Source organism: Cellulosimicrobium sp. RS (assembly GCF_046159675.1).
Taxonomy (GTDB): domain Bacteria; phylum Actinomycetota; class Actinomycetes; order Actinomycetales; family Cellulomonadaceae; genus Cellulosimicrobium; species Cellulosimicrobium funkei.
In genome coordinates this window covers 1-112,873 of the sequence record NZ_JBJXVU010000003.1, presented here as the reverse complement: position 1 = coordinate 112,873, position 112,873 = coordinate 1, and the positions used below count along the sequence as shown (strand labels likewise).

The following is a 112,873-nucleotide window of genomic DNA, read 5'->3' as shown; positions in this document are numbered from 1 at the left end:
GCGGGCCGAGCTCGACATCCCCGTGTTCCACGACGACCAGCACGGCACCGCCATCGTGGCGCTCGCCGCGCTGACCAACGCGCTCAAGGTCGTGGGCAAGCAGCTGCCCGACGTGCGCATCGTCCTCTCGGGCGCGGGCGCGGCCGGGACCGCGGTGCTCAAGCTGCTCCTCGCGGCGGGCGCGCACGACGTCGTCGTCGCGGACATCGAGGGCGTCGTGCACCCGGGCCGCCCGGGCCTGTCCCCGTCCCTCGCGTGGACCGCGGTCAACACGAACCCGCGGCGCGTCACCGGCACGCTGCGCGAGGCCGTCGTCGACGCGGACGTGTTCATCGGCGTCTCCGCGCCGGACGTCCTCACGGGCGACGACGTCGCGCGCATGGCCCCCGACGCCATCGTGTTCGCGATGGCGAACCCGCGGCCCGAGGTCGACCCGGTCGAGGCGGCGGAGCACGCGGCCATCGTCGGCACCGGGCGCTCCGACTTCGCGAACCAGATCAACAACGTGCTCGCGTTCCCGGGCGTGTTCCGCGGCCTGCTCGACGCGCGGTCGCACCGGATCACCGACGCGATGCTGCTCGCCGCCGCCCGCGCGCTCGCGTCCGCGATCCACGAGGACCAGCTCAACCCGACCTACATCATCCCGAGCGTGTTCAACCCCGAGGTGACGACGCTCGTCGCCGCGGCGGTCGAGCGCGCCGCGCGCGAGGACGGCGTCGCCGAGCCTCCCGCCCTGACCGGCGGCCTCCCGCGCGTCGCGACCACGACGTCCGCCCCGACCACCGCCCCGGAGGCCTGAGCGTGCAGCGCGTCACGACCCGCAACGCGGCGTTCCAGCAGTGGGAGGCGCTGCTCACCAACCGCACGAAGCGGCACCGGGCGGGCGAGATGGTCGTCCAGGGGGTCCGGCCCATCACGCTCGCCGTCGAGTCCGGGTGGACCGTGCGGACGTGGCTCGTCGACGCCGACCGGTCGCTGTCGTCGTGGGCCCACGCGATGCTCGACCGGGTCCGCGCGCAGCGGTTCGCCGTGTCGTCCGCGCTCCTGCGCGAGCTCGGCGGCAAGGAGGACGAGACGCCCGAGCTCCTCGCCGTCGTCGCGACGCCGCCCGACGACCTGGGCCGGATCGGCGGCGGCGCCGTGGGCGCCGACTTCCTCGGCGTCGTGCTGGACCGGCCCACGAGCCCGGGCAACGTGGGGACGGTCGCGCGGTCGCTCGACGCGTTCGGCGGGAGCGGGCTCGTCGTCGCCGGGCACGCGGCCGACCCGTACGACCCGCGCGCCGTGCGCGCGAGCACCGGCTCGATCTTCTCCGTCCCGACGGTCCGCGTCCCCGCGGGGCGCGACGTCCTCGATTGGGTCGCCGCGCAGCGCTCCTCCGGGGTCCCGCTGACCCTGCTCGGGACCGACGAGCACGGCGACGTCGAGCTCGCCGACCACGACCTCACGGGCCCGACGCTCGTCGTCACGGGCAACGAGACCACCGGCCTCAGCGCGGGCTGGCGCGAGGCGTGCGACGTCATGGTGAGCATCCCCATGCTCGGCTCGGCGAGCTCGCTCAACGCCGCGAGCGCGACGACGGTCGTGCTGTACGAGGCCGTGCGCCAGCGCCGGGCACGCTGACGGCACGCACGGCGGCGGTCGGCGCACGCCCGACGGCGGGTGCGGCGTCCGAGGGGCGCCGCACCCGCCGTCGTCCCCGCGTCAGGACGAGCGCGGCGCCGTGCTGCCCGGAGCCCGGGTGATGTGGTGCACCGCCTGCGTGCGCAGGCCGGCCCCGTTGAACTCCTGGTAGATCTCCTTCGCCTCCTGCAGCGCCTGCTTGACCTGGTTCTTGTCGAGGTGAGCCGCGGTCAGCTGGTTCTGGTAGAGGTACAGGAACGTGTTGAAGTCGATCTTCGTCAGGTCCACCGTGGACTTGACCGCGACGAACGCGCTGATGCGCTCCATCTTCTCGTAGATGCCGCGGGCCGAGACGTTGAGGTACCACGCCTTGAGGTCCACCCGGACGATGGACAGGCCCTCGGTCACGACGTAGTACTCCTCCATCGTGCCCGTCGACGCCGACGCGCCGCCGAGGAACACGGTGAGGGCCTCGGAGATGAGGCCGCCCACCCCGTCGATGATGCTGTCCGCCGTCCCCGAGACGAACGACTTGAGCGACGACTTCACGGTGTCGGCGAGGTGCTCCGTCGACGTGGACGTGAAGGCGTGCACCTCCTTCTTGGACGCGAGGATGGACGTGATGGGCACGGTCGAGTTCGTGCCTCCCGCCCCGCGGAGCGACTCCTGGATCTTCGCCTCGAACAGCTCGGCCTTCGTCTCGCCGAGCCGGGCGAGCGACTCCACGACCTCGCGCTGCGTCTGCGCGAGCTCGTCGCTGTTGTCGAACTGCTTGACGATGTCTCTCACGAGCGACATGACTTCCTCCGATGACGTGTGGTGCGGTGTCGGAGCGCGGCGACCGCCCCGCCCCCGTGGCGCGAGGTCAGAAGACGACCTGCGTGCCCTGCAGGTCGACCTGCCTGCTCAGCGCGTCCGGCCGCGGGTAGCGGGCGTCCGCCGGGACGGGCCGGTTGTAGCCGTAGACCCAGACGCCCTCGAGCGCCCGCTCCTCCTCGAGTGCGAGGGTGAGCCCCGCCGAGAAGTTGGAGACGTTCTCGGCGCACGCGTGCACGAGCACCGGGCCGACCGGCCCGGGCGCCCGGGCGAGGAGCCGGGCGACCTGCCGCCGGTTCCACCCCCAGTCGTCGGCGCCGTTCCCCTCGTCGCCGATCTCCTCGTCGTTGCCGTGCGCGGACAGGCAGACCGGGCCCCGCGCCGTCGCGAGCGTCGCGACGAGCGCCCGTTCCGCCGCGGCCCGTGAGCCCTTCGGAAGCAGGACGACCTCGCCCCACGCGTCCGCCCCGGAACCGTGCCTCTCGACGGCCTCGCGGATGTCGTCGTCCTGTGTGCAGACCACCAGCATGTCGTGCCCCCTCTCGTGCGTCGGCGGGGCTGCGTCGCCCCGCCGTCGGCCCAGTGCCTTCGTCCGGGTCCGTCGCCAGGATCCGCCGGGCGCCGACCGCCCCACATCGTCAGTTCTGACTATCCGCGGACGGGACGGCCGCCCCGTGCCCGCGCCAGGGCTGCGGAGGCCGCGAGCTGCGACGAGACGCCGAGCTTGCCGAGGATCGAGCGGACGTGGGCGCGCACGGTCGCGACCGACAGCACGAGGGCAGCCGCGATCTCGGCCACCGACCGTCCGCCCGCGAGGTGCTCCAGCACCTCGGTCTCCCGTCCCGTGAGCGACGCCACCGCCCGGCGGTCGCGCACGACCCCCACGAGCTGGTCCACCAGCAGCGCGTCGCCCGCGCGCACGTCCCCCGCGAGCATGCGGGCGACAGTCCGCACCTGGTCGCCGAACGGCCGCTCCGCGGCGACGACCAGCGCGCCGGCGCGCGCGGCGACGAGCAGCCGGTCCGCGGCGACCGCGCCGCCCACGACCACGACCGGGCCCGGGCGCCGCAGGACCGCGAGCAGCGGCGGGCCGGGGAGGGACCCGGCGTCGTCGGCCACGAGCACGAGCCCGCGGCGGCCGCCGGACCCCGGCCGGAGGGCGTCCTCGGGGACCGTGCGCGCCCCGCAGCGGCCGACGGCGCGCAGCCCGGCGGCCACGGCGACGGCGAGCACGCGGTCCCGGGACGCGACGTCGACACCGTCGTCCCGGCGTGCGGGCGCGGCAGGGCGCGACCGCGCGCCCCGCACCGCCGCGTACGCCAACCCGCCCCCTGTGCCTCGCCGTGAGGCCGCACGCTCCGCGAGGAACGTGAGCCCATGGTGGGTCACCACCCCGTGCGCGGCAACAGCGCGCCGGGGTGCCCGGCGGGTCGCCCGACGGCGCGCTCCCCCGCCGTCCGGGGCGCTCGCCCGCTCCTTTGCGAGCACTCTCGCCGAATCCCGGACGGATGTGACCGCGCTCACCGCAGGAGGTCTACACTCGCCAGGTCGGGGCCCCGGTCGTGCGGCCGTCCGCCCCGTCGTACCGTCGTACCGTCACGCCGCCCCCGGGCGGCCGCCGCGGTCGGCGGGACCGCACCAGAGTCGATGCGCACCGGAGGTCAGCGTGCCAGAGAACGAGCCCGAGGCCGCAGCAGCGGCCACCACGTCCAGCCTGGAGAACCTCCTCCACGAGACCCGGAGCTTCCCCCCGAGCCCCGAGTTCGCCGCGCAGGCGAACGCGCAGCCCGAGCTGTACGAGGAGGCGCGGGCCGACCGGCTCGCGTTCTGGGCGCGGCAGGCGAACGACCTCGTCACGTGGCAGACCCCGTTCACCGAGACCCTCGACTGGTCGCAGGCGCCCGTCGCGCGCTGGTTCGCCGACGGCACGCTCAACGCCGCGTACAACGCGGTGGACCGCCACGTCGAGGCGGGTCTGGGCGACCGGGTCGCGATTCACTTCGAGGGCGAGCCGGGCGACACGCGCACCGTCACGTACGCCGAGCTGCAGCGCGACGTCTCGCGCGCGGCCAACGCGCTCGCGGCCCTCGGCGTCGAGACCGGCGACCGCGTCGTCATCTACCTGCCGATGGTCGTCGAGGCCGTCGTGGCGATGCTCGCGTGCGCGCGCATCGGCGCCCCGCACTCGGTCGTGTTCGGCGGGTTCTCCGCCGACGCGCTGCGCAGCCGCATCGCCGACGCCGAGGCGAAGCTCGTCATCACGGCCGACGGCGGCTACCGCCGCGGCGCGGCCTCCGCGCTCAAGCCCGCGGTCGACGAGGCGCTCGCGCCGAAGGAGGGCGCCGAGCCGACGACGGTCGAGCACGTCCTCGTCGTGCGCCGCACCGGCCAGGACACCGCGTGGACCGAGGGCCGCGACGTGTGGTGGCACGACGCGCTCGAGGCCGCCGACACGACGCACACGCCGGTGTGGGTCGAGGCGGAGCACCCGCTGTTCATCCTCTACACGTCGGGCACCACGGGGAAGCCCAAGGGCATCCTCCACACCACGGGCGGCTACCTCACGCAGGCCGCGTACACGCACCGCAACGTGTTCGACCTCAAGGCCGACACCGACGTCTACTGGTGCACCGCCGACATCGGCTGGGTCACGGGCCACTCGTACGTCGTCTACGGCCCGCTCCTCAACGGCGCGACGCAGGTGATCTACGAGGGCACCCCGGACTCCCCGCACCAGGGCCGCTGGTGGGAGATCGTCGAGAAGTACCGGGTCTCGATCCTCTACACCGCGCCGACGGCGATCCGCGCGTGCATGAAGTGGGGCGAGGAGATCCCCGCGAAGTTCGACCTGTCGTCGCTGCGCGTGCTCGGGTCGGTGGGCGAGCCCATCAACCCCGAGGCCTGGATGTGGTACCGCCGCGTCATCGGCGGCGACCGCACGCCCATCGTCGACACGTGGTGGCAGACGGAGACGGGCGCGATCATGATCTCGCCGCTGCCGGGCGTCACGGCGGCCAAGCCGGGCTCCGCCCAGGTGCCCCTGCCGGGCATCGTGGCGGACGTCGTCGACGACGAGGCGCGCTCCGTACCGAACGGCGGCGGTGGGTACCTCGTGCTGTCCGAGCCGTGGCCGTCGATGCTCCGCGGCATCTGGGGCGACCTCGAGCGCTTCAAGGACACGTACTGGTCGCGCTTCCCGGGCATCTACTTCGCGGGCGACGGCGCCAAGAAGGACGAGGACGGCGACATCTGGCTGCTCGGCCGGGTCGACGACGTCATGAACGTCTCGGGGCACCGCCTGTCCACCACGGAGATCGAGTCGGCGCTGGTCTCCCACGAGATCGTCGCGGAGGCCGCGGTCGTCGGCGCGAGCGACGACCTCACGGGCCAGGCCGTCGTCGCGTTCGTCATCCTGCGCGGCGAGCACGCCGGCCGAGCGTCCGACGCCGACGGCGCGGCGGCCGTGCAGACCGAGCTGCGCAACCACGTCGCGAAGGAGATCGGCCCGATCGCCAAGCCGAAGCGCATCCTCGTCGTGCCCGAGCTCCCGAAGACGCGGTCCGGCAAGATCATGCGCCGCCTCCTGCGCGACGTCGCGGAGAACCGGACGGTGGGCGACGCCACGACCCTCGCGGACTCGTCGGTGATGGAGCTCATCTCGGCGGGCCTGCAGAAGCCGTCGTCCTCGGACGACTGACGCGCCGCTCGTCGACCACGGGGTCGGTGCCGTCGTCCACGCGACGACGGCACCGGCCCCGTTCTCGTGCGCCGACCGCCTGGCCGGTGCGCACGGCGATATGCCCGTGCCCGGCGTCCCCGCGACGGCGTAGCGTCGAGGCGTGCCCCGCGTCCCCGCGGCCGACGGCCGCGCCCTCCTCGTCGAGCAGCTCGACCTGCGCAGCGACTGCTCCCGCTGCACGGGCCTGTGCTGCGTGGGCCTGCACCTCGTGCGGTCCGCCGACTTCGCGATCGACAAGCCTGCCGGCACGCCCTGCCCGAACCTGCGCACCGACTTCGGCTGCGGCATCCACGCCCGGCTGCCCGAGTCCGGTTTTCCCGGCTGCGTCGCCTACGACTGCCTGGGCGCGGGCCAGCGCGTGACGGCCGCCGTCCGGGCGGCGCACGACGGCGCGACCTGGCGCGACGACCCCGCCGCCGCGCGCGACGCGTTCGCCGCCCTGCCCGTGGTCACGCAGCTCCAGGAGCTGCTCTGGTACCTCGCGGAGGTGCTCGCGCTCCCCGCGTCCGCCGCCGTGCACGACGACGCCCGGCAGGCGCTCGACCGCACCGCACCGCTCGCCGACCTCGCCGCGGCGGACCTGCTCGCGCTCGACGTCGGCGCCGTCCGTCGTTCCGTCGGCCCGCTGGTCGACCGCGCGAGCGCGCTCGTGCGCGACGCGGCCCGCGGCGCGGCGCGCGACAGCTCGCAGGCGCGCGACCGCCGGCACCGGGACGGCCGCCGCGACGCCGCGTCGCCGCACGGCACCGCCCGCGCAGCGGCCCCGCCCGACGCCCCGCCGGCACTCCGGGCTCCGGGCACGGGGGTGCGTCGTCGGCTGCGCCCGGGGGCGGACCTCGTCGGCGCGGACCTCCGCGGGCGGGACCTGACGGCGTCGGACCTGCGGGGCGCGCTGCTCCTCGGTGCCGACCTGCGCGGGGCGCGGCTCGACGCCGTCGACCTGCTCGGCGCCGACCTGCGGGGCGCGGACGCGCGCGGCGCCGACCTCTCCCGGGCGCTGTTCCTCACCCCGGCGCAGGTCGGCGCCGTCCGCCGGGACGAGCGCACGGCGCTCCCGGCCGTGCTCGCCTGACCCTGCCCGCAGCCGCCCACCCCGCGAGATCGGCACCCGCAGACCGGATCGGCGGTCCCGACCGCCGATCCCACCCCCGGGTGCCGATCTCGGCGGCGGTCGTCAGCGGAGCGCGGCCCGCCGCGCGAGCGGAGCCGCCACGACCGCGCACACGACGACGAGCGCCGCCGCTCCCCACGCGAGCGCGCCGTACGACGAGAACCCGATGATCGCGCCCGCGAGGATGCCGCCGACGGCGCCGCCCGTGTTCATCGCGAGGTCCGACAGGCCCTGCACGGCGGTGCGCGACGGCCCGGGCGTCGCGTCGACGAGCAGCGCCGACCCGGCGACGAGCCCGCACGACCACCCGAGCCCCAGCAGCACCAGGCCGACCGTGAGGCGCGCGGAGTCCTCGCCCGGCGCGCCTGCCACGACGACCGCCGCCGCGAGGAGCAGCGCGCCCCCGGCGTACAGCACGCGCGCGTGCCCGAGCCGGTCCGCGAGCCACCCGACGACGGGGCTCAGCGCGTACATGCCCGCGATGTGGGCGCTGATCACGAGCCCCACGACCTGGAGCGTCGCGCCGCCGTGGTTCATGTGGACCGGGGTCATGGACATGAGGCCGACCATGACGAGGTGGCTCAGCACGATCGCGCCGAGCGCGAGGCGCGCCGTGGGGCTGGCCGCGACGACGGCCCAGCCGGCGCGCAGGCCGTCGCGCCACGACGCCGGGCCCGGCGCTCCACCCGCGCCCGGCGCACCCCCGTCGCCACCCGCCGCACCGGAGCCCGCCGCACCCGAACCCGTCGCGCCGGAACCCTCCGCGACAGTCCCCGCCGCACCCGCCCCCGACGGCGCGTGCGACGCGAGCAGCGGGTCCGGGCGCAGCCACACCGCGACGACGGTCGCCGCGAGGGCGAACGCGAGCGTCGCGAGCACGAACGGGGCCGCGCTCGGCGCGGTGCTCCCCGCGGCGCTCCCGTGCTCGGCGTGCGCGTCCCCGAGGCGCAGGGCCGGTCCGGCGACCCGGTCGGCGACGCCCGCGAGCGTCGGCCCGACGACGGACCCGACGGTCGTCGCCCACACCACCACGGACAGGTCGCGGGCCCGGCGCTGCGGGGTCGCGAGGTCCGTCGCGGCGAAGCGGGAGGCGAGACCGGCGGCCGTGCCGGAGCCGAAGAGCAGCATCGCCACGACGAGCAGCGGCCACGAGCCCAGCAGGACGGCCACCGTCGCGAGGAGGGCGCCGGCGGTCGCGAGGCCGAAGCCGAGCAGGAGCGACGGCCGTCGGCCGCGCCGACCCGCGACCTGGGCGAGCGGCAGCGCGACGAGAGCCGCGCCGACGACGCCGGACGTCGACGTGAGCCCCGCGATCGCGTCGGACCCGGACAGCGCCGAGGCCACGAGCGGCGCGACGGCGATGCCGCTCGCGACCCCGACGCCGGACAGCACCTGCGTCGCGACGAGGGTCGTCAGGGTGCGGCGCTGCGTCGGCAGGGCAGGCGCGTCGACCGCGACCGGGGCGGGCTCGCGGCCGGCGGACGGGTCGGGGGCCGGGGAGGACTCGGTGCTCACGGGTGCACGCTAGGGCTCGACGGCGGGCGCTGACGAGCCCTCACACCGCCACCGGTCGCCGAGATCCTGCCGCGGGGCCGCGCTCGGGCCGTCGGCCGAGCGCCCGCAGCACGCCGCGCGCCGCCCCGCGCCCCGCCCGGTTGGCCCCGATCGTGGAGGCGCTGGGCCCGTAGCCGACGAGCTGGACGCGCGGGTCGCTCGCCGCCGTCGTGCCGTCGAGCACGATCCCGCCGCCGGGCGCACGCAGGCCGAGGGGCGCGAGGTGGTCGAGCGCGGCGCGGAACCCGGTGGCCCAGAGGATGACGTCGGCGGGCTGGTGCAGGAGCCCGTCGTCGTTCGCGCCGGGAGCCCACTCGACGCCGGTCGCCGTGACGCGCGCGAACATCGGCCGACGCCGCAGCACCCCGTTCGCGATCCCCGCGCGGTACCGGGGCGTGAGCGGCAGCCCCGTGACCGAGACGACGCTCCCGGGCGGCAGGCCCGCGGCCGTCCGCTCGGCGACGCGCGCGACGGCGGCCCGGCCCAGCTCCGGCGAGAACTCCTCCTCGACCCACACGGGCGCGCGGCGCGTCACCCACGTCGTGCCCGACGCGTGCGGCGCGATCTGGAGCAGGAGCTGTGTCGCGGACGCCCCGCCGCCGACGACCACGACGTGCTGCCCCGCGAAGTCCTCGGCGGCGCGGAAGTCGTGCGTGTGGAGCTGGCGACCGCGGAACGTCTCCATCCCGGGGTAGCGCGGCCAGAACGGGCGGGTCCACGTGCCGGTCGCGTTGACGAGCGTGCGCGTGCGGACGACGACGTCGCGCGCGTCCGGCCCGGCGCCGACCGTCGCGCGGACCCGCAGGAGCGTGGGGTCGCCGGGGTCGTCGCGCACGTCGTGCACCGTGACGGGCCGCACCACGCGCAGGTCGTTCTCGCGCTCGTACGCCGCGTAGTAGCGCGGGACGGCGACGTTCGCGCGCTCGTCCGGGTCGCCGGCCGGGAGCGGGACGCCCGGGAGGTCGTGCACGGCGTGCGTCTCGGCCATCGTCAGCGCGTCCCAGCGGTCCTGCCACGCGCCGCCCGGGCCGCGACCGCCGTCGAGCACGACCGGGTCGAGCCCGGCGCGCCGCAGGTGGTACGCCGCCGACAGCCCGGCCTGGCCCGCACCGACGACCACGACGTCGTGCACGACTCCGCCCGGACCGAGCGGGTCCGTGCCCGCCGTGCCCGGTGCCGCCGTCTCTCGCCCGTGGGTCCGCTCGCTCACGTCCGGGACAACGGCCCGCCCTCGCGGAACCTTCCCGCCACCACGACGGCGCTCCGCGGGCGCGGGCGGCGCGCGTTCGGTCGTGCGCGGACGCCGGGGGCAAGATGGACCGGTGGAGACCGCGATCCTCTGGCACACCGGGCCGCTCATCGACGACGTCGAGATCGCGCAGGTTTACGACCTCGCCGCGGCGGCGGAGCGGGAGGACGGCGTCGCGCCCCTCTCCGAGCAGCCGCTGCTCAACCTGCGCGAGGCGACCGACGACGTCGTGCACCTCCTCACGTGGCGTGGGGGCGAGCTCGCCGGCTACGCGCAGGTGGACAAGCGCGGGGACGCGCCGAGCGCCGAGCTCGTCGTGCGCCCGGCGCACCGTCGCCACGGCCTCGGCTTCCACCTCCTCGGGAGCGCCGCGGACCGCGCCGTCGAGCCGCGCCCGTCCGAGCGCGCCGCGGACGCGGGCACCCCGGACGAGGGCCCGACGGACGGCGCCCCCGCACCGGCCCCCTCCCCCGGCAGGGACGTCGCGCCGCTGCGCGTGTGGGCCCACGGCGACCTGCCCGCGGCGCAGGGCCTCGCCGCGCGGGCGGGGTACGGCGTCGTGCGGGAGCTGCTCGTGCTCGAGCGCCCGCTGGGCGGCCCGGCGGAGCACCCGCGCCCCGCCGTCCCGGCGGGTCTGCGGCTGCGCGCGTTCGTGCCCGGGGACGACGACGCGGCCTGGGTCCGGGCGAACGCGCTCGCGTTCGCGCACCACCCGGAGCAGGGGCGGCTCACGGCCGACGACCTGCGTGCGCGGATGCGCGAGGACTGGTTCGACGCCGCGGGCCTCCTGCTCCTCGAGCGCGACCCGGCGCCCGGCGACGGCGCGCCCGAGCTCGTCGGGTTCGTGTGGACCAAGATCCCGACGGGCCAGCCGGACGCCGCGCGCGAGGGCGAGATCTACGTCGTCGGTGTGGTCCCGTCCGCCCAGGGCGAGGGGCTCGGGCGGCTGCTGACCGCCGTCGGGCTCGCGCACCTCGCGGAGCGCGGGGCACGCACGGCCGTGCTCTACGTGGACGGCGACAACGTCCCCGCGGTGCGGACGTACGAGCGGGCGGGGTTCGTGCGGCGCGCCGTGCACGTGCAGTACGCCCGGCCCGCCCGCTGACCCCCGCACCGGCCGAACGGTGACCCGCGTCACGCACCGTTCATCAACTGGTGCCACCATGAACCCATGACCGACACGTCCACGCAGCGCACCCTCGACCCGGACCTCGCCGCGCACATCGCGGAGCACATCGCCGAGGAGCCGGAGATCGAACCGGTCGGTGCGGAGCTCGACCTCGGTCCGCTGCCCGACGACCGGTTCGCCGACCGCGAGCTGAGCTGGCTCGCGTTCAACCAGCGCGTGCTCGAGCTCGCGGAGGACCCGAGCCAGCCGCTCCTGGAGCGCGTGCGGTTCCTTGCGATCTTCGCGTCGAACCTGGACGAGTTCTTCATGGTCCGGGTCGCCGGCCTCAAGCGCCGCATGGCGACGGGCATCGCGGTCACGGCCGCCTCGGGGCTGTCGCCGCGTCAGGTGCTCGACGCGATCAGCGAGCGCGCGCACGAGCTCATGGCGCGGCACGCGCGGGTCTTCGCCGACGAGGTCCAGCCGGCGCTCGCCGCCGAGGGCATCACGCTCGTCCACTGGGACGAGCTGGAGACGCGCGAGCAGGAGCGCCTGCACAAGTTCTTCCGCAAGCAGATCTTCCCCGTGCTCACGCCGCTCGCCGTCGACCCGGCGCACCCGTTCCCGTACATCTCGGGGCTCTCGCTCAACCTCGCGGTCGTGGTCGCGAACCCGACGACGGGCAAGGAGCACTTCGCGCGCGTCAAGGTGCCGCCGCTGCTGCCGCGGTTCATCGCCGTGGACGCGCGTGGCCGCCCGAGCGCGCCGACGTCGCAGACGGCGTCGCCCGACCGCGGGCCGACGTCGTTCGTGCCGATCGAGGAGGTCATCGCCCAGCACCTCGACCACCTCTTCCCCGGCATGGAGGTGCGCGAGCACCACCTGTTCCGCGTCACGCGCAACGAGGACGTCGAGGTCGAGGAGGACGACGCGGAGAACCTGCTCCAGGCGATGGAGAAGGAGCTGCTGCGCCGCCGGTTCGGTCCGCCCGTGCGCCTCGAGCTCACGCCGGGCATCAGCCCGCGCATCCGCGCGCTGCTGGTGCGCGAGCTCGGCGTCGTCGAGGAGGAGGTGTACGAGATCCCGCTGCCGCTCGACCTCACGGGCCTCAACCTCATCGCCGACCTCGACCGTGCCGACCTGCACTTCCCGCCGTTCGTCCCGACGACGCACCGCCTCCTCGCCGAGGTGGAGAGCTCGTCCCCGACGGACGTGTTCGCCGCGATCCGCGAACGCGACGTCCTGCTGCACCACCCGTACGACTCGTTCTCGACGTCGGTGCAGACGTTCCTCGAGCAGGCGGCGGCCGACCCGGCGGTGCTCGCGATCAAGCAGACGCTGTACCGGACGTCGGGCGACTCGCCGATCGTCGACGCGCTCATCGACGCGGCCGAGGCGGGCAAGCAGGTGCTCGCGCTCGTCGAGATCAAGGCCCGGTTCGACGAGCAGGCCAACATCTCGTGGGCGCGCAAGCTCGAGCAGGCGGGCGTGCACGTCGTGTACGGGATCGTCGGGCTCAAGACGCACTGCAAGCTCTCGCTCGTCGTGCGCCAGGAGTCGGACGGCCTGCGCCGCTACTGCCACGTCGGCACCGGGAACTACCACCCGAAGACGGCCCGCCTCTACACCGACCACGGCCTGCTCACGTGCGACCCCGACGTCGGGCAGGACCTCACGCGCCTGTTCAACCAGCTCTCCGGGTACGCGCCGCAGTCGCGGTTCCACCGCCTGCTCGTCGCACCCCGCACCGTACGCTCCGGCCTCGTCGAGCGGATCGACCGCGAGGCGGTCGCCGCGCGCGAGGGCCACGAGGCGTGGGTCAAGATCAAGGTCAACTCCGTCGTCGACGAGACGACGCTGGACGCGCTCTACCGCGCGTCGCAGGCGGGCGTGAAGGTCGACCTCGTGGTGCGCGGCATCTGCGCCGTCCGCCCGGGCGTGCCCGGGCTGAGCGAGAACATCCGCGTGCGCTCGATCCTCGGGCGCTTCCTCGAGCACTCGCGCATCTACGCGTTCGCCAACTCCGCCGGCCCCGCCATCGGTGAGGGGCCGGAGAGCGGCCCGGAGATGTTCATCGGGTCGGCCGACCTCATGCACCGCAACCTCGACCGCCGCGTCGAGGCGCTCGTGCGCATCACCGACCCCGACCAGGTGATGGAGCTGCTCGACCTGCTCGACGCGTCGATGTCCGAGCGCACCGCGTCGTGGCACCTCGACGCCGACGGCACGTGGCACCGCCCCGACACCGCGCCCGACGGCTCGCCGCTCGTCGACCTCCAGGCCAGCCTCGTCCAGCGACAGCGCCGCCGGCTCGTCGGGAGGCGGTAGCGGATGGGAGTGCCGTCCTCCGCGCTCCGCGGCGGCGTGCCGCTCGTGGACACGCTCGGCCCGACGCACGTGTCGCACGCGCCCGTCATCGAGTCGGCCGGTGCCCTCGTGTGGCGCGTGCGCGACGACGAGCTGCAGGTGCGCCTCGTCCACCGGCCGCGCTACGACGACTGGTCGTGGCCCAAGGGCAAGCTCGACCCGGGCGAGACGTTCCAGGCGGCCGCGGCGCGCGAGGTCGCCGAGGAGACGGGCAAGCCGGTCGTGCTGGGCGTCCCGCTCCCGGGGCTGCAGTACCTCACGCCCGAGGGCCGTGTGAAGCGCGTGCACTACTGGGCCGCCCGCAGGGCGTCGAGCCGGTCCGACGCCGGCGCGCTCGCCGCGCGCGCCCCCGTCCCGCCGGTGTCGCCCCAGGAGATCGACCGCGCCGCGTGGCTCTCCGCGGACGACGCCGCGCGGCGCCTCACGCGGCAGGCCGACCGGGCGCCGCTCGAGGCGCTCGTGCGCGAGCGCGACGAGGGCCGCCTCGCGACGCACGTCGTCGTCATCGCGCGCCACGGCAAGGCCGTGGCGCGGTCGGCGTGGCACGGCGACGAGCAGGACCGTCCGCTCACGCCCGCTGGCCACGCCCAGGGGGTCGCGCTCGTGCCGGTACTCGCGGCCTACGGCGTCGAGACGATCGTCACGAGCCGCTGGGACCGCTGCGCCCAGACGATCGCGCCGTACGCGACCGCCTCGGGGCTCGCCACGGTCAGCATCGACCACCTCACCGAGGCGCAGCACGAGCGGTCCCCCGCGCGCGTCGCGCGGACGGTCCGGGAGCTGCTCGAGGCGGAGCGGTCGTCGGTGCTGTGCACGCACCGGCCGGTGCTGCCCACGGTGCTCGACGTCCTCGGCCAGCACTCGCGCCGGCCGGTCGCGAACGCCCTGCCCGCGCACGACCCGTTCCTCGAGCCCGGCGAGATGATCGTGGCCCACGTGGCACGCACGCCCAAGGGCCCGCGTGTCGTCGCGGCGGAGAAGGTCGCCCCGCCGCTGCACTGAGACCGGGCCGACGTCACCGCCCGGGCGACGTCCGGACGCACGACGGCGCCCCGTCGGTGGGCGAGAGCCCTCCGACGGGGCGCCGTCGTCGTGCGGGGACCGGCGTCGCCGGCGGTTCAGAGCAGGATCGGGCTGAGGATCCAGTAGACGACGGCCGCGACGAGCGCGGCGGCAGGGATCGTCAGGACCCACGCGGCGCCGATGTTCTTGGCGACGCCCCAGCGCACCGCGGACAGGCGCTTGGTCGCGCCGACGCCCATGATCGCCGAGGTGATGGTGTGCGTCGTCGAGACGGGCGCGTGGAAGATGAACGCGTTGGCGTAGAGCACGACGGCGGACACCGACTCGGCGACGAAGCCGCGGGCCGGGTCGAGCTCGATGATCTTGCGGCCGAGCGTGCGCATGATGCGCCAGCCGCCCGCGTAGGTGCCGAGCGAGATCGCCGTCGCGGCCGACAGCTTGACCCACAGCGGGATCGTGTTGTCGTCCTGGAACCCGCCCGCCACGAGGGCGAGCACGATGACGCCCATCGTTTTCTGCGCGTCCTGCAGACCGTGGCCCAGCGCCATCGCGGCGGCGGAGGCCGTCTGCGCGATCCGGAACCGGCGGAACGCCCGGGCGGGCGCCGCGTTCCGGAACACCCAGAGCAGCAGGACCATGAGCGCGAACGCGAGGCCGAAGCCGATCAGCGGCGAGAAGATCATGGGGAGCACGACCTTGTCGAGGATCGCGTCCCAGTGCACCGTGATCCCGGACGCGAGGCCGACGCCCGCGAGGCCGCCGATGATCGCGTGCGTCGACGACGACGGCAGGCCCAGCCACCACGTGATGAGGTTCCACGTGATCGCGCCGACCAGCCCGCACAGGACGATGACGAGACCCTGGTGGGGTGGCACGTCGCCGACGGCGACGATGTCCTCCGCGATGGTCTGCGCCACGGCCGTGCCGAGCAGCGCGCCGATGAGGTTGAACACCGCCGCCATGAGGAGCGCCGCGCGCGGTGTGAGGGCCCGGGTCGACACCGAGGTCGCGATGGCGTTCGCGGCGTCGTGGAACCCGTTGGTGTAGTCGAACGCCAGGGCGAAGGCCACGACGACGACGACGAGCACTGCCTCCACGGGGCTCAGGACTCCTTGAGGGCGATGGTCTCGACCGTGTTGGCGACCTTCTCGAAGGCGTCGGCCGCCTGCTCGAGGACCTCCACGATCTCCTTGAGCTTCATGAGGAGGACTGGGTCGGACACGTCGTCGAAGAGCTCGGCGAGCAGCTTGCGGTGGACCTTGTCCGCCTGGTTCTCCAGGCGGTTGACCTCGACCCAGTACTCGGGGAGGTCGTCCATCGAGCGCAGCCGCGGCATCGCCTCGGCCGTCAGCTCCGACGCTCGCTGGAGCACCTGGACCTGCTCGGACACGCGGGCCGGGAGCTCGTCGACCTTGTAGAGGACGATGAGGTCGGCCGCCTCCTCCATGTAGTCCATGCAGTCGTCGAGCGCCGACGCGAGGGCGTAGATGTCGTCCCGGTCGAACGGCGTGACGAACGTCTGGTTGAGGCGTCGCATGATCGAGTGCGTCGCGTCGTCCGCGAGGTGCTCGGTCTCGCTCAGCTGCTTCGCGAGCTGCTTGCGCGTGGGGCGGTCCGCCCCCAGCAGCTCCGCGAGGAGCGTGGACCCTGTGACCAGGTGCTGCGCCGAGGCGGCGAGGAGGTCGAAGAACGAGGTGTCGCGCGGTGTCAGGCGCAGGCGCACGGGGGGCTCCGGAAGGGACGCGGGGTAGGGGTCTGAGCTGGCGTCGGCCGCGAGGGCCGCTCGGCCGCCGGGGGAACCGGACGGTCGGGGTGGTCACGATCTCTGGTCGGATGATCTCTCGGTGAACGCACGTCGAACTCTCGTCAAATGTAGCCGACGCGCGGAGCGATGCTGGAATCGTCGGGTCCAAGGTCCCGGATGCTCAGGACGCCCACAGCCTGCGCCCGGCGTCTTCGCCGGTGCGGCCACCGCGCCCGCGCACCGCACGAGAGGCGGCGCACGGTGGCCGCGAGGGGGAAGTTAGTGACGCCGGACCGGGAGCGCCTCTCGGCGCGTGGCCGCTCGTAGCGGCTGAGTGTGGAGCCCGGGGCTACCGCGGCCCGGCGTCGAGATCCATCGTACGTGCCGCACCCCGGTCGGGGTACCCGTGTTCGCGCTCCGCGAGACCGCCCCCGCCCGCCGTGCAGGCCGACGGCGGATCCCGCACCCTCCGCGCCCGCGAGGTCCCGACGGGCCCGACCAGGAGGTTTCGGTCGGCCGAGCAGGCGGTCTCGGCTCGTGACATGGCACGGACGCGCCAGGTTCGCCTGCTCGGCGACGACCGGGGCCCCCGCCAGCGTGGAGGAGCGCGCGCTCAGTCGAGGCGGTCGGCGCGCCAGAGCTCGGCGGCGCGCTCGAGCTCCTGGGCGGTCCGCAGCAGCGAGCCCGCGCCCCGGGTCGTGCGCAGGGCGCCGTCGGGGTCGGCGACCTCGCGCGCGTCGGCGTCGAACGCGGCGCCGGTGGCGAGGATGCGGCAGAACGATCCCGCGCGCTCGAGCGCGACGGCGAGGTCGCCCGTGAAGACGCCGGACAGCACCGCGTCGGCGAGGTCGCGCACGTCCTGCGGCCCCGGCGGCCGGGGCACGCCCGCGATCGCCTCGTGGACGGGCGCGGCGTCGACCCCGAGCCGGTAGCGGAGGGTGACGGTCTGCGGGTCGCGACGCACCCACTCGCGCAGCACGTAGAGCCGCCACAGCGCCCCCGGCAGGGAGTTGGGCGCGGCGTCGGACCACAGGCCGGCGACGACGTCGAGGCCCTCGGTCTCGACGAGGTGGACGAGCCGCTCGACGACCTCCGGGTCCTCCGTGTCGCGGGCGCGGTGCACGATCGCGTGCGCGGTGGTGTGCGCGACCCGGTCGCGGAGCGCGGGGTCGAGCTCGCCGGGCAGCTCGTCGGCGTCGCGCGGGTCGAGCATGGCAGGGCGGCGGGGTCGCTGCGTGCGGTCGGACCGACCGGGGTCGGGCCGGGCTCCGGGGGTGGGGACGTCGTCTGGCACCCGCCCAGTCTCCACCCGGCGCCGGGACGCCCGCAGCCTCCGGGCGCCGCTCGGGGCCCCACCCCGTTCACCGCGCCACGGTCGGGACCCCGCCCTACAGTGACGACAGAAGGACGACAGGAGCTGCCACCGGCTCCGGGACGGAGCGGAGGGCGAGATGTCGAGCAGCGGCGCAGCAGGTCAGAGGACCGTGAGCGAGCGGAGCGCCCACCGGAAGGCGATCGGTCTCGCCGTCGCCGCCGCGGTCGGCGGCTTCCTCTTCGGGTTCGACAGCTCGGTCATCAACGGCGCCGTCGCGGCGATCGAGGGCCAGTTCGACCTCGACTCCGCGGTGACGGGCCTCGTCGTCGCGATCGCTCTCCTCGGCTGCGCGCTCGGCGCGTGGTCGGGCGGCCGTCTCGCCGACCGGTGGGGCCGCACGCGCGTCATGGTGTTCGGCGCAGTCCTGTTCTTCGTCTCCTCGATCCTCTCGGCGATCGCGTGGTCGGCCTTCGACCTGGCCATCTGGCGGTTCATGGCGGGCGTCGGCATCGGTATCGCCTCGGTCATCGCGCCCGCGTACATCGCGGAGATCGCGCCGGCCCGCCTCCGCGGCCGCATGGGCTCGCTCCAGCAGCTCGCCATCACCATCGGCATCTTCGCGGCGCTGCTCTCCGACCAGCTCCTCGCGGAGACCGCGGGCGGGGCGTCCAACGAGCTGTGGCTCGGGTGGGAGGCGTGGCGCTGGATGTTCCTCGTCTGCGTCGTCCCCGCTGCGGTCTACGGCATCCTCGCCCTGCGCATCCCCGAGTCGCCCCGATACCTGGTGGCGAAGGGCCGGGACGACGAGGCGCGCGCCGTGCTCGAGTCCGTGCTCGGACCGGACGAGGACGTCGACGACCGCATCGCGCAGATCCACCGCTCGATCGCCGTCGACGAGAAGAACGCGCAGGAGGGCACGCTCCGGGGGTCGACGTTCGGCCTCAAGCCGATCGTGTGGGTCGGCATCCTGCTCTCGGTGTTCCAGCAGTTCGTCGGCATCAACGCGATCTTCTACTACTCCACGACGTTGTGGCAGACCGTCGGCTTCGACGAGAGCCAGTCGTTCCTGTTCTCCACGATCACCGCCGTGACCAACGTGGCGGTGACGTTCGTCGCCATCGTCCTGGTCGACAGGGTGGGCCGACGGCCGATCCTCCTCGTCGGCTCCGCGGGCATGACCGTCTCGCTCGCCGTGATGGCGTTCGCGTTCACCCAGTCGAGCGGCAGCGGCGACAACATCTCGCTGCCCGACCCCTGGGGACCCATCGCCCTGGTCGCGGCGAACGCCTTCGTCGTGTTCTTCGGCGCCTCCTGGGGGCCGCTGGTCTGGGTCCTGCTCGGCGAGATGTTCCCGAACCGCATCCGTGCCGCCGCGCTCGGCGTCGCGGCGATGGCTCAGTGGCTCGCCAACTTCACCGTCACGATCGCCTTCAAGCCCGCCCTCGACACGTTCGGCGCCTCCGTCCCGTACACCGCGTTCGCCGTCTTCGCGGCGCTGTCCTTCGTCTTCGTCCTCGCGAAGGTCCCCGAGACGAAGGGCGTCGAGCTGGAGGACATGGGCGAGCAGCCCTCGGGCCGCTCCGCGCACTGACGGCCACCTCTGGGTCGTCACCGAGCCCGGCCCTCCCCTCGCCGCCAGGACGAGGGAAGGGCCCGGGCTCCGTCGTTCCCGCCACCAGCTCTGCCTGCCGGGAATTCCTTGCCCCACACAATGGTTGCTGAAAGCAACTTCGCGGAGTATGCTTGCCTGCAGCAACCAAGGAGTGCCTGTGCCTGTGACCGCCCTTCCCGCGACCGACGTCGCGCACCCCGGACTCACCCCCGACCCGTCCCCCGCGGCGGGACTCGTCCGCGCGCTCGACGACCTGGCGCGCGCCCAGCGGGAGTCCGCCGTCCGGATCGCCCGCGACCTCGACATGCCGCGGGCGTCGTTCGGCCTGCTCCGGATGCTCCAGCACTGCGGCCCCGTCCAGCTCGGGGACGTCGCGGCGAAGCTCCGGGTCGACCTCTCCGTCGCGAGCCGCCAGGTGAGCCACCTGGTCGACGCGGGCCTCGTGCGCCGCACGGTGGACGACGACGACCGGCGGGCCCGGACCGTCGAGCTCACCGAGGCGGGCCGCGCGCTCCTGGTGCGGGCGTACGAGCACATCGACGTCCTCGCCGCGACGACGTTCGCGGACTGGGGCGACGAGGAGATCGTCGAGGCCACGCGCCACATCGAGCGCGTCGCCGCGGCGGTCGTCGCGGTCCACGACTCCCCCCGCACCGCCGGGTGACCGACGGCGCCCGGCGGCCCTGCGCCGTCGGGCCCGCGCCCCGACCACCGGCCGCACCGCGGACCGGCCCACGACCACCTGACACCGCCCCCCGACACGTGCGCCCCGCCCCGGCCTCGTGAGCAAGGAACCCAGCGCCTGATGACCAGCACCCCCGCAGAACGCACCGCACCGCCCGGCAGCGCCGGAGCCCCCGCACCGATGACCCGCCGCGAGGTCATGGAGTCCCTCTCCGGGATCCTCCTCGGCATGTTCGTCGCGATCCTCGCGAGCTCGATCGTCTCGAGCTCCCTCCCGAAGATCGTCAGCGACCTCGACGGCTCGCAGTCGTCGTACACGTGGGTCGTCACCTCGACCCTCCTCGCCATGACGATCTCGACCCCCATCTGGGGCAAGCTCGCCGACCTCACCAACCGCAAGGTCCTCATCCAGATCGCGCTCGTCGTCGCGGTCGTGTCCTCCGCGCTCGCGGGGCTCTCGCAGAACGTCGGCACCCTCATCGCGCTGCGCGCGTTCCAGGGCATCGGCGCCGGTGGCCTCATGGCGCTCGCCACGGTGCTCATCACCGACATCATCTCGCCGCGCGAGCGCGGCAAGTTCATGGGCCTCATGGGCGGCATCATGGCCGTCAGCCAGATCGGCGGGCCGCTCCTCGGCGGCGTCCTCACCGACGCCGTGAGCTGGCGCCTCAACTTCTTCGTCGGCCTGCCGTTCGCCATCGCCGCGATCGTCGTCCTCCAGCGCACGCTGCACCTGCCGAGGGTCGCGCGCCGCGTCGTCCGGATCGACTACTGGGGCGCGATCCTCATCAGCGCCGGCGTGTCCTCGCTCCTGCTGTGGGTGACGTTCGCCGGGCAGAACTTCGAGTGGCTCTCGTGGCAGACCTTCGCGATGGTCGGCGGCGCGGTCGTCGCGCTCGTCGGTGCCGTGCTCGTCGAGCGCGTCACGCCCGAGCCGCTCATCCCGCTGCACCTGTTCAAGAACCGCACGTTCGTCCTCGCGGTCGTCGCGTCCGTCGCGGTCGGCGTCGCGATGTTCGGGACCGCCGTGTTCCTCAGCCAGTACATGCAGGTCGCGCGCGGCAAGACGCCGACCGAGTCCGGCCTCCTCACGATCCCGATGATCGTCGGCACGTTCGTCGCGTCGACCCTGTTCGGCCAGCTCATCACGCGCTACGGCCGCTACAAGGCGTTCATGGTCACCGGTGGTGCGGTCCTCGTCGCGTCGCTCTTCGCGCTGTCGACGATCGACTACCACACGAGCTTCACGCTGATCAGCGTCTACCTGTTCTTCCTCGGCGTGAGCATGGGCATGCTCATGCAGAACCTCGTGCTCGCCGTGCAGAACACGCTCGCCGTGGAGGAGATGGGGGCCGGGACCTCGACCGTCGCGTTCTTCCGCAGCCTCGGCGGCGCGATCGGCGTGTCCGTGCTCGGCGCGGTGCTCGCGAACAAGGTCACGACGTCGATCCAGGACGGCCTCACCCAGCTCGGCGTGCCGGCCGGGTCGATGGGCGGCGGCAACGCCGTGCCCGACGTCTCGACCCTGCCCGCGCCGATCAAGGACCTCGTCGAGAAGTCCTACGGCGACGGGATCGCCGAGATCTTCCTCGTCGCGGTGCCGCTCGCGCTCGTCGCGCTCATCGCCGTGTCGTTCCTCAAGGAGGTGCCGCTCGGCACCAAGACCGGCCTCCAGGAGCGCCTCGAGAAGGAGGCGGCCCTGCTCGGCGCGGACGCCCCCGTCGACGCGACCCCCGGTCGCGTGACCCTCGCGGAGGAGACGGAGTCCACGCTGCTCGGCGCCTATGAGCCCGCGGGCGTGGTCGACGACGAGGCGACCGCGCGCCGGTCGCGCTGACGTCGGCGTCCCCGCCGCACGGGGGCACCGCCGACACACCCCGAGGGGGTGGTCCCGGACTGTCCGGGACCACCCCCTCGGTCGTGCGCGGGGAGCTCCCGTCGCCCCGTGCGGGTGAGGTTCCGGGGAGGAAGGTGACCGGGCCGTGCCCTTCGCGCCATGATGGCCCTGTGCCCCCCGAGACCGCTCCGGCCCGCCCCGCTCCCGACACCGCGCACGTCGACGACGACGCGTACGTCGACCTCGAACGCGAGCTGCGGATCCTGCTGCGCCGCGCCGGCGCGGTCGCCACGGGCATGGCCCGCCGGATCCATCCCGACCTGGAGGCGAGCGCCTACCCGCTGCTCGCCCACATCGCCGACCACCCCGGCGTCCGCGGCTCGGAGCTCGCGGCGCAGTTCGGCGTGGGGCGCGCGACGATCTCCCGCCAGCTCAGCCGCCTGCACGACCTCGGCCTCGTCGCGCGCGAGGTCGACCCCGACGACTCGCGCGGGCAGCTCATCACCCTGACGCCCGACGGCGAGGCGCGGCTCCACGCGGCGCACAGCGGGCGGGTCACGTCGATCACCGAGGCGCTGGAGGGCTGGGACCAGCGCGACGTCGCGACGCTCGCGACGCTCCTGCACCGGTACTCCGAGGACGTCGTGCGCTGGGCCGCCAACCGGTGACCCTGGCCCCCGGCGCGGCATGACCGTGCCCGACGGCGCCCGCCCGCCCCACGACGCCCCGCGCGGCCGCGGGGTGGCCCGGGTCCGACGGCGGCCCGTCGTCGCGCTCGTCCTCGCGCTCGTCGTGGTGGCGGGACTCGTCGTCGCGACGCGTGTCCCCGACCCGTGGGGCGACGTCGGCGGCGACGTGCTCTACGCCGTCGCGACCTTCGTCCTCGTGGTCCTCGTGGCGCCGCGCGTGCGCCCGCTCGTGGCGGGCGCCGTCGCGCTGGGGTGGTGCTGGGCGGTCGAGGCGCTCCAGGCGACGGGCGTCGCCGCCGCCGTGAACGACGCGGTCCCGCCCGCGGCGTGGCTGCTGGGCAGCACGTTCGCGGTGCGGGACCTGGTCTGCTATCTGGTGGGCGTGGCGCTCGCGTGCGCGGTGGACGCGGGCGCCCGCGCCCGGTCGGCTACCGCTCGTCGGCCTCGAACGTCAGGCTGACCGAGTTCATGCAGAACCGGTCGCCCGTCGGAGTCTGGGGCGCGTCGTCGAACACGTGGCCCAGGTGCGAGCCGCAGCGTGCGCAGCGCACCTCGGTGCGCACCATGCCGTGGCTGCGGTCGGTGAGCAGCTCGACGCGGTCGCCCGCGAGCGGGCTGAAGAAGCTCGGCCACCCGCAGTGCGAGTCGAACTTCGTGTCCGAACGGAACAGCTCGTTCCCGCACGCCCGACACGCGTAGACGCCGACGCGCTTCTCGTCGAGCAGCTCGCCCGTCCACGCGCGCTCGGTCCCAGCCTGCCGCAGCACGGCGTACTCCTGCGGGGACAGCTCGGCGCGCCACTCGTCGTCGGTCTTCACGACCTCGTAGGGCTGGTTTTCGTGGGTCTGGCTGGTCATGGTCCACCTCCGACGGTCCCAACCACGCCGACCGCTCCCGTGTTCCCGCCCCGCCCCACCCCGCTGAGGGCACGAAAGAGCCGCGGCCGAACCGGTTCGACCGCGACTCTCTCCTGCCTCAGCGTGGGGGCGTCAGCGCGGGCTGGAGGTCGAGTAGACGGTGCTCGACCCGCCGGCGGGGCGCTGCGCGCGGCCACGGCCACCGCGACGGCGGCCGCCGCCCTGGCCTGCCGCGCCGTTCCCGGTGCCCGCGGTGCCGCGGCCGTCCCGGGCGCCGCCCTCGGGGCGACCCGCACCCGTCGGGCGCTGCGCCGGGCGCTGACCGCCCTGGCCGCGCTGCGCCGTCGTGCCCTGGCCCGCGGGCTGCGCGGCCGGGCGTGCGCCGCCCTGGCCGCCACGGCCACGGCGCGACGCGCGCGACCCGCCGTTGGACGAGCCCGTGCCACGCTTCGCCTGCGTCTGCGGCGGCGTGATGTCGGACGGGCGCACGTACTCCGCGACCTCGCCGACGAGCCCCTTGATCGTCGCGTCGCCCGGGGCGACCGGCTGCGGCTGGGCCGTGATCTTCGCCTTGCGCGTGAGGTCGCGCACGTCGCCGCGCTGCTCCGGGAGCATGACGGTGACGACGACGCCCTCCGACCCGGCGCGGGCGGTGCGGCCCGAGCGGTGCAGGTACGCCTTGTGCTCCGCCGGCGGGTCGACGTGCACGACGAGCTCCACGTCGTCGACGTGGATGCCGCGCGCCGCGATGTCCGTGGCGACGAGCACCTTGACCGCGCCCGACGAGAACGCCTCGAGGTTGCGCTCGCGCGCGCCCTGGCCGAGGTTGCCGTGCAGGTCGACGGCGGGCACGCCCGCCGCGGTGAGCTGCTTCGCGAGCTTCTTCGCCTGGTGCTTGGTGCGCATGAACAGCACGCGGCGGCCCGTGCCCGAGGCGAGCTCGTGCACGATCTGCTTCTTCGCGTCCGCGTCGCGCACCGCGAGGATGTGGTGCGTCATCTGCGGGGGTGCGGCCGCGGCGTCGTCCACCGAGTGGCGCACCGGGTTGCTGAGGTAGCGCTTGACCAGCTGGTCGACGCCGTTGTCCAGCGTCGCGGAGAACAGCATGCGCTGCCCCTGCTTCGGCGTCTTGTCCATGATGCGCTTCACGCCGGGCAGGAACCCGAGGTCGGCCATGTGGTCGGCCTCGTCGAGCACGGTGATCTCGATGCCGTCGAGCGTGAGCAGGCGCTGGTTGAGGAGGTCCTCCAGGCGGCCCGGGCACGCGATGACGATGTCGGCGCCCTTGTCGAGCGCGGCGACCTGGCGCGACTGCGCGACGCCGCCGAAGATCGTCGTCGTCACGAGCCCGAGCGCCTTGGCGACCGGCTCCATCGTGGCGTTGATCTGGTTGGCGAGCTCGCGCGTCGGGCACAGCACGAGCGCACGGGGCCGGCGCGGGTGGCGCGACGACTTCGCCCACGACAGGCGGGCGACGGTCGGCAGCGAGAACGCGAGCGTCTTGCCGGAGCCGGTGCGGCCGCGGCCGAGGACGTCACGGCCCTTCAGCGAGTCGGGCAGCGTGGCGGTCTGGATGGGGAACGGGGAGTCGATGCCCTGGCGCGAGAGCTCGCGCACGACAGGGGTGGGCAGGCCGAAGTCGGCAAAGGAAGTCACAGGTGATGGGCCTCTCGGGGCTCAAGGTCGGGGTCCGCCGCACGCAATCCGGGGGGATCTCCACGACGCCGGGCGCGCGGGATCGCGCTGCCCTCGAACGTCCAGTGTCTCATGCCCGACGACGGGCGGCCGGGTGAGGTGCGTCTCGGCACCCTCGGGCACAGGGCCCTGTGGTGGAATGTCGCGCGTGCACGCCCTGGCGAACGCCCTCACCGTCCTGCCCGCCCTCCCCCGCGGCGGGGTCGCGGGAGCGCCCGACGGCGCCTCCACCGCGGGCGGTGACGTCGCCGCGTCCGTGGGGGACGTCGTCGGGCAGGTGTGGGAGGCCGCGACGACGCCCGTCCCTCCCCCGGCGGCCGCCGTGGTCGTCGCGATGGGCGTCCTCGCGCTCGTCGTCGTGCTCGTCACGCCCGTGTGGCGCGTGGCCCGGCACGTCGTGACCATCGCGCACGAGGCGTCGCACGCGATCGCGGCCCTGCTCACGGGCCGTCGGCTCGCGGGCATCCGCCTGCACTCCGACACGTCGGGGCTCACCGTCTCGTCCGGGCGCCCGCGCGGGTTCGGCATGGTCCTCACCCCGTTCATGGGGTACGTCGGCCCCGGCCTCATCGGCCTGGGGGCGGCCGCGCTGCTCCGCCAGGGGTATGCCGTCGGGCTGCTGTGGCTGCTCGTCGTGCTGCTCGCCCTCATGCTGCTGCAGATCCGCAACTGGTTCGGGCTCTGGTCCGTGCTCGTCACCGGCGCCGCGCTCGTCGGGGTGTCCTGGTGGGCGACGCCGCCCGTGCAGAGCGCCGTCGCCTACGCCGTGACATGGTTCCTGCTGCTGGGCGCCGTGCGGCCGGTACTGGAGCTGCAGTCCGAGCGGTCGCGCGGCCGGGCGAGCACCTCCGACGCCGACATCCTCGCGCGCCTCACCCGGATGCCCGGCCTGTTCTGGGTCGGGGTGTTCCTCGTCGTGACGGTCGGCGCCGCCGTGCTCGGCGGGTCGTGGATCGTCGGGCCCGCCGCCTGACCCTCGCGTACCGGTCGCACCCCGGTCGAGCGGGCCTCGCACGCCGGTCGAGACACGACGACGGGCCGCCCGCCGGAGCGAGCGGCCCGTCGTGGGACCGAGGACGCGCCTGGAGGAGGAGGACGCGTCGTCGAGATGGTCCGGCGCGAGCGCCGGGAACGTCCCGTCAGCCCTGCGGCGTCAGGACGAACGCCGGTCCCTGCGCGTTCGGGTCCGTGTCGAGCGTGAGGTTCGCGAGGGTCGGTGCCGTGGCGGACTCCACGAACACCTTCGCCTCGCCGTTCTCCACGACCGTGTCGTCGGGCTGCGGGGCGGGGACGAGCGCGAGCTCGAAGCTGCCCGCCTGGTCCGCCGACTCGGCGATCCGCAGACCGCCTCCCTCGGGGACGCCGGCCTGGGTCTGCAGGTCGTGGACAGCGGTACGGGCGTTGTCGGTCAGGGTAAGCACGAGAGCTCCTCTCGTCGCCGGGCGGAACCTGCGGGACACGTCCGTGCGGCCCACGCCTGGCCGGCGTGACCTGCCGTCGGTGCACCCTCCCGCGGGCTCCTCGGTCTTCTCCACCGAAACAAGAACCCGCGACCGTCGCAAGCGAAACGCCCGGTTCTCACCAAATTTCTCACGGAGCAAGACCGCGCGTGACACGTCGAGGAGCGCCGCATAGGGTGCGCGCCCGCCGGGGGTCGCGGTCTGAGATCGGCACCCGCTACCGGGGTCGGCACGTTCTGCCGCGTTCGGCAGTCGCACGTGCCGATCTGCGTCGGGACTGCCGAACTCGGTCGGGACTGCCGACGGCGGGGCGCGGGTAGCCTGTGCGTGGACGCCACCAGCGTCCAGGGCCTCTAGCTCAATCGGCAGAGCTGCGGACTTTTAATCCGTAGGTTGTGGGTTCGAACCCCACGGGGCCCACTGCTGACCTGTGGACGCCCCGGCACCCGTCAGGCGCCGTCGAGCGCCGCGACGACGAGCCCGAGGACCACCGCTACCAGTGCGAGGGGCCAGCCCCAGCCGGCGAGCGAACGACGCAGCCGCGGGTCCTGCGTCACCACGTAGGCCGAGCGCAGGAGCACTGCGGCCAGCAGCCCCGTGACCAGGGCGAGCAGCAGCAAGACGTCGACGAGCACGCGCGCACTCTCTCACGACGCGGCTCGGCGGACGGCCACACCCCCGTCGGCACCGGTCAGCGCCCGCGCGCAGGGTCGGGTCGGGTCAGCAGACGCTCAGGCCGTGAACGTCGCCCAGACGGTCTTGACGTCGTCGGTCCGGTACCAGCCGACGTCGAGCGAGAGCTGGCGGGCCATGTGCAGGCCGACGCCGCCTGCGCCGGGGATGCGGCGCCCGGCGTAGACGGGCTCGGTGGACACGTCGTGGTCGGCGACCTCGAGGAGGAACCGGTCGCCGCTGCGGGCGAGGCGCACGATCGTCGGGGGCAGGCCGTGGCGCAGCGCGTTGGTCGCGAGCTCCGAGGCGATGAGGACGAGCTTGTCCGGCGTGGACGAGAGCCGACCGGTCGACGCGACGCCCTGGCTCTCGAGCGTCGCCACGAGGCCGGCGCGCAGCGCGGAGAGCTCCTCCGTCGTGGAGAGCACCCACTCCTCCACGAGCTGGTACTCCTCGGGCGGCATCGACGTGATGAGGTCGGCGTCGTCGAGGGGGACGTCGATCAGGGTCTGGTCGTCCACGCGGGGGTACCTCCAGCGGCTTGAAGGAGCGGAGCGGCCACCCTGACACGCGAACCCCCGGCCCGCACCCCGTCCCGCCCGGCTCGCCAGGGCCCGCCGGCACGGCCACCGGGACCGGGCCGGTCAGCGGCGGTCGGCGGCCCGACACCGCCCGTTCATCCCCCGTTGGTTGCGCGCAGGACGGGCGCGGCCGGACCGTCGGACCATGGCGATCGAGGACGAGGACCGCGAGATCGACGTCGTGGTGGAGCGGGTCAGCACGCGCTTCCCAGACGTGCCGGTGGAGGACGTCCGTGAGCAGGTGCTCGCGGAGCTGGGCCGGTACCAGGCCGCGCACGTGCGCGACTTCGTGCCGGTGCTGGTGGAGAACGCGGTGATGGACGTGCTGCGCTCGGGCGAGCGGGCGCACCGGCCGCCCCGCGGGAGCGTGCGCCCCGACCGATGAGTCCGGGTGTGGGCGGCCGTCGGTACGTTCGCGGCGGGTCGACCGACCTGCCCCGACGACGAGGAGCTCCCATGTCCTTCCAGGCCTATCTCGACGCGGTCGAGGACAAGACCGGTCTGACCCCGCGCCAGCTGGTCGACCTCGCGCACGAGCGCGGGTTCGACGAGACGACGAAGGCGACCCCGATCCTCGAGTGGCTCCGGGACGACTACGGCCTGGGCCGCGGGCACGGCATGGCGATGGTCCACGTCATCACGAAGGGCCCGCAGATCTCGTCGAAGCACGTGGGGTCCGACGGCTCGCACCGCGACGACTCCGACACGCTGTGGCTCGACGGCAAGGCGACCCGGCCGGCCTGACACCCGGCGGGCCCGGCGCGCTCGTCCCCCGGCCCGCACGCCGGTGCCCGACGACGTCCCGGGAGCGGGCGTCGTCGGGCACCGGGGCGCGGGGCCGCTCGGGCGACGGGCGCGGTCAGAGCGTCCAGCGCTGGGCGTCGGTCTGGTTGCAGGTCCAGAGCTGGACCTTCTGGCCGTCACGCAGCGGTGCGCCGCCCTGGGCGTCGAGGCACTTGCCGGACTGCGGGTTGCGCAGGGCCTTGGTCGCGGAGTCGTACGTCCACTTCTGCGCGCCGGTGCCGTTGCACGTGTAGATCCACACGGCGGTGCCGTCGGCCGTCCCGCTGCGCGCGACGTCGAGGCACTTGCCGAGGGCTCTCACGGTCCCGTCGGTGCCGCGCGTCCACTGCTGCGCCGCGTTGCCGCTGCAGGTCGCGAGCTGGACCTGGTTGGTGTCGGTCGGGTCGGCCCACGGGACGTCGAGGCACAGCGTGCTCCCGATGCGGAGCGCGCCCGTCCCGGTGGGCAGACCGCCGGGGGTGCCCGGCTCCTCGGTGCTGCCGCCGTTCCCGATGGGTGTCGCCGTGCCGGTGAACGGGTCGAGCTTGATGTACGCGGCCTGGGGGTTGCCGTCGTGGACGAGCGACTCGTGCGCGCCGACGTCGTCGAACGCGAACGCGTACGCCTTGCCGTTCGCCATCTGCTGGTGCGCGAGCTTCGCGTAGACGTTGGTGCGGGCGTCCTGGTAGAAGCCGGCGCTGCTCGCGTCCGGCTGGTTCGGGTTCGTCAGTGCCGTGGTGCGGACGAGCGCGGCGCACAGGGTGCGGGCGATCGGCCCGACGACGTGGTCGTTGGGCGCCTGGAGGTCCTTGTGGCACCCGTACACGCTCGACGCGTCGGGCTTCTTGAACGCGGCGACCTCTTGCCCGGACCCGTTCCTGAAGCGGAACCAGTCGCCGTCGACCCGGCCGCGGAACTGCGTGCCGGGTTCGTGGGAGAACGGGGTGACGACCATGTCGCGCGTGCGGTACGAGTTCCACACCTCGGTGACGTAGGAGTCGATCGAGGCCGACGAGATCTTCCCGACGTCGATCCCGTGCGACGGGTTGAGCGCGCGCAGACGGCTCCCGTCGGGCGCGCGCTGCACGAGCCCGCCCCACCCCGCGCTCTCGAGGGCCGTGTAGAACGCCTCGTAGCCGTTCGGCTTGAGCATGCCCGTGCTGAGGACCTGCCCGTCGGCGCGCTGGACGCCCACCTGGTACGGCGCGGACCAGTGGTCCACCTGCGTGCTGTTGATCCACAGGCCGCCGTCGTTGAGCGTGTACTCGGTCCAGTTGAAGAGGATGTTCCGGTTGGGGTCGGAGTCGTTCTGGACGGCGGGCTGGACGAGACGCCCGTCGAGCACGATCTGGAACGTCATCTTCTGGCCGTACGAGTAGTAGACGCGCCCGGACAGCTTCGGGAGCCTGATCGTCACGGACTGGCCGGGGCCGGGTCCGGCGATCGACGCGTCGGGCGCCGGGACGGGCACGGGCCCGACCCCGCCGGGCCACGGGTGGAACGTGCCGCCCGCGTCCGCCCAGCCGGCGACGCCGTCGCGCTCGCCGAGGACGTACAGGTAGATCGGCCCCCTGCCCGAGTCGTTGGTGATCGTCAGCGGGATGGTCGCGGGGACTGCGCTCGCGGGCGCCGCCACGCCGACCAGCGCCCCGCTCACCGCGAGGACCGCGGCGCACAGCGCGGCCCACGCTCGTCTGCTGCTGTTCTTCCTGTCGTGAGGCATACGGGATCTGCTCCTGTTCGGTTGCTCCGTCGAAACCGGTCGCCGGACCGTTCCGGCGACAGCGTTGCCACAGGAGGTGTGGAAGCGCTGCCACGACCGTAACGGACAGCGGCCCGCGACGCCAGGGAGCGCTCCCCCGAGTCCGGTGCGGCGTGCTGGGGGCCATGGATCGACGCCGCGGCGCTCTCTCCGTGCGCGGCCCCGGGAGGGAGCCGGTCGCCCGTAGACTCGAACGAGTGCAGTGCCACCACTACGACGCCGGCCGGTGCCGGTCGTGCACCCTCCTCGACCTCGCGTACCCCGCGCAGGTCACCGGCAAGCAGGAGCACTGCGCCGAGCTCCTCACCCCGCTCGCGCCGGACCTCACCTGGCTGCCCACTGTCGAGTCCGCCGACTCCGGCTTCCGCAACAAGGCGAAGATGGTCGTCACCGGCACCACCGACGCCCCGGTGCTCGGGATCCTCGCGGAGGGCGGCGGCGTCGACCTCACCGACTGCCCGCTCTACCCGCCCGCGCTCCAGGCGTCGTTCCCCGCGTTCGCGGCGTTCGTCACGCGCGCGCGGCTCGTCCCCTACGACGTCCGCACGCGGCGCGGCGAGCTCAAGTACGTCCTCGTCACCCTCTCCCCCGACGGCGACCTCATGGCGCGGTTCGTCCTGCGGTCCACCGAGTCCGTGCCGCGGGTCCGCAAGCACCTGCCTGCCCTGCTCGACGCTCTCCCGTCGCTGCGCGTCGTGTCCGTGAACCTGCACCCCGAGCACAAGGCCGTCGTCGAGGGCGAGACCGAGATCGTGCTCACCGAGGCCGAGACGCTGCGCATGCACGTCAACGGGATCGACCTCCACCTGCGCCCGCAGAGCTTCTTCCAGACCAACACCGACGTCGCCGCGGCCCTCTACCGCCAGGGCCGGGCCTGGGTGGACGACGCCGCACCCGCCACGGTCTGGGACCTCTACTGCGGCGTGGGCGGGTTCGCGCTGCACGTCGCGGGGCCCGCGCGCGACGTCGTCGGCGTCGAGACGAGCGCCGAGGCCGTCGCGAGCGCACGGCTCACCGCACGCGACGCCGGGCTCGACCGCACGACCTTCCTCGCCGAGGACGCGACCGCGTTCGCCCTCTCACGGCAGGACGTGCCGGACCTCGTCGTCGTGAACCCCCCGCGGCGCGGCATCGGGGAGACGCTCAGCACCTGGCTGGAGCGGTCCGGCGTCGGGCACGTCGTCTACTCGAGCTGCAACGCGACGACGCTCGCGCGCGACCTGGCCCTCATGCCGTCGCTCCGACCGCGCGAGGCGCGCGTGCTCGACATGTTCCCGCAGACGTCGCACTACGAGGTCGCGGTCCTGCTCGAGCGCGCCTGACCTCGCCCGGCGTCCGCGAGCGCCGCGCGGCTCAGGGGCGCTCCCCCGCGCGTCGGGACGCCTCGACGGCCGCAGACTCGACGCGCGCCCGGTAGGCGACCCACTCGTCGTCGTCCAGCGCGGGCAGGTTGCCCCGCCCGTCGCCCGCCGCGCCGTCGACGAGCTCGCGCACGATGTCGGCGTGCCCGGCGTGGTGCGCCACCTCCGCGAGCACGTGCACGAGCACCTGGTGGAGCGTGACGTCCCGGTTCTCCGGGCGCCACCACGGCACGTGCCCGGGTGCGTCGAGGTCGAGCGACGCCACGGTCGCGTCGCACAGCTCCGTCGACCGCCGGAACAGCTCCAGGATCTCCTCCCGGCTCTCGTCCGCCGTGGCCCACATGTCGGCGTTCACCTCCGCGCCGTCGGCGAACCAGGGCAGGTCGAGGTCGTGCGTGCCGCCGAACGCCTCGTGCAGGTAGCCGAGCTGCACGCTGCCCACGTGCTTCACCAGCCCCAGGACGTTCGTGCCGGTGCGCGTGAGCGGACGGCGGACGTCGTACTCGCTCAGCCCCTCCGCCTTGGCGAGCAGCGCGTCGCGCTCCCGGCTCAGGTACCGCAGCAGCGTCGCCTTGGGGTCGTGGTCCGGTGCCGTCCTCGTGCTCATCCACCGGACGCTACCGACGCCCGCCCACACCGGTGCCAGACTCCCCTCATGGCCACCGTGCACGCAGAGATCACCGACCGGCTGGCGGCGTTCGTCCTCGCGCAGCCGGTGTTCTTCGTCGGCACCGCGCCGCTCGCGGCGGACGGTCACGTCAACGTCTCGCCCAAGGGCATGGCGGGGACGTTCGTCGTCCTCGACGCCCACCGGGTGGCCTACCTCGACTACACGGGCTCGGGCGCGGAGACGGCCGCGCACCTGCGCGAGAACGGGCGGATCGTCGTGATGTTCTGCGCGTTCGAGGGGCCGCCCAACATCGTCCGCTTCCACGGGAGCGGGCGGTACGTCGAGGCCGGCACCCCGGAGTTCGAGGCGCTGCGCCCCGCGTTCGCGAAGGAGCGCGAGCTCGGCCAGCGCGGGATCGTCGTCGTCGACGTCGAGCGCGTCTCCGACTCGTGCGGATTCTCCGTGCCGCACATGGACTTCGTCGCGGACCGGGACGTCCTGGACCGGTCGCACGAGCGCCGCTCGCCGGAGTACTTCGAGACGTACTGGCGCGAGCGCAACGCCGCGAGCCTCGACGGCCTCCCGGCGATCGGCGACGGCCCCCGCACCGTGGAGGCCACGACGCCACCGGAATCCCTCGGGCGCTGACGCCTCACGGCCGGCTCCTGGGTGCGTGCGTTTCCGAGAGCCCGAGAGCCCGCTGCGCGAGCATGGGCGCATCCCCCAGTCAGGCCCTACCGGGCCTCTACCTCGCCGAGGCAGGGCCCCGGTTCGTGAGAGAGCCCTGGCCCCGCGAGGCAGAGGCGGGTTCTCGCGAGGTAGAGCCCGGGTCCGCGAGGTAGAGGCCTGGTCCCGCGGAGTAGAGGCCCGGTCCCGCGAGGTAGAGGCCTGGTCCCGCGGAGTAGAAGCCCGGTCCCGCGAGGTAGAGGCCTGGTCCCGCGAGGGAGGACGCTCGATCTCACGAGGAGGGCCGCTCGTCCGCCGTCGCGGCGAGGTAGGCCCTCCCGCGCGGCGAGAGGCGGTACCCGACGTCGAGGCTCTCGGTGAGGCCGAGCTCCTTGAGCCGACGCACGCGCACCTTGAAGTCGTCGCGGGCCATGCCGAGCCCGGCCGCGAGCTCGCGCGCGACGACGCCCTCGTGCGTGCCGATCAGCTCGAGGTACCGGCGCGTCCACGGCTCCGCGGCGGCCCGGTCCTTCCGCGCGAGCGCGGTGCGGAGCTGCTCGACGGCGTCCGCGTCGAGGTCCGCGTCCTCGCGCAGCGCGACGCGCGGGTCCGGGCCGGCGAGCCGCAGGCCCACGCGGTAGAGGTCGCCCTCGCGCCCGGCGCCCCGAGCGAGCACACGCTCGGGCGAGGTCATCCCGGCAAGGCGGGCCTCGTCGTCGGACACGACGGGCGCGCCGTCCGGACCGGCGGGCACGCGCTCGACCGACGTCACCTCGACGACGCCCACCCGGGTGCGCTGGAGCGTCCCGACGCGCACGCGCGGCGTCGTCCAGCGGCGGAACGCCAGCGTCACCGTCCCGTCCTGGAGGCCGCGCAGCGTGCGGGCGTCGAGGAGCACGCTCCGAGCCTACGACCACGCCGCCACGCCCTCCCGAGGGAGAGCCCGTCCGGTGAGGTAGAGCCGAGGTCACGACCAGGGCTCTACCTCGGCCCACCAGGGCTCTACCTCGCGCGACCAGGGCTCTACCTCGCGCGACCAGGGCTCTACCTCGGCCCACCGGGGCTCTACCTCGCGCGACCAGGGCTCTACCTCGCGAGCCCGCGCGACCGCGGCTCTACCTCGGCAGGGCAGGCAGGTCAGGCGAGCTCGGGGCGGCGGGCGACGGTGAGGACGTGGGTGTCGGGCCAGTCGACGGGCTCGCCGGTCGTGGCGTCGTGCAGGGCGGCGACGGGCGCGAACGCGTGCTCGACGACCCACTCGTTGCGCCACGCCCCGCTCCCCGGCTCGAGCTCGAACCCGGCGGCGGTGAGGAGGTCGGCCCACCGGGGGCCGGTGAGGTCGCAGAAGCGCTCGTGGCTCTCGGACAGCCAGTTGTCGACGTAGTCCTTGCGCGTGAGGAACTCCATCGCCTCGCGCAGCGTGAGCCGCCACGACCCGGGGCGCACGCGCTCGGGCCGGAAGTCGGCCCCGGAGAGGCGCGGGAAGTCGTACGCGAACTGGACGAGCCGCGCGTCGGTCGAGAGTGCCCCGACCCACGCCGCGACGTCCTCGCGCGCGAGGTCGTCGAGGTCGGTGCGGGCGCCGCCGGGCCCGTCGCCGGTCGCGGGGGCGCCGTCGTCGGTCCGCAGCGTGAGCACGACGACCCGGTCCGGCTCCGCGGGGCCGCACACGTCCGAGTTGATCCACACGCCGCCGGGCCGCGTGTGCGCGTGGACGCGGCGCGCGAACGTCTCGACGTCGCGCACGCCGTCCCCGTACGACGACACCTCGTGCGTGAGCGCGACGGTGAGGGTCGTGTCGACGGAGGCGTCGGGCATCACGGACCGGTCGAGGATGTTGGCCTGCACGAACCACACGTGCGGGTTCGCGAACACGCCCTGCGCCTTCTTGTGCTCGGCCTCCGCGACGAGGTGCCGCGCGACGTCGACGCCGAACAGGTCCGACTCGTGCAGGCGCGGCTCGCGCGCCACGTGCTCCAGGAGGCCGCCCGTCGCGCACCCGATGTCGACGATCCGGCCGGGCCGCACGTGCGGGGCGACCTGGGCCCACTTGCGCGCCGACGCGTCCTCGAACGCGGCGGCGTACGTGCGGTAGTCGCGCGTCGAGGTGAGGTCGCCGTCGCCGGACACGACCGGGTCGGCGAAGATACGCCGGACGTCCTCGACGAACCGGTAGCGCGCGAAGAACTCCGGCACGGCGGGGTGCGCGACGTCGCGCCAGCGCTCGTCCCCCGCGGCGATCTGCTCGACGACGTCCCACGGCCGCGCGGGGAGGTCGCCGCCCCGCTCGGCGGCGTCGAGCTCGACCCCCGCGACCCGGTAGCCGAGCGCGCGGTAGGCGTCGACGAGCGCGGGTGTCGAGCACGCGACGACGGTGTCCGCGGGGTCCGGCGCGACGCCGGTCGCGGTCGCGACGCTCGTCACGACGAGCTGGGCGAAGCGGTCGTCGGGCGCGACGTCGGGCACGGGCACGACGACGGACGCGAGGCCCTCCCGGGTCGTGACGTTCTCGACGAGCGCCTCGCGCCGGTGCCCGGGCAGCGGGTTGCGGCGGGTGCCCGCGTGGTTGGCGGACGTCACGACCCAGACGACCTCGACGTCGGGGGTGCAGCGCACGCGCCGACCGTCGAGGTCGTGCACGAGACCGGCGCGCAGCGCCCGGAGGTAGTCGACCTGGTAGCGCGTGACGACGTGGTGGCGGCCGGGGAAGAGGATGCGGCGCACGGGCGGGCCGTCGGTGGGGAGGGGCACCCGCACACGGTGCGGCCAGCCGGCACCCGGGCGCAACCCGTCTCACCTCTCGGGCCGACAGCCGCAGCCCTGGGCGCCACCCGTCTCACGTCTCGGGCGGCCGGACGCAGCACCCGCAGGGCCCGCGTCCGGGGCACGGACGCTCACGAGGCGCGGAACGGTGCGGTTGCGCGGGTCCGGGCACGCGTCCGCGCCGCGCGACACGCCCGGACTGGACGGCCGTCCACGATGCAGCGGGGGGCGCCGTATGCGACGGTATGGGCGATGTTCTGGATCGTGGCAGGGGCTGTGCTCGTCGTGTCCGGCCTCGCGATCGCCGCGACGGCCGCCCGCGGCGCGCGCCGCGCCGGGTCGACCGGTGCGAGCGGCATCGCGATCGCGGTCGGCGGCGGCCTCCTCGTGTGGGGCGCCGTGGCCCTGCTCGTCGGCCTGCTCACCGAGGGCTGACCGGCACCTCCCGCGCGTCCACGAGCTCCGCCCCGCTCACCGCGCCCGAGAGCCCGCGGCGCGAGCGGGTGAACGGGACCGCGACCACCGACACCACCGCGAACAGGGCCGCGAGCGGTGCCGCGACCGAGGCGGCCACCCCCACCGCCGCAGGGATCCCGGCCGGCAGGTCGCTCAGCAGGCCGAACGCTCCCCACAGGGCGCCGCCCGCCGACGCGCGGGCGACGCGCTGCCCCGTCGTGCCGCGCCGCCCGGCCCAGCGCGGGGCGAGCCATACCGTCCGCTGGCCCCACGAGGCGCCGCTGCCGAGGAACGTCGGCACCACGAAGACGACCACGAACGGCACGAGCGTGCCGAGCAGCCACTGGGCCCAGTCCGCGCCGTCGGGCAGCGGGCGCCCGAGCGCGTAGAGCACCGTGCGGTAGGCGACCTGCAGCACGACGCCCAGCGCCGTGACGAGCAGCGCGTCGAGCAGCATCCCGAGCCACCGCCGCCAGACGGTCACCGGCCGGGCCTCCTCGCGGCGCGCCTCGAGCTCTCCCGCACGCGGCATCCAGCGCAGCAGGAGGGGCGCCGCGAGCGCCCCGAGGAGCGCGCCGAGCGTGTTGGTCAGCACGTCGTCGACGTCGGCGACCCGGTACGAGCACGGGATGATCCCGAAGATCCCGGTGTACTGCGTGGTCTCGACGAGGAGCGACACGAGCAGGCCGGACAGCGTCGTGACGAGCACCCCGCGGCCGAGGTAGCGCCGCACGAGCACGCCCCAGGGGACGAACAGGACGACGTTGAAGACCACCTGGAGCACGGCCGTGCTGCGCAGGGTCGCGCCGAGCCCGAGCCCGGCCGTGTCCCGTCGGACGTCCGCGAGCGAGTGGAACGGCACGAGCTCGGCGCCCGCGACGCCGTACTGCGCGCACCACCGCGCGAGGTCGCCGCTCGGGAGCGGCAGGAGCGTGTAGGCGACGAGCGCGACCCCGTAGACCGCGACGGCGGCCGCCCCGAGCAGACGTCGGCCGCTCAGGCGGCCGTACCGCCGGTACTGCCACGCGAGCGCGGGCACGAGGAAGGCGGCGAAGAGCAGGGCGCCCCCGAGCAGGCCGACGTACGCGGGCCACGTCCACCGGTCGGTCACGCGCAGGCTCCGCCCTGCGCGGGACGGCGCGCGGCGCGCGTCACGGTCGGGACCGGGGTCGGGTTCGGCGTCACGGGCCCCAGTATCGCGGCCGACGACGACCGGCCCGGCCCCGCGGGACCTTCGGCGCGGCCCGGGGCGGGGACGCCCGCCTACCGTGGAGGTGCGGTCGGTCGTCACGGGTCGCCGAGGGTGCACCGAGGACCGGTCCGGCACCGCCCGCCGCGCACCGACCGGTGCGCGCGGCACGACGGACGAGGTGAGCACGATGAAGGCGGCGCGGTACCACGGCAAGGAAGACCTCCGGATCGAGGACGTCCCGGAGCCCGAGACCCGGCCGGGGACCGTGAAGATCCGGCCCGCGTGGACGGGGATCTGCGGCTCGGACCTGCACCTCTACCTCGAGGGCCCGTTCCCGCCGGCGCCGTCGGAGACGCAGCCGCACCCCCTGTCGGGCGAGACGCTGCCCGTCGTGTTCGGGCACGAGTTCTCCGGCGTGGTCGAGGAGCTCGGCGAGGGCGTCGAGGGCCTCGCGGTCGGGGACGCGGTCGTCGTCGAGCCGTTCATGGTGTGCGGCGAGTGCCCGCCGTGCCGCGACGGCCTCTACAACGCGTGCGTGAAGATGGGCTTCATCGGCATCTCCGGCCGGGGCGGCGGGCTGGCGGAGCACGTCGTGGTCGAGCGGCGGTGGGTGCACCCGGTGGGCGACGTCCCGCTGGACCAGGCGGCGCTCATCGAGCCGCTGGCCGTCGCGTACCACGGCGCCCGCCTGTCGGGCGCGCAGGCGGGCGACACGGTCCTCGTCGGCGGCGCGGGCCCGATCGGCCTGCTCACGTGCGCCGTGCTGCACGCGATCGGGGCGCGCGCGATCGTCACGGAGGTGAGCGGGGCGCGCAAGGCCAAGGCGCTGGAGACCGGGGTGGCCGACGACGTCCTCGACCCGCGCGAGGTCGACGTCGCCGCGCGCGTCCTCGAGCTCACGGACGGCCGCGGCGCGGACGTCGCGATCGAGTGCTCGGGCGCGCAACCTGTGCTCGACACGCTGACCCGCGCGCTCAAGGCGGGCGGCACGCTTCAGATCGTGGCGCTGTTCTCCGAGCCGCCGACGCTCGACGTCATGACGGTCCTGCTCCGCGAGCTGACCATCAAGGGCGCGATCGGGTACGCGGACGACCACCCGGCCGTGATCCGGCTCGTGCAGGAGGGCAAGGTCGACCTCGCCCCGTTCGTGACGAGCCGCATCGCCGTCGAGGACGTCGTGGAGAAGGGGTACCGAGAGCTCATCGACCACAAGGACGATCACGTGAAGATCGTCGTGTCGGTGTGAGACGGCGGCCTGCGGCCCCCACCGTCCCCGGGGGCCGCGGGCCGCGCTGCTCGACCTGCGGTGCACGGCGGGGCGTGCCACGGTGGAGGAGCACCGCAGCACCCGGCCCCGGGAGGCCCGCATGGACGTCCTCGCCGCCCACGGCGACGCGATCGGCGCGTTCGACGCGCTCGTGCGCCCGCTGCGCGACGACCGCTGGCCGCTCCCCACGCCCGACGCGGACTGGACCGTCCGCGACCTCGTCAACCACGTCACGGCCGAGCAGCTCTGGGCCCCGGAGCTCCTCGCGGGCCGCTGGATCGAGGACGTCGGCGGCGTCTTCGACGGCGACGTGCTGGGCGACGACCCCGTCGACCGCTGGGTCGACGCGTCCGTCCAGGCGCGCGAGGCGTTCCTCGCGCCGGACGCCCTCGACCGTCGCGTGCACCTCTCGTACGGCGACGAGTCGGGCGCGGAGTACTGCGCGCAGATGACGTTCGACCTCGTGGTGCACGCGTGGGACCTGGCCCGGGCGACGGGCGGTGACGAGGAGGTCGACCCGGCGCTCGTCGCGTGGGCGCTGCGCTACGCCGAGGCGCGCTCGACGTTCCTCGAGCCCGGCCCGCTCTTCCGCGGTCCCCTCGACGTCGACGACGGCGCCGACGACCTCACGCGCCTCCTCGCGCTCACCGGCCGCGCGCGCTGACCGCCGCCGCACGACGACGGGGTGAACGTCGGCGGGACGTCCGGCGTGCGGCGTCCTGCGCAGGACGGCCGGGCGCGCCGCGCGCGAGACTGGCCCCATGCCGCTCGACCGCACCGCACCCCGGACGCCGGCGGAGCCGCCCGGCGCACCGGGTCGCGCCCGCCTCCTCGAACCGGCCGCCGACCGCGCGGGCCGGCCGCTCGTCGTCGGGCACCGGGGCAACTCGTCCGTCGCGCCGCAGAACACGCTCGCGGCGTTCGAGGCGGCGTGGCGCGCGGGCGCGGACGCGATCGAGCTCGACGTGCACCTCACGGCCGACCGGCACGTCGTGGTGCTGCACGACGACGTCGTGGACGAGACGACGGACGGCACCGGCCGCGTGGACGGACTGACGCTGGCGCAGGTCCGCGCGCTGGACGCCGGGTCGTCGTTCGCGCGGGCGTTCGCGGGCCAGCGCGTCCCCACGTTCGAGGAGGCGGCGCGGTTCGTCGCGGAGCGGCCGGGCCTGGAGCTGCTCGTCGAGCTCAAGGGCGTGTGGTCGACGGACGACGCGGCGCTCGTGACGGGGGTCGTGGACGCCGCCGGGATCGGGGAGCGGGTGGTCGTCCAGTCGTTCTGGCCGCCCACGGTCGCCGCGCTGCGCGACGCCGCGCCGCACCTCGACCGGGCGCTGCTGCTCGCGCTGCACCCGGACAGCCTGGGCGAGCTGGTCGCGGTGTGCGCGGACCTCGGGGTCGTGGGGTGCCACCCGGAGGTCGCGCTCCTCGCGCACGAGCCGGGCATCGTGGAGACTCTGCGCGACGCGGGCCTGCGCGTGCACGTCTGGACCGCGGACACGCCGGACGAGTGGGACGACCTCCTGGTCCAGGGCGTCGACGGCATCATGACCGACCGACCCGACCGTCTCGTCGGCTGGCTCGACGCGCGGCTCGGCCCCGCCGCGCACGCGGGCGCCCGAGAGGTGGACCTCGCCGCGTCGCCCTAGCCTCGACGGATGAGCGCGACGACCCCGCCGACGCCCCCGGGCGCGCACCCGCCCGGCACCGCGACGAGCCCTGCCGCGCCCGGCGGCGCGCCCCGGTCTCCTGCGGTGTGCGTGCTCGCCCTGACGCCGCTTCTCGCGATCGAGATCGAGCCCGCCGGGCCGACCGAGACGTCGCCCGAGGTGCACGTCCACCCGGGCGGGCAGGGCCTGTGGCTCGCGCGCATGGCCTACTCGCTCGGGGCGCACGTCGTGGTCTGCGGGCCGTTCGGCGGCGAGACGGGCAGCGTCGCGGCGCACCTCGCCCGCACCGAGAACCTCGAGCTGCGCACGGTCGGCACCGGCGGCAACGGGGCGTTCGTCCACGACCGGCGCAGCGGCCAGCGCACCGAGCTCGTGACGATGGACCCCTACCCCCTGAACCGGCACGAGGTCGACGACCTCTACAGCACCGTCCTGGTCAGCGCGCTCGACGCGGCCGTCACGATCCTCACGGGCTCGGAGACGGCCGTCGGGGTCCCCGCGTCGTTCTTCCGGCGCCTCGCCCACGACCTGCACGCCTCGGACCGCCAGGTCGTCGCGGACCTCTCCGCCGACCAGGCGCAGGCCGTCGCCGACGCGCCGGGGGTCGTGCTCAAGATGAGCCACGAGGAGCTCGTCGAGGGCGGCTTCAGCGACGACGAGTCCGAGGAGTCGCTCCTGCGGTCCGCGCGCGCCATGGTCGACGCCGGCCCGCGCGCGCTCGTCGTGTCCCGCGCGCACGACCCCTCGCTGCTCGTCACGCGCGAGCACACGTACCGGGTCACGACGCCCCGCGTCACGACCGTCGACCACCGCGGCGCGGGCGACTCGATGACGGCGGGGATCGCCGTCGGGCTGGGGCGCGGGCTCGAGCTGCCCGACGCCGTCCGGCTCGGCGCCGCGGCCGGGGCGCTCAACGTCACGCGGCGGGGCCTCGGGACGGGCCGCCGCGACCAGATCGAGCGCTTCGCGCGCAGCGTCACGGTCGAGGACGTGACCTGACGCCCGCCCGCGGAGCGTGACCGAACACCGAGACCCGGACCCGAACCCTCAGGAGGACCGCGTGCGCGCACTCGTGACCAACGACGACGGGATCGACTCCCCCGGCCTGGCGGTGCTCGCCGGGGCGGCGCTCGACGCCGGGTACGAGGTCGTCGTCGCGGCGCCCGCCCGGGAGTCGTCCGGGGCGAGCGCCGCGCTGCTGGGCGCCGAGCGCGACGGCCGGCTGGCCGTCGAGCCGCGTAGCGCGCCCGGCCTGCCCGACGGCGTCACCTCCTACGCCGTGCGCGCCGCCCCCGCGCTCATCGCGTTCGTCGCCGCCTACGGCGGGTTCGGCCCGCGGCCCGACCTCGTGCTCTCGGGCGCCAACAAGGGCGCGAACACGGGCAACGCGATCCTGCACTCGGGCACCGTCGGCGCGGCGCTGTCCGCGATGACGCACGGCATCCGGTCGCTCGCCGTCTCGGTCGACGCCGCCGAGCCGCGGCACTGGGACACCGCGCGGCTCGTCACCGACCACGTGCTCGCCTGGATGGACAGGAGCGCCGCCGACGTCCCGCTCGACCGGCGCACGCTCAACGTCAACGTGCCCGACGTCGCCCCCGACCGCCTGCGCGGGCTGCGGCAGGCGCCGCTCGCGTCGTTCGGCCTCGTCCAGGCGAACATCCACGAGGACGGCGACCGGCACCTCGTGCTCCAGTACTCGGGCACCGAGCGGCACTCCGAGCCCGACTCCGACACCGGCCTGCTCACGCGCGGCTGGGCCACCGCGACGCTCCTCGTCGCCCCCTACGCGGACGCGAGCGTCGACATCCCGACCCTCCCGCCCCTGGCTTGACGACCCCCGCCGTCGAGCACGGGGTCCGCGACCGCGTCGCGGCCGATCCGGTCGTCAACCCCGTGCTCGACCGTCGCCGGTGTCGTGATCGGGGGTCTCGTCGTCCGGCACCGTCTCGTGCTCGGCGGTGCGCTCGCGCTCCTCGATGACGTCCTGGCCGGGCCCGGCGAACGCCCGCGAGCGCTCCTCGCCCTCGGGCGTCCCGCTGAAGAAGGCGGACTCCGCGGCCTCGGGCAGGTCGTCGTCGTGCCCGACGGCGGGCAGCGGCCGGGTGCTGCCCGGCGCCTCGGCGTCGTCGACGCCCCCGTCCGCCGCGGTCGGCCCGGTGCGGCCCGGACGACCCGCGCCGTCGTCGGGGCCCGGCACCACCCCGACGAGCCGCGTCGGGTCCTCGCTCGGCGCGGCGCCCGCGCCCCGGCCCGCGCGCCGGATCGTGCCGAGGACGACGGGCGCGTCGGCACGACGCGCACCTCGCTCCGCGGGGAGCCGCGGCGGCCGCGCCGGGGCGACGGGACCGCCGTCGTCCGTGGCGTCGCGGCCGGGGCCACCGGACGCGTCGGACCTGTCCGGCGCGCCGAGCCCGTCGCGCTCGTCCGGTCCGTCGAGGTCCAGCGCGTCCACCGCGCGCTCGAGCCGCGTGCGCGGCAGGCCCTGGGGCGCGGCGCGCTGCAACCAGTCGACGAGTCCCTCGCGCACGAAGCACCGCAGGTCGAACAGCGTCGGGGCGTCGTGCGCGCTGACGAGCGCGCGCACGCGGACGAGGCCCCCGACGGCGTCGGTCACCTGGAGGATGCCGACGCGCTCGTCCCACAGGTCCGTGAGCCCGAGCAGCCGCCGCAGCTCGGCGCGCATGGGGCCGACCGGCACCTCGAAGTCGAGGTCGAGCTCGACCGTGCCCAGCAGGTCGGCCGCGCGCCGCGTCCAGTTCTGGAACGGCGTCGTCGTGAAGTAGGTCGACGGCATGATGAGCCGACGGTCGTCCCACAGGTGCACGACGACGTACGTCATCGTGATCTCCTCGATGCGCCCCCACTCGCCCTCGAGCACCACGACGTCGTCGACGCGAATCGCGTCGGTGAACGCGATCTGCATGCCCGCGAAGACGTTGGCGAGCGACGTCTGCGCCGCGAGCCCCGCGACGATCGAGATGAGCCCGGCCGACGCGAGCAGGCTCGCCCCCGCCGCGCGCGCGGCGGGGAACGTCAGCAGGATGCCCGCGACCGCGCACACGACGATCACCGCGACGGTGAGCCGCCGCAGCACCGTGATCTGCGTCCGGACGCGGCGCGCGTGCCGGTTGTCCGCGGTGTCCATGCGGTACCGCTGGAGCGCGGAGTCCTCGAGCACGAACGCGATCGCGCCCACCCACCACGCCCCGACCACGATGAGCGCGATGAGCAGCAGGTGCTCGACGGCGGGCCGCCACGGCGTCCCGGCGTCGGTGGTGACGCGCACGGCGATCCAGACGGCGACGACGGTGAGGACCGCGCGGTCCGGCCGCCGGAGCCGTCGCGACAGGTCCCGGGCCAGCTCGCTGCGCCGCCCGGCCCGCCGCACGACGGCGGAGATCACCGTCCCCAGCACGAACGCCAGGACCACGCCCGCCGCGACCGCACCGAGGGTGAGCAGGACGTCGGTCGTGTTCTCGAGCTCGGTGTCCATCCCCCCAGGCTAGGCAGGGTGCGAGACCGTCACCTCCGGGCCGCGCGACGGACGCGGGGCGCCCGGGACCGCGGGGGGCGGGCCAGCCACGGGGCGAGCACCTGCGTCACGCGCGGCAGCACGAGGTAGGTCATCACGGGCGTGAGGACGAGCGTCGTGGCGAGCACGCGCGGGACGACCGGCACCGCGTCCCACGCGGGGACCAGGCTCCCGACGAGCAGGGTGAACGCGAGGTTCACGGGGAAGAACCCGAGCCAGATGCTCACGGACTGCTTCCAGCGGGGCGGCGCCGCGGCGACCGCCGCGCCCGACGATGCGCCCGACGACGCGCCCGGCGTCGGGTCGTCGAACCAGCCCTCGATGCCCGTGCGGCGCTCGACCCGCGTCTCCTCGACGAGGTCCCGGCCTCGCGCGAGCCAGCCCACCCGGTCGGGCGAGGTCTCCCAGGCGTCGAGCGTCGCAGCGTCCGCGAACCGGTAGAGCATGTGCCAGTCGTGCGACCCGGCCGAGGCGCGCACCCAGCCGGAGCCGAGGAAGCCCGGGTAGCGGTTGGCGAGGTTGACCCCGTCCTGCACCCAGCGCGTGACGGCTGGGACGTTCTCGGGCCGGACGCGGCGCTCGATCGCGACGGTCACGGGACCGGCGCCGGTGCGGGCCGGGCCGGAGCGGGGTCGGGCGGGCGGGCTCGGGGGCAGGGCGCGGGCGGGGTCGCCGCCGGTCCGCCGCGCGTCCCCGGGGACGTCGTGGGTCATGGGACGAGTGAACGCGGCGGGTGTTTCCGGGTCGTGAACGCGCGCGGGCGCGGGACGGATCGTCCCGCGGGTCGGGACGCGAGCCGACGCGCGCGGCGGCCGGGCCGGGCCTACCGTGGCAGGCATGATCTCGTGGGAGCTCGCGCTCGCCCTGCGCGACGCGGGCGTGCGGTGGTCCCCCGCCTCGGGCGACCGCTTCCGCCTCCTCACCACCGGCGCCGACGGCGACGTCTTCACCGTGAGCGACATGACCATCGAGCCGCACGAGTTCGACACCGGCGTCGTGCTCGGCTTCAACGGCACGACGGAGTGGGCGCTCGACTCCGTCGCGCTCGAGGACGCGCTGTGGCACCCGCTGGAGGGCCAGCTGCGCGAGCTGCTCGGCGGCACGTTCCGCACGCTCGAACGGACCCCCGACGGGTACGTCGTGCGCACCGAGGTCCTCGGCGAGGCGGCCGAGCACCGCGCCGCCGACGCGGCCGACGCCTACGCGGACGCCCTGCTCGCGCTCGTCGCTGTGAGCACGGAGGGCCCGCCCTGACGCGCCGCCGGCACGCGACCTGGCTCGACGACGTCCGGCGCGCCCCGGGCGTCGTGCGCCGGGTGCTGCGCGCGCTGGGCGACGAGCCGCCCCTCGCCGTCGAGCCCGAACCGCCCGAGGTCTCGCCCGACCTCGTGCCCCTCCTGCGCGAGCTCGGGACGGCGCTCCTCGACTCCGGCCGCTCGGTCACCGACGTCGAGGACGACCTCGAGGCGGTCGCCCGGCGGTCGGGCGCCTCGACCGGCACCCTCGTCCTGCCGACGGGCGTGTTCGTCCGGGTGAGCACCGAGAGCGGCGCGGTCGCGGACTTCTCGGCCGCGGAGGCGAGCGGTCTCAACCTCGACCAGATCGGGGCGCTCATGACGCTCGTGCGCCGCCTGCGCACGTCGGACGTCCCGCTCGCCGACGCGCGGGCGCAGCTGCGCGCGATCGTCGCCCGCCCGCCCCGGTTCGGGGCCGCGCTCACCGTCGTCGGGCACGGGCTGCTCACCGTCGGTTTCGGGCTCGTGCTCAACCCGACGGGCCCGCTCCTGCCCGTCTACCTCGCCCTCGGGCTGCTCGTCGGAGCGCTGCGCTGGCTCGGCACGCGGTGGCCCACGCTCGCGACCGCCCTGCCTGTCGTCGCGGCGTTCGTCGTCACGCTCCTCGCCGTGGAGGTGGTGCACCCGTGGCTGGGCGACGACCCGCTGAGCGTGCTCGTCCCGCCGCTCGTGTCGTTCCTGCCCGGGTCGGTGCTCACCGTCGCGGCGATCGAGCTGACGAGCAACCAGATCGTCGCGGGGGCGAGCCGGCTCGTCTACGGCGTCGCGCAGCTCCTGCTCCTCGTGTTCGGCGTCGTCGCCGGCGCCGCCGTCGGGGGCCCGCTCGTCGCGGCGCCGCAGGGCGACCACCTCGGGTGGTGGGCGCCGTGGGTGGGGATCCTCGCCGTCGGGCTGGGGCAGATGCTCTTCGCGTCGTCGCCGCGCGGTTCGCTCCCCTGGGTCCTGCTCGTGCTGCTGGGCGCCTACGCGGCCCAGCTCCTGGGGTCGCTCGCCGCGGCGCCCCTCGCCGGGTTCTTCGGGGCGCTCGTCATCGCCCCGCTCGCCGCGCTCGTCGAGCGCTCGCGGCACGGGCCGCCGGCGGCCGTCACGACGCTGCCCGCGTTCTGGCTCCTCGTGCCCGGCGCCCTGAGCCTCCTGGGTCTCTCCGACCTCGTGAACGGGGGCCCGGAGGCCGCGCAGGAGATCGCGAACGCGGTCGTCGCCGTGTTCGGGATCGCGCTCGGGACGCTCGTCGGCTCGGCGGTCACGCGCGACGCAGGACGCGTGACACGTACCCTCTTCACGTCCTGAGCACACGGTCCCCACGCCATTCCCGGGGGTTCCCCTCGTGAGCCCACCCCTCTGGACGTCCGTCTAGTTGAAGATGGAACAGCCGACAGGCCTCCGCGGTCCACCCCGAGACCGTGCCTGTCGGCGTCGTGGTGAGAGGGCGCGCTCGCGTCCCGCCCGACCGCACGCCGTCGTGGTCACCCCGCGCTCCCCTGCGCAGGTGCCCAGGGACCGGAGCGCGCCGCGCTCGACCGCCCGCGACCACGACCCGATGATCGGATCGTCCGCTTGACCACTGCACAGCACCTCACGTCCACCCCGACCGGCACCACCGGCGCGTACCCCGCCGTCCGCGGCGAGGCGCGCTAGATGGGCCGCCACACCGCGCGCCGGGCCTCGTTCCCCGCCGCCCTCGTCTCCGCCGCCCGCCGTGGCACGCACGGGACCGGCTCTGCCGCGCCCCGGCGCCGCCGCACGCTCGGGACCGGCGCCGCCGTCGCGGCCGTCGCGCTCACCGCGAGCACCGCCGCGGCGGCCTTCGCCGACGGCGCGGCGCCGTCCGCCACGACCGACGCGACCGAGGCGGCGCCCGCCGGCACGCCGACGTCGGGCGCCGCGGTCGCCCCCGTGTCCCTCGGGACGGTCGCCGCCCCGGCGACCGCCGACCCGGCGACCGTCGACGCCGCGGGCGACGTGCTCGTCCGGGCCCAGTTCCTCACCGGGGAGGGCGCCGCGGCGCTCACGCCCGAGCAGGTCGCCCAGATCGAGGACGCGCGCACGCGGCTCAGCGAGGCCGTGTCCGAGGCGTCCCCGTCCGAGGATGCCACCACGCTCCTCGGCTCCCCCGCGGGGTCCGGGCTCGCGAGCCCGGACGACGGCGCCACGGCGACCGCCGAGGCCACCGAGGAGCCCGCGACCGACGACACGCTCACCGCCGCCGAGACGCTCGGCGCGAGCGTGCCCGCGCTCGACGGCCGCGCCGACGACCGTGCGAGCCGGTCCTCGGCCCGCACGCCGCTCGACGAGCTCGAGGCCGCGGTCCCGACGCTCGGCACCGCGACGCCGGGCCTGGCCACGGCGCCCGACGACGCCCCGCCCGGGACGGACGCCGCCGCGCCGTCGGCCGGCGCTGACGCGGCGACCGAGTCGCCCGAGGAGGACGCGGCGGCCGCGGACACCGCGACCGACGCGCCCGACCTCACCACCGGTACGGGGAACGCGAACGCCGGTGCCCCGGCCGCAGACGCCGAGGCACCGGCGGACCCGGCGGCTCCCGCCGGCACGGAGGAGATCGCCGCGCTGACCGCGGAGCTCACGACCCTGCTCGACGCCGCCGGCTCGGGCGTGACCGTCCAGGTCGTGCCCGGACCGCCGTCGGCCGAGGAGGTCGCCGCCCAGCTCGACCAGTGGGCCACGTCCACCGCGGGCTACGGCAACGGGCAGATCCCGGCGAGCGCGCTGTGCGAGCTGTCGTTCGCGCCCGGCGAGCAGCTCCGCTGCGACGCCGCCCACCAGATCGAGGCCCTCAACGAGAAGTACCGCGAGGCGTTCGGCGCGAACCTGTCCGTGACGGACTCGTACCGCTCGTACGCGTCCCAGGTCGCCGTGAAGGCGTCCCGCGGCTACTTCGCGGCGCCGCCCGGCATGTCGAACCACGGCTGGGCGCTCGCGCTCGACCTCGGCGGCGGCATCCAGAGCTACGGCACCGCGCAGTACGAGTGGATGCGCGCCAACGCGCCGGCCTACGGGTGGGAGAACCCCGAGTGGGCCCGCGCCGGCGGCTCGAAGAACGAGCCCTGGCACTGGGAGTACGGCGACATCTCCTGACGAGCCGCTCCCCCACGACGACGGCCCCGGCACCGCGACGACCTCGCGGGACCGGGGCCTTCGTCGTCCGTGCCCGGCGACGCCGGGCGCGTCAGGTGAGGGCGTCCGCGAGGAGCAGCATCGTCACGAGGAACCCGGTGACGAGGTTGAGCCACAGGAACGCCCGCCACCCGGCGTTGGCGCGCTCGCAGTCGTCGTCGCGCACGTCGCGGAACCGCAGCACGTTGACGGCGTACGGCAGCGGGAGCAGCGCGGCGAGGACGCCGGGCCACGGGAGCACCGCGAGCACGACGGCCGCCCCGACGTACGCCGCCGCCGCGGCGAGCACGGTCGCGTGCGCGCCGATCGCCGTCGCGACGGACGCGATGCCGCCCTCGCGGTCCGCGCGCACGTCCTGCACCGCACCGAACGCGTGCGAGGCCATGCCCCAGAGCACGAAGCCGACGAGCACGGGCCAGACGGACCGCGCGGAGAGGTCCGCGTCGACGAGCACGAGCGCGTACAGCAGCGGCCCGGCGAAGTGCATGGCGGAGGTGAACGAGTCGAGGAACGGGCGCTCCTTGAACCGCAGCCGGGGCGCCGAGTAGGCGACGACGCCGAACACCACGAGCGCGAGGACCGCGCCCGCGAGCGGGTCGCCGAGGAGCAGGAGCGCGACGAGGAACGGCACGTTGGTCGCGACGCACGCGCGCAGGATGCGCCGGTGCGTGACGCGCGCGGTCGCCGGGTCCGCCAACGCGCCCTCGATGCCGCCCTTGCGCGGGTTCCGCAGGTCGCTCGCGTAGTCGAAGACGTCGTTCACGCCGTACATGAGCAGGTTGTACGGCACGAGGAAGTACAGCGTCCCGACGACGAGCGCGAGGTCGACGCGCCCGCCGGTCGCCACGAGGTACCCCGCGGCGAAGGGGTACGCGGTGTTGATCCAGGAGAAGGGCCGCGACGCGGCGAGGACGTCCTTCACCGGTCGTCCTCCGTGGCACGCGCGCGCCCGGACCCGCGCTCGGCGGTGCGGTCGCGACCGGCGGTGCGGTCGCGACCGCGGGCGCCGAGCACCGTCCACAGCACCGGCATCCCGAGCGCGGCGGCGAGCGCGTACGCGAAGTCCTCGAGCGGCGCCCCCCACAGGTAGACGCCGAGGATCTTGTCCGGGTGGTAGACGTACAGGTCGGCCGCGATCATCAGCGTGTCGAACACGAGGGTGAGCACGCACATCACGACGGCCGTCCACACGAGCGGCCCGGGTCGCAGCCGGCGCAGCACGCGCCACGACACCGCGACGAGCACCGCGAGGACGATGACGTTGAGCACGATGTTCGTCACGCGTCGTCCTCCCCGGCGCGCCGGGCCGCGAGCACGCGCTCGGCGCCCCGCCAGACGAGCAGCGCGTTGTAGCACAGGAGCGTCAGGAACACCGCCTCCTCGACGGGGAGGTCGGGCGCGAGCAGCAGCCCGGTCATCCAGGGGCTCTCCCCGCGCGCGAAGATCCCGAGCGCGAGTCCCGCGACGTCCCACGCGAGGAACCCGACGACGCCGAGCCCGACCGTGAGCGCGGCCCGCCGCGGGTCGGACCAGAACGCGAGCCGGAACCGGCGGTCGAGCACGGCCAGGCCGCCGAGCGAGACCGCGAGCGCACCGAGGTAGGCGAGGCCCGTCACCGGCGGACCGCCACCGGCCGGTCCGCCGGCCGGAGCCGTTCGGGCCGGCGGCTCGCGGCGAGGAAGCCCTCGCGCAGCGGCTCGGGCAGCGGGCGCGCGGACGTCTCGCCGAGCAGCCGCTTGGCGACGAGCTCGGCGCTGATCAGGCACATCGGCAGTCCCACGCCCGGGATCGTGCCACCTCCGGCGTGGTAGAGCCCGTCGACACGGCGGGACGCGTTGCCCGGGCGCCACAGCGCGGACTGCCGCAGGGTGTGCTCCATGCCGAGCGCGCCGCCGCGCCACGCCGAGAGCTCGGTCGCGAAGTGCGCCGGGCCGAGCACGCGTCGCGTGACGACGCGCCCCGGGAGGTCCTCGACGCCCGCCCAGCGTCCCACCTGGGCGAGGTAGCGGTCGGCCAGCCCTTCGAGCGTGCGCTGCGACGGCTCGTCGCCGCCGAGCGTCGGGTCGGCGGGGAACGGCACGAGGAGGAACAGGTTCTCGTGGCCGGGCGGCGCCGCGGGGGCGGCCGACGTCGGCCCGTCGGTCGCGCTCGTGCGCGACACGTACAGCGAGGCCGGCTCCGGCACGCGCAGGCCGCGGGGGTCGCTGCGACGGTCCGGGCCGAGCACCGCGTCGAAGTTGGCGGGCCAGTCCTTCGTGAAGAACAGCGAGTGGTGCGCGAGCTCGGGCAGCTCGCCGCGGACGCCCGCGAGCACGAGCAGCGCCGAGATGCCGGGGCCCTTGTCCTCCCACGCCGCGGCGGGGAGGTCGGCCCAGCGCGGATCGAGGAGCGCCGTCTCCGTGTGGTGCCGGTCGGCGGCCGACACGACGACGTCCGCCTCGACGAGCTCGCCCGACGCGAGGCGCACCCCGGCGACCCGGCCGCGGCGACCGCCGCCGGGCACGACCTCGATCCCGGCGACGTCGGCGCCGGTGCGCACCTCGGCGCCCGCGTCGCGCGCGAGCCGCTCGACGGCCTCGATGAGCGTGTACATGCCCCCGCGGGGGTACTGGACGCCGTCGACGAGGTCGAGGTGGCTCATGAGCGAGTAGAGCGCGGGCGCGCGGTAGGGGGACGACCCGAGGAACACGGCGTGGTACCCGAGGAGCTGCTGGAGCCGCGGGTCGTCCACGGCGCGCGCGGCCCGGTCGGCGAGCGACTCGCGCAGGAGCCCGGCCAGGCGCGGCAGCCGGCGCAGCACCGCGGGCGAGAGCGCCCGGTCGGGGCGCTCGAACGTCGTGTAGAGGAAGTGGTCGAGCGCGAGCCCGTACGCCTCGCTCGCGTCCTCGGCGTACGCGGCGACCCGGCCCCCGGCACCCGGCTCGATCGCGTCGAGCCGCGACCGGTTGACCCCGGGGTTGCCGGACAGCTCGAACGTCGACGCCGCGCCGTCCGCGCCCGGCTCGAAGAACACCCGGTACGCCGGGTCGAGCGGGACGAGGTCGAGGTGGTCCTCGACGCGCGCGCCGAGCAGCCCGAAGAAGTGCTCGAACACCTCGGGCATGAAGTACCAGGACGGGCCGGTGTCGAAGCGGAAGCCGTCCACCTCGAGCGTGCCCGCGCGACCGCCCACCTCGTCGTGCCGCTCGAGCAGGGTGACGCGGGCGCCGCCGCGCGCGAGCAGGGCGGCGGTGGCGAGCCCGGCGATCCCCCCTCCGACGACGACGACGCGCGGAGCCCTCACGCGAGCACCTTCCGCGGGCGCGGGGACCGGGCGGACGCCACCTGGCCGAGGAGCTGGCCGCCGGCGGCGCGCGCCGCGAGCGCGACCTTCATCGTGTCCGGGATGCGCACGCGCGCACGCAGGATGTCCTCCGGCGGCGTCGCGGCGAGCCGCGCCAGGAGCCGCTCGTAGACGGCGACGGTCGCGGCCACGGCGATGCGCGGGCGCACCGGGAGCCCGGGGAGCGCGGCGCGGGCGGCGGCGAGGTCGCCCTCCACCTCGCGGCAGAACGCCTCGACGTCCCGGCGGCGCAGTCGGCCGGGGACGACGCCGGGCAGGTAGGCGCGCCCGAGCTCGTCGTGGTCGGTGCGCAGGTCGCGCAGGAAGTTGATCTTCTGGAACGCCGCGCCGAGCGCGCGGGCGCCGCGGACCAGCACCGGGTCCGGGACGCGCAGCGGCTCTCCCGGGCGGCGCCGCGCGTTGAGGAACACCGCGAGGCACATGAGGCCGACGACCTCCGCCGAGCCGTACACGTACCGCTCGTAGCTCTCGCGGTCGTGCACGCGCACCGTGAGGTCGGTGCGCATCGAGGCGAAGAACGGGTCGACCTCGTCGTGCCCGAAGCCGCAGCGGCGCGCGGCACGGGCGAACGAGTGGACGACGAGGTTCGTCGACCAGCCCCGGTCGAGCGCCCGCGCCGTCTCCGCCTCGAGCTCGTCGAGGAGGTCTGCCGCGCCGTCGCCGCGGCGCGTGTCCACGACCTCGTCGGCGATCCGCACGAGCCCGTACACCGCGTCGATCCCGTCGCGGGTCGGCGTGTCGAGCAGGCGTGCGCCCAGCCCGAACGAGGTCGAGTACGCCGCCAGCACGACCCGGCTCGTGCGTGCGGCGGTCAGGTCGTACAGCCGTGCCGGGTCGCTCTCGTCGCCCACGTCGTCGTCCCGCCTTCCGTCGCCGGGGCACCTCCCCGGTCAATCCTCAGCATGCTGAGGGATGTAGGATCGCACGGGACGCCGGATTTCACACCTCGGAGGCGGCCTCGCGCGTCGTGTCGATGCGGCGGGGCCCGGACTGCCAGGCCTCCCACGCCGACGCGATGATCTCCGGCAGGCCGTTCGTGGCGCGCCAGCCGAAGAGCTCGTTGATGCGGCGGGGGTTCCCGACGAGCTGCGGCGGGTCGCCCGCGCGGCGCGGCAGGACCTCCGGCGTGACGTCGAGCCCGCTGACGCGCCCGATCTCGTCGATCACCTCGCGCACCGAGGAGCCCTCGCCCGTGCCGACGTTGAAGACGTCGAACGGACGCTCGTCCACGTCGAGGTACTCGAGCGCGGCGAGGTGGGCCTGCGCGAGGTCGAGGACGTGGATGTAGTCCCGGATGCACGTGCCGTCCGGCGTCGGGTAGTCGTCCCCGAAGATCTTGGGCCGCTCGCCGCGCTCGAGGCGGTCGAGGACCATGGGCACGAGGTTGAGCACCGCGGGGTCGCCCAGGTCCGGCCAGCCCGCACCGGCGACGTTGAAGTAGCGCAGGGCGACGAACCGCAGCCCCCACGCGCGGCTCGCGGCCCGACCGAGCCACTCCCCGACCAGCTTCGTCTCGCCGTAGGGGTTGATCGGCTCGGCGTGCAGCTTCTCCTCGACCAGGGACACCGACGGCATGCCGTACGTCGCCGCCGACGACGAGAAGACGAGGCGGTCGACGCCGGCCGCCTGCATCGCGGTGACGAGGTTCGTGAAGCCCCCGACGTTCTGCTGGTAGTACCAGGCCGGCTTCTCGACCGACTCCCCCACCTGCTTGCGCGCCGCGAAGTGGACGACCGCGCGCACGTCGTGCTCGGTCATGGCGCGCGTGAGCACGTCCACGGCCTCGGGCGACGCGACGTCGACCTCGACGAGCACCGCGTCACCCACCCGGTCCGCGCGGCCCGTGCTCAGGTCGTCGACCACGACCACCTTCTCGCCGCGCTCCTGCAGGAGGCGCACCACGTGCGCGCCGATGTACCCGGCTCCGCCGGTCACGAGGATCGTCATGGCACCACCCTAGTGCGCGCGCCCCGCGCGGCGACGGGTCGTCCCCAGGGCGTCCGGTCGCGCGCCGCGGGGAGGCCCGACGGCGCCCTCAGGCGTGGCCGTGCGCCTCGCGGTCGCGCAGGGCCGCCGTCTCGAGCTGGAAGGTCGAGTGCTCGACGGAGACCGGGAAGTGGTGGGCGACGCACGTGCGCACGCGCTCGACGATCTCCAGCGCGTGCCCGTCGCGGAAGCACGCGTCGTCCACGACGACGTGCGCCGAGATGGTCGGGAGCCCCGTCGCGACCGTGGAGGCGTGCAGGTCGTGGACGTCCTCGACGTGGTCGAGCGAGAGGATGTGCCGCCGGACGTCGTCGAGGTCCAGGCCCTCGGGCGTGAACTCCATGAGGACGGCCGTCGCCTCGCGCAGGAGGCGGAACGCGCGCGGCACGATGAGGACGGCGATGAGCAGGCCGGCGATCGCGTCGGCCCGCTGGTAGCCCGTCGTGGCGATCACGACGGCGGCCACGATGACCCCGACGGAGCCCAGCGCGTCGTTGACCACCTCGAGGAACGCGGCCCGCAGGTTGAGGTTCGCGCGCCGCCCGGACGCCAGGACCGCGATGGCGACGAGGTTCCCCACGAGGCCGACGATCCCGAACACGAGGAGCTCGGAGGAGGGCACCTCGGGCGGCTCGAGCAGGCGCCGGACGCCCTCGACGGCGGCGTACGCGCCGACGGCCAGGAGCAGCGCCGCCTGCGCGAGGGCCGCGAGCACCTCGACACGACGGAAGCCCCACGTGCGGTGCTTGGTCGCCGGGCGCAGCGCGAGCGACGCCGCGACCAGCGCGACGGCCAGCCCGATCGCGTCGGTGAGCATGTGCGCCGTGTCCGTGAGGAGCGCCAGGCTCCCCGTGAGCACCGCGCCGACGGCCTGGGCCGCGAGGATCGTCGCGGTGATGCCGAACGCGACGGCGAGCCGCCTGCGGTGGTCGGGCGCGTCGAGGCCACCTGCGCCGTGGTCGTGACCCGCTCCCATCGCTCCTCCATTCATCGGTGTGTACCGATGATATCGATGAACACCGATGTTTTCTAGGCGGGGTGCGCCGTGACACGCGTCACGCGCAGGGGTCAGGGGGCGAGGGCGACGTGCTCCGCGTCGGCGAGGAGGTGCGCGACCTCCGGGCGCACGAGGCGGTACCAGGACGACCGGCCCTCCCGCCGCACCGCGACGACCCCCACCTCGCGCAGCGTGGTGAGGTGCTCCGAGACGGTCGACTGCGCCAGCCCGAGCTCGCGCGTGAGGTCGACGACCCGGCGCTCCGAGCCCGTGAGCAGGTGCACGATCGCGAGGCGGCGCGGCTCGGCGAGCGCGTGGAGCAGGCGCGCGACCGCCTCGTGGTCGTGCGCGCCGTCGTGCCGGGGGTCGCTCGCGGCGCTCGTCGTCACCCGCCGATCGTAGCGATCGGCCGGCCCGGACCGCCCGGGCTCAGCCCCAGCCGAGCTCGTCCAGCCGGTCGTCGTCGATGCCGAAGTGGTGCGCGATCTCGTGGACGACGGTCACCGCCACCTCCTCGACCACGTCCTCGCGCGTCTCGCAGATGGCGAGCGTCGGGTTCCGGAAGATCGTGATGCGGTCGGGCAGCGCGCCCGCCGCCCACATGTGGTCGCGCTCCGTGAGCGGGACCCCCTCGTAGAGCCCGAGCAGCTCGGGGTCGTCGTCGGGCGCGTCGTCCTCGACGAGCACCACGACGTTGTCCATCTGCGCCGCCAGCTCCTCGGGGACGAGGTCCAGCCCGTCGCGCACGGCGTCCTCGAAGTCGGCCCGCGTCATCTCCACCACCCGCCCATCCTCCCCCGCGCGGGCGGCGCATCCGACGAGGAGCCCCCGGCGGCGCCGCTGTACACTGGACGACGTTCCTGAGCCCCCATCGTCTAGCGGCCTAGGACCCCGCCCTTTCACGGCGGTAGCACGGGTTCGAATCCCGTTGGGGGTACGCGAGATCGCGTCGGGACCGGTGGTCACCGGCGGATTTACGGATCGGCTCACCGGTACGGTACGATCCTCTCGGTTCGAATGCGGGCCACCACACCACCAGGATCGCTGGTGAAAATCACCGGGTTCCCTGGTGCTAAGGTGTGTCTCGCGAAGAACAGCAAGGCCCTGTAGCGCAGTTGGTTAGCGCGCCGCCCTGTCACGGCGGAGGTCGCGGGTTCAAGTCCCGTCAGGGTCGCGTGAGGCGAAGAGCCCGGTCGGCATCGGCCGGCCGGGCTCTTCCCCCATGGCTCTGTAGCTCAGTTGGTAGAGCGTTCGACTGAAAATCGAAAGGTCACCGGATCGACGCCGGTCGGAGCCACCGAGAGACCCCCGCCCGGGATTCCGGACGGGGGTCTTCTGCGTCCCGGGCCCGCGCGGTGTCCCTCGCGCGACCCTCCTCGCCCCCGGGCACCGCGCGCACCCCCGGGGAAGTTGCGCGCCGACCCCGGTGCCGGTTGAGTGGTGGGGGATCACCTGCGGAAAGGCTGAGAGATGAGCGACTGGATCGACGGGCGCATCCCGCCCGAGGAGCAGAAGCCGACGGTCGGACAGCTCGTGGAGCGCTTGTCCGAGCAGGCGACCCGGCTCGTCCGCTCGGAGATCGCCCTCGCGAAGGCCGAGCTGACGACGAAGGCGAAGCACGCCGGCATCGGCATCGGCCTGCTCGTCGTCGGCGGCGTGCTCGTGCTGTACGGCCTGGGCTTCCTGCTGCACTCCGCCATGGAGGGCCTCGCGACCGCCATGCCGCTGTGGCTCGCGGCGCTGATCGTCGGCGGCGTCCTCGTGCTGGTCGCCGGTACGCTCGCGTTCGTCGGCGTCAAGCAGCTCCAGCGGGGCGTGCCGCCGACGCCGACCGGTGCGGTCGAGAGCATCAAGGAAGACGTCGCGACCATCAAGGAAGGACTGCGCCCGTGAGCGGAACCGGCGAGACCCCCGACCCCCAGCTCTCCCCGTCCCAGCTCGAGGACGAGATCGCGCGCACCCGCAAGGAGCTCGCGGGGACGATCGACGAGCTCACGACGCGGCTCGACCCGCGCGTCCAGGCCAAGGCCGCCGCGCAGCAGGCGAAGCAGGCCGCGAGCGACACCGGGGCGTTCCTCTCCGGCAACGGGCTGCCCGAGGAGGACCCGGACCGGTCCCGCAACGTCAAGCTGCTGCTGGGCGCCGCCGTGGTCGGCGTCGCGCTGGTGGCCGCGGCGATCCTCCGCCGCCGCTCGTAGCGACCCCGTCGACGAACGCCGTCGACCCCGCGCCGGTGCTCCACCGGACGCGGGGTCGGCGGCGTTCCGGCGTGCGGGAGGGTTCGGCGACGTGCGGGATCTCCGGCACGCGGGGAGGGTTCGGGACGCGGGACGTCCGGCGTGCGGGAGCGTCGCACGCGCGCAGAGCTGGGTGGCAAGGCCGGCGCCGCCGTGGCCGACCGAGGGCGCGCGTCGAGCCGGCGCCCGTTCGGGTACGCGCCGCCACGTCGGCGTGCCGTGGGCCGTGGGCGGGGCGCGACCCCGGGTCAGGACTTGTCTGTACCGTCCGCGGGCTCGCTCGCGGCGCCGAGCAGGGCCCGGACCTCGGACTCGCGGTAGCGCCGGTGGCCACCGAGGGTGCGGATGGACGACAGCTTGCCCGCCTTCGCCCAGCGGGTGACGGTCTTGGGGTCGACGCGGAAAAGGCTGGCGACCTCGGCGGGCGTGAGCAGAACCTCGGACTCCCCGTGCATGGACATCACGACACCTCCTCCTGGTACGCGCTGGTCCGGCAGATACCCCGGATCACGACGACAGCACGACGCCAGTACCTTCCATTGTCGCAGCATGCGGATTTCGGGCGACTTGACGGACGGGTGAATTAGGCGCTCTATGGTCGGATCGGCCGGATAGGCGCTCCTGCGGCATACGAGAGCGTTGCCGCAGGTGGTCCGCAGGGGCCCTCCGCGCCGCCGGACCCGGTCCGGGCGAGGCCGCGCCGTGGAGACTGTGTGACGGTAGGCACGTCCACGGCTCGACCAGGGTCTCTGAGTGGATGGAATAGGCCCTGAGCATGTACCGTTGGACCCTGAACAGACGAAACTACACCCCGGGGCCGCACGTCTGAGTACGTTGCCGCCCCGCTTCTACGTTGAGGGGGTCGGAGCCATGGGCCGCGGCCGTCAGAAGGCAAAGCAGACCAAGGTCGCTCGCGCGCTGAAGTACTACAGCCCCGAGACGAACTACAGTGCGCTCGAGCAGGAGCTCACGGGTCACAGCCGTACGGATGTCGTGACGGACTCGCGCTTCGGCGCCGAGCCGGACGACCTCGAGCGCTACGACCAGCGCTACAACGACTGGTCCGACGACCGCTGACGGTCGTCCGCGACACCCCCTCCGCCGTCTCGCACGGACGCACCTGACTTCGACGGCGCCGTCGCCTGCCCGCAGGCGGTGGCGCCGTCGTCGTGCGTCCACGACGGATCGCCCCACCGAGACGTCCACGACGGGCCACCATCACCGCGACGTCCACGCCGGGGCGTCCCACCGCGACGTCCTTGACGGATCGACCCGTCGCGCCCGCGGGAGAGCAGCCCTGGTCGGGCCGACGCCGCGATCCGCGCGCCGACCCGACCGGGCGGTGATCAGGAGCGGTAGTCCCCGACGAGGCGCACCGCGCCCGCCTGGACGCCCTTGGTGCCGGCGACCAGGTCGCCGTCGGCGAGGTCGCGGGCCGTGTCCGGGTCGAAGGCCTCGACCGTGCCGAGCACCCACGCGGGCACGCCGAGCGCGGCGCACCGCGCCAGGGCGGCGTCGACGCCGTCCGCGCCCACGACCGCGACCATCCCGACACCGAGGTTGAGGGTGTTCTCGAGGTCGCCGCGCGGCACCCCGCCCAGCTCGCGCACGAGGCGGAAGACGGGCGGCACGTCCCAGCTCCCCCGGTCGACGACCCCGACGAGCCCTGCCGGGAGGACGCGCGCGAGGTTCGCGGCCAGGCCGCCGCCCGTGACGTGCGTGAACGCGTGGACCTGGGCGGCGTCGTCGGCGGCCAGGGCGAGGCAGTCGCTCGCGTAGACGCGCGTCGGGGTGAGCAGCTCCTCGCCGACGGTGCGGCCGAGCTCGTCCACGTGCCGCTCGAGGCCCCAGCCCGCGTGCTTGAGCACGGCGCGCACGAGCGAGTAACCGTTCGAGTGGAGGCCCGACGACGCCATGGCGACGAGCACGTCGCCCTCGCGCACCCGCTCCGGGCCGAGCAGCGCGTCCGACTCGACGACGCCCGTGGCCGCGCCCGCGACGTCGTACTCGTCCTCGCCGAGCAGGCCCGGGTGCTCCGCCGTCTCGCCGCCGACGAGCGCGGTGCCGGCGACCTCGCAGGCCGCGGCGATGCCCCGCACGATGCCCGCGATGCGCTCGGGCACGACCTTGCCGCACGCGATGTAGTCGGTCATGAACAGCGGCTTGGCGCCCACCACCACGATGTCGTCGACGACCATGCCGACGAGGTCGAAGCCGATCGTGTCGTGCACGTCGAGCGCCTGGGCGATCGCGACCTTGGTGCCGACGCCGTCGGTCGACGTCGCGAGCAGCGGACGGCGGTACGTCGCGACCTCGGAGAAGTCGTAGAGCCCGGCGAACCCGCCGACGCCGCCGAGGACCTGCGGCCCGTGGGTGCGGCGCACGGCGTCCTTCATGAGCTCGACGGCCTTGTCACCGGCCTCGGTGTCGACCCCCGCGGCGGCGTAGGTGAGGCTCGTGCGGGGCGAGTCGGCAGTCATGGTGTCGGCTCCAAAGGTGTCTCGCGGCGCGCGCGCCGGTGGTGCGTAGGGTGCGGGTCAGGGGTGCTGGAGGGCGCCGGCGCCGCCGGCGGTCACAGAGAGGCTGCGCAGCCCGTCCTCGGGCGCCCCGAGCGGGAGCTCGGCCTGCTCGAGGAGGTGCTTGCCGAGCTGGTCGTCCGGCGGCAGCTCGATGGGGTACTTGCCCGTGAAGCACGCCGTGCAGAGCTGGGACGACGGCTGCTCGGTCGCCGAGATCATGCCCTCGGTCGAGATGTAGCCGAGGCTGTCGGCGCCGAGCGACTGGCCGATCTCGTGCGGCGAGAGGCCGTTCGCGATGAGCTCGGCGCGCGACGCGAAGTCGATGCCGTAGAAGCACGGCCACTTCACGGGCGGCGAGCTGATGCGCACGTGCACCTCCGCCGCGCCGGCCTCGCGCAGCATCCGCACGAGCGCGCGCTGCGTGTTGCCGCGCACGATCGAGTCGTCGACGACGACGAGCCGCTTGCCGCGGATCACGTCGCGCAGCGGGTTGAGCTTGAGCCGGATGCCGAGCTGGCGCAGCGTGTCCGACGGCTGGATGAACGTGCGGCCCACGTAGGCGTTCTTCGTGAGCCCCTGGCCGAACGGGATGCCCGACTCGGCGGCGTAGCCCACCGCGGCCGGCGTGCCGGACTCGGGGACCGGGATGACGAGGTCCGCCTCGACGGGGTGCTCGCGGGCGAGCTGGCGGCCCATCTCGACGCGCGCCGCGTGCACCGAGCGGCCGTTGATGCTCGTGTCCGGGCGGGCCAGGTAGACGTACTCGAAGACGCAGCCCGCGCGCTCGATGGGCGCGAAGCGCTGCGAGCGCAGGCCCTCCGCGTCGATCGCGATGAGCTCGCCGGGCTCGACCTCGCGCACGAAGGACGCGCCCACGATGTCCAGAGCCGGCGTCTCGCTCGCGACGACCCAGCCGCGCTCGAGGCGGCCGAGCACGAGCGGGCGCACGCCCTGCGGGTCGCGCGCGGCGTACAGCGTGCGCTCGTCCATGAAGACGAGCGAGAACGCACCGCGCAGGCGCGGGAGCACCTCGAGCGCCGTCGCCTCGAGCGTGTGGTCGGCGTCGCCCGCGAGGAGCGCGGTGACGAGCGCGGTGTCCGTCGTGTTGCCGCGCGCGAGCTCGCCGCGGCGCTGGCTCCCGTAGCGCTCGGCGACGAGGTTGACGAGCTCGGCGGAGTTCGTGAGGTTGCCGTTGTGCCCGAGGGCCACGGTCCCGGACGCGGTGGCGCCGAGCGTCGGCTGCGCGTTCTCCCACGTCACGCCGCCCGTGGTCGAGTACCGGCAGTGCCCGACGGCGATGTGCCCCGTCAGGGCGTTGAGGGCCGTCTCGTCGAAGACCTGGGAGACGAGGCCCATGTCCTTGTAGACGAGGATCTGCTCGCCGTTGCTCGTCGCGATGCCCGCCGACTCCTGGCCGCGGTGCTGCAGCGCGTAGAGCCCGAAGTAGGCGAGCTTGGCGACCTCCTCGCCGGGCGCCCAGACACCGAAGACGCCGCAGGCGTCCTGGGGGCCTTTCTCGCCGGGCATGAGGTCGTGGTTGAGAAGTCCATCTCCGCGGGGGGCCACGTACCTCAGTGTCCCACAGCGCGCGGGCGAGGACGGAAGCGGACGACCAGGCGGACGGCCGCCCGCCGTCGTTCACGGTGGCGTTACGTCGTCCCACCTGTCGGTCGGGGGTTTCGCTGCGTGGGAACGCCGCGCTTGAATCTCGACTTACCCGACCGCAGGGGTCAAGTATGGCCGCCGCGCCGGGCCCGTTCCACCACCGCTCCCGCTCCCCGGGACCCCGACGAAGGACGACACCATGCGACGCCTCCGGACGACGATCACCCTCGCGGCTGCCGCGGCAGCCACCGCCCTGGTCCTCACCGCCTGCGCGCCGACCGCCGTCGACGGGTCGGGCGGGGGCGACGCGAGCGGCGACGGGGGCTCCGACGTCGAGCCCACGACGCTCTCGCTCGTCGGCTTCGCCGTGCCGAAGGCGGGCAACGACGCGGCGCAGGAGCTGTGGGGCGAGACCGAGGACGGCCAGGGCGTGACCTGGGAGACGTCGTACGGCGCGTCCGGCGACCAGAGCCGCGCGGTCGCCGACGGGCTGGAGGCCGACTACGTGCACTTCTCGCTCGAGGGCGACGTGACGCGCCTCGTCGACGCGGGCCTCGTCGCCGAGGACTGGAACGCGGGCGAGAACCAGGGCATCGTCAGCCAGTCCGTCGTGGTCCTCGTGGTCCGCGAGGGCAACCCGAAGAACATCCAGAGCTGGGAGGACATCGTCCAGCCCGGGGTCGAGATCGTCACCCCGAACCCCGGCTCGTCGGGCTCGGCCCGCTGGAACATCCTCGCCGGGTGGGGCAGCGTCATCGCGAACGGCGGCTCGGAGGAGGACGCGACCGAGTACCTGCGGAAGTTCTTCACCAACGCCGTCGCCCTCCCCGGCAGCGGCCGCGACGCGACGACGGCCTTCACGTCCGGCACCGGCGACGTCCTGCTCTCCTACGAGAACGAGGCGATCCTCGCGCGGCAGAACGGCGAGACGTTCGACTACGTGGTCCCCGACCAGACGCTCCTCATCGAGAACCCCGCCGCAGTGACGGTCGACGCCGACCCCAAGGCGCAGAGCTACCTCGACTTCGTCCTCACGCCCGAGGGCCAGGAGGCGTTCGCGCACGTGGGCTTCCGCCCGCTCACCGGCGACGTCGACTTCGAGGTGGAGGGCGCCAATGACCCGAGCGACCCGTTCCCGGCCGTCCCCACCCTCCTCACCATCGCCGACGACTTCGGCGGCTGGTCCGCGACCAACGACAAGTTCTTCGGCGACGAGGGCCTCGTGACCAAGATCCAGGCCGAGACCGGGAAGCAGTGACCCGTGTCCGCGACCCTCGCTGAACGGCCGGGCCGGGCGGCGCGCGAGCGCCGCCCGGCCCCGGCCGCGCCTCCCGGCCGCACGCGCCGTCGGGCGCCCAACGGCCCCTACCGGCTCACGGCGACCTCGGGCCTCGGGCTCGGCGTCGCGCTCGTGTGGTTCTCGGCCCTCGCCCTCGTCCCGCTGATCGCGGTGCTCGTCGAGACGTCCGTCGGCGGCTGGCCGGCCTTCGTCGCCGCCGTGACGCAGCCGCAGACCGCCGCGGCGCTGACCCTCACGGTCACGCAGGCGCTCGCCGTGACCGCCGTCAACGTCGTCATGGGCACGCTGATCGCGTGGGTCCTCGTGCGCGACCGGTTCCCCGGCAAGCGGCTCCTCGAGGTGCTCATCGACATCCCGTTCACGCTCCCCACGATCGTCGCCGGCCTCGTGCTGCTCGCGCTGTACGGGCCGTCGGGGCCGCTGGGGATCGACGTCGCGAACACGCGCGCCGCCGTCTTCCTCGCGTTCCTGTTCGTCACGCTGCCCTTCGTGGTGCGCAGCGTGCAGCCCGTGCTCGCCGAGCTCGACCGGGACGTCGAGGAGGCCGCCGCGTCGCTCGGCGCGACGCGGGCCACGACCTTCCGCCGCGTCGTCCTCCCGGCCCTCGCGCCCGCGATCACCGCGGGCGCCGCGCTGTCGTTCGCGCGCGCGATCAGCGAGTACGGCGCGCTCGTCCTGCTCTCCGGGAACCTGCCCATGCGCACCGAGGTGGGCTCCGTGCGCATCCTCAGCTACCTCGAGAACGGCCAGCCCGAGCAGGCGGCGGCCGTCGCGTCGGTGCTCCTCCTCGTCTCGCTGCTCGTCATCGCGACGATCCAGCTCCTCCAGCGCAGGGTGGCCCGCCGTGGATAGCTCTCCCTGGGTGCGCCGAACGCTGCGCGCCGTCGTGGTCGTCTACCTCGTGCTGCTCGTCGGGTGGCCGGTCTCGCTCGTCGTGCGCGGCGCGTTCGCCGACGGGCTCGAGACGTTCCAGCGGGCTCTCGCCGACCCGTCCGTCGTCTTCGCGCTCCAGCTCACCGCCGCCGTCGCGGTGCAGGTCGTGCTGATCAACACCGTGTTCGGCGTCGGCATCTCGATGCTCATCGTCCGGTACGACTTCCCGGGCAAGGCGCTCCTCAACGCCCTGCTCGACCTCCCGCTGTCCGTCTCCCCGATCGTCGTCGGGCTCTCGCTCGTCCTCGTGTACGGGAAGAACGGCTGGTTCGGCGGCGCCCTCGAGGACGCCGGGCTCCAGGTGATCTTCGCGCCGCCGGGCATCGTCCTCGCCACCGCGTTCGTGTGCCTCCCGCTCGTCATCCGCGAGGTCGTGCCGGTCCTCACGGAGCTCGGCACCGACGAGGAGCTCGCCGCGACGAGCCTCGGGGCGAGCCGCCTCCAGACGTTCCGGCGCATCACCCTGCCGGCGATCCGGTGGGCCGTCGTCTACGGGGTCGTGCTCACCCTCGCGCGCGCCCTCGGCGAGTTCGGCGCGGTCAAGGTCGTCTCCGGCAACTTCGAGGGCCGCACGCAGACGTCCACGCTGCTCGTCGAGCAGCGGTACCAGGACTTCGAGCAGGGCACCGCCTACGCCGTCGCGTTCCTCCTCGCGTCGGTGTCCGTCGCGTGCATCGTCGCCGTGACGTTCCTGCGCTCCGACGACGCCGCCGGCCCCCGCGCCCGCCGCTCCCCCCGCACCGTCAGGTCCACCCGCACCGCCGCCCCCACGGAGGCCGACGCATGAGCATCGAGATCCGCAACGTCCGCAAGACCTTCGGCGACTTCGTCGCGCTCGACGACGTCTCCGTCTCCGTGCCGACCGGCCGCCTCACGGCCCTGCTCGGCCCGAGCGGCGGCGGCAAGTCCACGCTGCTGCGCGTCGTCGCCGGGCTCGAGGTGCCGGACTCGGGCCAGGTCGAGATCGAGGGCCGCGACGCGACGAACCTGCCCGCGCGCCGCCGCAACGTGGGCTTCGTCTTCCAGCACTACGCGGCCTTCAAGCACCTGAGCGTCGCGCGGAACGTCGCGTTCGGGCTCGAGATCCGCCGCACGCCGAAGGCCGAGATCGCCGAGCGCGTCGACGAGCTCCTGCGGCTCGTGCACCTCGAGAGCTTCGCGCACCGGCTGCCGTCGCAGCTCTCCGGCGGGCAGCGCCAGCGCATGGCGCTCGCCCGGGCGCTCGCGATCCGCCCGAGCGTCCTCCTGCTCGACGAGCCGTTCGGCGCGCTCGACGCGAAGGTCCGCAAGGAGCTGCGCGACTGGCTGCGCCGCCTGCACGACGAGATCCCCGTGACCACGGTGTTCGTCACGCACGACCAGGAGGAGGCGCTCGAGGTCGCGGACGAGATCGTCGTCGTCAACGAGGGCCGCATCGAGCAGGTCGGCACGCCCGACGACCTCTACGACCGCCCCGCGAACGACTTCGTCATGGGCTTCCTCGGCCCGGTCACGCGCCTCGGCGGCGTCCTCGTGCGACCGCACGACGTCCACGTCGAGGTGCTGCCCGACGGCGGGGCGGGCCTCGACCCGTCGGCGCGCCGGGGCGTCGCGATCGGGGACACGGCGGACGCGGCGGGCGTGACCGGCGTCGTCACGCGGACGACGCGCGTGGGGTTCGAGGTGCGCGCAGAGGTGACCGCGGGCGACGAGGTGGTGTCCGTCGTCGTGACCCGCGCGGAGGCGCGGACGCTGGGCCTGGCGCCCGGCGTGGCGGTGCGGCTCTCCCCCGCCGCCGGCGCCCCGACCGGTACGGCGTCCGAGCGGGCGGACCGGCGCGTGGCCGAGCCGCTCGTCGGCTGAGCGGTCAGCGGCGCCCGCGCAGGCTGCGGCGGTCGGCGACGACGGCCCACACGCCCGCGACCGCGGCGCCGAGCGCCGCGCACGTCACGAGGATGACCGTGAAGTAGACGCCGGGCTTGAAGACCGGCGCCGCGGCGGGCGACTGGAGCCACGCCCCACCGATGCCCAGGCCGAGGACCGTGCCCAGGAGGATGCCGACCGTGAAGAACGCACGGTAGCGGGGGGCGCGGCGGACGGTCGCCGGGTCGACCACGGACTCGATCTCGACCTCCTCGTCACCGGCGGAGGCGGCGTCGCCGGGGGTCTCGTCCGACCTCGCCTCCTGCCCGACGGGCCCGGGCTCGGCGGCCCCGGGCTCGGCGGCCCCGGGCTCGGCGGCCTCGGACCCGGCCTCGGGGCGCGCGGCCTCGGGCACGACGGCGTCGGGCGCGGCGGACGGGTCGGGGGCCGTGCCGTCGGGCACGCGGGACTGCTCGGAGCTCACGAGCACGACCCTACCCGCGCTTCCTGGGACTCCCCGCAGAGTCCTCGCCCCGGACGCACCGCGACCCGGGCCCGTCGGACGGGACCCGGGTCGCGGGACGTGGCGTCGCCTCCTCGGCGGCGCCGCACGGCGTCAGGCAGACGTCAGCCGCAGGTCTGACCCTCGAAGGGGATCTCGTACTCCTGCGTCACGCCGTCGAGCGTCGCGGTCACGGTGACCGTCCCGCCCTCGACCGACGTGGCCCGGGTGTTGAACGACTGGTAGGCGTTCTTGCCCGGCTGGAGGTTCGGGAACCGCTTGGAGCCGTAGGGCGTCTCGAGGACGACCTCGACCGGCGCGTCCTCGCCGTTGGTGGCGCGGACCGCGAGGTGGACGAACTTGCCCGTGCAGCGCGCGGTGGCCTCGAGGTTCACGAGCTCCACCGTCGGGGCCGCGGCCTCGACCGTGACCGGGATGCGCGCCGTCGTGCCGCTCGGCGACGCGACGACCCACAGGTCGTACTCGCCCGCCGCGGCGTCGGCCGGGACCGTCGCCGTCAGGGTCGCCGCCCCGCCCGTCACCGTGGCGGTGCCCGCCGGGGTGCCCGGGGCCGCCGGGTCGAACGTGGCGTCCGCGGCGACGAGGTACCCGTCCACCGACGTGTTCGCCGGCGACCCGAGCGACGTGAGGTCGAGGCCCGAGAGCCCCACGCTCACGTCGGAGCCCGCCGTCACGGTGCCGGGCAGCTCGTCGACGACCACGCGCGACCGGTCGAACGACGGCGACACCGGCGAGCTCTGCTGCAGGTACGCGATCCACGCGTCCCGGTCGACCAGACCGGAGTCGCGCGGGTCGGTGCCGTCCGTGAACACGCGGAAGTTGTCGCCCCCGGTGGCCAGGAACGAGAACGTCGCGACGCGGTACTCGCCGTCGGGGTTGATCGGCTCGCCGTCGATCGTCACGGACGAGACGTTGCTCCCCGGCGCCGCGTTCGGGTCGGCGGTGCTCGCCGTCCACGACACGTTGTCCGAGAGGCCCAGGGCGAGGTACGGGCGTGACGGGCGGTTGCCGTTCGCGTCCGTCTGCCACTGCTGCTCGAGCATCTCGACGACCTGCTCGCCCGTGAGGGTCACGGTCCACAGGTTGTTGACGAACGGCAGGACCGCGTTGGCCTCGGCGTACGTGATGACGCCGTCGTCGCCGTGCAGGAGCTCGGCGCGCAGCCCGCCCGGGTTGACGACGCCGATGTCCGCGCCGCCGCGTGCCGGGTCGGAGAGCGTCGCGAGGAGCGAGTCCGCGACGAGGTTGCCGAGCGTCGACTCCGAGGCGCGGTCGTCACGCCCGGACGTCGGGTCCGGGCCGGGGCCCGCGTACGTCCCGCCGGGGCCCGTGTACGAGCCGCCCGCGAACGCGGTCGTGATGTCCGCGGTGACCTCGCCGATCGGGGTCGCGCCGATGATCTCGGCCTGCTGGAGCGCCGCGTCGACGATCGTCTTGACCTCCGCGACGCGCGGGTACGTCGCGACCAGGGTCGCGTCCTCCGCCTTCGTGCGGGCCACGTTCTGCGCCGTGTACGCCGTGACCTCGTGGGTCGCGGTGTCCACGGTGAGCGACACGTGCCCGATGAACTCGCCGTAGTTGCCGGTCTGGACGATCGGGCGGGTCTTGCCCGGGGCGCCCGGGACGGGCGCGTCCCACGCGTACTGCTTGTGGGTGTGGCCCGTGAAGATCGCCGCGACGCGCGCGTCGGTCTCGTCGACGATGTCCGCGAAGGCGCCGCCCGCAGCGACCTCCTCCTCGAGCGTCGCGCCGTCGGGCGTGCCCGCGGACGCGCCCTCGTGGACGAGGCCCACGACGACGTCCGCCTCGCCGTTCGCCGGGTCGCCGTCCTGGAGCTGGGCGGTGACGCGGTTGAGCGCCTCGACGGGATCGCCGAACTCGACGTCGGCGATGCCCGACGGCGTGACCAGCGTCGGGGTCTCCTCCGTCACGACGCCGACGAAGCCGACGTCGAGGCCGTCGATCTCGACGACCTGGTACTCCGGCAGCGCCGGGTTCGTCGTGCCCTTGTCGTAGACGTTCGCGCCCAGGTAGGCCCAGTCGGCCTCGTCGGTGACCCGACCCGTGAGGTCGTCCATGCCCTGGTCGAACTCGTGGTTGCCCACCGCGGACGCCGCGAGGTCGAGCGTGTTCAGCACGTCGATCGTCGGCTGGTCCTCCTGGAGCGCCGACGCGAACAGCGAGGCGCCGATGTTGTCGCCCGCCGAGACGAAGGCCGTCCCGTCGGGGTTCGCCGCGCGCAGCTGCTCGATCGTGCCCGCGAACTTCACCGTGTTGGCGTCGATGCGACCGTGGAAGTCGTTGATCGCCAGCAGGTCCAGCTGCGTGGTGCCGGGCTCGGTGGCGCCGAGCTGGAGGCCCACGAGGACGGGGTCGTGGTCGGACGACCGGAACGGCGTCGGGTCGTAGAGGATCGACGCGTTGTAGTTGTACCGGCTGTACTCGTTGGCGATCGGCTCGACCGAGTTGATGTTCCACACGTCGGTGCCGGTGACTGCGTCCGCCGCGGCCGACGACGCGAACACGTGGTCGAGCGACCCGACGTACCCGTCGAACAGGTAGGTGTGCTCGCCCGTCGACGCACCGAGGTCGGTGTAGCCGGCGTCCTTGAGCACCTGCAGCGGGTCCTCCTGCTCGTAGGAGTTGAAGTCGCCCGCGAGCAGGACCTTGTCCGTCCCGGCGTCGGCCGCGACGTCCTCGGCGAAGGCGACGAGCGCCGTCGCCTGGCCCACGCGCGCCTTGTTGTACGCGCCCTGGCCGTCGCCGGTGTCCTTCTGGTCGGCGGGCGCGGAGTCGTTGCCGCCCTTCGACTTGAGGTGGTTCGCGACGACGAGCACGTCGTCGCTCGCCGCGTCGTCGCCCTCGGTGATCCCGCCCGCGGGCTGGAAGACCTGGGCGAGCGGCTCGCGCGCGTTCGAGAACGCCGGGTCGTCGAGCAGGATCACGGAGTCGCCGACCGGCTCGGCCTCGGCCACCTGGTAGATGTACGCGAGGCGGATGACGTCCTCGTCCGTCGGCACCGCGGCCGGCGACGGGACGAACGCCCACTCCTCGGCGCCCGCGGCCGCGTTGAGCGCGTCCACGAGGTCCGACAGCGCCTGGTCGCGGTCCTTGCCGAACGGCTCCGAGTTCTCGATCTCCATGAGCGCGACGACGTCCGCGTCGAGGGCGTCGATCGCCGCGACGATCTTCGTCTGCTGCCGCTCGAGGTTCGTGGCGTCCGCCGCGCCGCGCGCGTCGCAGCCCGTGCGGACCGTGATCGGGTTCCCCGCGCGGTCCGTGTAGAACTGGCAGCCCGCGACCTGGTCGCCCGTGGTCGTGAAGTAGTTGAGGACGTTGAAGGTCGCGACGGAGAGGTCGCCCCCGACCTCGGCCGGAGCGTCCTCCCGCGTGTTCTCGAACGTGACCGGCTGCACCGTGGCGGCGTTGCCGCCGTCGCCCGCGGTGAGCTGCGTGCGCGGCTGGAACGTCCAGGCGTCGAACCGGTAGTCGAGGATGACCGGCGTCGTGAACGACACGGCCGCACCCACGCGCGCCGGTGCCCCGCCCGTGAGGTACGGGAGCGGGACGCCCTTGTTCGCCGTGTTGTTGAAGTTCGTCGTGGCGCCGTCGTCGAGCACCACGGCCCGCGCGGCACGGTCCGCGACGGCGGCCGCCGCCTCCGCGCTGCCCGGCCGACCGGCCGACGTCGGCTGGACGAACGGGTCCGTCCCCGCCGCGAGCACGAACGACCCGTAGTAGTTCGTGTCGTAGTTGTCCGCGACGACGTAGTCGCCCGCCGGCTGCACGAGCATGCCCTCGAGGGCCTCGCGCTCGGCATCGGTCGCCGGGAACGCGACGTTCGCGGGCTTGACGTCCTGCGCCGCCTCGTCGAGCACGGTCCAGCCGCCCGCCGCAGGCGTGATCTGGGTGAGCGTGAAGTACTCGGAGACCGCGCCCGTCACCTCGACGTGGTCGCCGACCGCCACCGCGGCCGCGCCCGCCTTCGAGTAGACGAAGATCGCGTCCGACGCCGTGTGCGACGCGTCGAGGTCGCCGCCTGTGCCCTCGGTCTGCAGGTAGAAGCCGTCGTAGCCGCCCGTGGGGTACGTCGCGGTGACGACGCCGCGCGTGGTGACCGTCTGCCCGACGAGCGGGCTCGCCGCCCCCGTGCCCTGGATCTCCGCGATCGGGACGACCTCGCCCGGCTCGGGGCCCGGGCCGCCGCCGTCGTCGCCGCTGTTCTGCGGCGTCACGGTGCTGGAGAGCGTGAGGTCCTTGCTGTTGTCGTCCGTGTCGGCGTACCCGGTCCGGTTGATCGACGCGGGCACGTTGTTGGCCGACGGCGCGGGGCCCACGGCCGTCTCGAACGTGTTCGAGGTGCCGTACCCGATCAGGTCGACGACGTTCGCGGCGCCCGCGGCGTTCCCTGCCGGCAGCGTCACCGGAGAGGTCGACCGCACGAGCGCCAGGGTGCCCGTCGTGCCCGACGGGTTGAGACCGCCCGTCGCGTCGGGCGTGGGCAGCGCGGCGCCGTTCGAGCCGTTCGACCCGCCCTGCACCAGGTAGTAGCCCCCGGGGGCGACCGAGCCGGTCAGCGCGGTCACGCCCGTGAAGGCGCCCGTGCTCGTCGCCGAACGGTACTGCAGCGACATCCCGGAGAGGTCGATCGCCGCCTGCGTGGGGTTGTACAGCTCGACGAACTTGTGGGTGTACGGGGCGTTGGCGCTGCCGCCGCTCAGGTAGGCCTCGTTGATGACGAGGCCCGATCCGTCGGGCGCCGCGCTCGCGGCGGTGGCCGCCGCGACGGAGAACGGCACGGCGAGGGCCACGGTCAACGTGCCCGCCACCACCCTCCGTCGCCGCAGGTGCTGGTGGTCGGTCACGCTGACTCCTTCATCTCGTGCGGACGGCCGGGCAGCAGCTCGCGCGTTCCCGTGGGTCGGGGACGAACCTCGGACGGGGCGACACCCTGCCTCCGCGGGACATCGCACCTCACCTGGATGAACGTGCGGTTGCTGCCGTGTCACCGCCACGAGAACGCCAGCGCACGTCGTCGTGCCGCGAGCGCCCGCGCGGACGGCGGCCGGTCATCCTGGGACGCTAGTCCCCCGCCCGGCGCTCCGCCAGACCTGACGCGGAGAACGTTACCCACCGGTAACACGCTCGCCGCCCGCGAGCAGGTGCCGAGGTCCCCGCCGGAGCGGTCAGCGTGGCCGGGCCGCCTGGAGCGGCAGCAGGAAGGAGATGTCGGAGCGCTCGCCCGACGCGCGGACCCGCCCGTCCGCGACGGCGTCGGCCCAGGTGACCGCCCCCGTCACGAGGCCCAGCCACGTCTGCGGGTCCGTCTCGACGACGTTCGGCGGCGTCCCGCGCGTGTGCCGCGGGCCCTCGACCGCCTGGACGGCCCCCGCGGGCGGCACGCGTACCTCGACCGTGTGCCCGGGCGCGACGTCGGCGAGCTCCTCGAGCGTGAACCGCACGGCCGTCGTCACGGCGCGGCGGTCGGTGGGGTCGTCGCGCCACGTCGCCAGGGCGAGGCGGCCGGCGGCGGGGTCGGTACGGCGTCGGGCAGGCACGAGGACCAGCCTAGGCCGCGCGGCCCGGCGTCAGCCGACGGTGAACCGGACGCGGCGCCCGGGCACCGACGCCTCGCGCAGCGTGGCGCGGACCGGGTCGCCGAGCGGGAGGTCCGTCCCCTCGACGGGCGCGCGCACCGCCGGGTCGGCGAGGACCACCTGGCCGCGCCGCGCCCCGCCCGCCTCGTCGGCGTCCTCGCGCTCGAGACGGCGTGCGCGCTCGCGGTCGTCCTCGACGTCGACCACGACGCCGTCGAACTCCTCGCCCTCGCGACCGGTGAGCAGCGCGGCCTCGACGACGTCGACGATCCCGCGCTCGTACGCGCTCGCGCGCTGGCCCGTGCGGGCCATGGTGCGCGGCAGGCCGGGCAGGGCGTCGAGCACCCACCGCGGCACGTCCTCCCCCGCGCACAGCGCGAGGCACACCTCGGTGCCGTAGCGGTCCACGAGACGGCGCAGGGGCGCGGTGACGTGCGCGTACTCCGCGCCGATCGCGGCGTGCGCCGCGTCGCCGGGCACGCCGGGCTCCTGGCCCGTGCCGCCGAACGCCTCGTACGACGCGCCCCGGAACAACGACGTCGCCTCGTTGAGGAACGCGGCGTGGCGCGGGACGCGCGAGTCGAGCGTCGGGACGAGCTCGGCGTACGGCATCTCGCGCGGCCAGTCGATGCCGAGCGCGCGGGCCGTGCGGCGCAGGCGCGCGAGGTCGCGCGGGTCGGCCTCCGGCAGCGCGCGGAAGACGCCGACGCCCCCCGCGCGCATGAGCCGCGCCGCCGCGATGCCCGTGAGCAGCGACACCTGCGCGTTCCAGGCCTCCGCCGGGCGGGTCGAGCGGAACTCGAGGCCGAACGAGCCGTCGTCGCGCGTGACGATCTCCTGCTCCGGGACCTCGAGCGACACACCGCCGCGCTCGCGCTCGCGCGCGAGCCGCAGCTCGCCCACCTCGCGGAGCAGCAGGAGCGCGTCCCCGGGGCCACCGGCCTCGATCCGGGCCTGCGCCTCGTCGTAGGTGAGGCGCTGCGTCGAGCGCACGACGGCGCGCCGCACCGTCGCGTCGAGGACCTCGCCGCGGGCGTCGAGCACGACGCGCCACGCCGCGGCCGGGCGGTCCTCGCCCGGCAGGAGGCTCGCCGCGCCCTCGGACAGCACGGCCGGGTGCAGCGGGGTGCGACCGTCGGGCGCGTAGAGGGTCGTGCCGCGCTCGTGGACCTCGGCGTCGATCGCTCCGCCCGGCACGACGAACGCGCCGACGTCGGCGATCGCGTAGTGGACGACGAACGCGGCGCCCGCCGGGTCGTCCGGCGCTCCCCCGGCCCGCTCGAGGTGCAGCGCCTGGTCGAGGTCCATCGAGCCCGGCGGGTCGATCGTGACGAACGGGACGTCGCGCAGGTCGACGCGTCCCGGGCCGGGCGCCGCGCGGTCCTCGCGCACGGCCTCCTCGGCCTCGGCGAGCACCCCGTCCGGGAAGGTCTCCGGGACCTCCATCTCGCGGCGCAGCGCCGCGAGCGCGTCGGTGACCAGCGCGGTGGTGCTCGGGGCGGAGGGCTCGGGTCGCGCGAGGCGCAGGTGGCGGGCGGGCACGAGCCCGACCCTACCCACCCGTCGCCGGGCACGTCCTGCGTGGCAGGACGGACGACGACGGACGGGGCGAGCGCGCGGGCCAGGGCGTCCGACTGACCTGGCCCGCGCGACGCGCACGCGTCACCACCGACGCGTGCCGCCGGGCAACCCCCGCTGCCCGGACGATGAGGGGACGGGCGACGCCCGTCTCACATGCCGCGCGTGCCGAAGCGGTCGCGGGCGACGGCGTCGCCCCCGCCCGCCGCGGCCGCGGCGAGCTCGCGGCGCACCTCCTCGCGGAGGCGGCCGTGGTTCTGCGGCTCCGGTGCCGCCCCGAGGAGCAGCTTCGTGTACTCGTGCTGCGGGTCGAGGATGACCTGGTCCGACGGCCCGCGCTCGACGACGTTCCCGCGGAACATCACGAGGATCTCGTCGCTGAAGTGACGCGCCGTCGCGAGGTCGTGCGTGATGTAGAGGACGCCGAGGTTCTCCTCGCGCTGCAGTCGCGCCAGCAGGTTGAGCACCCCGAGCCGGATCGACACGTCGAGCATCGACACGGGCTCGTCCGCGACGAGGAACCGGGAGCCGGGCGCGAGCGCTCGGGCGATCGCGACGCGCTGGCGCTGACCGCCCGACATCTCGTGCGGACGCTTCTCCGCGAACGTCCCCGGGGGCGTGAGGTTCACGCGGGTGAGGAGCTCGTCGACGGCCGCGTCGAGCTCGGCGGCCGTCTTCGCGAGCCCGTGGATCCGCAGCGGCCGCTCCAGGTGGTGGCGGATCGAGTGGAACGGGTTGAGCGACGCGAACGGGTCCTGGAACACCATCTGGACGTCGTGCCGGTACTCGGCCAGGCCACGGCCACGTCGGGCGGACGGGACGCCGTCGAGCAGGATGTCACCGGACGTCGGCGTCTCGAGCTTCGCGATCATCCGCGCGACGGTCGACTTCCCGGAGCCCGACTCACCCACGATGGCGATCGTCTTGCCCGGCTCGAGCGTGAACGACACGTCGTTCACCGCGCGCAGCCGCGACCGCTTCCACCCGTTGCGGATGACGAAGTCCTTGGTGAGGTTCCGGATCTCGAGCGTGCCCATCAGGCCACCCCTCCCGTGCTGTCGGCGGTGTCCTCGCCGGACCGGACGAACCCGCCCCGGTCGCCCGTCAGGCTCGGGAACGACCCGAGCAGGCGGCGCGTGTACTCGTGCGCGGGCGCGTTGTAGATCTCCTCGGCCGTGTTGAGCTCGACGATCTCGCCGCGGAGCATGACCGCGATCCGGTCGCTGATCTCCAGCAGCAGCGGCAGGTCGTGCGTGATGAAGACGACGGCGAAGTCGAACTGCTCGCGCAGCCGCATGATCTCGCGCAGGATGCCGCGCTGGACGACGACGTCGAGCGCCGTCGTCGGCTCGTCCATGATCATGACCTGCGGCTGGAGCGCGAGGGCCATCGCGATCATGACGCGCTGGCGCATGCCGCCGGAGAGCTCGTGCGCGTAGCTGTCGAGCCGGTTCGGGTCGACGCCGACGAGCTCCAGCAGCTCACGGCTGCGCTCGAGCTTGTCCTTCGCGGACATCCCCGGGCGGTGCGTCGCGAAGACGTCGAACAGCTGGGCCTTGATGCTGATCACGGGGTTGAGGGAGTTCATCGCCCCCTGGAAGACCATCGAGACCTTGTCCCAGCGGAACGCCCGCAGCGAGTCCCCGGACAGGGCGGCGACGTCGATGTCGTCGCCGTCCTTGTCGTGGAGGACGATCTCCCCGCTCGTGCGCAGCGCCGGCGGCTTGAGGAGCTGGTTGAGCCCGTACGCGAGGGTCGTCTTGCCGCAGCCGGACTCGCCCGCGAGGCCGAGGATCTCGCCCCGGTGCAGGGTCAGGGACACGTCCTTCACGGCCTGCACGACCGGGTTCACCTGGTACTCGATCGAGACGTTCCGCGCCGTGAGCACCGGGATCGCGCCGGGCGGGGCCCCGAAGTCGCCCGCGGCCTTCGCGGTGAGGGTCGGTGTGCTCATGACTGGACCTTCTCGTCGTCTCGGGCCGGGGTGCTCGCCGGGCCGTCTGCCGTGGCGGCAGCGCCGGCGGCCGGCGCGGTCGCTGCCGCACGCTTCGCGCGCTGCTTGCGGGCGAGCCGGACGTTCTTGACCGCGGCGGGTGCCGTCCGGAGCCTCGGGTTGATGATCTCGTCGATGCTGAAGTTGATGAGCGCGAGCCCGCACCCGAACAGCGCGATGAGGAGGCCCGGCGGCACGAACCACCACCAGCGTCCGTAGGCCATCGCGTTCTGCGTGCTGGCCTCGTTGAGGATCGTGCCCCAGGTGACCGACCCCGACGGCCCGAGGCCGAGGTACGAGAGACCGGCCTCGCTGAGGATCGCGAGGAGCACGGCGCCCAGGAAGTTCGCCGTGAGGAGCGGCAGGAGGTTCGGCAGGATCTCGACGAGGATGATCCGCGGCGCCTTCTCGCCCGCGACCTTGGCCGCGTAGACGTAGTCGCGGCTCCGCAGCGACCGGGCCTGCGCCCGCAGCACGATCGCCGCGCCCGCCCAGCCGGTGATGCCGAGGATCAGGGCGACGAGGAAGAGCGAGCGGGACTCCAGGTAGGCCGAGATCACGATGATCAGGGGGAGCCCGGGGATCACGAGCATGATGTTCGTGACGAAGGACAGGATCTCGTTCGTCCAGCCCCCGACGTAGCCGGCGAGGATGCCGAACAGGAGCGAGAGGACCATCGCGATCACGCCCGCGAGGAGGCCGACCGTCAGCGAGCCGAGGCCTCCGTGCGCGACCTGGGCGAAGATGTCGACGCCGATGTTGTTCGTGCCGAGCAGGTGCTCGGTGCTCGGCGGGAGGTACGCGGGGTTCGACGTCGCCCGCGGGCTCTGGCTGAACAGCGGCGTCACGACGGAGAAGAGCACGATCCCGAGCGTCAGCACGAGGCCGACGACGAGCTTGCCCGAGCGGCGCGGGAGCATCGCCCGGATGCCGCGCTTCGGCGCGGAGCTCGTCGGGACGGGCTCGCCCGCGACGACGGCCTCGGGCGGGGCGATGGGCACGTCCGGCACGATGCCGGCGGTCCGGTTCTCGGGCGGCAGGCCGTCCACCACCACGGAGGCGGCGGGGGCGGCGTCCGCCGCAGGCGTCACGGTCTCGGCGTCACGGGTGGGGTCAGCCATTGTTCCGCGTCCTCGGGTCGATGATGCCGTTGATCAGGTCCATGAGGAAGTTCGCCGCGAGCACCACCACGGTGATCACGAGGAAGGCGCCCTGCATGAGCGCGTAGTCCTTCGCCTGAACCGCGGTGAAGAGCAGCTTGCCGATGCCGGGGTAGCTGAAGGCCTGCTCCATGACCACCGACCCGGCGACGACGAAGCCGAGCGCGATGCCGAAGCCCGTGACCGACGGCAGGACCGCGTTCCGCGTCGCGTACGTCAGCGCGACCCGGAAGGGGCGCAGGCCCTTGGCCTCGGCCGTCGTGACGTAGTCCTCGGCGATGGTCGAGACCATCATGTTGCGCATCCCGAGGAGCCAGCCGCCCATCGCCGACAGGATGATCGTCACGGCCGGGAGGGTGCCGTGGTAGATCACGCTGCCCACGAAGTCCCACGACCACTCGGGACCGCTGTCGAACTCGAAGATGTCGTACGCGCCCACGATGGGGAACCAGCCGAGCGACACCGAGAAGATCGAGATGAGCACCAGGGCGAGCCAGAAGTACGGCACCGCCTGGAGGAAGGTCGACGCGGGGATGATGTGGTCGACCCAGGTACCGCGCTTCCAGCCGACCCACGCGCCGAGGCCGACGCCGAGGAGGAACGCGATGATCGTCGCCAGCCCGACGAGGCCCACCGTCCAGGGGAGGGCCTCGCCGAGCAGCTGGCTCACGGGTGCCGGGAAGTACAGGACCGACGTACCCAGGTCACCCGTGAAGATGTTCTTCCAGTACGCGAGGTACTGCTCCCACAGGGTGGCGTCGTCACTGCCGAAGAGGACGTCGACGCTCTGGATGAGACCAGGAGTCAGCTCGCCGTTCTTCCGGAGCATGGTGTCGAGGTAGATCTGCTTGGGGTCACCAGGGATCGCCCGCGGCAGGAGGAAGTTGAGCGAGACGGCGGCCCAGAAGGTGACCACGTAGAACGTGATCCGCCGTGCGTAGTACCTCATGCGACTGACTCCTCGTTCACCCGAGCTCCTCTTCGGCAGTGCGACATCAGCTCGCGGGCTCGAGCTGGGAGAGGATCACGCCGTTGCTGATCGTGGCCCACGACGGCGGGAAGGCGTACATGTCGTCCTCGGACGGCCAGCCGGTGTAGTCCTTCGTGTTGACGAACGACATGGTCGGGTTCACGACGAGGGCGATGTAGGGGAGGTCGCGGGCGATCTCCTTCTGCACCGTGGCGTACGCGGCCTTCTTCGCGTCCTCGTCGTTGGTGCCGGCGGCGGTGGCCACGGCCTCGTCGACGAGCGGGTTCGAGTAGCGCGGGAAGTTGAAGCGGCCGGCCTCGATGGTCTCGCCCACCGGCGTCGTGTACTCGGTCGTGAGCCACTGGCGGTAGATGGCGAACGGGTCGTCGAGCGAGGTGCCCGTGATGCCGCTGATCATCATCTGGTAGTTGCCGCTGGTCCGGGCGTCGGACATCTCCTGCTGCGTGATCTTCACGTGGTTGATCTCCACGCCCGCCTCGAGCGCCTGCTGCGCGATGAGGTCACCGGCCGCGTTGTGGTCGCTCCAGCCGTCGACCGAGATGAGCTGGACAGAGAGCTTCTGGCCGTCCTTCTCGTAGATGCCGTCGGCACCCTTGGTGTAGCCGGCTGCCTCGAGGACCTTGGCCGCCTCGGCCGGGTCGCCCTCCTGCGGGCTCTCCTTCTCGATCTCCGAGGAGATCCAGCGGTCGTCACGACCGAGGAGCGCGAGCGACGGCGACGCGACGGCCGCGTGGCCCGAGAACGCCTTCTCGTTGATCTCGCCGCGGTCGACGAGCAGGTTGACCGCCTGGCGGACGGCGAGGTCCGTCTGCGGGCCCGCGCAGCCGAGCGCCGCGTTCGAGCACGACATGATCGTGGTCGGGTCCTGCGGGGTGTTGAGCAGCGAGACCTGGCCCGCGCCGGTGACCGTGTCCGGGTCCGCGATGAACATCGTGGTCCAGTCGATCTTGCCGGTGGCGAGGAGGTCCTGGGCGCTCTGGTTCTTGTCGAGCGCGAGGAAGCGGACCTTCCCGAGGCTCGGCTCGCCGCCCCAGTAGTCCTCGTTCGGGACGACGGTGTAGGTCGCGTTCGTGATGGTGTCGAGCGTGAACGGGCCGGTGCCGACGGGCTCCTCGTTCGTGTACGTGATGAGGTCCGACACCTCCTTGAAGAGGTGCTCGGGGACCATGAGCGTGGTGCCGAGGATCTGCACGGCGCTCGTGAACTGCGCGCCGTTGAACGTGAACTTGACGGTCGACTCGTCGACCTTCTCGATCGTGTTCAGGTAGTCGCGCTTCGCCGCCTCGTTGGTGTACGAGAAGATGACGTCCTCGACCGTGAAGTCCTCGCCGTCGGACCACTTCACGCCCTCGCGGATCTTGACGGTCAGCTCGGTGCCGTCCTCGCTCCACTCGTAGGACTCGCCCAGGCGGGGCGTCGGGTCGCCGGCCTCGGCGCGGTTGTAGAAGAACAGCGGCTCGTAGATGCCGCCGTTCGTCACGTGCAGCGGGTTGGGCGCGTACGGGTTGAAGTTCGCGACCATGGGCGTCTGGGTGCCGGCCCAGACGTTGAGGACACGGGCCTCGCCGCCCTCGCCCTCGCCCTCGCCGTTGCCCCCGCCGGTGCAGGCGCTCGCGAGCAGCGAGACGCCCGTCACGAGTGCCGCGGCCGTGAGCAGACGCTTGCGCGCCGTGCTTCGAATCATCTTCGGTCCTTTCGCATGGACGACGCGTCCTCACGTCGTACTTCGGCGCCCGCAGGCGTGTGGCAGGAACACTAACTAATAGCCACCGGCCCTCCTGCGAATACGACAGGAAAGTTACCTAACTGAGACATCGATACCAGGATCGCGCCGCAACGGGCCTCGGCCGGACCCCGTGGGACGGGGTCCGGCCGAGGTGCCGGGGGCGGTCAGGAGGGAGCGGGGGCGGCCCGCGGCCGGTCCGGGCGCCACGGGCCGTGCGGGGCGCAGCGCGTCGTGCGGGCGCAGCAGGCGGCGCTCGCACGAGCGGCCGGGGACGGGGTCGGCGGCGGTACGGCGGCAGCGCCGCCAGCGGGCCGGGGCGGGGTCAGCGAGCGACGTCCAGCGCGGCGCGCGCGGCCCGCGCGACCTCGGGGTCGGTGACCTCGTAGCCGGCGTCGCCGCCGCCACCCGGCCCGGCGTCGTCCGCGACGACGCGCTTGGCCGAGAGGTGCACGGCGTCGACGCCCGCGGCCACCAGGGCCCCGACGTCCTGCGGCCGCACTCCCCCGCCGGCCATGACCTGCACACGTCCGTCGAGCGCGTCGCGCGCGTGCGCCGCCATGGCGCGCAGCCGGTCCGTGCCGTCGATGCTGCGCGACGCACCGCCCGACGTGAGCACCCGCACGACCCCGGCCCCGGAGAGCGCGTCGAGCGCGGCGAGCGGGTCGGCGACGACGTCGACGGCGCGGTGGAACGTGACCTCGCGCCCGTCGGCGGCGTCCACGAGGGCGCGTACGGCGCCGACGTCGACCAGGCCGTCCGGGGTGAGCGCACCCACGACGACGCCGCGCGCCCCGGCCGCCACCGCGGCCCGGACGTCGCGCACCTGGACGTCGAGGTCGGTGGGCGTGAGAACGAAGCCGCCGGGGCGCGGGCGCACGAGCACGTGCACCTCGACGCGCGGCCCGGGGCCGTCGGCCTCCGCCGCGGCGGCGACCGCGGCCTCGACGAGCCCGGCGCTGGGCGTGAGCCCGCCCGTGGCGCCGAGACCGACGCACAGCTCGACCCGCTGGGCACGCACGGCCGCGGCCACACGGACGCCGTCGGGGTCCTGGACGGCGAGCTCGAGGGCCACGTCGCGGGCCGCGGGCGCCGCGGCGCCCTCGGGGTGGGTGGTCGTCATGGCGCTCTCCCGTCGTCCGGTCCGGCGGCCGTCGCGTCGCGCGACCCGCACGACGGCGGCCGTCGGCCAGGGTAGACGACTCCGGGCAGCGCGTCGGGCGCGCGGGCTCAGGCCGGCGTCGGCCGTCCCGCCGCGACGGCGGCGAGGCACGCGGACCGCAGGGTCGCGGCCACCTCGTCCGGGTCGCCGAGGTACCCCGCGACCATCGCGCCGTCGCGCAGCATCATGAGCTGCGCCGCGGTCGCGTCGGCGTCCGCGACGCCGACCGCCGCCGCGAGCCGCGCGAACACGTCCCGCGTCCAGCGCCGGTGGCGGTCCACGACGACGCGCACCGGGTCCTGCGGGTCGGGCGTCTCCGCCGCGGCGTTGATGAACGGGCAGCCGCGGAAGCCGGGCACGCAGCTCACGGCGCCGATGGCGCCCGCGAGGGCGCTCAGGGCGTCGAGCGGCTCGGCGTCGCGCAGGGCCTCGTCGACCACCGCGCGGTCGCGCGCGGCCTGCTGCTCGAGGTACGCGACGACGAGGTCGGACTTCGTGCGGAAGTGGCGGTAGAACGTGACCTTGGTGATGCCGACCTGCTCGATGATCCGGTCGGCGCTCGTCGCCCGGATGCCCTGGGCGTAGAAGAGCGCCGAGGCGGCTTCGAGGATGCGGCGGCGCGTGTCCGCCGCGGTGCCGCGGCCCGTCGCCCCGGACGTCGGCGAGTCGTCGACCATGGCCCCCTCCTTCTCTCCGCCCCTTGCGCGCGGTCGGCCGCCAGTCTAGGTTCCTTGATGTAGACGTACTAGTAACTCTACGTCGCATCACGACTCTCGAAAGGCACCTCGATGGCTGACACCCTCTACACCGCCGTGGCCACAGCGACCGGCGACGGCCGCGCCGGAGGCCGCGCCGTGTCCGACGACGGCCAGCTCGACGTCACGCTCGCGGTCCCGCGCGCGATGGGCGGCCCCGGTGGCGGGACCAACCCCGAGCAGCTGTTCGCGGCCGGGTGGTCGTCGTGCTTCCACTCGGCGCTGAAGATGGTCGCGGCGCAGCGCAAGGTCCCCGTGACGGACTCGGCCGTCGTCGCCGAGGTCGACCTCGTCCCGAACGGCGACGGCGGCTTCTCGCTCGGCGCGACGCTGCACGTCGAGCTCGGGGGCGGCGTCACCCAGGACCTCGCCGAGGAGCTCGCGGAGGCCGCGCACGCCGTCTGCCCGTACTCGCTCGCGACCCGGGGCAACATCCCCGTCACGGTCCGCACGACCGTCGCGTAAGGCACCCCGGCACCACCGCCGGGACCGGCTCGCGGATCGGTCCCGCGGGTCGGGCCCGGCGTTCAGTCCAGGCAGAACTCGTTGCCCTCGACGTCCTGCATGACGATGCAGGACTCGTTCTCCTCGTCGGCGACCATCACGCGCACGCACGTCGCACCGAGCGCGACGAGCCGGTCGCGCTCGGCCTCGAGCGCGGCGAGACGGTCGGCACCCACGAGCCCGGTGCCGGCACGCACGTCGAGGTGCACGCGGTTCTTGACGACCTTGCCCTCGGGGACGCGCTGGAAGTACAGGCGCGGACCGGCCCCGGTGGGGTCGCTGCACGCGGACCAGGTGTCCCGCTCCGCGGGCGGGAGGGAGGCCTCGGCGTCGTCCCAGGTGGTGAAGCCCTCCGGGGGCGACGCCGGGACGTAGCCCAGCACCTCGCACCAGAACCGGGCGACGCGCCGTGGCTGCGCGCAGTCGAACGTGACCTGGACCTGCCTGACCGTCGCCATCCGGCCACCCTAGGCGCCCGGACCCTCCCGGCCGGAGGGCATTTCCCGCGCCGGGAGACCGGGCCTGACGCGCCCTCGCGCGCTGCGCCGCGGCGCGTGACTCGGCGGACCGGGTCAGGAGCCGCTCGCCGAGCGGGAGGGCTCGGACGCCCGGCCCACGTAGATCCCGAGCACGCCGGGGGCGATCAGCAGCACGACGCCGAGCACGATCGCCACCGCTCCCCCGACGGGATTTGCGGCGCACACCCGTCCCACGTCCGGGGAGAAGCACCGGTCGTCGAAGGCACCCGCGGCGAAGAAGAGCGCCGCGAAGGCCAGCGGGAAGGCGAGAAGGTAGAGGAGCGCCGCCACCACGAGGCCGAGGACCGCGCTGCCGGCGCGCTGCCTGACCGTGCGCCCGGCGCTGTTCGCCGGCGGGCCGGTCACGTCGTCGGGCTCCACGACGACCGAGCATAGGCCGCTCGCCGCCCCGGGTGGAGCGGCGCTCCTCGCTCCGTGCCCCGCAGCAGGGCGGGGATCCCCGCCGGGCACCGGCGGCCGCCGCCCCCGCGCGCACGACGGCCGCCGGTGCCACCGCTCTGCGCGGGGCACCGACGGCCGTCGTCGTGCGGCTCGGGTCAGATGACGCCGAGCGCGAGGATCGCGTCGGCGACCTTGGTGAAGCCTGCGATGTTGGCGCCGAGCACGTAGTTGCCGGGCGTGCCGTACTCGTCGGCCGTCTCGACGCAGCGGTCGTGGATGCCCGCCATGATCTGCGCGAGGCGGTCCTCGGTGTACTCGAAGGACCACGCGTCGCGCGACGCGTTCTGCTGCATCTCGAGGGCCGACGTCGCGACGCCGCCCGCGTTGGCTGCCTTGCCCGGCGCGAAGAGGACGCCCGCCTCCTGGAGCAGCGCGACGGCGCTCGGCGTCGTGGGCATGTTGGCGCCCTCGGCGACCGCGACGACGCCGTTCGCGACGAGCTGCTTGGCCGCCGCCTCGTCGAGCTCGTTCTGCGTCGCGCACGGGAGCGCGACGTCGCACGGCACGTCCCAGATGGACCCGTCGGTGACGACGCGGGCCCCGGGACGGCGCGCGGCGTAGTCGGCGACGCGCCCGCGCTCGACCTCCTTGATCTGGCGCAGGAGCTCGAGGTCCACCCCGGCCTCGTCGACGACGTACCCCGACGAGTCGGAGAACGCGACCACGTTCGCGCCGAGCTGCTGCGCCTTGGCCGTCGCGTAGATCGCGACGTTGCCCGAGCCCGAGACGACGACGCGGCGCCCGTCGAGCTCCTGCCCGCGCGTCTCCAGCATGTTCTGCGCGAAGAGGACCGTGCCGTAGCCCGTGGCCTCCGTGCGGACGAGCGAGCCGCCCCACGAGATGCCCTTGCCCGTGAGGACGCCGGACTCGTACCGGTTGGTGATGCGCTTGTACTGCCCGAAGAGGTAGCCGATCTCGCGGCCGCCCACGCCGATGTCGCCCGCGGGGACGTCCGTGTTCTCGCCGATGTGCCGGTAGAGCTCCGTCATGAACGACTGGCAGAACCGCATGACCTCGCCGTCGGACCGCCCGCGCGGGTCGAAGTCGGAGCCGCCCTTGCCGCCGCCGATGGGCATGCCCGTGAGCGAGTTCTTGAAGATCTGCTCGAAGCCGAGGAACTTCACGATGCCGAGGTAGACCGACGGGTGGAACCGCAGGCCGCCCTTGTACGGGCCGAGCGCGGAGTTGAACTCGACGCGGAAGCCGCGGTTGATCTGCACGCGCCCGGTGTCGTCCACCCACGGGACCCGGAAGATGATCTGGCGCTCCGGCTCGCACACGCGCTCGAGGACGGCGGCCTCGACGTAGCGCGGGTGCTTGCGCAGCACGGGGCCGAGCGAGTCGAAGACCTCGCGCACGGCCTGGTGGAACTCGGCCTCGCCGGGGTTGCGACGCAGGACCTCGTCGTAGACGGACTGCAGTCGGCTGTCCATGGGTACTCCTCGTCTGACGCGGGCGGAACTCCTGCTGACGGTACGCCTGTGCCAGAAGCTCTCGTCACACCGTCTCACTCCGCGCGCACCGGCGTGGGCCGCCGCCGGGTCCGGGGCGCCCGCACGAGGCGGCACAGGGCGGCACGGGGGGCACCGGCGACGACACATCCGTCCACCCACTGAGAAACCCTACCGATCCGGTGCAGTTTCTCGGGGCGGTTGCTATACCCGTCCCCAGGTCACGAGCGCCAGCGCCAAGCCCCGGCTCGCTGGCCGGCAACCCCTGTCACGGCGGGGTGCTCCGGGAGATGACCAGGCCGGGCCCGGCCTGCCCCGCCACCGGCGAGGACAGCCCGCACGGCAAGCGTGATCGACGACTACTGCGAGGTGCACATGACCCACCACCCCACCCACCCGACGGTGCTCGCCGTCTCGGGCAACCCGCGGCCCGGCTCGCGCACGCTCGGCGCCGCCGAGACGGTCGCACGCCGCGTCGCCGACCTCCTCGGCGCGGCCGACGTCGCCACGGTCGACCTGGCGTCACTCGCCGGCGAGGTGCTCGCCGCCGACCACCCGGCGGCCGACGCCGCCCGTGAGCAGCTCGCCCGGGCGACCGTCGCCGTCGTGGCGACGCCGGTCTACAAGGCGTCGTACACCGGGCTGCTCAAGGCCTTCCTCGACCTCTACGGCCCCGACGGGCTCGCGGGCGTCGTCGTGGTCCCGCTCGTCGTGTCCGGGAACCCGGCGCACGCGCTCGTCGGGGAGGTGCACCTGCGACCCGTGCTCGTCGAGCTCGGCGCCGTCGTCCCGACCCGGTCGCTCACGGTCACCGAGCCGCAGCTCGCGGACCTGGGACCGGTCGTGGACGCGTGGCTCGCGCGCGAGGGCGACGCCCTGCGCCGCGCCACGGCACCGCTCCCCCCGGCGGAGGACCGCCCGGCGGCCAGCACCGACGAGGCTGTCGCCGACGCGTTCGCGGGGGTGGCCCGATGACCGCCGAGCTCACCCACCTGGAGGCCCTCCTGGCCGAGCAGGACGAGCCCCAGCTCTCCCCCGACGAGTACAAGGCCGTGTTCCGCGGCCACCCCGCGGGCGTCGCCGTCGTCGCGCTCGAGCACGGCGACCGCCTCGTCGGCTTCACCGCGACGTCGGTCATCTCCGTCTCGGCCGCGCCCCCGCTGCTCGCGTTCTCGCTCGCGTCCACGTCGTCGTCGTGGCCCGCGGTCTCGACCGCGCGCACGCTGACCGTGAGCTTCCTCGCGGACCACCAGGACGACGTCTCGGCCCGGTTCGCGACGAGCGGCATCGACCGGTTCGCGGACGGCGGCTGGTCGCGCCTGCCGACGGGCGAGCCCGTGATCGACGGCGCGCTGTCGTGGGTGCGCGGGAGGGTCGTCCAGCGCACGCCGGTGGGCGACTCCTACCTGGTCTCGCTGCGCGCGCTCGCGTCGAGCGTCGGCGCCGCACCCGGGGCGCCGCGGGGGGCGGCGGCGTCGCCGCTCGTCTACCACGACCGCACCTACCACCGGATCGGCGACCACTCCGCGCTCTGAGCGCACGACGGGCGAGGGGCCCGACGGCGGACGTCCCGCCGTCGGGCCCCTCGCCCGTCCCGTGCCGCCCCTCACGGGTGGTCCGTCACCAGCTCCAGCCGCGCGCGCTGAGCTCGAGCTCCTCGCGGAACCGCTCGTCGTCGCCGGTGCGGAAGCCCGCGCGCAGGGGTGCGTCCGCGACCGGGAGCCCCGTGAGCCGGCAGGCCTCGCGCAGCAGCGCGTCGTAGGCGCCCTGGACCGCGAGGTAGTGGTGGGCACGCGCGTAGACGTCCGGGTCGGCCTCGATGCGCCGGAGCTCTGCGGCGAGCGCGGTGAGCCGCACCTGGAGCGCGAGCGTGGTGAGCGGGTCCGGTGCCGCGGCGGCACGACGGCGCCCGCCCGCCCGGTGGCTCGGAGGTCGCCCGGCCCGGCGCAGCACCCACCACGCGGCGGCGGCCGTGCACGCCGTCGCGCACCAGATCATGAGCAGCCACGACATCGGAGCCGACCTCTGCGCGGGGAGACCCACAGGACCTCTCCAGTCTAGGTCTCCCCGGCCCCGCGAGGCAGGGTGGGCGGCCACCTGTCCTCGCCGCCGGCCCGCGCGGCGGGTCAGCCGTCGAGGAGGTCCGGCTGCGGGTGCCGCACGCCCTGGACGGCCGCGCGCGGGATCGCCGCGCCGATCGTCGCGACGTCGTCCGGCGTGAGCTCGACCGCGGCCGCCGCGACGTTCTGCTCCAGGTACGCGACGCGCTTCGTCCCCGGGATCGGGACGACGTCGTCGCCCTGCGCGAGGAGCCACGCGAGCGCGAGCTGCGCCGTCGTGACGCCGCGCTCCGCGGCGAGCTGCTCCAGGGAGCGCACGAGGCCGCGGTTGTGCTCGAACGCCTCGCCGGCGTACCGGGCGTGGGCGCGGCGCACGTCGTCCTCCGCGAAGCCGTCGGTGGCGTCCACGGTCCCGGTGAGGATGCCCCGGCCGAGCGGCGAGAAGGGCACGAAGCCGACCCCGAGCTCGCGCAGCGTCGGCAGCACCTCGTCCTCCGGGTCGCGCGTCCACAGCGAGTACTCGCTCTGCACGGCCGTCACGGGGTGCACGGCGTGCGCGCGGCGCACGGTCGCGGCGGACGGCTCCGAGAGACCGATGCCGCGGACCTTCCCGGCCTCCACGAGGCCGGCGAGCGCGCCGACCGTGTCCTCGATCGGCACCTGGGGGTCGACACGGTGCAGGTAGTACAGGTCGAGGCGGTCGGTGCCGAGGCGGCGCAGGCTCGCGTCGACCGCGGCACGGACGTACTCGGGGCGGCCGTCGACCGGACGCCCGTCGGGGTGGCCGCCCGCGGGCGGGAGCCCGAACTTCGACGCGAGGACGATCTCGTCCCGGTGCGGCCCGAGGACCCGGCCGAACAGCTCCTCGTTGCGGCCGTGACCGTAGACGTCGGCCGTGTCGAAGAGCGTCACACCGAGCTCGAGCGCGCGGCGCAGCACGGCCTCCGCCTCCGCGGCGTCCGCGGGGCCGTAGGCGTCGGTGACGGACATGCCGCCGAACCCGACGGCGGAGACGGCGAGCGCCGCCTCGCCGGTGCCGAGCGTGCGCGACGGGAGGGTGCCGGGGGCGGGGGTCCGGGAGGTGTCGGTCATGGCCCCAGCGGACCACCGCGCGCCGCCGGGGGCAAGGGCGGACGCCGTCCTCTCACCTGGCGAGAGGACGTGACGCGCCGTGCCGCGGGACGAGCCCCGCCGCAGGTCAGGCACGCCTCTCCTTGCTGGCGGGCGCGCGGAATGCGACCTAGTCTGGAATCGTTCAAGTGAACGGCACCGACGGAAGCCGGGTGACCGCCGCACGATTCCGGGCGACCCCCGAGAGAGCGAGGAGCACCATGTCCGCACCCACCATCCACCGCACGACGGCCCGCTTCGAGGCGTCGGAGAAGCTCCGCGCCCACCTGCAGCGCGTGCTCGTCGCGCTCGTCGACCTGCACGTCCAGGGCAAGCAGGCCCACTGGAACGTCACGGGCCGCGGGTTCCGCGACCTGCACCTCCAGCTCGACGACGTCGTGGACGCCGCGCGCGAGCACAGCGACACCGTCGCCGAGCGCATGCGCGCGCTCCAGGTCGTGCCCGACGGCCGCACCGAGACCGTCGCGACGACGACGGACCTCTCGCCGTACCCGGCCGGCCTCGTGTCGGTCGGCGACACCGTCGACGCGGTCGTCGAGCGCATCGCGCAGACGGTCGAGGTCGTCCGCGCCGTGCACGACGACGTGGACGCCGAGGACCCGACGAGCGCCGACATCCTGCACGAGATCATCGCGGACCTGGAGAAGCAGGCCTGGTTCCTCTCCTCGGAGAACCGCGAGGCCTGACCCGGCCCGCCGCCGCGAGGTAGAACGGCCCGTCGCGAGGTAGAGCACGTCGTGCTCTACCTCGCGACGGGCCGTTCTACTTCGCGGTGCGCCCCTGGTGCGCGCGGCGGCCGGGGATGGCCGCGACGAGCTCCCGCGTGTACTCCTCCTGCGGGTCGATCAGGATCTGCTCGGCCGCCCCCTGCTCGACGACGCGCCCGCGGTGCATGACGCCGACGTGGTCGGACACCTGCCGCACGACGGCGAGGTCGTGCGAGATGAACAGGTACGCGAGCCCGTGCTCGGCCTGGAGCCGCACGAGCAGCTCGAGGATCTGCGCCTGCACGGACACGTCGAGCGCCGAGACGGGCTCGTCGAGCACGACGAGCGCCGGGTTCAGGGCGAGCGCCCGCGCGATGGCGACGCGCTGCCGCTGCCCGCCCGAGAGCTCGCGCGGTCCCCGGCGGAGCACGTCGGGTGGGAGCGCGACGTCCTCGACGAGCGCACGCGCCCGGTCCGCCCGCTCGGACGGCGACCCGACCCGGTACGCCCGGAGCGGCTCGGTGACGATCTGCTCGACGGTGAACCGCGGGTCGAGCGACGCGTACGGGGACTGGTAGACCACCTGGAAGCCGCGGCGCAGCGACCGCAGCCGCTCGCCGCGCGCCGTCGTGACGTCCTCGCCTGCGAACTCCACCGTGCCCGCGGTGGGCCGTTCGAGCCGGAGGGCGAGGCGCGCCGTCGTGCTCTTGCCCGACCCCGACTCCCCCACGAGCGCGTACGTCTCGCCGCGCCCGACCGCGAGGCTCACGCCGTCCACTGCGACGAGCGTCCGGTGCGCCGACCCGCGCGGCAGCGTGAACTCCTTGCGCAGGTCCCGCACCGCGAGGACGGGCGCGTTCGCGGTGTCCGGGCCGGCGGCGTCGGGCACCGCGATCTCCTGACCGACGGCGCGGCTCGCCTCGGCGCGCGGGACGACGCCGTCGCCCGGCACCGCCTCCGGGGTGCCACCCGCGACGAGGCGCGAGCTCGCGAGGCTCGGCGCCGCCGCGATGAGCTGCTGGGTGTACGGGTGGCGTGGGTCGTGCAGCACCTGCTCGGCGGTGCCCTCCTCGACGACGACCCCGTGCTCGAGAACGACGATCCGGTCGGCGCGGTCCGCCGCGACGCCGAGGTCGTGCGTGATGAGCAGGACGGCGGTGCCGAGGTCGCGCACGAGTCCGTCGAGGTGGTCGAGGATGCGGCGCTGGACCGTCACGTCGAGCGCGCTCGTGGGCTCGTCCGCGACGACGAGGCGCGGCCGGGCCGCGACGGCGATCGCGATGAGCACGCGCTGGCGCATCCCGCCGGAGAGCTGCGACGGGAACTGCCGCGCGCGGGCCTCCGGGTCGTCGATCCCGGCCTGGCGCAGCAGCTCGACCGCACGCTCGCGCGCCTCCTTGCGCCGCGCGAGCCCGTGGATGACGAGCACCTCCGCGACCTGGTCGCCCACGCGCGTGACGGGGTTGAGCGAGACCGTCGGGTCCTGCGGCACGAGCCCGACGTCGCGGCCCCGCACCTGCTGCCACTCCTTCTCGGAGAGCCGTCCGACGTCGCGGCCGCCGAGGCGGATGGTCCCTGCCGTCACCTCGCCCCCGCGCGCGAGCAGGTGCAGGGCCGCGTGCGCCGTCGTGCTCTTGCCCGACCCGGACTCGCCCACCAGCGCGACGACCTCGCCCGGCCCGACCGTGAGGTCGACGCCGCGCACGGCGGCGTACGAGCCGCCGTCGCGCGTGCGGTAGGCGACCTCCAGACCGCGGATCTCGAGCGCGGGCGCCTCGCCCGACGTCGGGCCGGGACGCTCCTGGGTGGTCGGCGTCGTGGCGGTCATGCGTCCCCTCCGGTCCGTTCCAGGGCCCGCGCGATGCGGTTCGCCGACAGCACGACGGCGACGATCACGAGGCCCGGCATGGTCGTGAGCCACCACGCGGTGGCCAGGTAGTCGCGCCCGCCCGAGACGAGCGACCCCCACTCCGGCGCGGGCGGCGGCGTCCCGTAGCCGAGGAAGCTCAGGGCCGAGATGGCGAGCACGGCCGTGCCGAGCTCGAGCGCGACGAGCGCGAGCACCGGTCCCGTCGAGTTGGGCAGCACGTGGCGCCCCAGCACGCCGTACCAGCGCACCCCCGACGCGCGGGCCGCCTCGACGTACACCGACGTCGAGGTGCGCAGGACCTCGGCCCGCATGACGCGCGCGAACGTCGCGACGCTCGTGATGCCGACGGCGATCGCGACCTTGACCGTCCCGAACCCGAGCGCCGTGATGATCGCGAGCGAGAGCAGGATGCTGGGGATCGCGAGCAGCACGTCGACGAACCGGCCGACGACGTCGTCCACCCACCCGCGCACGAACCCCGCGAGCAGGCCGAGCAGCGACCCGGCGACGAGCCCGACCGCGACCGCGACGAGGGTCGCGCCGAGCGAGGCCGACGCGCCGTGGACGACGCGCGCGTACACGTCCCGCCCCAGGTGGTCGGTGCCGAACAGGTGCGCGCCCGACGGCGGCTGCAGCCGGTCCGCGGGCACGCCCGTCAGCGGGTCGTACGCCGTGAAGAGCTGCGGGACGACCGCCCACGCCGTGACGAGCAGGACGACGAGCACGGCGACGACCAGCCCGGGACGCCGCACGGCGTACCGCGCCCCGCGCCGCCACCGGCCCGCCGTGCCCCGGGTCCGCACGCGGCCGTGCCGCAGGATCGCGCGCGCGTCCTCGCGGTCCTCGACCTCGATCTCCGCGGGCGTGCGCCCCTCGGGCGCGTCGGCGGGCGGGGCGTCGGGGGCGAGCGCGCCCGCCGGCGGCGCGTCCGCCACCGCGGCACGGTCCGCGACCCGGGCCTCGTCCCGGAGCACGATGCGCACTCCCGGCCTGGTGCTCATGCGGCCACCGCCTTCTGTCGTGCGTCGATCCGGGGGTCGAGCAGGGGGTAGAGCAGGTCGACCACGAGCGTGACGACCACGAACACGAGCGCCGAGAGGACGACGACCGCCTGCACCACGGGGATGTCCTGCGCGTCCACCGACGTGACCGTGAGCCGTCCCAGGCCCGCGCGCGAGAACACCGTCTCGGTGACGACCGTGCCGCCGAGCAGCCCGCCCACGACGACCCCCAGCACGGTCAGCGCGGGGATCGCGGCGTTGCGCAGCGCGTGGCCGAAGTGCACGCGCGCGCGGCTCGCGCCCTTGGCGCGCGCCGTCTCGACGTACGGCTCGCCGAGCGTCCCGCGCAGGCTCCGCGCGAGCACCTGGGCGAGCGCGGCGCTCGCCGGCACGGCGAGCGTGATCGCCGGCAGCACGAGGCTGATCGCGCCCTGGTTGCCGATCGCGGGGAACAGCGGGAGCTGGAAGGAGAACCACTGCAGCAGGAGGAGGCCCAGCCAGAACGGCGGCAGGGCGACGCCGAGCGGAGGGAGCGACGCGAGCGCGTGGCGCAGCCAGGCCGCGCGCGGGAACGTGCTCGCGATCGCGATGCCGACGCCCGCCACGACGGCGAGGACGAGCGCCGCGGCCGTGAGCCGGAGCGTCTCCGGGAGCGCCTGGAGCACGAGCTGCGTCGCGGGCGCCCCGGACGCGTACGACGTCCCGAAGTCGAGCCGCAGTGCGTGCCACAGCGCGTCGGCGTACTGCACGAGCACGGGCCGGTCGAGGCCGTACTGGGCGCGCAGGGCGTCGAGCAGCGCGGGGTCCACCTGGTCCGCCTCGCCTCCGCCGCTCGCCATGAGCGCGGCCGGGTCGCTGGGCAGCAGGTAGAGGACGAAGAACGAGATGGTGAACGCCGCCCAGAGCACGAACAGGCCCTGCCCGGCGCGACGCAGGACGTACCGGCCCATGGTCGGCCTCCTTCGTTGGGGGATGCCTGCCTGCCCGACGCCGCGGCGTCGGGCAGGCGGGCCCGGCGGGTCAGCCCTGGGTGACCCAGGCGTCGTAGAAGTCGAGGCGCGACGACGCCTCGAACGTCAGGCCGTGGACCGTGTCGGCGGCCGCGATGGTCGTCGAGAGCTCGTAGACCGGGATCGCGTGCCCCTTCTGCACGAGCAGGCGCGACGCCTCCGTGACGAGCTCCTGCCGCTCGGCCGGGTCGGTCGCCGCGGCCGACGCGTCGAGCAGGTCGTCGACCTCTTCCGCGTCACGCTGGTTGATGTTGCGCGCGTTCGCCGAGAAGATCGTCCGCAGCACGTCCGGGTCGGAGCGCGTGAGGTTGTAGTAGTCGAAGTCGAAGTCGCCGCTCTCCTTGATCGCCTGCGACTCGGCGACGGTCACGTGCTGGAGCTGGAGGTCCACGCCGATCTGCGCGAGCTGCTGCTGGACCAGCTCGAGCGGCTCCGGCACCTGCCAGAACGTCACGGTCGTGGAGAGCTTCTGGCCGTCCTTCTCCCGCACGCCGTCGGCGCCCTCGACCCAGCCCGCGTCGTCGAGGATCTTCTTCGCGCCCTCGGGGTCGTAGGCGAGCTCGTCCGCGACGCTCTCGTAGAGCGGCGTCGAGTGCGACAGGACGCTCGTGGCCGGCTCGTCCTGCGCGCTGAGCACGGTGTCCGCGATCTGCTCGCGGTCGATGCCCTGGAGGATCGCCGTCCGCACGGCCTCGTCGCCCGCGAGCGGGCTCGACTCGTTGGGGAAGAGGTTGAACACGACGCCCGGGTTGGCGCGGTACTCGAGCCAGAACCCGTTCCCGTCGAACTGCGGGAGGTCGACGGTCGAGATCGCGGCCGTGGCGTCGATCTGCCCCGACTGCAGGCTGCCGCTGCGCACGCTCGCCTCGGGGATGACCTTGAACGTCACCGTGTCGAGGTAGGCCTCGCCCTGGTGGTCGCTCGCCTCCGAGCCCCACGCGTAGCCCGCGACCTTCTCGAGCACGATCTCCTGGTCCTGCGTGTACGACTTCACGGAGAACGGGCCGGAGCCGACGAACTTCCCGGCGCAGCGGTCCTCGACGCTCAGGTCGGCCGAGGACGGGGCGAGGAGGCCGAGCGAGAACGTCGACGTCGCCTGGAGGAACTGCGCGCTCGGCTCCGCGAAGTCCACCGTGAGGGTCTGCGGGTCGGTGACGGTCGTGCCCTCGTAGCCGACGAGGTACTGCGACCCGAGCGACGCCGTCGCACCGAGCGCGACGATCGCGTCGAAGTTCGTCTTCACCGACTCGGCGTCGATCGGCGTGCCGTCGGCGTACGTCGCGTCGTCGCGCAGGTGGAACGTGTAGCTCGACGCGTCGTCGTTCACCTCCCAGCTCTCCGCGAGCCACGGCAGGATCTCGCCCGACTCCGGGTCCTGCGCCGTGAGCGACGCGACGGTCTGGCGGGCCGCCGCGATGGCGTCGTTGTTGCCGACCTGCTGCGGGTCGATGCAGTGCGAGTCGACCGTGAGGGCGAACGTCAGGTCGCCGCCCGTCACGGGCTCGCCGGACGGGCTGGGCGACCCGTCGCCGTCGGACGCGCCGGAGCCGCCGCCCGCGCACGCGCTGAGCAGGAGGCCCGTCGCGGCGGCCGCCGCGGCGACGGTCAGGGACCGGCGTCGGTGAGGTGTGGGGATCATGTCGTGCTGCTCTCCTCGTGTGCCGGCTGAGGACCGGCGGTCGTCCGGCGCCGGTGGTCGTCCGCGGCGGGCCCAGGGCCGGCGCGGCGGGGGTGCCCACCGGGGTGCCGTGCTTACCGCGCCGCGGGAGCGGCGCGGTCAGGTCGTTCCCGGAGCACCCCGTCACGTCGAAGGGTTGCTGGTCAGCGAGCCGGGCCTACGTGCTGACGCTCGTCACCTGGGAGCAGGAAAGACAATCTCGACCGGTTGAGTCAAGTATCGAGACGGCCGTCCCGCCAGACGGACGGTTGTTTCCGCCGAGACGACGCGAGTCGCGGCCGTCTCGCGTGTCACCGCGCCGGGAAGGGCGACTCGGGAGGTGGGGTGGCGCCACGGACCGGGCGCGCTCGGACGGGCGCCCGACCTGCGGCAGCACGGACCGCCGCGACGCCACCGACAGCGAAGCGCGCGCCACGGGCGTCGACAGCGACGTCGTCGACGCCCGGACGTGCGCCGGCACGCCGAGCACGACGCGCCACCGGAGCCGTCGCGATCAGGCCCGCCGACCGTAGCCGGCACGCGAGAGACCGAGAGAGCGAAACTCCTCAGGGACCGTCAAGATCTGATGCGGTGATTCTCGCCGTCACTTCTCCCCGGACCACGAGGAGCCAGTCGCGCAGCGGCATTCCCACGGCCTCGCGATAGAGCTCGGCATGAAGCCGGCCGTTGATCCACTCGACGACCTGCTCGTCGGAACGGTAGCGGTCCAGGGTGCTGTCGATCTCGTCGACGAGTCCGTCGTACCTGCTGGGGCCGACCAGGTCCAGGAAACGCGCCAGAGCACCTGCGGGACTCCCGTAGTCCTCTTCCCAGTCCTGGTGGAAGAACGAGCCGAAGAACGCGTCGAGCGAGTAGTGGGTCGTCATGGCGCACCTCGCGGAGGGGTCGTCGCGTCAAGGAAGGGCGGCGTGAGTGCGAGAGCCTGCGTCGAGACCGGAGCTGCGCCCGGGACGCGACGCTACACCGTCGGCCTCTTCAGCAGGGGTGTTCTCAGCCTGCCGCCGGGCCCGCAGCGCAGCCTCCTCCATCATCCGCGCCGCCCAGCTCGAGGAAGAGCGAACCGGCCGTGGCGTCGAGGATGCCTCGTCAGGCCGCCGTGAACCCCGCCGCGCGGCGGGCGTCGGCCGGGCTCCACAGGTCCGTCTTCACCTCGGCCTGCACGACGGGCACGACCTCCTCCGCGAACCGGCGCAGCACGTCCTCCTGCTGCGCCGCGGGGATCAGGTGGTTCACCGAGACGGACTGCAGGTCGTGCCGGTACGAGGCGTGGTAGTCGAGGATCTTCTCCGCCACGCGCTCCGGCGACCCCACGAGCGCGGGCCCGCGCTCGACGGCGTCCTCGACCGTCCGGAAGCTCGGTGCCTTCCCGACGGCGTCGGGCCCGTACCCCCGGCGCGCCGCCGCCGCGACCTGGCCCTCGTAGATCGGGCGGTACTGCTCGATCGCCTCCTCCGTCGTGTCGGCGAGGAACAGCCCGCCCGAGCCCGACCCGACGAACCCGTACGCCGGGTCGTGCCCGTGCGCCGCGTACTGCTCGCGGAAGCGGTCGATGAGCACCTGGTAGTTCTCGCGCGGCTGCAACGCGTTGGCGCTGACGATCGGGTCCCCGTACCGGGCCGCGAGGTCCACCGCGAAGCGCGACGTCGCCGACCCGTGCCAGATCCGGAACGGCCCGGCGAACGGTCGCGGCAGCGTCGTCGCGTGCTCCAGCGCGTGGCGGTGCCGCCCGCTCCAGCTGACGTCCTCCTCCGACAGCAGCAGGCGCAGCAGCTCGTAGTTCTCCTGGAGGTACTCGTACTGCTTGTCGAGGTCCAGCCCGAGCAGCGGGTACTGCAGCACCTCGTTGCCCTTGCCGATGACGATCTCCAGCCGCCCGCGGCTCAGCTGGTCGACCGTCGCGAGGTCCTCGGCGACGCGGATCGGGTCGAGCAGGGACAGCACCGTGACGCCCGTGCTCAGCAGGATGCGCGACGTCCGCGCCGCGACCGCGCCGAGGATCACCGTCGGCGCCGACGACAGCACCTCTCCCGCGTGCCGCTCCCCCACCGCGAACGAGTCGAACCCGAGCTCCTCCGCCAGCACCGCCGTCTCGACGACCCGGTTCAACCGGTCGGACGGCGCGACCGCCTCCCCGGTCACGGGGTGGGGCGGGTTGAACACGATGTCGAGTACCTGGAACCGCACGTCCTTCTCCTTGTTGTTCGTCGTCGTCCGGGGGGCCGGTACCGGCGCGTTCGGCAGCTCCGGCCGTGATCGGCACCCGCAGGTGCCGAATCCGACCGGAGCTGCCGAAGCGGGGCGGGGTTGCCGATCTCTCAGGCCGCGGCGGCCTCGGCGGCGGCGGCGTCGCGCTTCGCGACCTCCTCGCGGACGAGGGGGATGACGTAGCGACCGAAGTCGACCGCGTCGTCGAGCAGGTCGTAGCCGCGCGCGGAGATGACGCGGACGCCGAGGTCGTAGTAGGCGAGGAGCGCCTCGGCGACCTGCTCGGGCGTGCCGACGAGCGAGTTGGAGTTGCCGGCGCCGCCGGTGGCCTTCGCGGTCGCGGTCCACAGCGCGGTGTCGAAGCGCTCGCCCTGGGCGGCGATCTCGAGCAGCCGCTGAGAGCCCGCGTTCTCGGGCTTGTCGATCGGGTGCCGACGGCTGAGCTGTCCCCCGGCGGCGGCCTTGCGCGCCTCGATCCGGTCGAGGATGCGGTGCGCCTTCTCCCAGGCGAGCTCCTCGGTCGGCGCGACGATCGGCCGGAACGCGGCGTGGATGCGGGGCGGCGTCGCACGACCCGCAGCGGCGGCCTCGGCGTGCACGCGCGCGATCTGCTCGGCGGTGCGGTCGAGCGGCTCGCCCCAGACGGCGTAGATGTCGGCCTCGGTCGCGCCGACGCGGAACGCGGCGTCCGACGACCCGCCGAACGAGATGGTCGGGCTGCGGCCCTCGAACGGCTTGGCGTCGAGCACGAAGTCGTCGAAGTCGTAGAACGGCCCGTGGTGGTCGAACGGCTCGGCGCTCGACCAGGCCTGCTTGACGATCCGGATGTACTCGTGGGTGCGCGCGTACCGCTCGTCCTTGGTCAGCGTGTCGCCCTCGCGGCCCTGCTCGTGGTCGTTGCCACCGGTGATGAAGTGGACGGAGAGCCGCCCGCCGGAGAGCTGGTCGAGCGTCGCGAACGTCTTGGCGGCGTACGTCGGGTAGGACACGTTGGGCCGGTGCGCGAGCAGCAGCTCGATCGACTGCAGGCGCGCGGCGGTGTAGGCGGCGAGCGCGGCGGGCTCGGGGCCGGAGGAGCCGTACGCGAAGAGGACGCGCGTCCAGCCGTTGTCCTCGTGCGCGCGCACGAGGCGCTCGAGGTAGGCGGGGTCGAACGCGGCGGTGGTGCGCTCGGTGGTCTCCGAGGCGTCGTTGGTCGTGGCGATGCCGAGGAACTCGACGGGCATGAGGGTCTCCGTGGTGTCGGTGCGGGTGGTGCGTCGTGCGGTGGTGCGGGGGCCGGACGTGCACGGTCCGGCCGCCGGCTCAGGCCCGGGCGGGCGCCGTCGGCTCCGGCGACGCCGCGGACGCCGAGGGCGCGGCGGGCTCCGGGGCCGCCCCGACCGGGTCGGACGCCGGGAGGCCGGCCTCCTTCCACGCGGGGAAGCCGCCGTCGACGTGGGACACGTGCGTGTACCCGCGCCGCGCGAGCGCCTCGGCCACCGGCCCGGAGCCGTTCGGCGACCCGCACACGACGACGACGGGCGTGTCGAGCGAGATCACCGGGGCGTCGGCGGGGCCGAACAGGGCGTCGAGGTCGTCGCGGTCGGCGAGCGTGGCGCCGGGGATCTCGCCGTGCGCGGCGCGACCGCCGGCCGAGCGCACGTCGATCAGCAGCGCGCCGTCGGCGACCTGGGCGGCGGCGTCGGTCGCGGCCCGCAGGGGCGGGGTCGTGGTCATGGGTGTCTCCTTCGCGGGGTGGTGGTGTCAGCGGGTGGCGGCGAGGGCGGGTGCGACGTCGGGGGTGGCGGTCGTGGTGTCTCCGCTGCCCGAGGCGTCCGCGAACCAGTGCTCGGCGAGCAGCGCGAACGAGCGTCGGGCGTCGTCGGCGTCGTGGGTCGCGGTGGTGACGAGCAGCTCGTCCGCGCCGGTCGCGCGGCGCAGGGTCTCGAGCCGCCGCACGACGGTCTCGGGGTCGCCGACGATGCGTGTGTCGACGCGGTCGGCGACGAGCGCGCGCTCCGCCTCCGGACGCTCCTCCCACGCGGGCGACGTGCCCGGCTCCGGGTAGGCGATCGCGCCGTCGGCGCCGCTGCGGATGGAGAGCACCCAGTCCGCGAACGGCGTCGCGAGCTCGCGGGCCCGCTCGACGGTGTCGGCGACGAGCACGTCGGCGGACACGACGACGTAGGGCTCGTCGAGCACGCCCGGCCGGAACGCCTCGCGGTACGCGGCGACGGTGTCGAGCGTCGCCGACGGCGCCACGTGGTAGTTCGCGGCAAGCGGCAGCCCGAGCTCGCCCGCGACGCGCGCGCTCTCGCCCGCGCTCGACGCGAGGACCCACAGGTCCCAGTCGGCGCCCTCGACGGGCGGGCTCACGTACGGCGTCCCGCGCTCGTCGCGGTAGGTCCCCGCGCGCAGCCCGAGCACGAGCTCGAGCTCGTCGCGGAAGCTCGCCGGGGTGCGCGACGCCCCGACGATCCGCTTCTGCGCGAGGATGCGTTCGCGCAGCACGGAGTCGTTCACGTCGGCGGGCGGCGCGCCGGGCACGTACAGCCCGTCGACGACCCGCGGCCCGGTGGCGGGCCGGCCCCGCCGCGGCGCCCCGGCCCCCTTCTCCCCCGTCGGCGGCGTGAACGCGCGGCCGAGCCCGAGGTCGACGCGGCCCGGGTGGAGCGCGGCGATCGTCCCGAACTGCTCGGCGGCGACGAGCGGGCTCGTCGTGCTGAGCAGCACGGCACCGCTGCCGACACGGATGCGCTCGGTCCGGGCCGCGACGGCGGCGGCGAGCACGGCGGGCGACGCAGAGCCGACGCCGGGCGACAGGTGGTGCTCGGCGTACCAGACGCGGTGGTAGCCGAGCCGGTCGAGGTCGCGCGCGAGCCCGACGGCGCGGCGCACCGCGTCCTGGCCCGTCGCCCCCTCGGGGACGATCGCGAGGTCGAGCACGGACAGCGGGACGCGGCCGGACGCCGGTCGCGGCCCGCCGGGGGTGGCGGTCGGGTGCGGGTGCTGGTGGGACATGGCTTCCTCTGGTGGGGTGCGGTGGCTCGGGGCGACGCGGTCGCGTGGGGGCCCGCCGGGCTACTTGGACGGGAACCCGAGCGCGGCGAGCGTGGTGCGCAGGTGGGCGCGCCCGCGCAGGGCGCCGGGGACGCGCAGGCGGTCGACGACGCGGTCGCGCCAGCCGCCGTCGAGCCCCTCCTCGCGGTAGAAGGGCGCGATGCGCTCCTCGTACGCCGCGACGTGCTGGTCCTGCCCGACGGCGCGGTAGCGCTCGGCGTGCAGGACGGCCGCCTGCGGCAGCCGCGGCTTGACCCGTTCGCCGCCCGCGGGGTCGGGGTGCCCGACGACGAGCCCCACGACCGCGACGACGCCCTCGGGCAGGCCGAGCTCGGCCGCGACCTGGGCGGGGTGGTTGCGCAGCGCGCCGATGTACACGGTGCCGAGACCGAGCGACTCCGCCGCCACGACGGCGTTCTGCGCGGCGAGCGCGGCGTCGAGGAACGCGACGACCGTCGTCTCGAGGTAGTCGGTCGCCTCGAGCCGGACGCCCTCGCGCTCGCCGAGGGCGCGGGCCCGCGCGACGTCGGCGAGCCAGACGAGCAGCAGCGGCGCGGTGCGCACGTGCTCCTGGTCGCCCGCGAGCGCCGCGAGCCGCGCCTTGCGCACGGGGTCGGTGACGGCGACGACGCTCCAGAGCTGGAGGTTCGACGACGTCGGGGCGGACTGCGCGGCGGCGACGAGCGTCGGCACGACGTGGTGGGCCAGCGGGTCGGTGCGGTAGCGGCGCACCGTCCGGTGCCGGAGCTGCGTCGCGAGGACGGTGCCGGGACGGTCCGCGGCGGGTGCCAGGCCCGCGGCCGCACCGGGCGCGACGTCCTCGACCGCGGCGAGGTCGACGCCGTACCGCGCCGCGAGCGCGGCACGAGCCCCGCCGGTGTCGTGCGTGGCGTGCGTCTCGGGGCCCGCGGCCGGAGCCGGAGCGTCCGCGGCGGTGGGTGCGGGAGCGATCGTCATGAGGCGGTCCTCTCGGGGAGTGCGGCGAGGCGGGCGAGCGCGAACCGCTCGGCGGCGGTGCCGCCGTCGGGCAGGGCGCCGGGGGCGGTCGCGAGGTCGGCGAGCACGCGCCCGACGGCCGGGGCGAACTTGAAGCCGTGGCCGGAGAACCCGGCGCCGACGACGACCGGACCACGCCGGTCGAGCACGAAGTCGTGGTCGGGCGTCGTGGTGTACGTGCAGCTCACGGGGACGTACGCGTCGGGGTCGAGGCCGGGCAGCCAGGTGCGCACGTAGTCGCGCAGCGCGGCGAGCTGGCCCGGCTCCGGCCGGTAGGAGCGCCGGTCGGGGTCGACGACGGGGCCGACGCCGTGGAAGCCGACCTTGACGCCCTCGCCCGGGGTCGCGAGCCCGTAGACGCCGCTCGGCCACGCGGTGCCGGGACCGACGTCGTGCGTGAACGCGGGCCACCCCGCGGGCGACGTGCCGGGGGCGAGCGCGAAGTGGGCGGGCTGCTCCTGCGTGACGACGAGCGGGAGCTCCTGCCCGAGCAGGCCGCCCGCCGGGGAACCCAGCAGACCCGCGCTCCACGCCCCGACGGTCACGACGACGACCCGCGCGACGACGTCGGCGCCGTCGGTGACGACGCGCACGCCCTCGGGGACGCGCTCGACGTGCCGGACGGCGACCTCGTGCCGCACGTCGGCACCCCGGGCGGCCGCCGCCCCCTGGAGGGCCGCGACGGCCCGGTCGGCGTGGAGCCGGCCGGCCGTCGCGACCTCGTGCAGCACCCGGCCCTCGAACCGCAGCCCCGGCCAGCGCTCGGCCGCGGCCGCGGGGTCGAGCCACTCGTGCTCGACCCCCCGGGCCGCGAACGCGGCGCCGATCGCGTCGGCGCGGCGCTCGGCCGCGCCGTCGCGACGCCCGTGGCTCACACCGCCCGTGATGTCGAGGAGCTCGGTCCTGGTCTCGTCCTCGACCTCGCGCCACAGGCGCAGCGCCTCCTGCGCGAGGTCGAGGTACTCGGGCTCGGCGTACGTCGTGCGGTAGATGCGCGACGTCCCGTGCGAGGCGCCGTGCGCGTGCCCGGGCGCGAAGCGCTCGAGCAGCACGACGTCGCGCCCGCGCCGCGCGAGCTGCCACGCCGCGGCCGAGCCCATGACGCCGCCCCCGACCACGAGGTGGTCGACGTGCTGGGTGCTGGTGGTCATGCGCGGGTCACTCCGTCTTCGGCAGGCCGGGCGGGTTGGTCTGCGACTCCTCGACGGCCTCGGACTCCAGGCCCCACCGCTGGAGCACCTCGAGGTACGTGCCGTCCTCGATGGCGTGGTTGATCGCGGCGGTGATGGCCGGGGCCGCCTCGTTGCCCTTCTTCGTGGCGACGGCGATCTGCGCCGTGTCGGGCCAGCCGCCGTTGAGCGTGCCGACGACCTTGAAGTCCTGCGGGGAGATCGCCGCCTGGTACGCGAGCGACGCGTTGGGGCCGACGTACGTCTCGATGCGCCCGGACTGGAGCGCGAGCAGGACGTCGGAGAACTGCTCGTAGTACTCGGGGCCCTGGATGGGCTCGAGGCCGTCCTCCTGGTTGAGGCGGTCCCACTCGAGCACGATCTTCTCCTGGTTCGTCCCGGAGCCGACGGCGACGACCTTGCCCGCGATGTCCTCGCGCTTCGTGATCGACGTGATGTCGGAGTCGGCGCCCACGAGCCAGCCGAGCTCGTCGTTGCGGTAGGTGGAGAAGTCGATGGTCTCCTTGCGCTCCTCGGTCACCGTGACGTTGGAGATCACGGCGTCGACGTCGCCCGAGCCGAGCGCGAGCGGCCAGTCGGCCCAGGCCTTGACCTCGAGGCGCAGGTCCTTGCCGAGCGCGTCGGCGACGAGCTGCGCGATGTCGGTCTCGTTGCCGATGGGGGTCTCGTCGTCGTCGGCGAGGAAGCCGAGCGGCGGCGCCGCGCCCGCGGAGATCGCGACGACGAGCTCGTCCTTGTCCTTCCAGGCGTCCGGGAGGAGCGCGACGGCCTCCGCCGACTCGGTCGTGCGGATGCGGTCCTGGTCGGGGCTCGTGCTCACGTCGAGGGCGTCCGAGACGGACGTCGTGCTCTCCGTCGTGCCGTCGGAGGACGCCGCGCCCTCGTCCGCTGCGGCCGGGGCCTCGGTGCTCACCCCGGAGCAGGCCGCGAGCGCCAGCAGGGGCACGACGGCGAGGGCGGCGAGCGCGCGGGGGGCGCGGGCGCGGGTGGTCGTTGCGGTCACGGGTGTCCTACCTCTCGGGTGGTGCGTCGGGGTGACGCAGGGAGTGCGGGTGTGCGGGACGGCCGGGCGGCCGGTCGCGGGTCACGACGGCGGGCGTCGGTGGAGGGCGGTGGTTCAGAGGACCTTTTGGAGAAAGGCCCGGGTGCGGTCGTGGCGCGGGTGGTTGAGCACCTCGGCGGGCGTGCCCTGCTCCACGACGACGCCGTCGTCCATGAACACGACGGTGTCGGCGACCTCGCGAGCGAAGCCGATCTCGTGCGTCACGACGACGAGCGTCGTGCCGGTGCTCGCGACGTCCTTGATGACCTCGAGCACCTCCCCGACGAGCTCGGGGTCGAGCGCCGAGGTGGGCTCGTCGAACAGGAGGACCTTGGGCCGCAGCGCGAGCGCACGGGCGATGGCGACGCGCTGCTGCTGCCCGCCGGAGAGCTGGCGCGGCCGGGCGTCGGCCTTGTCCGCGAGCCCGACGCGCTCCAGCAGCGCGCGGGCCTCGGGCTCCACGTCCTCGCGGCGCCGGCGCTGCGCCGAGACCGGCGCCTCGACGACGTTCTCGAGCGCCGTGAGGTGCGGGAACAGGTTGAAGCTCTGGAAGACGAACCCGATCTGGGTGCGCTGGCCGAGGATCTCGCGCTCCTTGAGCTCGCGCAGGGTGTTGCCCTTGCGGCGGTACCCGATGAGCTCGCCGTCGAGCGAGATGAACCCCTTGTCGACCTTCTCCAGGTGGTTGATCGCGCGCAGCAGCGTCGACTTCCCGGAGCCGGACGGGCCGAGCACGACCGTCACGGACCCGGGCGGGACGGTGAGCGACACGTCGCGCAGCACCTCGAGGGTGCCGAAGCTCTTGTGGACGCCGTAGATCTCGACGAGCCCGGCGGTCGCGACGTCGGCGCTCATGCCGCACCTCCCGACGTGCGCGCGGTGCGGGTCAGCACGCCCACCCGGGCGCGGGCCGCGTAGGCGGGCGGGACGGCGTCGGGCACGGGGCGGCCGGAGAGCCCCGAGGCCCAGACGAGCACGATCCAGCGCGCCTTCTGCAGCGGGGTCGGGGGCAGCGTGCGCACCGCGCCCTTCGCGTAGTGCCGCTCGACGTAGTACTGCACGACGGTGATGAGCGTCGTCAGCACGAGGTACCAGATCGACGCGACGATGAGCAGCGGCACGACGCGGCCGTTGCGGCCGTAGATGACGCTGACGATGTAGAACAGCTCGCCGTACGCCAGCACGTAGACGATCGACGTGCCCTTGAGCAGCCCGATCACCTCGTTGACGGCCGTCGGGATGATGGAGCGCATCGCCTGCGGCAGGATGATGCGGCTCACCTGGCGGCGCTTGGGGATGCCGAGCGACGCGGCGGCCTCCTGCTGCCCCTGGTCGACCGAGAGGATCCCGGCCCGCACGATCTCGGCCGAGTACGCGGCCTGCGAGAGCCCGAGCCCGAGGATCGCGGCCCAGAACTTGTCGATCACGGACAGCGTGTCGAAGTACAGGAACTCGGGCCCGAAGGGGATGCCGACGCTCAGGTACGGGTACAGGTAGGCGAGGTTGTACCAGAGCAGCAGCTGCAGCAGCAGCGGCACGGACCGGAACACCCACGTGTACGTCCACGAGACCGACTGCAGGAGCGGCGAGCGCGACAGCCGCATGAGCGCGAGCACGGTGCCGAGCGCGAACCCGACGACCGACGCGACGAGCGTGAGCCGGATCGTCGCCCACGCGCCCTCGAGGATCGAGGGCCAGGTGAGGTACTGCGCGACGACGCCCCACTCCCAGCGGTCGTTCGTCACGAGCGAGCTGACGACCATGGCGAGCAGCACGGCCACGCCGGCCGTCGCGACCCAGCGGCCCGGGTGCCGGGCGGGGACGATGCGCAGGCTCTCGAGCGGCAGCGCGTCCTCGACACCGCCGCGCGGGTCGGCGGGGTGCCGGCCCGACGGCGGCTCGAGCTGCCGGGACTCGTCCTGCGGGAGCGACACGGTGCTCATGGCGCGACCTCCAACCACTTCTCGAACGCGAGCGGGCCGATCTCCTCGGGATCGGTCCCGGTGTCGAACAGGGGCGTGTAACCGGTCGCGAGGTACAGCCCGGCGGCCTCGGGCTGGCGCGGGCCCGTCGTGAGGTACACGCGCCGGTAGCCGCGCTCGACGGCGCGACGCTCGAGCTCGACGAGCACGAGGCGCGCCAGCCCGCGGCGCCGGTGCGCCGAGTGCGTCCAGATCCGCTTGAGCTCGGCGGTGCGCACGGCGGGCGTCCCGTCGGCGCGGCGCGCGGCCGGCCGGGCGAGGCGCGCCGGGTCGCCGAGCTCCGGCTCGGCCCGACGGCGGAACGCGCCGCCCGCGACGGACTCGCCGTCCTCCAGCACCAGCACGAGCTCGCCGTGCGGCGCGGCGAAGTCCTGCGCGGGGTAGTGCTCCATCTCGGCGCGGAGCTCCTCGGCGCTGAGCACGCGCTGGTACCGCGTCCAGTACTCGTGGGAGAGCTCGTCGAGCAGCGGCCGCACGAGCGGGTCGTGCATCGCGACGGACCGGACCTCGCGCGTCCCCCGCCCGGCGGGGCGCGCGGCGACCGCGGTCACCGGGGTGCCCTCTCGCCCGCGGTGACGGCGAACGGCACGTGGTTGCCCTCGACCGGCGCCGGGCACGTCCCGAAGTCGCTGAACGCGTACGGCAGGTTGACGGCCCGGTTGAGGTCGAGGCGCACGCTCCCCGCGGTGCCGGGCACCGCGTCGGCGTCCACGCGCAGGACCCGCCAGGGGGCGACGCCGTCCGCCTCGTCGCTGAAGAGCAGCGTCACCGCGCCGTCCGGCGCGCCGGTGAGGGCGAGCGTCGCGCCGCGCCGGGCGCCGTCGCGCTCGACGACGAGGTCGACCTCGCCGACCGTGCGCACGTGGTGCACGAGGCCGGGCCGCGCCGCGCCGACGACGACGGGCCGCGGCGCGTCGTACCAGCGCACCGGCGCGTCGACGACCCAGGCGGGGTCGTAGGCGAACGTCGGGACGCCGTCGAACGCCGTCCGGGCCGGGGCGAGCGGGTCGCGCACGCGGACGGCGTAGCGGCCCGTGCGGCGCATGACCTCCACCGCGACCTCGCGCGTCTCGCCCCCGTCCGCCGGGTCGCCCGCGTCCCGGCCGTGCGGCAGGAACGTGCCGGCGACCGTCGACCCACCCTCCGCGACGACGACGGTCCCGACGGCGCTGCCCGTCGTCGTCCGGACGGCGCCGCCCTCGTCCGCGCGGTGGTTCGCGCCGTCGGCGTCGGCCCACCAGAGCCCCGGGATCCCCGGGAGGGCGGCGGGCTCGTCCCGCAGCGCGTGGTACGCGACGAGGCTCAGCCAGCCGTGCGGCGGGCGCAGCCCGTCCTCGCGCTCGGCGTGCCAGGCGGCCCACGCCGCGGCGTCGGGCGACGCGGACGCGACGGGGTCGGCGGGTGCGGTGGCCACGGCGCCCGTGGCGGCCGGCGTGCTCGTGCTCATGGGTCCTCCGAGGTCGGTGCGGGTGGTCGGTGCGGGTGGTCGGTGCGGGTGGTCGGTGCGGGTGGTCGGTGCGGGTGGTCGGTGCGGGTGGTCGGTGCGGGTGGTCGGTGCGGGTGGTCGGTGCGGGTGGTCGGTGCGGTGCCGGCGGCGGTCAGCCGACGAGCTCGGCGGGGTGCGCCGTCGTGGGCTCGCCGTCGCCTCGCGTCGTGCCGGGGCGGGCGAGGCCGAGGTGCTCGCGCAGAGTCGTGCCCGCGTACTCCGTGCGGAACGAGCCGCGCTCCTGGAGCAGCGGGACGACCTGGTCGAAGACGTCGTCGAGCCCGCCCGGCGTGAGGTGGGGCACGAGGATGAAGCCGTCGGAGGCGTCCTCCTGGACGTGCCGGTCGATGTCGTCCGCGACCTGCTGCGGCGTGCCGACGAACCCGCCGCGCGACGTCACCTGGATGACGAGCTCGCGGATCGACCACCCGTTCGCCTCGGCCTGCTCGCGCCACGCCGCGGCGACCGCCGCCGGGTCCTTCGCGTGCCGCACGCGGCCGCGCGTGATCGACAGGTTCTCGGTGTCGGGGTCGACGTCGGGCAGCGGGCCCTCGGGGTCGTACGCCTCGAGGTCGCGGCCCCAGACCTGCTCGAGGAACGCGATCGCCGTCGGGCCCGAGACCTGCTGGAGCCGGATCTCCCGGGCGCGCTCCTCCGCCTCGGCGGGCGTGTCGCCCAGCACGACGACGGTCGCGGGCAGGATCTTCAGGGAGTCGCGCTCGCGCCCGTGCGCCGCGAGCCGCCCCTTGACGTCCTCGTAGAACGCGCGCCCGGCGTCGAACGTCGAGTGCGCGGAGAACACGACGTCGGCGGTCGCGGCGGCGAAGTCGCGCCCGTCGGCCGAGTCGCCCGCCTGGAACAGGACGGGGTGGCCCTGCGGGCCGCGCGGCGTCTCGAACAGCCCGACGACGTCCGCGTACGTCCCGTGGTGCGCGACCGGCCGCACCGCGCCGGGCCGCAGGAACTCGCCCGCGATCCGGTCGGCCAGCACGGCGTCGTCGTCCCACGAGTCCCACAGGGCGCGCGCGACCTCGACGACCTCGGCCGCCCGCGCGTACCGCTCGGGGTAGGGCAGGTACCCGCCGCGGCGGAAGTTGGCGCCCGTGAAGGCGTCGGGGCTCGTCACGAGGTTCCACGCCGCGCGGCCCTCGGAGAGCAGGTCGAGCGTCGCGAACTGCTTCGCGAGCTCCCACGGCTCGTTGAACGTCGTGTTGATCGTGCCCGCGAGGCCGAGCCGCTCGGTGACGGCGGCGAGCGCGGCGAGGACGGGCAGCGTGTCGGGGCGGCCGACGACGTCGAGGTCGTGGATGCGGCCCTTGTGCTCGCGCAGGCGCAGGCCCTCGGCGAGGAAGAAGAAGTCGAGCCTAGCCTCCTCGGCGCGGCGCGCGAGGTGCTCGAACGACGCGAAGTCGATCTGGCTGCGCGAGCGGGGGTCGCTCCACACGGTGGTGTTGTTGACGCCCGGGAAGTGGGCGCCGAGGTGGATCTGCTTGCGGGGTCGGGTGCTCATGTCGCGTCCGTCCGGGCTCAGGCGATCGCCGCGTAGCGGTTCGCGGGGTGCGGGAGGCCGAGCGTGTCGCGCAGCGTCGTGCCCGGGTACGCGGTGCGGAACAGGCCCACGCCCTGGAGCAGCGGCACGACCCCGTCGACGATCGCGTCGAGGTCCGTGCTCAGCGACGACGGCCGCAGCAGGAAGCCGTCGGCGGCACCGGCGTGCGCCCACTCCTCGACCGTCGCCGCGAGGTCGCGCGCCGTGCCGACGTGCGTCAGCGAGTCGGTGTCCCACGAGACGCCCTCGAGGTCCTCGAGCAGGTCGAGGCGGGCCTGCGCGCTCGCGCGCGTGTCCCCGACGACGACGTACGCGTCCACGAGGACCCGCAGCCCGTCGGGGTCGCGCCCGGCGTCCGCGGCGGCGTCGCGCACCTGCGCCCGCAGCGCGACCGCCTCGTCCCGCGTCGCCGCGCGGACCCGCACGACGTCGGCCCGCCGGGCCGCGAGGTCGAGCGACGCCGGCGTGCTCGCCCGCACGACGACGGGCGGCTGGCCCTGCGGCGGGCGCGGCGTGATCGACGGCCCCTTGACCGCGAACCGGATGCCCTCGTGGTCGACGTAGTGCAGCTTCTCGCGGTCCACGAACCGGCCCGTCGCGACGTCGCGGATCTCGGCGTCGTCCTCCCACGAGTCCCAGAGCCGCGTGACGACCTCGACCGCCTCGTCGGCCTCGGCCACGGCGTCGGGCTCGTCCTGGGCGCCCTTGCGCCCGAAGGCCGCGGCCTCGGCCGGGGTCGTGGACCACCCGACCTGCCATCCCGCGCGGCCGGAGCTCACGTGGTCGATCGTCGCGACCGCCTTGGAGACGTGGAACGGCTCGGTGTGCGTGGTGGTGACGGTCGGGACGAGGCCGATGCCCGCGCTGCGCGGCGCGAGCCGGGACGCGACGAGCGCGGCGTCGAGCCGGCCGCGCACGGACCCGTTGCGGCCCGGCTGGAGGGTGAACGCGTCGTCGAGCGTGACGAGGTCGAGCAGGCCGCGCTGGGCGGTGGCCACGAGCTCGACGAGGCGCTTGGCGTCGAACAGGCGCTGGGCCTGGGAGCCCACGGTCCGCCAGGCGGCGGGGTGCGCACCGGCGTCGGTGAGGTCGACGCCCAGGTGGACGGTACGGGCGGGGCGGGGGTCGGGCATCGCGAGGATCCGTTCTGGGACAGGCGCCGGCGGCGCGCTCAGGGCGCGGCGGGGTGCCGGGGGTGGGCAGGGTCGTCCCGCCGCGGGACGGCAGGGCGGGGCCGGGGAGGCCGGAGGGAGGCCCGTCAGGGCGTGCGCGCGGGAGCGCGCGGCGTCAGGAGCGGGGCGTCGTCAGCGACAACAGGTGACGCGCACGGGGGCGCCGACCGGACAGGAGACGACGGCCGCACCGCGGACCGGACAGGGGCACGTCGGCGCGTGCGGGGTGCTCACCGCGGTGCTCGACTCTCGCCGGTCCATCGTCCGTCTCCTTCGTGCCCGTCTCCGGGCGCCGCGTGTTGCCCCGCACCGCGCAGGTCGCGCGACGCGGGACCTGGTCCTCACCCGGGGCACCCCGCCGCGCGGGAGGGTTGCCGTCCGACGAGCCGGGGCTTCGCGTCGGAGCTCATGACCATGTCCTGTGCCGGGGTCCGTGGACCTCGGTTGCCGGGAACCTACGAGCGGTCGGAGAGGGTGTCAACGCACCGCCGGGACCTTCCCACATACTGGACTCGATCGGTCAACTTTGAGCAGCCGAGGCCCTCGTTTGCACCGAGTGCATCGATGCACCTAGTGTCAAGAGGTGCCTCTCCTCCCCGGACCCGAGCGCCCGACCGCGCCCGCGACGGACGCCGTGACCCCGGACGCGCCGAGCGCGGACGCCCCCGGCCCGGACGCCGCGGCCCCCGACCGTCGCGCGGCCCTGCGCGCACGCCACCGCCGCGCGATCGTCGCCGCCGCCGCGTCGCTCATGGAGGAGAAGGGCGGCGCGCGCTTCACCGTCGACGAGCTCGCGGCCCGGGCCGACGTCGCGCGCCGCACGATCTTCAACCACTTCGCGTCGCTCGACGACGTCGTGGTCGAGGTCTGCGAGGACGTGCTGGGCACCGTCGTCGAGACGCTCGGGGCGAGCGCGGCCGAGCCGGGCACCGACCGCCCCACGCCCCTCGACGACGTCACCGCGGCGCTGCGCGGCACGGACCTCGTCGGCCCCATGGCCTACCTCACGCGCGCCCTCGGCGGTACCGCGACCGAGCCCACGCCGCGCGTCACGACGATGGTCGTGCGCACCTTCACCCACCTCGCCGAGCGCCTCGTCGCGGCCACCACGCGCCGACACCCGGACGTCGACCCGCTCGAGATCGAGATGCTCGTGGGCGCGCTCATGGCCGGGGTCCTCGTCATCCAGCGGCGCTGGTGGGCCGAGACCGGCGCCGCCGACGACGACGCGTCGCGCGCGGTGTGGTCCGGCCTGCTCGACCGCCTCGTCGAACGGATCCGCGCCGGCTGGGCGGACCCCGTCTGACACGACCCGCACCCTCCCCGCCCTGTCCCGCCTCGCGACCACCTCTCCCGCAGCACCGCACCCGCCACCCCGGGCACACCCGCCGGACCCGGACCGGACTCCCACCGAAGGATCCTCATGGCTGAACTCCTCTACCGCCTCGGCCGCGCGTGCGCGCGCCGCGCGCGGACCGTCCTCGCCGCGTGGCTCGCGGTGCTCGTGCTCGCCGGGGCGGCGTTCGTCGCGTTCGGCGGCACGCTCGCCAGCAGCTTCTCGATCCCCGGCACCCCCACCGCGGACGTCACCGAGCGGCTCCAGACCGCGCTGCCCGAGGCGTCGGGCGGGAGCGGCACGATCGTCCTCGCGACGGAGGACGGCGCGCCGTTCACGCCCGAGCAGGAGGCGGCGATCGCGGACCGCTTCGCCGCGGCGGAGGAGGTCGACGGCGTCGCGTCGGTCGTCGACCCGTTCGCGACGCAGGAGGAGCTCGCCGACCAGCGGAAGCAGATCGACGACGGCCGCACCCAGATCGCCGCGGGACGCGAGCAGATCGAGGACGGCCGCGCGCAGCTCGCCGCCGCGCAGGAGCAGGTCGACGCCGCGCGCGCCCAGCTCGACGCGGGCCAGGCCGAGCTCGACGCCGCACGTGCCCAGGCGGAGGCCGCGGGCGCGCTGGAGCAGGCGGCGCCGCAGCTCGACGCGCAGCAGGCCGAGATCGACGCGGGCCGCGCCACGCTCGAGTCGCAGGCCACGACGCTCGACCAGCAGGTCACCGCGCTGGAGGACCAGAGCGCGACGCTCGAGGAGCAGTCCGCGCAGCTCGAGCTCTCCGCTCCCCTGCTCGACATGGCGTCCGACATCCGCCTCGTGTCCACGGACGGGAGCGCGGCGGTCGCGAACGTGACGTTCACCGAGCCGAACATGAGCATCGACCAGCAGACGAAGGACGACCTCGTGGCCGTCTTCGCGGACGACCCGGTCGACGGCGTCCAGACCGACTTCTCGTCCGACATCGCCCAGGGCGTGCCGCAGGTGTTCGGCGTGGGCGAGGCCGTCGGCCTCGTCGTCGCGGCGATCGTGCTCGTCGTCATGCTCGGGACGCTCGTGGGCGCAGGCCTGCCGATCCTCACGGCACTCATCGGGGTCGGGATCGGCGCGCTCGCCGCGATGTCGCTGTCCGGGGTCGTGGAGATGTCGTCGGTGACGCCGGTGCTCGGCCTCATGCTGGGGCTCGCCGTCGGGATCGACTACTCGCTGTTCATCGTCAACCGGCACCGGCGCCAGCTCAAGCAGGGCGACGAGCTGCACGAGTCGATCGCGCTCGCGAACGGCACGTCGGGCAACGCGGTCGTGTTCGCCGGGGCGACGGTGCTCATCGCGCTGCTCGCGCTCAACGTCACCGGCATCCCGTTCCTCGGCCTCATGGGCACGGTCGGTGCGCTGTGCGTCGCGATCGCCGTCCTCATCGCCGTCACGCTCACGCCGGCCCTGCTCGGCATGATCGGCCCGCGGATCCTCAGCCGCCGCGAGCGCGCCGCGCTCGCCGGGCCCGCCGCGTCGTCGGGCGCCTCGACGGGCGCGTCGACGGGCGCGTCGGCCGGGACCGCGTCGTCGGAGCCGGGCACCGCGGGCGGCCTGCCCGCCGCGGAGCCCGTGCGCCCCATGTCGACCGTCCGCGCGGTGGGGACGGCCCTGCTCGCCGTCGTCGCGCTCGGCGTGATCGCCCTGCCCGCGCTCGACCTGCGGACCAACCTGCCCGACGGCTCGTCCGAGGCGCACGACTCCACGCAGTACCGCGCGTACTCGACCGTCGCCGAGGAGTTCGGCGAGGGCACGAACGGGCCGCTGCTCGTCGTCGCCGACCTGCCGGGCGAGCCGACCGAGGCCGAGGCGCTCGAGTACCAGGTCGGCGTGGCCGAGGAGCTGTTCTCGCAGGACGACGTCGTGGCCGTCGCCCCGATCGGGACGTCCGAGGACCGCACGGTCGCGGCGTTCCAGGTGATCCCGGCCGAGGGTCCGACGAGCGAGTCGACCGAGGAGCTCGTGCACGCGCTGCGCGCCCTCGAGCCGCTCGACGGCGAGGTCACGCTCGGCGTCGCGGGCTCGGCCAGCGGCAACATCGACATCTCGGAGAAGCTCGCGCAGGCCCTGCCGATCTACCTCGCGGTCGTCGTCGGGCTGTCGCTCGTCATCCTCGTGCTCGTCTTCCGGTCGATCTTCGTGCCGGTCGTCGCGACGCTCGGGTTCATCCTGTCGTACTTCGCCGCGCTCGGCGGGGTCGTCGCGATCTACCAGTGGGGCTGGCTCGCGGGGGTGTTCGGCGTCGAGACGCCGGGCCCGATCCTCAACTTCCTGCCCACGATCCTCGTCGGCATCCTGTTCGGACTCGCGATGGACTACCAGCTCTTCCTCGGCTCGGGGATGCGCGAGGCGTACGCGCACGGCGCCCCCGCGCGCGTCGCGATCGTGCAGGGCGTCCGCGCGGGCCGGGCCGTGGTGACGGCCGCGGCGATCATCATGATCTCCGTCTTCGGCGGGTTCGTCTTCTCGCACAGCGCGATGATCCGACCCATCGGGTTCGCGCTCGCGTTCGGCGTCCTCGTCGACGCGTTCGTCGTGCGGATGCTGCTCGTCCCGGCGCTCATGCACCTCGTGGGCGACAAGGCGTGGTGGCTCCCCCGCTGGCTCGACCGCATCCTGCCCGACGTCGACGTGGAGGGCGCCGCGCTCGAGCGCCGGCACCCGCACCACCTCGACGGGTCGACCGACCCGGCGGCCCAGGGCGGCGCGCCCGACGCCGGCACCGAGCCGGGCACCACCGGCCCGGACGCGGCCGAGCCGGAGACCGCGCGCGGCTGAGGCCGCGGATCCCCGCACCGGACCCGGTGCCACCGGTCGACGAGCGAGCCCGCTCGTCGGCCGGTGGCGCCGGGTCCGTCGTCGTCAGGGGCGGGGCACGTGCACCGTCGCGACGATCGCGCGGTGGTCGCTGCCCACGACGTGCAGCGAGTCGACGTCGGTCACGACGTTCTCGCGGTCGGTCACCACGTGGTCGAGGTTGAGCACCGGCGGCACGACGCCGGGGCGCGGCGACCACGACAGGTCGAGCCCGCCGCCCGAGGCACGCGTCGCGTCGTGGAACCGGTCGCCGAGCAGCCGGCGGAACGTCGCGTGGTCGTGGGTGGAGTTGAAGTCGCCGACGAGCACCTGGGGCAGCGCGTCGCCGTGCGCGCGCTCGGCGAGCGCGTCCGTCTCCTCGTGCCAGATGTCGACGTACTCCGGGATCGGCGGGATCGGGTGCACCGCGGTGACCCGCACCGGGACGCCGTCGACCTCCACCGTCGCCGACGGCATCGCGTCGTTCGAGAACGGCTCGACGTCCACGTCGCGGAGCGGCAGCGCGCTCCACAGCCCGCTGCCCATGGCGCCGCGCCCGACCTTGCCGTCGGCGCTGTACGGCAGCACGTCCTCGATCCCCGCCGCGACGAGCCGCTCGCGCAGGTCCGTCGTGAGCTCCAGCACGGCGAGCACCTGCACGTCCTCGGTGCGGACGAGGTCGACGAGCGCCTCCGCGTCCGCCGCGCCGTACCAGGTGTTGGCGCCCATCACGCGCAGCGTCACCGCGTCGTCGGGCGGCGCGGGGCCGGGCACGAACGCAGGCACGAGCCACACCGCCTGGACGGCGACGCAGACCGCGAGCAGCGCCGCGAGCAGCCACCGGCGCGCGAGCAGCGTCAGCACGAGCCCGACGGCGGCGCCCAGGGCGACGAACGGCGTGAACCCGACGAGCTGCGCGACGGGCGTCCACGCGTCGTCGGGCAGCATGCGCACGAGCGTGAGGAGGAGCACGGCGACGACGCCCGTGGCGAGCACGACCGTGAGGGGTCGGCCGCCCGGTCGGCGCCGCGTCGTGACGCGCGCGGGCGGGAGGCGCGTGGTGGCCGAGGTCATGCCCGGACTCTCGCAGCGCCGCCCCGCCGCCGCGACCCGCCCCACCGGCCCGCCCAGTGATCTCCACCGAACCCGCCCACCCGCCCCTCCCCTCCGTCCGCCGAGC

The 112,873-nt window shown here is 74.5% G+C and carries 106 protein-coding genes, 4 tRNA genes and 3 riboswitches (1 of these 113 cut by a window edge); of the genes, 43 read left to right on the top strand and 67 right to left on the bottom strand.

Features of this window, described 5'->3' with window-relative positions; genetic code table 11:
- Both ACI769_RS06135 and ACI769_RS06130 read left to right on the top strand, forming a co-directional pair.
- On the top strand, positions 1-799 hold the 3' portion of the coding sequence (locus tag ACI769_RS06135; protein ID WP_082774168.1) for an NAD-dependent malic enzyme. The gene continues 674 nt to the left of window position 1, outside the view; the window shows 799 of its 1,473 coding nt (coding positions 675-1,473); its start codon lies beyond the left edge, outside the window; the stop codon is at positions 797-799.
- A gap of 2 nt (positions 800-801) precedes the next feature.
- Positions 802-1,623 carry an RNA methyltransferase gene (locus ACI769_RS06130; RefSeq protein WP_409141336.1) on the top strand — a complete coding sequence of 274 codons (822 nt, stop codon included), beginning with the start codon at positions 802-804 and terminating at the stop codon, positions 1,621-1,623.
- Between the two features lie 81 nt (positions 1,624-1,704).
- Here the strand turns inward: ACI769_RS06130 and ACI769_RS06125 are convergent, their stop codons facing one another.
- The 3 genes from ACI769_RS06125 to ACI769_RS06115 form a co-directional block, all read right to left on the bottom strand.
- A complete protein-coding gene (locus ACI769_RS06125; RefSeq protein WP_021483279.1) occupies positions 1,705-2,421 on the bottom strand; it encodes a hypothetical protein in 717 nt (238 codons plus the stop codon).
- Between the two features lie 67 nt (positions 2,422-2,488).
- The gene (locus ACI769_RS06120; protein WP_391514054.1) at positions 2,489-2,962 is read right to left on the bottom strand and encodes a hypothetical protein; all 474 of its coding nucleotides are present in this window, start codon (positions 2,960-2,962) and stop codon (positions 2,489-2,491) included.
- 125 nt (positions 2,963-3,087) lie between these two features.
- On the bottom strand, positions 3,088-3,762 hold the full coding sequence (locus ACI769_RS06115; RefSeq protein ID WP_076403455.1) for a response regulator transcription factor: 675 nt from the start codon (positions 3,760-3,762) through the stop codon (positions 3,088-3,090).
- Positions 3,763-4,105: 343 nt separating this feature from the next.
- On the opposite strand from ACI769_RS06115, the gene acs reads away from it, so the two are divergent.
- Positions 4,106-6,136 (top strand): acetate--CoA ligase, encoded by a 2,031-nt coding sequence (gene acs / locus ACI769_RS06110; protein WP_021482659.1) that lies wholly within the window; start codon positions 4,106-4,108, stop codon positions 6,134-6,136.
- Positions 6,137-6,278: 142 nt separating this feature from the next.
- Positions 6,279-7,250 (top strand): pentapeptide repeat-containing protein, encoded by a 972-nt coding sequence (locus ACI769_RS06105; RefSeq protein WP_409141335.1) that lies wholly within the window; start codon positions 6,279-6,281, stop codon positions 7,248-7,250.
- A gap of 102 nt (positions 7,251-7,352) precedes the next feature.
- On the opposite strand, the gene ACI769_RS06100 is transcribed toward ACI769_RS06105, so the two are convergent.
- Together ACI769_RS06100 and ACI769_RS06095 are read right to left on the bottom strand one after the other, a co-directional pair.
- On the bottom strand, positions 7,353-8,804 hold the full coding sequence (locus ACI769_RS06100; protein ID WP_409141334.1) for an MFS transporter: 1,452 nt from the start codon (positions 8,802-8,804) through the stop codon (positions 7,353-7,355).
- Between the two features lie 40 nt (positions 8,805-8,844).
- Positions 8,845-10,053 (bottom strand): FAD-dependent oxidoreductase, encoded by a 1,209-nt coding sequence (locus ACI769_RS06095; protein WP_409141333.1) that lies wholly within the window; start codon positions 10,051-10,053, stop codon positions 8,845-8,847.
- Between the two features lie 112 nt (positions 10,054-10,165).
- On the opposite strand from ACI769_RS06095, the gene mshD reads away from it, so the two are divergent.
- The 3 genes from mshD (at position 10,166) to ACI769_RS06080 (ending at position 14,569) form a co-directional block, all read left to right on the top strand.
- Positions 10,166-11,197: a mycothiol synthase gene (mshD, locus tag ACI769_RS06090; RefSeq protein WP_409141332.1), complete on the top strand. Its 1,032-nt coding sequence runs from the start codon at positions 10,166-10,168 to the stop codon at positions 11,195-11,197.
- 66 nt (positions 11,198-11,263) lie between these two features.
- Positions 11,264-13,528 (top strand): RNA degradosome polyphosphate kinase, encoded by a 2,265-nt coding sequence (locus tag ACI769_RS06085; protein ID WP_409141331.1) that lies wholly within the window; start codon positions 11,264-11,266, stop codon positions 13,526-13,528.
- A gap of 3 nt (positions 13,529-13,531) precedes the next feature.
- Positions 13,532-14,569, top strand: coding sequence for an NUDIX hydrolase (locus tag ACI769_RS06080; protein ID WP_409141330.1), 1,038 nt, complete (start codon positions 13,532-13,534; stop codon positions 14,567-14,569).
- A gap of 116 nt (positions 14,570-14,685) precedes the next feature.
- On the opposite strand, the gene ACI769_RS06075 is transcribed toward ACI769_RS06080, so the two are convergent.
- From ACI769_RS06075 to ACI769_RS06065, 3 genes are all read right to left on the bottom strand, one after another.
- Complete coding sequence (locus ACI769_RS06075) at positions 14,686-15,687, bottom strand: inorganic phosphate transporter (protein WP_021482998.1); 1,002 nt, start codon at positions 15,685-15,687, stop codon at positions 14,686-14,688.
- Positions 15,688-15,692: 5 nt separating this feature from the next.
- The gene (locus ACI769_RS06070) at positions 15,693-16,313 is read right to left on the bottom strand and encodes a DUF47 domain-containing protein (RefSeq protein ID WP_021482999.1); all 621 of its coding nucleotides are present in this window, start codon (positions 16,311-16,313) and stop codon (positions 15,693-15,695) included.
- 634 nt (positions 16,314-16,947) lie between these two features.
- Complete coding sequence (locus ACI769_RS06065) at positions 16,948-17,547, bottom strand: hypothetical protein (RefSeq protein WP_085386555.1); 600 nt, start codon at positions 17,545-17,547, stop codon at positions 16,948-16,950.
- Between the two features lie 238 nt (positions 17,548-17,785).
- Between ACI769_RS06065 and ACI769_RS06060 the strand changes: the two genes are divergently transcribed.
- From ACI769_RS06060 to ACI769_RS06040, 5 genes are all read left to right on the top strand, one after another.
- Positions 17,786-19,240: a sugar porter family MFS transporter gene (locus ACI769_RS06060; protein WP_409141329.1), complete on the top strand. Its 1,455-nt coding sequence runs from the start codon at positions 17,786-17,788 to the stop codon at positions 19,238-19,240.
- 184 nt (positions 19,241-19,424) lie between these two features.
- Complete coding sequence (locus ACI769_RS06055; protein ID WP_409141328.1) at positions 19,425-19,925, top strand: MarR family winged helix-turn-helix transcriptional regulator; 501 nt, start codon at positions 19,425-19,427, stop codon at positions 19,923-19,925.
- 141 nt (positions 19,926-20,066) lie between these two features.
- The gene (locus ACI769_RS06050) at positions 20,067-21,782 is read left to right on the top strand and encodes an MDR family MFS transporter (RefSeq protein WP_396049393.1); all 1,716 of its coding nucleotides are present in this window, start codon (positions 20,067-20,069) and stop codon (positions 21,780-21,782) included.
- A 170-nt stretch (positions 21,783-21,952) separates the two neighbouring features.
- Positions 21,953-22,450, top strand: coding sequence for a MarR family winged helix-turn-helix transcriptional regulator (locus ACI769_RS06045; RefSeq protein ID WP_034652516.1), 498 nt, complete (start codon positions 21,953-21,955; stop codon positions 22,448-22,450).
- A 19-nt stretch (positions 22,451-22,469) separates the two neighbouring features.
- Positions 22,470-22,931 carry a DUF2809 domain-containing protein gene (locus tag ACI769_RS06040; RefSeq protein ID WP_409141327.1) on the top strand — a complete coding sequence of 154 codons (462 nt, stop codon included), beginning with the start codon at positions 22,470-22,472 and terminating at the stop codon, positions 22,929-22,931.
- Here the strand turns inward: ACI769_RS06040 and msrB are convergent.
- Together msrB and ACI769_RS06030 are read right to left on the bottom strand one after the other, a co-directional pair.
- Positions 22,900-23,328 carry a peptide-methionine (R)-S-oxide reductase MsrB gene (gene msrB, locus ACI769_RS06035; protein WP_409141326.1) on the bottom strand — a complete coding sequence of 143 codons (429 nt, stop codon included), beginning with the start codon at positions 23,326-23,328 and terminating at the stop codon, positions 22,900-22,902. The two genes, ACI769_RS06040 and msrB, sit on opposite strands and share 32 nt — an antisense overlap.
- Before the next feature lie 132 nt (positions 23,329-23,460).
- Positions 23,461-24,984 carry a DEAD/DEAH box helicase gene (locus ACI769_RS06030; RefSeq protein WP_396049394.1) on the bottom strand — a complete coding sequence of 508 codons (1,524 nt, stop codon included), beginning with the start codon at positions 24,982-24,984 and terminating at the stop codon, positions 23,461-23,463.
- A gap of 295 nt (positions 24,985-25,279) precedes the next feature.
- Here ACI769_RS06030 and ACI769_RS06025 point away from each other — a divergent pair, with 295 nt between their 5' ends.
- Complete coding sequence (locus ACI769_RS06025) at positions 25,280-25,996, top strand: M50 family metallopeptidase (protein ID WP_409141426.1); 717 nt, start codon at positions 25,280-25,282, stop codon at positions 25,994-25,996.
- 166 nt (positions 25,997-26,162) lie between these two features.
- Here ACI769_RS06025 and ACI769_RS06020 read toward each other — a convergent pair whose 3' ends face one another.
- Complete coding sequence (locus ACI769_RS06020; RefSeq protein WP_021479822.1) at positions 26,163-26,444, bottom strand: iron-sulfur cluster assembly accessory protein; 282 nt, start codon at positions 26,442-26,444, stop codon at positions 26,163-26,165.
- 386 nt (positions 26,445-26,830) lie between these two features.
- Here ACI769_RS06020 and ACI769_RS06015 point away from each other — a divergent pair.
- Positions 26,831-26,903, top strand: a tRNA-Lys gene (locus ACI769_RS06015).
- Between the two features lie 29 nt (positions 26,904-26,932).
- Here the strand turns inward: ACI769_RS06015 and ACI769_RS06010 are convergent.
- On the bottom strand, positions 26,933-27,118 hold the full coding sequence (locus tag ACI769_RS06010; protein ID WP_137279715.1) for a hypothetical protein: 186 nt from the start codon (positions 27,116-27,118) through the stop codon (positions 26,933-26,935).
- A gap of 96 nt (positions 27,119-27,214) precedes the next feature.
- Entirely contained in the window at positions 27,215-27,676 is a 462-nt protein-coding gene (locus ACI769_RS06005) for an ATP-binding protein (protein ID WP_021479821.1), read from the bottom strand.
- Positions 27,677-27,881: 205 nt separating this feature from the next.
- Here ACI769_RS06005 and ACI769_RS06000 point away from each other — a divergent pair, with 205 nt between their 5' ends.
- Positions 27,882-28,121, top strand: coding sequence for a three-helix bundle dimerization domain-containing protein (locus tag ACI769_RS06000; RefSeq protein WP_034651271.1), 240 nt, complete (start codon positions 27,882-27,884; stop codon positions 28,119-28,121).
- 71 nt (positions 28,122-28,192) lie between these two features.
- On the top strand, positions 28,193-28,480 hold the full coding sequence (locus tag ACI769_RS05995; protein ID WP_034651273.1) for a DUF4287 domain-containing protein: 288 nt from the start codon (positions 28,193-28,195) through the stop codon (positions 28,478-28,480).
- A gap of 115 nt (positions 28,481-28,595) precedes the next feature.
- Here the strand turns inward: ACI769_RS05995 and ACI769_RS05990 are convergent, their stop codons facing one another.
- Positions 28,596-30,242, bottom strand: a complete 1,647-nt coding sequence (locus ACI769_RS05990; protein WP_085386560.1) for a glucan endo-1,3-beta-glucosidase — start codon at positions 30,240-30,242, stop codon at positions 28,596-28,598.
- A 236-nt stretch (positions 30,243-30,478) separates the two neighbouring features.
- On the opposite strand from ACI769_RS05990, the gene rlmC reads away from it, so the two are divergent.
- Positions 30,479-31,603, top strand: a complete 1,125-nt coding sequence (rlmC, locus tag ACI769_RS05985; protein ID WP_085386561.1) for a 23S rRNA (uracil(747)-C(5))-methyltransferase RlmC — start codon at positions 30,479-30,481, stop codon at positions 31,601-31,603.
- Positions 31,604-31,634: 31 nt separating this feature from the next.
- On the opposite strand, the gene ACI769_RS05980 is transcribed toward rlmC, so the two are convergent.
- Positions 31,635-32,249 carry a DinB family protein gene (locus tag ACI769_RS05980; RefSeq protein ID WP_085386562.1) on the bottom strand — a complete coding sequence of 205 codons (615 nt, stop codon included), beginning with the start codon at positions 32,247-32,249 and terminating at the stop codon, positions 31,635-31,637.
- A 48-nt stretch (positions 32,250-32,297) separates the two neighbouring features.
- On the opposite strand from ACI769_RS05980, the gene ACI769_RS05975 reads away from it, so the two are divergent.
- Positions 32,298-32,900 carry a pyridoxamine 5'-phosphate oxidase family protein gene (locus tag ACI769_RS05975; protein WP_085386563.1) on the top strand — a complete coding sequence of 201 codons (603 nt, stop codon included), beginning with the start codon at positions 32,298-32,300 and terminating at the stop codon, positions 32,898-32,900.
- Between the two features lie 310 nt (positions 32,901-33,210).
- On the opposite strand, the gene ACI769_RS05970 is transcribed toward ACI769_RS05975, so the two are convergent.
- Entirely contained in the window at positions 33,211-33,816 is a 606-nt protein-coding gene (locus ACI769_RS05970; protein ID WP_085386564.1) for a hypothetical protein, read from the bottom strand.
- 239 nt (positions 33,817-34,055) lie between these two features.
- A complete protein-coding gene (locus tag ACI769_RS05965) occupies positions 34,056-35,669 on the bottom strand; it encodes a class I SAM-dependent methyltransferase (RefSeq protein ID WP_085388532.1) in 1,614 nt (537 codons plus the stop codon).
- A 264-nt stretch (positions 35,670-35,933) separates the two neighbouring features.
- Between ACI769_RS05965 and ACI769_RS05960 the strand changes: the two genes are divergently transcribed.
- Entirely contained in the window at positions 35,934-36,116 is a 183-nt protein-coding gene (locus ACI769_RS05960) for a hypothetical protein (protein WP_085386565.1), read from the top strand.
- On the opposite strand, the gene ACI769_RS05955 is transcribed toward ACI769_RS05960, so the two are convergent.
- Positions 36,103-37,248, bottom strand: coding sequence for a VanZ family protein (locus ACI769_RS05955; RefSeq protein WP_198163101.1), 1,146 nt, complete (start codon positions 37,246-37,248; stop codon positions 36,103-36,105). The two genes, ACI769_RS05960 and ACI769_RS05955, sit on opposite strands and share 14 nt — an antisense overlap.
- Before the next feature lie 268 nt (positions 37,249-37,516).
- Between ACI769_RS05955 and ACI769_RS05950 the strand changes: the two genes are divergently transcribed.
- The 5 genes from ACI769_RS05950 (at position 37,517) to surE (ending at position 42,100) form a co-directional block, all read left to right on the top strand.
- Positions 37,517-38,575 carry a 2,3-butanediol dehydrogenase gene (locus ACI769_RS05950; RefSeq protein ID WP_409141425.1) on the top strand — a complete coding sequence of 353 codons (1,059 nt, stop codon included), beginning with the start codon at positions 37,517-37,519 and terminating at the stop codon, positions 38,573-38,575.
- Between the two features lie 121 nt (positions 38,576-38,696).
- Complete coding sequence (locus tag ACI769_RS05945) at positions 38,697-39,260, top strand: TIGR03086 family metal-binding protein (protein WP_061269353.1); 564 nt, start codon at positions 38,697-38,699, stop codon at positions 39,258-39,260.
- Between the two features lie 97 nt (positions 39,261-39,357).
- Complete coding sequence (locus ACI769_RS05940; RefSeq protein ID WP_081895755.1) at positions 39,358-40,245, top strand: glycerophosphodiester phosphodiesterase family protein; 888 nt, start codon at positions 39,358-39,360, stop codon at positions 40,243-40,245.
- A 9-nt stretch (positions 40,246-40,254) separates the two neighbouring features.
- Complete coding sequence (locus tag ACI769_RS05935) at positions 40,255-41,265, top strand: 1-phosphofructokinase family hexose kinase (RefSeq protein WP_085386567.1); 1,011 nt, start codon at positions 40,255-40,257, stop codon at positions 41,263-41,265.
- A gap of 61 nt (positions 41,266-41,326) precedes the next feature.
- Positions 41,327-42,100, top strand: coding sequence for a 5'/3'-nucleotidase SurE (surE, locus tag ACI769_RS05930; protein ID WP_085386568.1), 774 nt, complete (start codon positions 41,327-41,329; stop codon positions 42,098-42,100).
- Positions 42,101-42,154: 54 nt separating this feature from the next.
- Here surE and ACI769_RS05925 read toward each other — a convergent pair whose 3' ends face one another.
- A complete protein-coding gene (locus tag ACI769_RS05925) occupies positions 42,155-43,762 on the bottom strand; it encodes a mechanosensitive ion channel domain-containing protein (RefSeq protein WP_085386569.1) in 1,608 nt (535 codons plus the stop codon).
- Positions 43,763-43,791: 29 nt separating this feature from the next.
- Positions 43,792-44,514: an antibiotic biosynthesis monooxygenase gene (locus ACI769_RS05920; RefSeq protein ID WP_085386570.1), complete on the bottom strand. Its 723-nt coding sequence runs from the start codon at positions 44,512-44,514 to the stop codon at positions 43,792-43,794.
- A gap of 124 nt (positions 44,515-44,638) precedes the next feature.
- Between ACI769_RS05920 and ACI769_RS05915 the strand changes: the two genes are divergently transcribed.
- The 3 genes from ACI769_RS05915 to ACI769_RS05905 all read left to right on the top strand — a co-directional run bounded on the left by ACI769_RS05915 (position 44,639) and on the right by ACI769_RS05905 (position 48,192).
- Positions 44,639-45,055, top strand: a complete 417-nt coding sequence (locus ACI769_RS05915) for a hypothetical protein (RefSeq protein ID WP_085386571.1) — start codon at positions 44,639-44,641, stop codon at positions 45,053-45,055.
- Positions 45,056-45,117: 62 nt separating this feature from the next.
- Positions 45,118-46,386 carry a threonine/serine exporter ThrE family protein gene (locus ACI769_RS05910; RefSeq protein ID WP_409141325.1) on the top strand — a complete coding sequence of 423 codons (1,269 nt, stop codon included), beginning with the start codon at positions 45,118-45,120 and terminating at the stop codon, positions 46,384-46,386.
- A 348-nt stretch (positions 46,387-46,734) separates the two neighbouring features.
- Positions 46,735-48,192 (top strand): D-alanyl-D-alanine carboxypeptidase family protein, encoded by a 1,458-nt coding sequence (locus tag ACI769_RS05905; protein WP_085386573.1) that lies wholly within the window; start codon positions 46,735-46,737, stop codon positions 48,190-48,192.
- Between the two features lie 91 nt (positions 48,193-48,283).
- Here the strand turns inward: ACI769_RS05905 and ACI769_RS05900 are convergent, their stop codons facing one another.
- The 9 genes from ACI769_RS05900 to ACI769_RS05860 all read right to left on the bottom strand — a co-directional run bounded on the left by ACI769_RS05900 (position 48,284) and on the right by ACI769_RS05860 (position 55,331).
- On the bottom strand, positions 48,284-49,153 hold the full coding sequence (locus tag ACI769_RS05900) for a prenyltransferase (RefSeq protein ID WP_086149195.1): 870 nt from the start codon (positions 49,151-49,153) through the stop codon (positions 48,284-48,286).
- Positions 49,150-49,512, bottom strand: coding sequence for a lycopene cyclase domain-containing protein (locus ACI769_RS05895; RefSeq protein WP_081895887.1), 363 nt, complete (start codon positions 49,510-49,512; stop codon positions 49,150-49,152). Before ACI769_RS05895 ends, ACI769_RS05900 begins: the two co-directional genes overlap by 4 nt.
- Entirely contained in the window at positions 49,509-49,847 is a 339-nt protein-coding gene (locus tag ACI769_RS05890) for a lycopene cyclase domain-containing protein (RefSeq protein WP_031317163.1), read from the bottom strand. Before ACI769_RS05890 ends, ACI769_RS05895 begins: the two co-directional genes overlap by 4 nt.
- Entirely contained in the window at positions 49,844-51,514 is a 1,671-nt protein-coding gene (crtI, locus tag ACI769_RS05885) for a phytoene desaturase family protein (RefSeq protein ID WP_144681908.1), read from the bottom strand. Before crtI ends, ACI769_RS05890 begins: the two co-directional genes overlap by 4 nt.
- Complete coding sequence (locus ACI769_RS05880; RefSeq protein ID WP_085386576.1) at positions 51,511-52,425, bottom strand: squalene/phytoene synthase family protein; 915 nt, start codon at positions 52,423-52,425, stop codon at positions 51,511-51,513. Before ACI769_RS05880 ends, crtI begins: the two co-directional genes overlap by 4 nt.
- Positions 52,426-52,513: 88 nt before the next feature.
- Complete coding sequence (galE, locus tag ACI769_RS05875) at positions 52,514-53,521, bottom strand: UDP-glucose 4-epimerase GalE (RefSeq protein WP_085386577.1); 1,008 nt, start codon at positions 53,519-53,521, stop codon at positions 52,514-52,516.
- 88 nt (positions 53,522-53,609) lie between these two features.
- On the bottom strand, positions 53,610-54,536 hold the full coding sequence (locus ACI769_RS05870) for a cation diffusion facilitator family transporter (RefSeq protein WP_034653465.1): 927 nt from the start codon (positions 54,534-54,536) through the stop codon (positions 53,610-53,612).
- A 92-nt stretch (positions 54,537-54,628) separates the two neighbouring features.
- A complete protein-coding gene (locus ACI769_RS05865) occupies positions 54,629-54,946 on the bottom strand; it encodes a metalloregulator ArsR/SmtB family transcription factor (protein ID WP_021481595.1) in 318 nt (105 codons plus the stop codon).
- 40 nt (positions 54,947-54,986) lie between these two features.
- Positions 54,987-55,331, bottom strand: coding sequence for a metallopeptidase family protein (locus ACI769_RS05860; protein ID WP_409141424.1), 345 nt, complete (start codon positions 55,329-55,331; stop codon positions 54,987-54,989).
- Between the two features lie 90 nt (positions 55,332-55,421).
- Here ACI769_RS05860 and ACI769_RS05855 point away from each other — a divergent pair.
- The 5 genes from ACI769_RS05855 (at position 55,422) to ACI769_RS05835 (ending at position 56,755) form a co-directional block, all read left to right on the top strand.
- A tRNA-Glu gene (locus ACI769_RS05855) sits at positions 55,422-55,494 on the top strand.
- 163 nt (positions 55,495-55,657) lie between these two features.
- Positions 55,658-55,731, top strand: a tRNA-Asp gene (locus ACI769_RS05850).
- A gap of 50 nt (positions 55,732-55,781) precedes the next feature.
- Positions 55,782-55,854: transfer RNA gene (locus tag ACI769_RS05845), tRNA-Phe, on the top strand.
- 173 nt (positions 55,855-56,027) lie between these two features.
- A complete protein-coding gene (locus tag ACI769_RS05840) occupies positions 56,028-56,450 on the top strand; it encodes a phage holin family protein (RefSeq protein WP_021481597.1) in 423 nt (140 codons plus the stop codon).
- Complete coding sequence (locus ACI769_RS05835) at positions 56,447-56,755, top strand: DUF3618 domain-containing protein (protein WP_021481598.1); 309 nt, start codon at positions 56,447-56,449, stop codon at positions 56,753-56,755. Before ACI769_RS05840 ends, ACI769_RS05835 begins: the two co-directional genes overlap by 4 nt.
- Positions 56,756-57,042: 287 nt before the next feature.
- Here the strand turns inward: ACI769_RS05835 and ACI769_RS05830 are convergent, their stop codons facing one another.
- Complete coding sequence (locus ACI769_RS05830; protein WP_021482113.1) at positions 57,043-57,255, bottom strand: BldC family transcriptional regulator; 213 nt, start codon at positions 57,253-57,255, stop codon at positions 57,043-57,045.
- Positions 57,256-57,664: 409 nt separating this feature from the next.
- On the opposite strand from ACI769_RS05830, the gene ACI769_RS05825 reads away from it, so the two are divergent.
- Positions 57,665-57,871, top strand: coding sequence for a DUF3073 domain-containing protein (locus tag ACI769_RS05825; protein WP_021482112.1), 207 nt, complete (start codon positions 57,665-57,667; stop codon positions 57,869-57,871).
- Between the two features lie 269 nt (positions 57,872-58,140).
- On the opposite strand, the gene purM is transcribed toward ACI769_RS05825, so the two are convergent.
- Together purM and purF are read right to left on the bottom strand one after the other, a co-directional pair.
- Positions 58,141-59,274 carry a phosphoribosylformylglycinamidine cyclo-ligase gene (gene purM / locus ACI769_RS05820; protein ID WP_409141324.1) on the bottom strand — a complete coding sequence of 378 codons (1,134 nt, stop codon included), beginning with the start codon at positions 59,272-59,274 and terminating at the stop codon, positions 58,141-58,143.
- Positions 59,275-59,331: 57 nt separating this feature from the next.
- Positions 59,332-60,879, bottom strand: a complete 1,548-nt coding sequence (gene purF / locus ACI769_RS05815) for an amidophosphoribosyltransferase (RefSeq protein WP_031315107.1) — start codon at positions 60,877-60,879, stop codon at positions 59,332-59,334.
- Positions 60,880-61,117: 238 nt separating this feature from the next.
- On the opposite strand from purF, the gene ACI769_RS05810 reads away from it, so the two are divergent.
- From ACI769_RS05810 to ACI769_RS05795, 4 genes are read left to right on the top strand one after another with little or no spacing between them, the layout of a single operon-like run.
- Positions 61,118-62,176: a sulfate ABC transporter substrate-binding protein gene (locus ACI769_RS05810; protein WP_114552785.1), complete on the top strand. Its 1,059-nt coding sequence runs from the start codon at positions 61,118-61,120 to the stop codon at positions 62,174-62,176.
- A gap of 3 nt (positions 62,177-62,179) precedes the next feature.
- Entirely contained in the window at positions 62,180-63,070 is an 891-nt protein-coding gene (gene cysT, locus ACI769_RS05805; protein WP_409141323.1) for a sulfate ABC transporter permease subunit CysT, read from the top strand.
- Positions 63,063-63,938: a sulfate ABC transporter permease gene (locus tag ACI769_RS05800; RefSeq protein WP_409141322.1), complete on the top strand. Its 876-nt coding sequence runs from the start codon at positions 63,063-63,065 to the stop codon at positions 63,936-63,938. Before cysT ends, ACI769_RS05800 begins: the two co-directional genes overlap by 8 nt.
- Positions 63,935-64,993 carry a sulfate/molybdate ABC transporter ATP-binding protein gene (locus tag ACI769_RS05795; protein ID WP_409141321.1) on the top strand — a complete coding sequence of 353 codons (1,059 nt, stop codon included), beginning with the start codon at positions 63,935-63,937 and terminating at the stop codon, positions 64,991-64,993. Before ACI769_RS05800 ends, ACI769_RS05795 begins: the two co-directional genes overlap by 4 nt.
- A 4-nt stretch (positions 64,994-64,997) precedes the next feature.
- On the opposite strand, the gene ACI769_RS05790 is transcribed toward ACI769_RS05795, so the two are convergent.
- The 11 genes from ACI769_RS05790 to ACI769_RS05740 all read right to left on the bottom strand — a co-directional run bounded on the left by ACI769_RS05790 (position 64,998) and on the right by ACI769_RS05740 (position 80,397).
- Positions 64,998-65,477: a hypothetical protein gene (locus ACI769_RS05790; protein WP_409141320.1), complete on the bottom strand. Its 480-nt coding sequence runs from the start codon at positions 65,475-65,477 to the stop codon at positions 64,998-65,000.
- A 143-nt stretch (positions 65,478-65,620) separates the two neighbouring features.
- Positions 65,621-70,381, bottom strand: coding sequence for an ExeM/NucH family extracellular endonuclease (locus tag ACI769_RS05785; RefSeq protein WP_409141319.1), 4,761 nt, complete (start codon positions 70,379-70,381; stop codon positions 65,621-65,623).
- 321 nt (positions 70,382-70,702) lie between these two features.
- Complete coding sequence (locus tag ACI769_RS05780) at positions 70,703-71,074, bottom strand: sterol carrier family protein (RefSeq protein ID WP_171467423.1); 372 nt, start codon at positions 71,072-71,074, stop codon at positions 70,703-70,705.
- A 30-nt stretch (positions 71,075-71,104) separates the two neighbouring features.
- Positions 71,105-72,655 carry an RNB domain-containing ribonuclease gene (locus ACI769_RS05775; protein ID WP_409141318.1) on the bottom strand — a complete coding sequence of 517 codons (1,551 nt, stop codon included), beginning with the start codon at positions 72,653-72,655 and terminating at the stop codon, positions 71,105-71,107.
- 188 nt (positions 72,656-72,843) lie between these two features.
- Positions 72,844-73,728: an ABC transporter ATP-binding protein gene (locus ACI769_RS05770; protein WP_144721493.1), complete on the bottom strand. Its 885-nt coding sequence runs from the start codon at positions 73,726-73,728 to the stop codon at positions 72,844-72,846.
- Positions 73,728-74,645 (bottom strand): ABC transporter ATP-binding protein, encoded by a 918-nt coding sequence (locus tag ACI769_RS05765; protein WP_021483201.1) that lies wholly within the window; start codon positions 74,643-74,645, stop codon positions 73,728-73,730. The genes ACI769_RS05770 and ACI769_RS05765 overlap by 1 nt, the downstream gene beginning before the upstream one ends.
- Complete coding sequence (locus ACI769_RS05760) at positions 74,642-75,805, bottom strand: ABC transporter permease (RefSeq protein WP_114553520.1); 1,164 nt, start codon at positions 75,803-75,805, stop codon at positions 74,642-74,644. The genes ACI769_RS05765 and ACI769_RS05760 overlap by 4 nt, the downstream gene beginning before the upstream one ends.
- Positions 75,798-76,793, bottom strand: a complete 996-nt coding sequence (locus ACI769_RS05755; protein ID WP_085386588.1) for an ABC transporter permease — start codon at positions 76,791-76,793, stop codon at positions 75,798-75,800. Before ACI769_RS05755 ends, ACI769_RS05760 begins: the two co-directional genes overlap by 8 nt.
- A gap of 46 nt (positions 76,794-76,839) precedes the next feature.
- Entirely contained in the window at positions 76,840-78,519 is a 1,680-nt protein-coding gene (locus tag ACI769_RS05750; RefSeq protein WP_043656525.1) for an ABC transporter substrate-binding protein, read from the bottom strand.
- A 364-nt stretch (positions 78,520-78,883) separates the two neighbouring features.
- Positions 78,884-79,681, bottom strand: a complete 798-nt coding sequence (locus tag ACI769_RS05745) for a copper homeostasis protein CutC (RefSeq protein WP_409141317.1) — start codon at positions 79,679-79,681, stop codon at positions 78,884-78,886.
- Positions 79,682-79,788: 107 nt separating this feature from the next.
- The gene (locus tag ACI769_RS05740) at positions 79,789-80,397 is read right to left on the bottom strand and encodes a TetR/AcrR family transcriptional regulator (protein WP_043657348.1); all 609 of its coding nucleotides are present in this window, start codon (positions 80,395-80,397) and stop codon (positions 79,789-79,791) included.
- Positions 80,398-80,508: 111 nt separating this feature from the next.
- Between ACI769_RS05740 and ACI769_RS05735 the strand changes: the two genes are divergently transcribed.
- On the top strand, positions 80,509-80,940 hold the full coding sequence (locus tag ACI769_RS05735; RefSeq protein WP_043657345.1) for an organic hydroperoxide resistance protein: 432 nt from the start codon (positions 80,509-80,511) through the stop codon (positions 80,938-80,940).
- A 62-nt stretch (positions 80,941-81,002) separates the two neighbouring features.
- On the opposite strand, the gene ACI769_RS05730 is transcribed toward ACI769_RS05735, so the two are convergent.
- From ACI769_RS05730 to gdhA, 3 genes are all read right to left on the bottom strand, one after another.
- A complete protein-coding gene (locus ACI769_RS05730; protein WP_034653583.1) occupies positions 81,003-81,437 on the bottom strand; it encodes a VOC family protein in 435 nt (144 codons plus the stop codon).
- A 114-nt stretch (positions 81,438-81,551) separates the two neighbouring features.
- Positions 81,552-81,878 (bottom strand): hypothetical protein, encoded by a 327-nt coding sequence (locus tag ACI769_RS05725; protein WP_043657337.1) that lies wholly within the window; start codon positions 81,876-81,878, stop codon positions 81,552-81,554.
- Between the two features lie 176 nt (positions 81,879-82,054).
- The gene (gene gdhA / locus ACI769_RS05720) at positions 82,055-83,392 is read right to left on the bottom strand and encodes an NADP-specific glutamate dehydrogenase (RefSeq protein ID WP_021482903.1); all 1,338 of its coding nucleotides are present in this window, start codon (positions 83,390-83,392) and stop codon (positions 82,055-82,057) included.
- A gap of 237 nt (positions 83,393-83,629) precedes the next feature.
- Positions 83,630-83,731, top strand: a riboswitch (SAM riboswitch).
- Positions 83,732-83,785: 54 nt separating this feature from the next.
- On the opposite strand from gdhA, the gene ACI769_RS05715 reads away from it, so the two are divergent.
- Positions 83,786-84,385 (top strand): NADPH-dependent FMN reductase, encoded by a 600-nt coding sequence (locus ACI769_RS05715; RefSeq protein WP_409141316.1) that lies wholly within the window; start codon positions 83,786-83,788, stop codon positions 84,383-84,385.
- Positions 84,382-84,945: a flavin reductase family protein gene (locus ACI769_RS05710; RefSeq protein ID WP_074805481.1), complete on the top strand. Its 564-nt coding sequence runs from the start codon at positions 84,382-84,384 to the stop codon at positions 84,943-84,945. The genes ACI769_RS05715 and ACI769_RS05710 overlap by 4 nt, the downstream gene beginning before the upstream one ends.
- 85 nt (positions 84,946-85,030) lie before the next feature.
- Here ACI769_RS05710 and ACI769_RS05705 read toward each other — a convergent pair whose 3' ends face one another.
- The gene (locus ACI769_RS05705) at positions 85,031-85,423 is read right to left on the bottom strand and encodes a hypothetical protein (protein WP_228074943.1); all 393 of its coding nucleotides are present in this window, start codon (positions 85,421-85,423) and stop codon (positions 85,031-85,033) included.
- 113 nt (positions 85,424-85,536) lie between these two features.
- Positions 85,537-86,562, bottom strand: coding sequence for an aldo/keto reductase (locus tag ACI769_RS05700; RefSeq protein ID WP_114554006.1), 1,026 nt, complete (start codon positions 86,560-86,562; stop codon positions 85,537-85,539).
- 239 nt (positions 86,563-86,801) lie between these two features.
- On the opposite strand from ACI769_RS05700, the gene ACI769_RS05695 reads away from it, so the two are divergent.
- Entirely contained in the window at positions 86,802-87,287 is a 486-nt protein-coding gene (locus tag ACI769_RS05695; RefSeq protein WP_051028364.1) for a Dps family protein, read from the top strand.
- Positions 87,288-87,363: 76 nt separating this feature from the next.
- On the opposite strand, the gene ACI769_RS05690 is transcribed toward ACI769_RS05695, so the two are convergent.
- From ACI769_RS05690 to ACI769_RS05605, 18 genes are all read right to left on the bottom strand, one after another.
- On the bottom strand, positions 87,364-89,136 hold the full coding sequence (locus ACI769_RS05690; protein WP_409141315.1) for a dipeptide ABC transporter ATP-binding protein: 1,773 nt from the start codon (positions 89,134-89,136) through the stop codon (positions 87,364-87,366).
- Positions 89,133-90,179, bottom strand: coding sequence for an ABC transporter permease (locus tag ACI769_RS05685; RefSeq protein WP_409141314.1), 1,047 nt, complete (start codon positions 90,177-90,179; stop codon positions 89,133-89,135). The genes ACI769_RS05690 and ACI769_RS05685 overlap by 4 nt, the downstream gene beginning before the upstream one ends.
- Positions 90,176-91,129 (bottom strand): ABC transporter permease, encoded by a 954-nt coding sequence (locus ACI769_RS05680; protein WP_409141313.1) that lies wholly within the window; start codon positions 91,127-91,129, stop codon positions 90,176-90,178. Before ACI769_RS05680 ends, ACI769_RS05685 begins: the two co-directional genes overlap by 4 nt.
- Positions 91,130-91,199: 70 nt before the next feature.
- Positions 91,200-92,828, bottom strand: a complete 1,629-nt coding sequence (locus tag ACI769_RS05675; protein ID WP_391513930.1) for an ABC transporter substrate-binding protein — start codon at positions 92,826-92,828, stop codon at positions 91,200-91,202.
- A 104-nt stretch (positions 92,829-92,932) separates the two neighbouring features.
- Positions 92,933-93,046, bottom strand: a riboswitch (SAM riboswitch).
- 366 nt (positions 93,047-93,412) lie between these two features.
- Positions 93,413-93,733, bottom strand: coding sequence for a contact-dependent growth inhibition system immunity protein (locus ACI769_RS05670; RefSeq protein ID WP_171467412.1), 321 nt, complete (start codon positions 93,731-93,733; stop codon positions 93,413-93,415).
- A gap of 220 nt (positions 93,734-93,953) precedes the next feature.
- Positions 93,954-95,051: an LLM class flavin-dependent oxidoreductase gene (locus ACI769_RS05665; protein ID WP_137279745.1), complete on the bottom strand. Its 1,098-nt coding sequence runs from the start codon at positions 95,049-95,051 to the stop codon at positions 93,954-93,956.
- Between the two features lie 131 nt (positions 95,052-95,182).
- Positions 95,183-96,298: an LLM class flavin-dependent oxidoreductase gene (locus ACI769_RS05660; RefSeq protein WP_409141312.1), complete on the bottom strand. Its 1,116-nt coding sequence runs from the start codon at positions 96,296-96,298 to the stop codon at positions 95,183-95,185.
- A gap of 79 nt (positions 96,299-96,377) precedes the next feature.
- Positions 96,378-96,791 (bottom strand): rhodanese-like domain-containing protein, encoded by a 414-nt coding sequence (locus tag ACI769_RS05655; protein ID WP_043660061.1) that lies wholly within the window; start codon positions 96,789-96,791, stop codon positions 96,378-96,380.
- A 27-nt stretch (positions 96,792-96,818) separates the two neighbouring features.
- Positions 96,819-98,075, bottom strand: coding sequence for an LLM class flavin-dependent oxidoreductase (locus ACI769_RS05650; protein ID WP_409141311.1), 1,257 nt, complete (start codon positions 98,073-98,075; stop codon positions 96,819-96,821).
- Between the two features lie 60 nt (positions 98,076-98,135).
- Positions 98,136-99,071, bottom strand: coding sequence for an NADPH-dependent oxidoreductase (locus ACI769_RS05645; RefSeq protein ID WP_137279749.1), 936 nt, complete (start codon positions 99,069-99,071; stop codon positions 98,136-98,138).
- Positions 99,068-100,261, bottom strand: coding sequence for an FAD-dependent oxidoreductase (locus ACI769_RS05640; protein WP_409141310.1), 1,194 nt, complete (start codon positions 100,259-100,261; stop codon positions 99,068-99,070). The genes ACI769_RS05645 and ACI769_RS05640 overlap by 4 nt, the downstream gene beginning before the upstream one ends.
- Before the next feature lie 7 nt (positions 100,262-100,268).
- Positions 100,269-101,303, bottom strand: a complete 1,035-nt coding sequence (locus tag ACI769_RS05635; protein WP_086149224.1) for an ABC transporter substrate-binding protein — start codon at positions 101,301-101,303, stop codon at positions 100,269-100,271.
- A 114-nt stretch (positions 101,304-101,417) separates the two neighbouring features.
- Complete coding sequence (locus ACI769_RS05630; RefSeq protein ID WP_409141309.1) at positions 101,418-102,197, bottom strand: amino acid ABC transporter ATP-binding protein; 780 nt, start codon at positions 102,195-102,197, stop codon at positions 101,418-101,420.
- Positions 102,194-103,285 (bottom strand): amino acid ABC transporter permease, encoded by a 1,092-nt coding sequence (locus tag ACI769_RS05625; protein ID WP_409141308.1) that lies wholly within the window; start codon positions 103,283-103,285, stop codon positions 102,194-102,196. Before ACI769_RS05625 ends, ACI769_RS05630 begins: the two co-directional genes overlap by 4 nt.
- The gene (locus tag ACI769_RS05620; RefSeq protein WP_409141307.1) at positions 103,282-103,875 is read right to left on the bottom strand and encodes a GNAT family N-acetyltransferase; all 594 of its coding nucleotides are present in this window, start codon (positions 103,873-103,875) and stop codon (positions 103,282-103,284) included. The genes ACI769_RS05625 and ACI769_RS05620 overlap by 4 nt, the downstream gene beginning before the upstream one ends.
- Complete coding sequence (locus ACI769_RS05615) at positions 103,872-104,771, bottom strand: DUF1684 domain-containing protein (protein WP_409141306.1); 900 nt, start codon at positions 104,769-104,771, stop codon at positions 103,872-103,874. Before ACI769_RS05615 ends, ACI769_RS05620 begins: the two co-directional genes overlap by 4 nt.
- Before the next feature lie 151 nt (positions 104,772-104,922).
- Positions 104,923-106,320: an NtaA/DmoA family FMN-dependent monooxygenase gene (locus ACI769_RS05610; RefSeq protein ID WP_409141305.1), complete on the bottom strand. Its 1,398-nt coding sequence runs from the start codon at positions 106,318-106,320 to the stop codon at positions 104,923-104,925.
- A gap of 17 nt (positions 106,321-106,337) precedes the next feature.
- Positions 106,338-107,492 (bottom strand): LLM class flavin-dependent oxidoreductase, encoded by a 1,155-nt coding sequence (locus tag ACI769_RS05605; protein WP_043657610.1) that lies wholly within the window; start codon positions 107,490-107,492, stop codon positions 106,338-106,340.
- 345 nt (positions 107,493-107,837) lie between these two features.
- Positions 107,838-107,945: riboswitch (SAM riboswitch) on the bottom strand.
- A 169-nt stretch (positions 107,946-108,114) separates the two neighbouring features.
- On the opposite strand from ACI769_RS05605, the gene ACI769_RS05600 reads away from it, so the two are divergent.
- Both ACI769_RS05600 and ACI769_RS05595 read left to right on the top strand, forming a co-directional pair.
- Entirely contained in the window at positions 108,115-108,837 is a 723-nt protein-coding gene (locus ACI769_RS05600) for a helix-turn-helix domain-containing protein (protein ID WP_409141304.1), read from the top strand.
- A 117-nt stretch (positions 108,838-108,954) separates the two neighbouring features.
- Entirely contained in the window at positions 108,955-111,675 is a 2,721-nt protein-coding gene (locus ACI769_RS05595; RefSeq protein WP_409141303.1) for an MMPL family transporter, read from the top strand.
- 84 nt (positions 111,676-111,759) lie between these two features.
- Here the strand turns inward: ACI769_RS05595 and ACI769_RS05590 are convergent, their stop codons facing one another.
- Positions 111,760-112,767, bottom strand: a complete 1,008-nt coding sequence (locus ACI769_RS05590) for an endonuclease/exonuclease/phosphatase family protein (RefSeq protein WP_085386613.1) — start codon at positions 112,765-112,767, stop codon at positions 111,760-111,762.
- Between the last annotated feature and the right edge of the window lie 106 nt (positions 112,768-112,873).

Excerpts from the sequence above, each read along its gene's own strand:
- ACI769_RS05690 (WP_409141315.1), bottom strand. The coding sequence starts at position 89,136 with ATGACCGCCACGACGCCGACCACCCAGGAGCGTCCCGGCCCGACGTCG.
- galE (WP_085386577.1), bottom strand. The coding sequence starts at position 53,521 with ATGACGATCCTCGTGACCGGCGGAGCCGGGTACATCGGCGCGCACGTG.
- ACI769_RS05695 (WP_051028364.1), top strand. The coding sequence starts at position 86,802 with ATGTCCGCACCCACCATCCACCGCACGACGGCCCGCTTCGAGGCGTCG.
- ACI769_RS05710 (WP_074805481.1), top strand. The coding sequence starts at position 84,382 with ATGACCGCCGAGCTCACCCACCTGGAGGCCCTCCTGGCCGAGCAGGAC.
- ACI769_RS06080 (WP_409141330.1), top strand. The coding sequence starts at position 13,532 with ATGGGAGTGCCGTCCTCCGCGCTCCGCGGCGGCGTGCCGCTCGTGGAC.
- ACI769_RS05750 (WP_043656525.1), bottom strand. The coding sequence starts at position 78,519 with ATGATTCGAAGCACGGCGCGCAAGCGTCTGCTCACGGCCGCGGCACTC.
- ACI769_RS05935 (WP_085386567.1), top strand. The coding sequence starts at position 40,255 with ATGAGCGCGACGACCCCGCCGACGCCCCCGGGCGCGCACCCGCCCGGC.
- gdhA (WP_021482903.1), bottom strand. The coding sequence starts at position 83,392 with ATGGACAGCCGACTGCAGTCCGTCTACGACGAGGTCCTGCGTCGCAAC.
- ACI769_RS05605 (WP_043657610.1), bottom strand. The coding sequence starts at position 107,492 with ATGCCCGACCCCCGCCCCGCCCGTACCGTCCACCTGGGCGTCGACCTC.
- ACI769_RS05680 (WP_409141313.1), bottom strand. The coding sequence starts at position 91,129 with ATGGGCCGGTACGTCCTGCGTCGCGCCGGGCAGGGCCTGTTCGTGCTC.
- ACI769_RS05960 (WP_085386565.1), top strand. The coding sequence starts at position 35,934 with ATGTTCTGGATCGTGGCAGGGGCTGTGCTCGTCGTGTCCGGCCTCGCG.
- ACI769_RS05655 (WP_043660061.1), bottom strand. The coding sequence starts at position 96,791 with ATGACCACGACCCCGCCCCTGCGGGCCGCGACCGACGCCGCCGCCCAG.
- ACI769_RS06085 (WP_409141331.1), top strand. The coding sequence starts at position 11,264 with ATGACCGACACGTCCACGCAGCGCACCCTCGACCCGGACCTCGCCGCG.
- ACI769_RS05760 (WP_114553520.1), bottom strand. The coding sequence starts at position 75,805 with ATGGCTGACCCCACCCGTGACGCCGAGACCGTGACGCCTGCGGCGGAC.
- ACI769_RS05980 (WP_085386562.1), bottom strand. The coding sequence starts at position 32,249 with ATGAGCACGAGGACGGCACCGGACCACGACCCCAAGGCGACGCTGCTG.
- ACI769_RS05825 (WP_021482112.1), top strand. The coding sequence starts at position 57,665 with ATGGGCCGCGGCCGTCAGAAGGCAAAGCAGACCAAGGTCGCTCGCGCG.
- ACI769_RS06050 (WP_396049393.1), top strand. The coding sequence starts at position 20,067 with ATGACCAGCACCCCCGCAGAACGCACCGCACCGCCCGGCAGCGCCGGA.
- ACI769_RS05995 (WP_034651273.1), top strand. The coding sequence starts at position 28,193 with ATGTCCTTCCAGGCCTATCTCGACGCGGTCGAGGACAAGACCGGTCTG.
- ACI769_RS05810 (WP_114552785.1), top strand. The coding sequence starts at position 61,118 with ATGCGACGCCTCCGGACGACGATCACCCTCGCGGCTGCCGCGGCAGCC.
- ACI769_RS05645 (WP_137279749.1), bottom strand. The coding sequence starts at position 99,071 with ATGACGATCGCTCCCGCACCCACCGCCGCGGACGCTCCGGCTCCGGCC.
- ACI769_RS05715 (WP_409141316.1), top strand. The coding sequence starts at position 83,786 with ATGACCCACCACCCCACCCACCCGACGGTGCTCGCCGTCTCGGGCAAC.
- ACI769_RS05590 (WP_085386613.1), bottom strand. The coding sequence starts at position 112,767 with ATGACCTCGGCCACCACGCGCCTCCCGCCCGCGCGCGTCACGACGCGG.
- ACI769_RS05905 (WP_085386573.1), top strand. The coding sequence starts at position 46,735 with ATGGGCCGCCACACCGCGCGCCGGGCCTCGTTCCCCGCCGCCCTCGTC.
- ACI769_RS05700 (WP_114554006.1), bottom strand. The coding sequence starts at position 86,562 with ATGACCGACACCTCCCGGACCCCCGCCCCCGGCACCCTCCCGTCGCGC.
- ACI769_RS05765 (WP_021483201.1), bottom strand. The coding sequence starts at position 74,645 with ATGAGCACACCGACCCTCACCGCGAAGGCCGCGGGCGACTTCGGGGCC.
- ACI769_RS05625 (WP_409141308.1), bottom strand. The coding sequence starts at position 103,285 with ATGAGCACCGTGTCGCTCCCGCAGGACGAGTCCCGGCAGCTCGAGCCG.
- ACI769_RS05640 (WP_409141310.1), bottom strand. The coding sequence starts at position 100,261 with ATGACCACCAGCACCCAGCACGTCGACCACCTCGTGGTCGGGGGCGGC.
- ACI769_RS05915 (WP_085386571.1), top strand. The coding sequence starts at position 44,639 with ATGATCTCGTGGGAGCTCGCGCTCGCCCTGCGCGACGCGGGCGTGCGG.
- ACI769_RS05975 (WP_085386563.1), top strand. The coding sequence starts at position 32,298 with ATGGCCACCGTGCACGCAGAGATCACCGACCGGCTGGCGGCGTTCGTC.
- ACI769_RS05735 (WP_043657345.1), top strand. The coding sequence starts at position 80,509 with ATGGCTGACACCCTCTACACCGCCGTGGCCACAGCGACCGGCGACGGC.
- ACI769_RS05840 (WP_021481597.1), top strand. The coding sequence starts at position 56,028 with ATGAGCGACTGGATCGACGGGCGCATCCCGCCCGAGGAGCAGAAGCCG.
- msrB (WP_409141326.1), bottom strand. The coding sequence starts at position 23,328 with ATGACCAGCCAGACCCACGAAAACCAGCCCTACGAGGTCGTGAAGACC.
- ACI769_RS05860 (WP_409141424.1), bottom strand. The coding sequence starts at position 55,331 with ATGACGCGGGCCGACTTCGAGGACGCCGTGCGCGACGGGCTGGACCTC.
- ACI769_RS05925 (WP_085386569.1), bottom strand. The coding sequence starts at position 43,762 with ATGGACACCGAGCTCGAGAACACGACCGACGTCCTGCTCACCCTCGGT.
- ACI769_RS05830 (WP_021482113.1), bottom strand. The coding sequence starts at position 57,255 with ATGTCCATGCACGGGGAGTCCGAGGTTCTGCTCACGCCCGCCGAGGTC.
- ACI769_RS06125 (WP_021483279.1), bottom strand. The coding sequence starts at position 2,421 with ATGTCGCTCGTGAGAGACATCGTCAAGCAGTTCGACAACAGCGACGAG.
- ACI769_RS06060 (WP_409141329.1), top strand. The coding sequence starts at position 17,786 with ATGTCGAGCAGCGGCGCAGCAGGTCAGAGGACCGTGAGCGAGCGGAGC.
- ACI769_RS05755 (WP_085386588.1), bottom strand. The coding sequence starts at position 76,793 with ATGAGGTACTACGCACGGCGGATCACGTTCTACGTGGTCACCTTCTGG.
- ACI769_RS05705 (WP_228074943.1), bottom strand. The coding sequence starts at position 85,423 with ATGTCGTGGCTGCTCATGATCTGGTGCGCGACGGCGTGCACGGCCGCC.
- purM (WP_409141324.1), bottom strand. The coding sequence starts at position 59,274 with ATGACTGCCGACTCGCCCCGCACGAGCCTCACCTACGCCGCCGCGGGG.
- ACI769_RS06065 (WP_085386555.1), bottom strand. The coding sequence starts at position 17,547 with ATGCTCGACCCGCGCGACGCCGACGAGCTGCCCGGCGAGCTCGACCCC.
- ACI769_RS05940 (WP_081895755.1), top strand. The coding sequence starts at position 39,358 with ATGCCGCTCGACCGCACCGCACCCCGGACGCCGGCGGAGCCGCCCGGC.
- ACI769_RS05610 (WP_409141305.1), bottom strand. The coding sequence starts at position 106,320 with ATGAGCACCCGACCCCGCAAGCAGATCCACCTCGGCGCCCACTTCCCG.
- ACI769_RS05650 (WP_409141311.1), bottom strand. The coding sequence starts at position 98,075 with ATGTCCCACCAGCACCCGCACCCGACCGCCACCCCCGGCGGGCCGCGA.
- ACI769_RS05675 (WP_391513930.1), bottom strand. The coding sequence starts at position 92,828 with ATGATCCCCACACCTCACCGACGCCGGTCCCTGACCGTCGCCGCGGCG.
- ACI769_RS05950 (WP_409141425.1), top strand. The coding sequence starts at position 37,517 with ATGAAGGCGGCGCGGTACCACGGCAAGGAAGACCTCCGGATCGAGGAC.
- ACI769_RS05660 (WP_409141312.1), bottom strand. The coding sequence starts at position 96,298 with ATGCCCGTCGAGTTCCTCGGCATCGCCACGACCAACGACGCCTCGGAG.
- ACI769_RS05685 (WP_409141314.1), bottom strand. The coding sequence starts at position 90,179 with ATGAGCACCAGGCCGGGAGTGCGCATCGTGCTCCGGGACGAGGCCCGG.
- ACI769_RS05795 (WP_409141321.1), top strand. The coding sequence starts at position 63,935 with ATGAGCATCGAGATCCGCAACGTCCGCAAGACCTTCGGCGACTTCGTC.
- ACI769_RS05615 (WP_409141306.1), bottom strand. The coding sequence starts at position 104,771 with ATGAGCACGAGCACGCCGGCCGCCACGGGCGCCGTGGCCACCGCACCC.
- ACI769_RS05920 (WP_085386570.1), bottom strand. The coding sequence starts at position 44,514 with ATGACCCACGACGTCCCCGGGGACGCGCGGCGGACCGGCGGCGACCCC.
- ACI769_RS05730 (WP_034653583.1), bottom strand. The coding sequence starts at position 81,437 with ATGGCGACGGTCAGGCAGGTCCAGGTCACGTTCGACTGCGCGCAGCCA.
- ACI769_RS05770 (WP_144721493.1), bottom strand. The coding sequence starts at position 73,728 with ATGGGCACGCTCGAGATCCGGAACCTCACCAAGGACTTCGTCATCCGC.
- ACI769_RS06040 (WP_409141327.1), top strand. The coding sequence starts at position 22,470 with ATGACCGTGCCCGACGGCGCCCGCCCGCCCCACGACGCCCCGCGCGGC.
- ACI769_RS05745 (WP_409141317.1), bottom strand. The coding sequence starts at position 79,681 with ATGACGACCACCCACCCCGAGGGCGCCGCGGCGCCCGCGGCCCGCGAC.
- ACI769_RS05990 (WP_085386560.1), bottom strand. The coding sequence starts at position 30,242 with ATGCCTCACGACAGGAAGAACAGCAGCAGACGAGCGTGGGCCGCGCTG.
- ACI769_RS05870 (WP_034653465.1), bottom strand. The coding sequence starts at position 54,536 with ATGGGAGCGGGTCACGACCACGGCGCAGGTGGCCTCGACGCGCCCGAC.
- ACI769_RS05630 (WP_409141309.1), bottom strand. The coding sequence starts at position 102,197 with ATGAGCGCCGACGTCGCGACCGCCGGGCTCGTCGAGATCTACGGCGTC.
- ACI769_RS05595 (WP_409141303.1), top strand. The coding sequence starts at position 108,955 with ATGGCTGAACTCCTCTACCGCCTCGGCCGCGCGTGCGCGCGCCGCGCG.
- ACI769_RS06000 (WP_034651271.1), top strand. The coding sequence starts at position 27,882 with ATGGCGATCGAGGACGAGGACCGCGAGATCGACGTCGTGGTGGAGCGG.
- ACI769_RS05740 (WP_043657348.1), bottom strand. The coding sequence starts at position 80,397 with ATGGTCGACGACTCGCCGACGTCCGGGGCGACGGGCCGCGGCACCGCG.
- ACI769_RS05670 (WP_171467412.1), bottom strand. The coding sequence starts at position 93,733 with ATGACGACCCACTACTCGCTCGACGCGTTCTTCGGCTCGTTCTTCCAC.
- ACI769_RS05945 (WP_061269353.1), top strand. The coding sequence starts at position 38,697 with ATGGACGTCCTCGCCGCCCACGGCGACGCGATCGGCGCGTTCGACGCG.